General features: G+C 49.8%; 87 protein-coding genes (2 of these 87 only partly in view). 74 read left to right on the top strand and 13 right to left on the bottom strand.

Features of this window, described 5'->3' with window-relative positions:
- Positions 1 to 979 carry the 3' portion of a tryptophan--tRNA ligase gene (locus FHT67_RS03100; protein WP_167195561.1) on the top strand. It extends 17 nt beyond the left edge of the window, so the window shows 979 of its 996 coding nt (coding positions 18-996); its start codon lies beyond the left edge, outside the window; it ends in the stop codon at positions 977 to 979.
- A gap of 83 nt (positions 980 to 1,062) precedes the next feature.
- On the opposite strand, the gene FHT67_RS03105 is transcribed toward FHT67_RS03100, so the two are convergent.
- Both FHT67_RS03105 and FHT67_RS03110 read right to left on the bottom strand, forming a co-directional pair.
- Entirely contained in the window at positions 1,063 to 1,647 is a 585-nt protein-coding gene (locus tag FHT67_RS03105; RefSeq protein WP_167195564.1) for a YdeI/OmpD-associated family protein, read from the bottom strand.
- Between the two features lie 21 nt (positions 1,648 to 1,668).
- Positions 1,669 to 2,301 carry an MSMEG_1061 family FMN-dependent PPOX-type flavoprotein gene (locus tag FHT67_RS03110; protein WP_167196835.1) on the bottom strand — a complete coding sequence of 211 codons (633 nt, stop codon included), beginning with the start codon at positions 2,299 to 2,301 and terminating at the stop codon, positions 1,669 to 1,671.
- Between the two features lie 174 nt (positions 2,302 to 2,475).
- On the opposite strand from FHT67_RS03110, the gene FHT67_RS03115 reads away from it, so the two are divergent.
- Positions 2,476 to 4,710, top strand: a complete 2,235-nt coding sequence (locus FHT67_RS03115) for a glycoside hydrolase family 3 N-terminal domain-containing protein (protein ID WP_167195567.1) — start codon at positions 2,476 to 2,478, stop codon at positions 4,708 to 4,710.
- Between the two features lie 317 nt (positions 4,711 to 5,027).
- On the opposite strand, the gene FHT67_RS03120 is transcribed toward FHT67_RS03115, so the two are convergent.
- Positions 5,028 to 5,912, bottom strand: coding sequence for a helix-turn-helix transcriptional regulator (locus FHT67_RS03120; RefSeq protein ID WP_132303853.1), 885 nt, complete (start codon positions 5,910 to 5,912; stop codon positions 5,028 to 5,030).
- A 237-nt stretch (positions 5,913 to 6,149) separates the two neighbouring features.
- Here FHT67_RS03120 and yicI point away from each other — a divergent pair, with 237 nt between their 5' ends.
- Complete coding sequence (gene yicI, locus FHT67_RS03125) at positions 6,150 to 8,465, top strand: alpha-xylosidase (protein WP_167195570.1); 2,316 nt, start codon at positions 6,150 to 6,152, stop codon at positions 8,463 to 8,465.
- 138 nt (positions 8,466 to 8,603) lie between these two features.
- Here the strand turns inward: yicI and FHT67_RS03130 are convergent, their stop codons facing one another.
- On the bottom strand, positions 8,604 to 11,426 hold the full coding sequence (locus FHT67_RS03130) for a glycoside hydrolase family 3 C-terminal domain-containing protein (protein ID WP_167195574.1): 2,823 nt from the start codon (positions 11,424 to 11,426) through the stop codon (positions 8,604 to 8,606).
- Between the two features lie 169 nt (positions 11,427 to 11,595).
- Between FHT67_RS03130 and FHT67_RS03135 the strand changes: the two genes are divergently transcribed.
- From FHT67_RS03135 to FHT67_RS03170, 8 genes are all read left to right on the top strand, one after another.
- Positions 11,596 to 13,383 (top strand): sensor histidine kinase, encoded by a 1,788-nt coding sequence (locus FHT67_RS03135; RefSeq protein ID WP_132303859.1) that lies wholly within the window; start codon positions 11,596 to 11,598, stop codon positions 13,381 to 13,383.
- Positions 13,376 to 14,899 (top strand): response regulator transcription factor, encoded by a 1,524-nt coding sequence (locus FHT67_RS03140; protein WP_167195577.1) that lies wholly within the window; start codon positions 13,376 to 13,378, stop codon positions 14,897 to 14,899. Before FHT67_RS03135 ends, FHT67_RS03140 begins: the two co-directional genes overlap by 8 nt.
- Before the next feature lie 161 nt (positions 14,900 to 15,060).
- Positions 15,061 to 16,020, top strand: a complete 960-nt coding sequence (locus FHT67_RS03145; protein WP_132303863.1) for an ABC transporter permease — start codon at positions 15,061 to 15,063, stop codon at positions 16,018 to 16,020.
- Between the two features lie 15 nt (positions 16,021 to 16,035).
- Complete coding sequence (locus FHT67_RS03150; RefSeq protein ID WP_132303865.1) at positions 16,036 to 16,944, top strand: carbohydrate ABC transporter permease; 909 nt, start codon at positions 16,036 to 16,038, stop codon at positions 16,942 to 16,944.
- Between the two features lie 79 nt (positions 16,945 to 17,023).
- The gene (locus FHT67_RS03155) at positions 17,024 to 18,742 is read left to right on the top strand and encodes an ABC transporter substrate-binding protein (protein WP_132303867.1); all 1,719 of its coding nucleotides are present in this window, start codon (positions 17,024 to 17,026) and stop codon (positions 18,740 to 18,742) included.
- Between the two features lie 72 nt (positions 18,743 to 18,814).
- Positions 18,815 to 21,169: a glycoside hydrolase family 95 protein gene (locus FHT67_RS03160; RefSeq protein WP_167195580.1), complete on the top strand. Its 2,355-nt coding sequence runs from the start codon at positions 18,815 to 18,817 to the stop codon at positions 21,167 to 21,169.
- Between the two features lie 94 nt (positions 21,170 to 21,263).
- A complete protein-coding gene (locus FHT67_RS03165; protein WP_132303871.1) occupies positions 21,264 to 21,815 on the top strand; it encodes a hypothetical protein in 552 nt (183 codons plus the stop codon).
- Positions 21,816 to 21,896: 81 nt separating this feature from the next.
- Positions 21,897 to 22,151: a discoidin/SUN/FTP domain-containing protein gene (locus FHT67_RS03170; protein ID WP_243866881.1), complete on the top strand. Its 255-nt coding sequence runs from the start codon at positions 21,897 to 21,899 to the stop codon at positions 22,149 to 22,151.
- 63 nt (positions 22,152 to 22,214) lie between these two features.
- Here the strand turns inward: FHT67_RS03170 and FHT67_RS03175 are convergent, their stop codons facing one another.
- Complete coding sequence (locus FHT67_RS03175; RefSeq protein WP_167195583.1) at positions 22,215 to 22,736, bottom strand: TetR-like C-terminal domain-containing protein; 522 nt, start codon at positions 22,734 to 22,736, stop codon at positions 22,215 to 22,217.
- A gap of 300 nt (positions 22,737 to 23,036) precedes the next feature.
- Between FHT67_RS03175 and iolD the strand changes: the two genes are divergently transcribed.
- The 21 genes from iolD to FHT67_RS30290 all read left to right on the top strand — a co-directional run bounded on the left by iolD (position 23,037) and on the right by FHT67_RS30290 (position 52,058).
- Positions 23,037 to 24,902 carry a 3D-(3,5/4)-trihydroxycyclohexane-1,2-dione acylhydrolase (decyclizing) gene (gene iolD / locus FHT67_RS03180; protein ID WP_132303887.1) on the top strand — a complete coding sequence of 622 codons (1,866 nt, stop codon included), beginning with the start codon at positions 23,037 to 23,039 and terminating at the stop codon, positions 24,900 to 24,902.
- Positions 24,903 to 24,924: 22 nt separating this feature from the next.
- Positions 24,925 to 25,842 (top strand): myo-inosose-2 dehydratase, encoded by a 918-nt coding sequence (gene iolE / locus FHT67_RS03185; protein WP_132303889.1) that lies wholly within the window; start codon positions 24,925 to 24,927, stop codon positions 25,840 to 25,842.
- Complete coding sequence (gene iolC / locus FHT67_RS03190) at positions 25,839 to 26,840, top strand: 5-dehydro-2-deoxygluconokinase (RefSeq protein WP_167195585.1); 1,002 nt, start codon at positions 25,839 to 25,841, stop codon at positions 26,838 to 26,840. The genes iolE and iolC overlap by 4 nt, the downstream gene beginning before the upstream one ends.
- Positions 26,841 to 26,868: 28 nt before the next feature.
- Complete coding sequence (locus FHT67_RS03195) at positions 26,869 to 28,314, top strand: CoA-acylating methylmalonate-semialdehyde dehydrogenase (RefSeq protein ID WP_167195587.1); 1,446 nt, start codon at positions 26,869 to 26,871, stop codon at positions 28,312 to 28,314.
- Positions 28,315 to 28,338: 24 nt separating this feature from the next.
- On the top strand, positions 28,339 to 29,379 hold the full coding sequence (gene iolG, locus FHT67_RS03200) for an inositol 2-dehydrogenase (RefSeq protein ID WP_167195590.1): 1,041 nt from the start codon (positions 28,339 to 28,341) through the stop codon (positions 29,377 to 29,379).
- Between the two features lie 15 nt (positions 29,380 to 29,394).
- Entirely contained in the window at positions 29,395 to 30,210 is an 816-nt protein-coding gene (gene iolB, locus FHT67_RS03205) for a 5-deoxy-glucuronate isomerase (protein WP_167195593.1), read from the top strand.
- 111 nt (positions 30,211 to 30,321) lie between these two features.
- A complete protein-coding gene (locus tag FHT67_RS03210) occupies positions 30,322 to 31,335 on the top strand; it encodes a LacI family DNA-binding transcriptional regulator (RefSeq protein ID WP_167195596.1) in 1,014 nt (337 codons plus the stop codon).
- Between the two features lie 169 nt (positions 31,336 to 31,504).
- Positions 31,505 to 32,518 (top strand): LacI family DNA-binding transcriptional regulator, encoded by a 1,014-nt coding sequence (locus tag FHT67_RS03215; protein WP_167195599.1) that lies wholly within the window; start codon positions 31,505 to 31,507, stop codon positions 32,516 to 32,518.
- A gap of 204 nt (positions 32,519 to 32,722) precedes the next feature.
- Positions 32,723 to 34,447 (top strand): alpha-1,3-galactosidase-related protein, encoded by a 1,725-nt coding sequence (locus tag FHT67_RS03220; RefSeq protein ID WP_208403096.1) that lies wholly within the window; start codon positions 32,723 to 32,725, stop codon positions 34,445 to 34,447.
- A gap of 24 nt (positions 34,448 to 34,471) precedes the next feature.
- Complete coding sequence (locus FHT67_RS03225) at positions 34,472 to 35,479, top strand: LacI family DNA-binding transcriptional regulator (RefSeq protein ID WP_167195604.1); 1,008 nt, start codon at positions 34,472 to 34,474, stop codon at positions 35,477 to 35,479.
- Positions 35,480 to 35,595: 116 nt separating this feature from the next.
- Positions 35,596 to 36,729 carry an ABC transporter ATP-binding protein gene (locus FHT67_RS03230; protein WP_167195608.1) on the top strand — a complete coding sequence of 378 codons (1,134 nt, stop codon included), beginning with the start codon at positions 35,596 to 35,598 and terminating at the stop codon, positions 36,727 to 36,729.
- Positions 36,726 to 39,671, top strand: a complete 2,946-nt coding sequence (locus FHT67_RS03235; protein WP_167195611.1) for an extracellular solute-binding protein — start codon at positions 36,726 to 36,728, stop codon at positions 39,669 to 39,671. Before FHT67_RS03230 ends, FHT67_RS03235 begins: the two co-directional genes overlap by 4 nt.
- On the top strand, positions 39,668 to 40,666 hold the full coding sequence (locus tag FHT67_RS03240; RefSeq protein WP_243866883.1) for a carbohydrate ABC transporter permease: 999 nt from the start codon (positions 39,668 to 39,670) through the stop codon (positions 40,664 to 40,666). Before FHT67_RS03235 ends, FHT67_RS03240 begins: the two co-directional genes overlap by 4 nt.
- Before the next feature lie 2 nt (positions 40,667 to 40,668).
- A complete protein-coding gene (locus FHT67_RS03245) occupies positions 40,669 to 41,535 on the top strand; it encodes a carbohydrate ABC transporter permease (protein ID WP_132303911.1) in 867 nt (288 codons plus the stop codon).
- 21 nt (positions 41,536 to 41,556) lie between these two features.
- The gene (locus tag FHT67_RS03250; protein WP_167195614.1) at positions 41,557 to 43,617 is read left to right on the top strand and encodes a YIP1 family protein; all 2,061 of its coding nucleotides are present in this window, start codon (positions 41,557 to 41,559) and stop codon (positions 43,615 to 43,617) included.
- The gene (locus FHT67_RS03255) at positions 43,610 to 45,811 is read left to right on the top strand and encodes a DUF5696 domain-containing protein (protein ID WP_167195617.1); all 2,202 of its coding nucleotides are present in this window, start codon (positions 43,610 to 43,612) and stop codon (positions 45,809 to 45,811) included. The genes FHT67_RS03250 and FHT67_RS03255 overlap by 8 nt, the downstream gene beginning before the upstream one ends.
- Positions 45,808 to 46,695, top strand: a complete 888-nt coding sequence (locus FHT67_RS03260; RefSeq protein WP_243711555.1) for a carbohydrate ABC transporter permease — start codon at positions 45,808 to 45,810, stop codon at positions 46,693 to 46,695. Before FHT67_RS03255 ends, FHT67_RS03260 begins: the two co-directional genes overlap by 4 nt.
- 2 nt (positions 46,696 to 46,697) lie before the next feature.
- On the top strand, positions 46,698 to 47,675 hold the full coding sequence (locus tag FHT67_RS03265; protein ID WP_167195620.1) for a carbohydrate ABC transporter permease: 978 nt from the start codon (positions 46,698 to 46,700) through the stop codon (positions 47,673 to 47,675).
- A 159-nt stretch (positions 47,676 to 47,834) separates the two neighbouring features.
- Positions 47,835 to 49,208: an ABC transporter substrate-binding protein gene (locus FHT67_RS03270; protein ID WP_167195623.1), complete on the top strand. Its 1,374-nt coding sequence runs from the start codon at positions 47,835 to 47,837 to the stop codon at positions 49,206 to 49,208.
- Between the two features lie 22 nt (positions 49,209 to 49,230).
- Complete coding sequence (locus FHT67_RS03275; RefSeq protein ID WP_167195626.1) at positions 49,231 to 51,822, top strand: glycoside hydrolase family 2 protein; 2,592 nt, start codon at positions 49,231 to 49,233, stop codon at positions 51,820 to 51,822.
- 107 nt (positions 51,823 to 51,929) lie between these two features.
- The gene (locus tag FHT67_RS30290; RefSeq protein ID WP_279513507.1) at positions 51,930 to 52,058 is read left to right on the top strand and encodes a hypothetical protein; all 129 of its coding nucleotides are present in this window, start codon (positions 51,930 to 51,932) and stop codon (positions 52,056 to 52,058) included.
- Positions 52,059 to 52,120: 62 nt separating this feature from the next.
- Here FHT67_RS30290 and pdxR read toward each other — a convergent pair whose 3' ends face one another.
- Together pdxR and FHT67_RS03285 are read right to left on the bottom strand one after the other, a co-directional pair.
- Positions 52,121 to 53,557 (bottom strand): MocR-like pyridoxine biosynthesis transcription factor PdxR, encoded by a 1,437-nt coding sequence (gene pdxR / locus FHT67_RS03280; RefSeq protein ID WP_167195629.1) that lies wholly within the window; start codon positions 53,555 to 53,557, stop codon positions 52,121 to 52,123.
- 98 nt (positions 53,558 to 53,655) lie between these two features.
- Entirely contained in the window at positions 53,656 to 55,098 is a 1,443-nt protein-coding gene (locus tag FHT67_RS03285; protein ID WP_167195632.1) for a helix-turn-helix domain-containing protein, read from the bottom strand.
- A 223-nt stretch (positions 55,099 to 55,321) separates the two neighbouring features.
- Here FHT67_RS03285 and FHT67_RS03290 point away from each other — a divergent pair, with 223 nt between their 5' ends.
- From FHT67_RS03290 to FHT67_RS03330, 9 genes are all read left to right on the top strand, one after another.
- Complete coding sequence (locus FHT67_RS03290; protein WP_167195635.1) at positions 55,322 to 56,950, top strand: hypothetical protein; 1,629 nt, start codon at positions 55,322 to 55,324, stop codon at positions 56,948 to 56,950.
- Between the two features lie 123 nt (positions 56,951 to 57,073).
- Positions 57,074 to 57,475 (top strand): Rrf2 family transcriptional regulator, encoded by a 402-nt coding sequence (locus FHT67_RS03295; RefSeq protein ID WP_167195638.1) that lies wholly within the window; start codon positions 57,074 to 57,076, stop codon positions 57,473 to 57,475.
- A gap of 110 nt (positions 57,476 to 57,585) precedes the next feature.
- Positions 57,586 to 58,236 carry an MBL fold metallo-hydrolase gene (locus FHT67_RS03300; protein ID WP_167195641.1) on the top strand — a complete coding sequence of 217 codons (651 nt, stop codon included), beginning with the start codon at positions 57,586 to 57,588 and terminating at the stop codon, positions 58,234 to 58,236.
- 42 nt (positions 58,237 to 58,278) lie between these two features.
- Positions 58,279 to 59,376, top strand: a complete 1,098-nt coding sequence (locus FHT67_RS03305; protein WP_243711579.1) for an AbrB family transcriptional regulator — start codon at positions 58,279 to 58,281, stop codon at positions 59,374 to 59,376.
- A 31-nt stretch (positions 59,377 to 59,407) separates the two neighbouring features.
- The gene (locus FHT67_RS03310; protein ID WP_167195644.1) at positions 59,408 to 60,259 is read left to right on the top strand and encodes an NAD-dependent epimerase/dehydratase family protein; all 852 of its coding nucleotides are present in this window, start codon (positions 59,408 to 59,410) and stop codon (positions 60,257 to 60,259) included.
- 145 nt (positions 60,260 to 60,404) lie between these two features.
- A complete protein-coding gene (locus tag FHT67_RS03315) occupies positions 60,405 to 64,250 on the top strand; it encodes an S-layer homology domain-containing protein (protein WP_167195647.1) in 3,846 nt (1,281 codons plus the stop codon).
- 178 nt (positions 64,251 to 64,428) lie between these two features.
- Complete coding sequence (locus FHT67_RS03320; protein ID WP_132303939.1) at positions 64,429 to 64,815, top strand: GIY-YIG nuclease family protein; 387 nt, start codon at positions 64,429 to 64,431, stop codon at positions 64,813 to 64,815.
- A 181-nt stretch (positions 64,816 to 64,996) separates the two neighbouring features.
- The gene (locus FHT67_RS03325) at positions 64,997 to 65,602 is read left to right on the top strand and encodes a pentapeptide repeat-containing protein (RefSeq protein ID WP_167195650.1); all 606 of its coding nucleotides are present in this window, start codon (positions 64,997 to 64,999) and stop codon (positions 65,600 to 65,602) included.
- Positions 65,603 to 65,677: 75 nt separating this feature from the next.
- Positions 65,678 to 66,535: a TolB family protein gene (locus tag FHT67_RS03330; protein WP_167195653.1), complete on the top strand. Its 858-nt coding sequence runs from the start codon at positions 65,678 to 65,680 to the stop codon at positions 66,533 to 66,535.
- A 67-nt stretch (positions 66,536 to 66,602) separates the two neighbouring features.
- Here FHT67_RS03330 and FHT67_RS03335 read toward each other — a convergent pair whose 3' ends face one another.
- Positions 66,603 to 67,490, bottom strand: a complete 888-nt coding sequence (locus tag FHT67_RS03335; protein WP_132303945.1) for a LysR family transcriptional regulator — start codon at positions 67,488 to 67,490, stop codon at positions 66,603 to 66,605.
- 168 nt (positions 67,491 to 67,658) lie between these two features.
- On the opposite strand from FHT67_RS03335, the gene FHT67_RS03340 reads away from it, so the two are divergent.
- The 3 genes from FHT67_RS03340 to FHT67_RS03350 are packed head-to-tail and all read left to right on the top strand — an operon-like array spanning position 67,659 to position 71,574.
- Positions 67,659 to 68,798 (top strand): ABC transporter substrate-binding protein, encoded by a 1,140-nt coding sequence (locus FHT67_RS03340; RefSeq protein ID WP_167195656.1) that lies wholly within the window; start codon positions 67,659 to 67,661, stop codon positions 68,796 to 68,798.
- The gene (locus FHT67_RS03345) at positions 68,798 to 70,492 is read left to right on the top strand and encodes an ABC transporter permease (RefSeq protein ID WP_167195659.1); all 1,695 of its coding nucleotides are present in this window, start codon (positions 68,798 to 68,800) and stop codon (positions 70,490 to 70,492) included. The genes FHT67_RS03340 and FHT67_RS03345 overlap by 1 nt, the downstream gene beginning before the upstream one ends.
- Entirely contained in the window at positions 70,489 to 71,574 is a 1,086-nt protein-coding gene (locus tag FHT67_RS03350) for an ABC transporter ATP-binding protein (RefSeq protein WP_132303951.1), read from the top strand. The genes FHT67_RS03345 and FHT67_RS03350 overlap by 4 nt, the downstream gene beginning before the upstream one ends.
- A gap of 98 nt (positions 71,575 to 71,672) precedes the next feature.
- Here FHT67_RS03350 and FHT67_RS03355 read toward each other — a convergent pair whose 3' ends face one another.
- The 3 genes from FHT67_RS03355 to FHT67_RS03365 all read right to left on the bottom strand — a co-directional run bounded on the left by FHT67_RS03355 (position 71,673) and on the right by FHT67_RS03365 (position 74,708).
- Positions 71,673 to 72,380, bottom strand: coding sequence for a cupin domain-containing protein (locus tag FHT67_RS03355; protein ID WP_347880072.1), 708 nt, complete (start codon positions 72,378 to 72,380; stop codon positions 71,673 to 71,675).
- A gap of 66 nt (positions 72,381 to 72,446) precedes the next feature.
- Positions 72,447 to 73,712 (bottom strand): oxalate decarboxylase family bicupin, encoded by a 1,266-nt coding sequence (locus FHT67_RS03360; protein ID WP_243866885.1) that lies wholly within the window; start codon positions 73,710 to 73,712, stop codon positions 72,447 to 72,449.
- A 111-nt stretch (positions 73,713 to 73,823) separates the two neighbouring features.
- Positions 73,824 to 74,708 carry a pirin family protein gene (locus FHT67_RS03365; RefSeq protein WP_167195662.1) on the bottom strand — a complete coding sequence of 295 codons (885 nt, stop codon included), beginning with the start codon at positions 74,706 to 74,708 and terminating at the stop codon, positions 73,824 to 73,826.
- Between the two features lie 130 nt (positions 74,709 to 74,838).
- Here FHT67_RS03365 and FHT67_RS03370 point away from each other — a divergent pair, with 130 nt between their 5' ends.
- The 25 genes from FHT67_RS03370 to FHT67_RS03490 all read left to right on the top strand — a co-directional run bounded on the left by FHT67_RS03370 (position 74,839) and on the right by FHT67_RS03490 (position 110,276).
- Positions 74,839 to 76,065, top strand: a complete 1,227-nt coding sequence (locus FHT67_RS03370; RefSeq protein WP_481856667.1) for an RHS repeat-associated core domain-containing protein — start codon at positions 74,839 to 74,841, stop codon at positions 76,063 to 76,065.
- A gap of 877 nt (positions 76,066 to 76,942) precedes the next feature.
- Positions 76,943 to 77,512, top strand: a complete 570-nt coding sequence (locus FHT67_RS03375) for a type 2 periplasmic-binding domain-containing protein (RefSeq protein ID WP_208403097.1) — start codon at positions 76,943 to 76,945, stop codon at positions 77,510 to 77,512.
- Positions 77,488 to 77,745, top strand: coding sequence for a hypothetical protein (locus tag FHT67_RS03380; RefSeq protein WP_167195670.1), 258 nt, complete (start codon positions 77,488 to 77,490; stop codon positions 77,743 to 77,745). The genes FHT67_RS03375 and FHT67_RS03380 overlap by 25 nt, the downstream gene beginning before the upstream one ends.
- A 45-nt stretch (positions 77,746 to 77,790) precedes the next feature.
- On the top strand, positions 77,791 to 78,315 hold the full coding sequence (locus tag FHT67_RS03385) for a DinB family protein (RefSeq protein WP_167195673.1): 525 nt from the start codon (positions 77,791 to 77,793) through the stop codon (positions 78,313 to 78,315).
- 459 nt (positions 78,316 to 78,774) lie between these two features.
- Positions 78,775 to 79,887 (top strand): ABC transporter ATP-binding protein, encoded by a 1,113-nt coding sequence (locus tag FHT67_RS03390; RefSeq protein ID WP_167195676.1) that lies wholly within the window; start codon positions 78,775 to 78,777, stop codon positions 79,885 to 79,887.
- Between the two features lie 204 nt (positions 79,888 to 80,091).
- Positions 80,092 to 82,890, top strand: a complete 2,799-nt coding sequence (locus FHT67_RS30480; protein WP_208403098.1) for an extracellular solute-binding protein — start codon at positions 80,092 to 80,094, stop codon at positions 82,888 to 82,890.
- A gap of 73 nt (positions 82,891 to 82,963) precedes the next feature.
- Positions 82,964 to 83,854: a carbohydrate ABC transporter permease gene (locus FHT67_RS03400; protein WP_243866887.1), complete on the top strand. Its 891-nt coding sequence runs from the start codon at positions 82,964 to 82,966 to the stop codon at positions 83,852 to 83,854.
- On the top strand, positions 83,854 to 84,756 hold the full coding sequence (locus FHT67_RS03405) for a carbohydrate ABC transporter permease (RefSeq protein WP_208403099.1): 903 nt from the start codon (positions 83,854 to 83,856) through the stop codon (positions 84,754 to 84,756). The genes FHT67_RS03400 and FHT67_RS03405 overlap by 1 nt, the downstream gene beginning before the upstream one ends.
- A gap of 20 nt (positions 84,757 to 84,776) precedes the next feature.
- Positions 84,777 to 86,915, top strand: coding sequence for an SMP-30/gluconolactonase/LRE family protein (locus FHT67_RS03410; protein WP_167195686.1), 2,139 nt, complete (start codon positions 84,777 to 84,779; stop codon positions 86,913 to 86,915).
- Positions 86,912 to 89,158 carry a DUF5696 domain-containing protein gene (locus tag FHT67_RS03415; RefSeq protein WP_167195689.1) on the top strand — a complete coding sequence of 749 codons (2,247 nt, stop codon included), beginning with the start codon at positions 86,912 to 86,914 and terminating at the stop codon, positions 89,156 to 89,158. Before FHT67_RS03410 ends, FHT67_RS03415 begins: the two co-directional genes overlap by 4 nt.
- Positions 89,155 to 90,015 carry a carbohydrate ABC transporter permease gene (locus FHT67_RS03420; protein WP_167195692.1) on the top strand — a complete coding sequence of 287 codons (861 nt, stop codon included), beginning with the start codon at positions 89,155 to 89,157 and terminating at the stop codon, positions 90,013 to 90,015. Before FHT67_RS03415 ends, FHT67_RS03420 begins: the two co-directional genes overlap by 4 nt.
- An 18-nt stretch (positions 90,016 to 90,033) precedes the next feature.
- Positions 90,034 to 90,993, top strand: a complete 960-nt coding sequence (locus FHT67_RS03425) for an ABC transporter permease subunit (protein WP_167195695.1) — start codon at positions 90,034 to 90,036, stop codon at positions 90,991 to 90,993.
- Positions 90,994 to 91,011: 18 nt separating this feature from the next.
- On the top strand, positions 91,012 to 92,454 hold the full coding sequence (locus FHT67_RS03430; protein WP_167195698.1) for a sulfatase family protein: 1,443 nt from the start codon (positions 91,012 to 91,014) through the stop codon (positions 92,452 to 92,454).
- Positions 92,411 to 93,805 carry a sulfatase-like hydrolase/transferase gene (locus tag FHT67_RS03435; RefSeq protein WP_167195701.1) on the top strand — a complete coding sequence of 465 codons (1,395 nt, stop codon included), beginning with the start codon at positions 92,411 to 92,413 and terminating at the stop codon, positions 93,803 to 93,805. Before FHT67_RS03430 ends, FHT67_RS03435 begins: the two co-directional genes overlap by 44 nt.
- A gap of 90 nt (positions 93,806 to 93,895) precedes the next feature.
- The gene (locus FHT67_RS03440) at positions 93,896 to 95,260 is read left to right on the top strand and encodes an ABC transporter substrate-binding protein (RefSeq protein WP_167195703.1); all 1,365 of its coding nucleotides are present in this window, start codon (positions 93,896 to 93,898) and stop codon (positions 95,258 to 95,260) included.
- A gap of 23 nt (positions 95,261 to 95,283) precedes the next feature.
- On the top strand, positions 95,284 to 97,521 hold the full coding sequence (locus tag FHT67_RS03445) for a glycosyl hydrolase family 28-related protein (RefSeq protein ID WP_208403100.1): 2,238 nt from the start codon (positions 95,284 to 95,286) through the stop codon (positions 97,519 to 97,521).
- A gap of 79 nt (positions 97,522 to 97,600) precedes the next feature.
- Positions 97,601 to 99,097, top strand: a complete 1,497-nt coding sequence (locus tag FHT67_RS03450; protein WP_167195709.1) for a sulfatase-like hydrolase/transferase — start codon at positions 97,601 to 97,603, stop codon at positions 99,095 to 99,097.
- 36 nt (positions 99,098 to 99,133) lie between these two features.
- On the top strand, positions 99,134 to 102,355 hold the full coding sequence (locus FHT67_RS03455) for an alpha-mannosidase (RefSeq protein WP_167195712.1): 3,222 nt from the start codon (positions 99,134 to 99,136) through the stop codon (positions 102,353 to 102,355).
- Positions 102,352 to 103,794: a sulfatase-like hydrolase/transferase gene (locus FHT67_RS03460; protein ID WP_167195715.1), complete on the top strand. Its 1,443-nt coding sequence runs from the start codon at positions 102,352 to 102,354 to the stop codon at positions 103,792 to 103,794. Before FHT67_RS03455 ends, FHT67_RS03460 begins: the two co-directional genes overlap by 4 nt.
- Positions 103,781 to 105,286 (top strand): sulfatase family protein, encoded by a 1,506-nt coding sequence (locus tag FHT67_RS03465; RefSeq protein ID WP_167195719.1) that lies wholly within the window; start codon positions 103,781 to 103,783, stop codon positions 105,284 to 105,286. Before FHT67_RS03460 ends, FHT67_RS03465 begins: the two co-directional genes overlap by 14 nt.
- A 177-nt stretch (positions 105,287 to 105,463) precedes the next feature.
- Positions 105,464 to 106,357, top strand: coding sequence for an AraC family transcriptional regulator (locus FHT67_RS03470; protein ID WP_167195721.1), 894 nt, complete (start codon positions 105,464 to 105,466; stop codon positions 106,355 to 106,357).
- Positions 106,344 to 107,786, top strand: coding sequence for a sulfatase-like hydrolase/transferase (locus tag FHT67_RS03475; protein WP_167195724.1), 1,443 nt, complete (start codon positions 106,344 to 106,346; stop codon positions 107,784 to 107,786). Before FHT67_RS03470 ends, FHT67_RS03475 begins: the two co-directional genes overlap by 14 nt.
- Before the next feature lie 234 nt (positions 107,787 to 108,020).
- Entirely contained in the window at positions 108,021 to 108,662 is a 642-nt protein-coding gene (locus FHT67_RS03480; protein ID WP_167195727.1) for a hypothetical protein, read from the top strand.
- A gap of 79 nt (positions 108,663 to 108,741) precedes the next feature.
- Positions 108,742 to 109,470: a hypothetical protein gene (locus FHT67_RS03485; protein ID WP_167195730.1), complete on the top strand. Its 729-nt coding sequence runs from the start codon at positions 108,742 to 108,744 to the stop codon at positions 109,468 to 109,470.
- A gap of 98 nt (positions 109,471 to 109,568) precedes the next feature.
- Positions 109,569 to 110,276, top strand: coding sequence for an AraC family transcriptional regulator (locus tag FHT67_RS03490; RefSeq protein WP_167195733.1), 708 nt, complete (start codon positions 109,569 to 109,571; stop codon positions 110,274 to 110,276).
- A gap of 147 nt (positions 110,277 to 110,423) precedes the next feature.
- On the opposite strand, the gene FHT67_RS03495 is transcribed toward FHT67_RS03490, so the two are convergent.
- Both FHT67_RS03495 and FHT67_RS03500 read right to left on the bottom strand, forming a co-directional pair.
- Positions 110,424 to 110,903: a GyrI-like domain-containing protein gene (locus FHT67_RS03495; RefSeq protein WP_132303967.1), complete on the bottom strand. Its 480-nt coding sequence runs from the start codon at positions 110,901 to 110,903 to the stop codon at positions 110,424 to 110,426.
- Positions 110,904 to 110,930: 27 nt separating this feature from the next.
- Positions 110,931 to 111,410 (bottom strand): hypothetical protein, encoded by a 480-nt coding sequence (locus FHT67_RS03500; RefSeq protein WP_167195736.1) that lies wholly within the window; start codon positions 111,408 to 111,410, stop codon positions 110,931 to 110,933.
- Between the two features lie 91 nt (positions 111,411 to 111,501).
- Between FHT67_RS03500 and FHT67_RS03505 the strand changes: the two genes are divergently transcribed.
- The 5 genes from FHT67_RS03505 to FHT67_RS03525 form a co-directional block, all read left to right on the top strand.
- Positions 111,502 to 112,473: a helix-turn-helix transcriptional regulator gene (locus FHT67_RS03505; RefSeq protein ID WP_243866889.1), complete on the top strand. Its 972-nt coding sequence runs from the start codon at positions 111,502 to 111,504 to the stop codon at positions 112,471 to 112,473.
- A gap of 71 nt (positions 112,474 to 112,544) precedes the next feature.
- Complete coding sequence (locus FHT67_RS03510) at positions 112,545 to 113,024, top strand: AAA family ATPase (protein WP_167195739.1); 480 nt, start codon at positions 112,545 to 112,547, stop codon at positions 113,022 to 113,024.
- Between the two features lie 607 nt (positions 113,025 to 113,631).
- Positions 113,632 to 114,072 carry a winged helix-turn-helix transcriptional regulator gene (locus FHT67_RS03515; RefSeq protein WP_132303974.1) on the top strand — a complete coding sequence of 147 codons (441 nt, stop codon included), beginning with the start codon at positions 113,632 to 113,634 and terminating at the stop codon, positions 114,070 to 114,072.
- A 190-nt stretch (positions 114,073 to 114,262) separates the two neighbouring features.
- Positions 114,263 to 115,288: a zinc-binding alcohol dehydrogenase family protein gene (locus tag FHT67_RS03520; protein WP_167195742.1), complete on the top strand. Its 1,026-nt coding sequence runs from the start codon at positions 114,263 to 114,265 to the stop codon at positions 115,286 to 115,288.
- Between the two features lie 17 nt (positions 115,289 to 115,305).
- On the top strand, positions 115,306 to 115,343 hold the start of the coding sequence (locus tag FHT67_RS03525; protein ID WP_167195745.1) for an FAD-dependent oxidoreductase. It continues 1,345 nt past the right edge of the window; only the first 38 of its 1,383 coding nucleotides appear in the window; it begins with the start codon at positions 115,306 to 115,308; its stop codon lies beyond the right edge, outside the window.

Below are 115,343 nucleotides of genomic sequence, written 5' to 3' on the forward strand. Positions count from 1 at the left end.
GGGCATCAAGCCAACCGGAAGAGTGCATATCGGCAATTACATCGCGGCTATCAAGCCGGCCCTGCAGATTGCGAAAAATCAAGATCATACGGCTTTGTATTTCATCGCCGACTATCATGGACTAACGTTTATTCAAAATCGGGATGAGTTTAACGACTTGTCTTACGGGATTGCCGCAACCTGGCTCGCTTTGGGACTTAATCCGGAGCAGGTTGTTTTTTACCGCCAATCGGATGTGCCGGAAATATTCGAGCTAAGCTGGATTCTGGCATGCATGGCGCCTAAAGGCCTGATGAATCGTGCTCATGCTTATAAGGCAATCGTGGATAAGAACGAGCAGATAGGCGTGGATACCGATGCTGGCGTCAACATGGGCTTGTTTACTTACCCGATTCTTATGGCGGCGGATATCCTGCTCTTCCGGACGGATCAAGTTCCGGTCGGCAAGGATCAGATTCAACACGTCGAGATTGCAAGGGATTTGGCGGAAGCCTTTAATCGCAGCTTTGGGGAGACCTTCAAGCTGCCGGACTATATCGTGGATGAGCAAACCGCGGTAATACCGGGGCTGGATGGCCGAAAAATGAGCAAAAGCTACAACAATACAATTCCACTGTTTGAGTCGGCCGACGGCTTGAAGAAGCTGATTAGCAGAATCAAGACCGATTCTACCCCGCCGCACGAGCCTAAAAACCCTGACGCCTCTACTATTTTTCTGCTATATAAAGAGTTTGCTACGGATGGGCAGATCGAAGAAATGCGTGAGCGATTCCGAAGCGGTATCAGCTGGGGAGAAGCCAAGCTGGAGCTCTTTCAGGTAATGAACGCTTTCCTGGAGGAACCGCGGGAGAAATACAATCAATACATGGCGTCCAAGGACCAAATGGATGATATCTTGAGAGAAGGCGCAAGGAAAGCAAGAGCGATAGCACAACCCCTGCTGGAGCAGGTGAAATACAAGTTAGGGAGATACAGGTAAATGACGTTGCAGCATACAGCTAGATAGTGGGGCAAATAAGAAAAACTCTGCCGTCTCATTACGAGGCGGTAGAGTTTTGTGCCCTAATCATTTAATCCTTTGCCGTCAAGTATCTGCTGATAATATTTTTCAATTCTGGCTTCGCGCGTTTTGGATTGCTTGGCAGCAGCGAAATGAAGCAGGTACGCTCTTTGCCGGCCTGGCGTTAACGCGTAAAACGCTTCCTTAAAAGCAGGCCGGACATCGAATTTTGCTTGGAGCTCTTCCGGGACCGTATACTCGTCATTTTTTTTATAAGAAATTTCCTCGCCGGATTTCTCGACCTCGATGGCCTCAAGAATGTAAGCCTTCAGGATAGCTTCCATCTCTATGATTTGCTCCACGTTCGTGAACCGGATTTGGCGCGCGGCCTGCACGTTTTCCGTCTGTTGAATGAGAATGCCGTTAGGGTCCTTAAGCAAAGCGCCTTTCTGAAACAGAATGGCGCAATACTCCTTAAAGCCGTGGATGATTAGAATGTTTTTGCCCTCATGCGTGTAGCATGGATGCATCCATTTGAAATCCTCGGTCAATTCGCAGTCGAGCACGATTTCTCTCAGCTTGATATATTCTTCTTTCCACTTCTTGGACTTGTTTATAAAGCCATCCACTTTGCAGTCTAAATTCATTGAAAAAACCTCGCATTATGATTAATACAACCGGTTCTTATAGCCGTCTTCAAGCCTGGCGGCAATGACCTCCGGGGTTGATCCGTCCAGATTCGCATGCTCCGAAATAATTCGGGCGGGGGAGGGAAGCTGCTCGTTGCCGAGCCAGGTTTCGGGCTTCCACAGCCGGGAGCGAAGAAATGCTTTAGCGCAATGCATATAGCATTCTTCGACCTTTACGACGATCCCGATTTGAGGTACGCGGTCTTTTACGGAAAGCGGCTTTAAAAGATTCTCCTCTTTCGTTAGGTAAGCATGACCGTTTATTCTTAGAGTTTCTCCAAGTCCCGGAATAAAAAACTGCATGCCGATATGCGGATTCGATAAAATGTTGCGCAGAGTGTCTATTCTTTTGTTACCCGGCCGTTCCGGAATAATCAGATGCTTGTCATCCAGAACATGAACAAACCCCGGCGAATCGCCTCGTGGGGATACATCGCAATGCCCGCAGGAATCGGCAGTCGATACAACGAGAAAAGGAGATTTGGCGATAAAATCGCGGCAGTTGGAATCAATTGCGGAGATCACTTTATGTTGAACAAGTTCACTGGGATAGCCGATTAACGAACGAAGCTCGGCTTCGGAAGTAATCAACTGGCTTTGATCTATTTCTATCAAGAAGCAATCACCCTCTCAAGGAGATTCCATTATTTTACCATAGGCAGGTGAGGCGAGTTAATACTCACTTCCGAAAATCTTCTTTTTCACAACCGAATAATAGGGATAGTTCCGCGGCAAATACTCTTCTACTATGGAATTAAAGGTTTACATAGGGAAGGGGTACTTGAAATGAAAGAGAAGATGCAGGCGGCAAGAAGATGGCGAGAGTTGCTTCAAGCTAATCGTCCCACAGATCCGATTAAACCGAGGACGGACAAGGATATTTCGGAACAAGTAGAAAAGCTGCTCCGGCAGCTGACGATAGATCAGAAAATCGGCCAAATGAGTCAATGCTTGGGCTCCCGGGTGTCGCTCGGCGGAGAGGTGGAATCCGAAAGCGCGGAGAAGCTCCTGGAGCAGGGACGAGTCGGGACGGTTCTTGGCGCAATGGAGTCGGAGCGGATATTCGAGCTGCAGAGGATTGCCGTTGAAAAATCTCCTCATGGCATACCGCTTCTGTTCAATTCGGATATTATCCACGGCTTTCAGACGATTTTTCCGGTCCCGCTGGCCTGGTCATGCAGCTGGGATCCGGAAGCGATTAAGCTCGCGTGCGAGATCGCGGCAAAAGAAGCGACGGCGACCGGCATTACGTACAACCATGCTCCGATGGTGGATATTTCTCGGGATCCCCGGTGGGGACGCGTGGTAGAGGGGGCGGGCGAAGACCCTTACCTGGGGGCGCTCATTGCCAAGGCTCAAGTTGAAGGCTACCAAGGGGAAAGCTTGTTTAGCGAGGAGACGATGATCGCTTGTCTGAAGCATTTTGCGGGATATGGGGCAGGTGAAGCGGGCCGCGATTATAATACGGTGGATATGTCGGAGCGAACCTTGAGAGACTTCTATTTGCCGCCATTTCAGGCGGGGATTGAAGCGGGAGCCGCTTCGGTGATGAATGGCTTCAACCAATATGACGGGATTCCGTGCGCGGCCAGCGAGTTTTTGCTGAAGGATCTTCTCCGGAACGAGCTTGGATTCGACGGCATGATTATTTCGGATTACGGATCGATTGAAGAGATTGTTGCCCACGGTGCGGCAAAAGACAGCAAGGAAGCGGCCAAGCTGGCACTTGACGCAACGATGGACATTGAAATGGTGACCCGTGCTTATGCCTCCCATTTGCCTACGCTCATTAAAGAAGGGAAAGTGCGCGAAGAGCAGCTGGATCAGGCGGTCCGGCGCATTTTAACGTATAAATACAGGATTGGGATTATGGATGATCCATTCCGGTATATCCGGCCGGAGAAGGAAGCAGAGTATCATTTTCATTCGGATCACTTGAAGGCGAGTAAGGTACTTGCGCTTAAGTCGGCTGTTCTATTGAAAAATGACGGCGTTCTCCCGCTCAATAAAAGCATCAAGCGCCTTGCGTTAATTGGACCGTTTGCTGACAGCAAGGATCAGCTGGGTCCGTGGCAGGGAACGAAGTATCACGAACGAACGATTACGCTTGCGGAGGGGATTCGCGAGCTTGTTCCTCATATAGAGCTGGATATCGTAATAGGCTGTGAAGTAAATGCTGCAATCGAAGGCGGCTTTACGGCGGCGAAAATGGCGGCGCAAGAGGCGGATGCGGTTATTCTTGCGCTGGGGGAAACATGGACAATGAGCGGCGAGGCTGCTTCGCGTATGGATATCGGACTGCCGAAAGCTCAGCGGGAGTTGGCGGAGTTTGTTGCGCAGCTGGGCAAACCTACCGTACTGGTTCTTACAAACGGCAGACCGCTTGTATTCAACGGACTCGAGAAGAAGGTTAACGCGATTCTGGAAACCTGGTACCTTGGCTCTTGCGCAGGCGCGGCTGCGGCGGATATTTTGTTCGGGGAGTATAATCCTACGGGCAGGCTGACGATGAGCTTCCCTCGCCAAGAAGGGCAGATCCCGGTATATTACAATCATTTTCAAACAGGCCGGCCGGTAACCGAGAGCAATCAGCACGAAGCCTTCTTGTCCAAGTATACCGATGGTCCCAACGACCCATTATATCCGTTCGGCTTCGGCATGAGCTACACGACCTTTTCTTATTCGGACATCCGTTTGGACAAAACGTCGTTGCAGCGCGGGGATACGATTCTTGCGTCGGTAACGGTAACGAATACTGGCAGTCATGCTGGCGAAGAGACCGTTCAAATGTATATCCGGGATCATTACGGCAGCACTGTCCGACCGGTAAAAAGGCTGCGAGGCTTCGCGAAGATTACGTTAGAGCCGGGAGCAGCAAGGGAAGTCAGCTTCCGGATTACCGAAGAGGATTTGAAATATCACGATAAGCACCTTCGCTACTGCGCAGAGGAAGGCGAGTTTTCCGTCTATATTGGAGGGAACTCGATGGAAGCGCGGGAGGCGGAATTCGAATTAATATAAATGAAAGGGACTGTCCGTGAGCTGAATGCTGAAGGACAGTCCTTTTATGATGGAGGCTTAACGATATGCCACATCGTCAAGCCTTGCTATTAGTGACTTTGCCGTGGTCTTAACGATACCCGACATCGTTAAGAACGCTGAAATCGCGCAAAAATGCTCAAAATCAAGTGTAAAACGACTGCTTGACTATTCGGGACATCGTTAAGCTTCGCAATAAGTCATGCTGCTTCTCTCTTAACAATGCCGCGCATCGTTAAGGAACCATAAAGTAGCGCAACTAGCTCGGCGACCCTGCTTCCGATTCGCAGACGGCCGGCTTACGCGTTTTCCTGCAGGCGGCTCCGGTATTCTCTCGGCGTGCAGCCAAAGCGCTGTCGGAATACGGTGTTGAAGTAGCTTAAGCTGTTGAAGCCAACGTCGAGCGCGACCTCCATAATCTTGGCATCTGATTGCCTAAGACGGCTGGCCGCCTGCTGGACGCGATAGCTGTTCATATATTCGATGGGGCTTTTTGTAGTCATGCGTTTGAAGAAACGGCAGAAATACGACTCGCTCATCCTTGCCAGCTCCGCGAGCTTCTGCAGAGGAATAGGCTCGGCATAATTTTGCTCGATATATTCGATGACGGTCTTCAGCCGTTCAATCCGGAAGCCTTCTTGTTCCGGCTTCACCCGTACGGAAGGCTTCCCTAAGCTGACCAGCTTGGCCAATATGCCAAATAACAAGCCTTTTATCGTAAGCTCCGAAGCGGCTTGTTCGTTACGGTGAGTCTCAAATAACTGATCGAGCATCGCAAGAAGCTCGATGCCCGGCCCAGGCTCCCGGCGCAAATGGGCGGGTACTTCATATCTTCTCTCAAGAACGGGAGAAATATAACGGTCGAACAAATAATCGATGGATCCGCTGCTGAACAAGCTGGAATGGAACACAACAGCGTTGAATGAGCAGGGTTTGTCTCCCACAACGTATCCGGAATGAAGCTCACCGGAATTAACGAAGATTGCTTCACCAGCTTGCAGTTCATAATCCTGCAAATCTACCCGGAATACGGCTTTTCCTTCCGTTACTAGCAGCAGCTCAAGCTCGTCATGCCAATGCAAATCCAGCAGAGGGGCATCAGCCGGACAGGTGATTTCGTACAGGCTGACCGGATAGATCGGGTTGCCATGCTTGCGAGCTTCTTTCAGCAAAGATTTATCCATAAACAAAACTCCTATAGAAAAATAGCAAATGTCAAAATCGTGATAATAATGAGCAATATTTAGGAAGAGTTACAGAGAATAAGACAATATTATTATAACATAACCGCTTACAAGGTACGAGAAGCTACTGAGTAGGCTGGATACACCCTAGAAATCCTTGCAAGGCAAGACTTTTAAACAATCCAATAAGCAAACGCTTACGAATTGCTTTGCAATTATTCGAGGAGGAACATAAACATGAAATTTACCGATGGTTATTGGCAAATTCGCGAAGGCGTTGAGATGCAATATCCGGTTGACGTTCGCGAATTGAAAGAAAAGAACGGCAAACTGACGGCTTACATGGCAACAAAGCCGGTCGTCATCAAGGGCGATACGCTGAACGGCACGATGCTTACGGCCGAGATCAGCTCTCCAATTCCCGATGTCATTAAAGTTCGCTGGGTACACCATGCCGGCGTGAAACAAGTTGGCCCTGAATTCGAGACTCTCGTTGATGCCAATCATAGCGTAACCGTCGAACAAGACGAGCAATACACAAACCTTACTAGCGGCGGCCTGCAGGCGCGTATCCGCAAATCGCCGACTTGGGGCCTGGAATTCATTCAGAACGGCCGCAAGGTGACGGGCACAGCGCAAAAGGCTGCGGCTTATGTGCAAGATCACGGCAAAGCTTTCTTCCGCGAAATGCTGGATCTTGGCGTTGGCGAGCAGGTTTACGGCCTTGGCGAACGCTTCACTCCGTTTATCAAGAACGGCCAGGTTGTTGATTCCTGGAACGAAGACGGCGGAACAAGCTCCGAGCAAGCATACAAAAACGTGCCGTTCTATCTATCGAGCGCAGGTTACGGCGTATTCGTCAACCATCCGGAACGCGTATCGTTCGAAATTGGTTCCGAGGTCGTATCGAAGGTTGGCTTTAGCGTGCCCGGCGAGCATCTGGAATACTTCATCGTAGGCGGCAAAACGCTGAAGGACGTACTCGACAACTACACGAAGCTGACCGGCAAACCGGCATTGCCTCCGGCATGGTCGTTTGGCCTGTGGCTGACAACTTCGTTTACAACGGACTATGACGAAGCAACGGTTAACAGCTTTATTGAAGGAATGGCTGAGCGCAATATTCCGCTTCATGTCTTCCACTTCGACTGCTTCTGGATGAAAGAATACGAATGGTGCAACTTCGAGTGGGATGCGGACATGTTCCCGGATCCGGAAGGCATGCTTCGCCGCCTGAAAGAACGCGGTCTTCGCATTTGCGTATGGATCAACTCCTACATCGGCCAAAAATCGCCTCTCTTCCAAGAAGGCATGGAAAACGGCTACCTCGTTCGCAAGCCGGACGGCAGCGTATGGCAATGGGATAAATGGCAGGCGGGCATGGGACTTGTCGACTTCACGAACCCGGATGCGGTGAAATGGTACAAAGGCCATCTGAAACGTCTGATGGACATGGGCGTTGATTGCTTCAAAACGGACTTCGGCGAGCGCATCCCTACGGATGTCGTTTACTTCGACGGTTCCGATCCGCAGAAAATGCACAATTATTATACGCAGCTGTACAACAAAGCGGTATTCGAAGTACTGGAAGAAAACCGCGGCAAGAACGAAGCGATGCTGTTCGCGCGTTCGGCTACGGCAGGCGGCCAGCAGTACCCGGTACACTGGGGCGGCGACTGCTCGGCGAACTATGATTCGATGGCGGAATCGCTCCGCGGCGGCTTGTCGCTTGGTCTTTCCGGCTTTGGCTTCTGGAGCCACGATATCAGCGGCTTCGAACGGACGGCTCCACCGGATATCTACAAGCGTTGGGTAGCCTTTGGCATGCTCAGCTCGCACAGCCGCCTGCACGGCAACGAATCGTACCGCGTGCCTTGGCTGTTCGACGAAGAGTCCGTTGACGTCCTTCGTTACTTCACGGAGCTTAAGAGCAGCCTGATGCCTTATCTGTTCAACCATGCGGTTGAAGCAACGGAAAAAGGCGTACCGATGATGCGCGCGATGGTTCTCGAGTTCCCTGAGGATCCAACGACGCATTACCTGGATCGTCAGTACATGCTGGGCGAAAGCCTGCTGGTTGCTCCAATCTTTAATACCGAAGGTACGGCGAAATATTACGTACCGGCGGGCAAATGGACCAGCCTGATCGACGGTACGACGGTTGAGGGCGGCAAATGGGTAGAAGAGCAGCATGGCTACAGCTCGATCCCGTTGCTTGTTCGTCCTAACACGCTTCTTGCCGTCGGCAGCAACAACCAAAAGCCGGACTACGATTACGCGGATAACGTCACGCTGCACCTGTTCGAGCTGGAAGACGGCGCAACGGCAAAAGCGGTTATCCATGATCTGAACGGACAGCCGCAAGCAACGGCTAAGGCGGCTCGCACAGGCAGCACCATTGAAATCAGCTATGAAGGCACAGGCAAGCCATGGCAGGTTGTACTGCGCGGCATTGAGCAAGCAGCGGCTGTGGAAGGCGCTGACTCGCAGCAAACCTCAGAAGGCTTGAAGCTCGTTCCAGCCTCCGGTCAGAAGATCATTGTAAAACTGTAGATGTAAAACGATAGGCGACCGGCCGCTTGCTCCCAAAGAGCAAGCGGCTGTTTGCCCATTCGTGCGTAACTAAGATACGCACGGCAACAAAAAAGCCCGGAAAGAGAGTTTCACTCCTCTTTCCGGGCTAACAAATATCTATTTGCCGAAGCGGAACCAGCTCAGCTTCGTTTCGCCTTCGCCTCTAACTACCAGATACACTTGGTGGTTGCCGGCTGCTTGCTCGACCGATGCCGTGACTGTCTGCCAAGCGGAGCTTGCTTGAAGCGTCAGGCTGCCAGCGAGCGGACCGTCCGGACCATCAAGGCGGATTTCAAGGGATGCGCCTTTCGCAGACAAGGCTCTGGCTTCGAAGAAGCAAATTTCTTCGCCAATCAGGGCGTCATCGTAACGGAGCCATGCAACGGACGACGTTGTTGCCGCGCTGTCGCCGCCTTCGGCATTGTCGCTGATGATGATATTGGAATAATCGTCATAATTCACGGCTCCCGTAACTTGGGACAAATCGCGCGGCGGAATCGTTTCGCCGGCAACGGTCAAGGCTCCTTCCAGGCGGATATCGCCGGAGGATGCGCCAACGAGAAACGCGTAACTGCCTTGCTCGACGCACATTTTGCTTCTGGTTACATCCCAGAAAGCGAGAGCGGAACGGTCCAGCACGAAGCTTACTTCCCTTGATTCACCGGCAGCAAGCGCAATGCGATCGAACGATTGCAGCTGTCTGAGCGCACGTTTCACGCGGGATTCCAAGGCTCTGGCGTACAGCTGAACGACTTCTTCGCCGTCAATGTCGCTAGTATTCGTAACGCGGAAGCTAACGGTAATCGAATCTTCGGACTGCTCAAGCTTGAGAGCATCGTATTGGAAACGGCTGTAGGACAAACCGTGTCCGAATGGATACAATGGCTTTCCGGCAAAATATTGGTAAGTGCGTTCGCTTTTGATAATGTCGTAATCCATAAATTCGCCAAGCTGGTCAGCCGACTCGTACCAGGTCATGTTGACGCGTCCAGCCGGGTTGTAGTCGCCAAACAGGACGTCAGCCAGCGCATGGCCAAGCTCTTGACCGGCATGCGACAGATAGACGATCGCAGGAATATTCTCCTGGACCCAAGGCATAGCGAACGGATAGCTGCCGACTACCACAACAACGGTATTCGGATTAACGGCATAGACTTCGCGAATGAGCTTTTCTTGATAAGCAGCAAGCGTCAGGTCGGGGCGGTCAATCGTTTCTTTCCCGTTAATGAGCGGGTGATTGCCGACAACAACAACCGCGACTTCGTTGTTACGCGCGGCGGCAATCGCTTCCTGCAGGCCGTCGGTTTCTTTTTCAACCGCAAACGGCTCGGCGACAGAGGCATCGCCATCCCGCACTTCCAGGGCTCCGCTCTCGGCATTGACGGTTACGGGACGGTTGTTCCAGGTCGTGAAGGTCACGACATTCTCGTCATGCTGCGGACGAACGTGGAATACTTCCTTGGTGAACCATTCCCAGATATGCTCGGACGATGCGGTGATTTTCTCATCGTCGGTTGTCAGGTAGAGCTTGTTATTTTCCGCGATAAGCGTATGGCTGTCCCAGCCCCAGTCTGTCGTTTCGAACAGATCGGCAGAATCGGAGCCCCGGGAGCTTGCGGACAGCGAGTTTTTCTCGTCGCTTCCAAGCCTCACGTACTTGCCGTTCTTCAGCGATTTAAGCTTCACTCGGCTGCTGCCCGTTGCCAGCGTTACTGCTTGATGGGCACCGTTCATTTTCTTCCGGATGCCTTCAAACGGCGTAATCGAATACGGCATAAGGCCGCTGTACCAGTCGCGGTACACGATGCCGGCCAGCGGGCCGATAACGGCAGCCTTGCTCAGCTTATCCGCGGATAGCGGCAGGAGACCGTCGTTTTTGAGCAGCACGATGCTTTTGCGCACGGCATCAAGGGCAAGCTCGGCATGCTCCGGCTTCATGATCGCCGATGCGTCGATCGCCGCATAAGGGTTGCGGTCTGCGGGATCGAATTCGCCAAGACGGAAGCGGACGCGGAACGTATTGCGCAGCGCGATGTCGAGATCGTTTTCCGTCAGCATTCCTTCGGCCAGCGCATCGCGGATCGCCTGCTTCGAGATCGGGTGATCGTCGGTGATACTGTCTACGCCGGCTTTGATCGTCAGAGCTACCGCTTCCTTGTACGTCTCGACGTAATGATGGTCATTGACGGTGCCAAGCACGTCGCCGGCGTCGCTTACGACAAATCCGTTCATGCCCCAATCCCGTTTGACGATGTTGTTCACATCCGGATTGATGTTGGCGGGAACGCCGTTCACCGAATTGTAGGCGGTCATCATCGACAGCGCTCCGCCTTCCTTGAACGGAATTTCGAACGCTTTCAGGTAGTATTCGTTTTTGTTGCGCGGGTCGAGGCTGACGGAGCATTCTCCGCGATTGATCTCGTTATTGTTGCCGATGAAATGCTTGAGCGATGCGACCGCTTTCACGTAAAACGGATGGTCGCCCTGAATGCCTTGGGTTAAAGCCGCGGACAGCTTGCCAGTCAGATGCGGGTCTTCGCCGTAAGCCTCTTCGGTACGGCCCCAGCGCGGATCGCGTTCCATATCGACGGTTGGCGCCCATAACGTCAGACCGTTATGCGCCGGATTCTGGGAATAGAAGCCTCGCGCTTCGTCGCCGATGACGCTGCCGATTTTTTTCAGCAGGTCTTTGTCCCAGGTACAAGCGAGGCCAATCGGCTGAGGGAAGGTTGTCGCTTCGCCCAGCCAGGCCATGCCATGCGCCGCTTCGGTGCCATGCTTGTAGGCTTTGACGCCAAGATGAGCAATCTCGTCCTGGTATTGGCACATCAGATTGATTTTTTCTTCCAGGGTGAATCGGTTAACCAAATCATTAACGCGCTGCTCGAGCGGCAGGTCGGGGTTTTGAAATGGATATTTTGCTTCCGAAAGTTGCGTCACTACAAATGTCAGCTCCTTTAATTGTAAGGGGTTTCAAAAATTTTAACATGCAGGCGCAACCGTTCATACCCGACAAATTGGAGATAAAATCCCTGTACAATTAGCGGTTGAACCCCTAGAATGTAAACGCAATCAAATTTTTCTGTGATGGTGACAGGGGGCTGGCAAAATGTTTCAGATGTTCTCGCACCTGCTGAACAACGTGAAGCTGAGAACAAAGCTCATCTTATCCTGCATCGTAGTCGTATTCATTCCAATTCTGATCGTTGGCGTGTTTCTGACAAACGAGCTGCGCAATATGGCGCTGGATAACGCGATGGAGCAGACGCATACGAACGTGCAGCGGGTCAAGGCAAGAACGACCGAGCTGATGAACGTTGCTTACGACAGCGCTTACCGTCTGGAGAACAGCCGGCTGGAGGCAGTGACGAACCGGAAATACGAATCGACTTACGAGGTCGTTAAGGCATACCGGGAATATACGGATTTCAACGAGATTCGGCAGCAGCATGACGAAGTGGCGAACATCCGGTTTTACATGGAAAATCCAACGATGCTGAACAACTGGGATTTCATCCAGCCGGACAATTCGATTAAGGAATCCGTCTGGTATACAAATGCGTTAAATCCCGGCAGCGGCGTGAATTGGTATTTTCTCGAGGATGAGCGGGACAAGCGGAATTATTTGAGTCTCGTGCGCGGAATCAGTTTTTCAAGCAGCAATACAAGCGGCGTTCTGGTCATTACGCTGAATATGCAGGCTCTGAACAGCATCTTGAATCAGGAGTCCTTCGAGACGATGATCGTTGACGACAGCAACCGGATTGTCGCGGCAAACCGGATGGGCCGGGCGGGGAAAACGCTGCAGGAAATCGACTACGAGCAAAGCATCGTGCAAGAGAGAAGCGGGATGTATTCCGCCAATATAGACGGTCAGGCCTCGCGTGTCCTGATTGAGCCCTTGATACCCGAAGCAAGCGGAAATACGCTCCGCATCATTTCCGTGTTCTCCGTTGACACGATTGTAGCGGATGCCAACCGGATTAATTCGTTAGCCCTTACGGTGATTTCAATTAGCTTGATTATTGCTATTTTCCTGATTATTGGCGTGTCCACCATCATTACGAAGCGGATGCTCCGTTTAAGCAAGCATATTACGAAGGTGGCGACCGGCAAGCTGGACATCGTGATGGAGATTGACGGCAAGGATGAGATTGGGCAGCTGTCCAGGCAGTTCAATTCCATGGTGTCGAGCATTAACGGTCTCGTCGAGGAAGTCCAGGAATCGAACAAGATGAAAAGTCTGCTCGAAGCCAAGCAGAACGAGATCAAGCTGAAGATGATGGCCAGCCAGATTAATCCGCATTTCCTGTTTAACGCGCTGGAATCAATTCGGATGAAGGCCCATTTGAAAGGGGAAAAGGAGATTTCGCAGGTGGTCCGCCTGCTTGGCAAGCTGATGCGGCGGAGCATCGAGGTGACTCAGCGGCTTACGCCGCTTGCCGACGAGATGGATATTGTCCGCTGCTATTTGGACATTCAGAAATTCAGGTACGAGGACCGGTTATCCTACGAGCTTCACGTGGATCCGGTTGCGGAAAGAGTGCCGATTCCTCCGCTTATTATTCAGCCGCTTGTCGAGAATGCCGTCATTCACGGCTTCGAGAACAAGATGGAGGGCGGCAAGGTAACGGTTCGGGCAGCCAGGGAAGGCGATTATGTCCGGGTTGACGTCATGGATAACGGGGCGGGGATGACCCGCGAGAAAATGGAGAAGCTTACCCAGCATTTGAACGAAACAGAGGATGCAGAGAACAACCGGATTGGACTCCGCAACGTCCATTTGCGGCTGCAGCTGACGTACGGACCGGAGCACGGGCTTCAATTCGAGAGTGAACCGGGTATAGGGACGAAGGTTTCCTTCACCTTGCCTTTTGGGGAGGATTTGTATGTATAAAGTATTGCTTGTAGACGATGAACCGATGATTCGGGAAGGTCTCCGAACCTTGCTGGAATGGGAGAGTCTCGGTTACGAAGTGGTGGATACGGCAGCCAACGGCAAGGATGCCCTGAAGAAGTGCGAGCAGCATGAGCTCGATCTCATTATCGTCGATATCCGGATGCCGGAGATGAACGGCCTTGAGCTGATCAGAACGATCCGCGAGAACGGCGGAACGATGCATGTATTGATTCTGAGCGGTTACGCGGATTTCGAATACGCCAAGCAGGCTATCGTCCAGCGGATTGACGGGTATTTGCTGAAGCCCGTCGACGAGGACGAGCTGATGGATTACTTGCAATCCCTGAGGAAAGAGCTGGATCTCGAGTATGAGACCCGCCGGAAACGATTGGACGAACGTCAAGGCAATGCGGAGGATGACTTGAAGCGGCTGCTCGCCGAAGGAAGCGCAGGCCCTAGTCTTTCTCAACTGTCCGCGTCACTGGATTGGACGGAGTTCGAACTGCTGCTCATCAAGACGCATGAACGGAATGAAGAGGAGACAGCCGGCCATGCTCATATAAAACGCCGATTATCCGAGCGGCTGGAGCAATCCGGCTCGGGTCTTGCTGTCGCCATGGAGCCGTATTTGCTGATCCTTCTGAACAAGGGTCTCGGCAATGAGCGGTTCCTGCGGGAAATGCATGCGATGATTGCCGGTGCCTGCGAGGGATTGGCTTCGGATTTTACCGTCGTGACCGGTGGCAAGATAGCGGGCTTTACGGATATTCCGTCTGCCTATCAGAAGGCGCTTGAACGGATAAAAAACAGGTTCTTCCTGGAGGGCGGTCAGATAATGACCGAGGATCCGCAGCTGCCGGGAGGGCATGAGGGCGCGAAGCCGGATTTGACCGGGACGGCGGAAAAGCTTTACCTCGCGCTTGAGATTGTAAACCGGGAAGCGATCCGGCAGCAGATCGAAGAATCCGCTGAAGCGATGAAAGCAGCGGGATTTGGCGAAGCCGAGATGAAGGCGGCATTCGTAGAGCTTGTGTCGTCTATCCTCGACAAGCTTGCGTCCAAGCGGCCGGAGCTTCCGGTCCGCGACTACCGGCAGCGCATACCGGAGCTGTTCCGCGAGTACCGGGTCAGCTCGCTCACTAGACTGGCATCCGCGATTATCGATCAGATTGCCGATGCCCTCGATCATTCGTCCGCGGACAAGCAGATCAACCGCATGATCGACCTGATTCGCCGGAATTACAAGGAGAACCTGAAAATGGAGACGCTCGCCGAACTGTTTAACTATAACAGCGCTTATCTCGGCAAGCTGTTCAAGCAGGTTACAGGAGAAAACTTCAACACGTATCTGGATAAAGTACGGATGGAACAAGCGAAAATATTACTTGAGCAAGGACTTAAGGTGTACCAGGTTGCGGAGATGGTCGGATACGCGAACGTCGACTATTTCCACAGCAAATTCCGCAAGTACGTAGGCTCTTCGCCGTCTGTATACCGAAAGAAGGATTCCTAAAAGGAACGCGTGGTTTTCTCACGACCGGAGAAAATCATGCGTTTTTTTCATGCGGTGAATCCGCTTACACTAATTTTTATATGATTTTATGCCAAATCCTTTGGGTACCGAGATCTGCCATGTATCCGTTATCATGAATGCATAAGGCAGGAGGGATACCAATGAAAGCGGTCACAACTAGCGTTCAGCAGCAGACGCGAAAAAAAAGAGAGAGAAACTTTTGGAAAACAGCTATCCGTAACAGATACTTATACATGATGTCGCTGCCTTTCATAATCTGGGTGTTTGTGTTTAGTTACTATCCGCTCTGGGGCTGGACAATGGCCTTCCAGAAATTCAAGCCGGCCAAATCGTTCTGGGAGCAGGACTGGGTAGGCTTCGATCAATTCAAAACGCTGTTCCAAGACGATACGTTCTACCTTGTGATGAGAAATACGCTGGCCATGAGTTTTATGGGCATTATCGCCGGCTTTGCGGTACCGATCGTCTTCGCGGTTCTGCTTAACGAAGTCCGCAGCATGGCATTCAAGCGGTTTGCCCAAACCGTATCGTATTTGCCTCACTTCGTATCCTGGGTTGTCGTAGCGGGTATCGTATCCAAGATGCTCTCGGCGGACCACGGTACGGTAAACGAAATTCTGATGTGGCTTGGCATTATCGATACGCCGATTCAGTTCCTGGCGAAGCCGCATTTCTTCTGGGGCATCGTCACCGTCTCCGATGTATGGAAAGAGATGGGCTGGAACACCATTATCTATCTGGCGGCGATTGCGGGCATCAGCCAAGAGATGTACGAAGCGGCAAGAGTGGACGGAGCGAACCGCATCCGCCAGATTTGGCACATTACGCTGCCGGGCATTCGTTCGACGATTGTGATCCTGCTCATCATGTCCATCGGTCACTTGATCCAGATCGGCTTCGAGAAGCAGTTCCTGCTAGGCAACAATCTTGTTCGCGATTATTCGCAAGTCCTTGATTTGTATGCGCTTGAATACGGTCTGCAGATGAGCCGTTACTCATTTGGTACGGCGGTTAATATTTTCAACTCGGTTGTAAGTATTATTCTTCTGTTTATGGCAAACGGACTGTTTAAGAAAATTACGAAAGAAAGCATCATGTAAGGAGGAGGGTGAGCCATGACATCAAAAAGACTGCTGGGCGGCGCGCCTCTGTCAGACCGGCTTCTGAGTGTGTTCGTATACGTATTCGTTATCTTCGTAATGATCATCACTTTGTATCCGTTTCTGAACGTGCTTGCTCTTTCATTTAACGAGTCGGTTGACAGCGTAAGGGGCGGGATTACGATTTTCCCGCGCGAATTTACGACTGAAAACTATAAAGTAATCTTTTCCTTCGGAGGCTTGATTACCGGCTTCAAAATCTCGGTATTGCGTACGGTAGCCGGCACGATCGTTGGTTTGATCAGCGCTTCGATGCTCGCGTTTACGCTGAGCCGTCCCGATTTCCAAGGACGCAAATTCGTATCCGTCTTCCTGGCGCTGACGATGTATGTATCGGGCGGTCTGATTCCGGTCTACTTCCTGATCCGCGACCTGCACATGATGGGAACGTTCTGGGTCTACATCCTTCCGGGTCTCGTAAGCGCCTTTAACGTATTCGTCATCCGCTCCTTTATGGATGGCATTCCTTATGCGCTGCAAGAGTCGGCCAAGCTCGACGGCGCGAACGATTTTACAATCTATTGGCGCATTATTCTCCCGATGGCTAAACCGGCGCTGGCAACAATCGCTTTGTTCCTTGCCGTTGGCCAATGGAATTCCTGGTTTGACACTTATCTCTACAACGGCTCCAAAGAATCGCTGACCACGCTGCAGTTCGAGCTGATGAAGGTACTGCAAAGCACGACTTCCGGCAATAACGTGGATATCCATAACTCGAACATGACGCAAATGATGTCGTCCGTGTCGCCGGAATCCGTCAAAATGGCGATTACGATCGTTGTAACCGTGCCAATCCTGGTCGTTTATCCTTTCTTGCAAAGATACTTCGTTAAAGGCATGACATTAGGCGCCGTAAAAGGCTGATCTGATGATTAGAAGCGGTATTGTTGGGGAAACCCGTTAATACGATATGGTTCTCATAAATATATAGGAGGGTTATTACATGAATCAAATCAGCAAATGGTCAAGCCTCGCATTGTCTACCACGTTAGTTGCCGGTTTGCTGGCGGGCTGCGGCAGCAATAACAATGATGAAGCGAATAGCAGCAGCGCGAACACTGGCGGCAATGCAACAAACTCTGCGGCGCCGGAAGATACTTCCCCGCTCACATTGACTTATTACAGCGAAGACCCGTCCCCGAACTGGGCGAATATGCAGGACGAGATTGGCAAAACCCTTACAGAGAAAACAGGCATTACCCTTGACGCGGAATTCGCGGTAGGCGATGCGGTTCAAAAATCGTCCCTGATTGCGGCGAGCGGCGAGTATCCGGATCTGATCAGCGCGAAACAAAGCATCGCAAAATTCGTTGACGCTGGCGCGGTACTTGATTTGACCGATTTGATTGATAAATATGCTCCTCACTTGAAGAAGCTTTTTGAAGGCAATATGAGCCGTCTTCGTTACAGCGATGACGACCATTCCATCTATGTCATTCCTTCCTATAACGGAATCGGCCAGCAGTACTTCAACGCTGGCGGCGGCTTCGAGCTGCAGCACCGCGTTGTTAAAGAGCTGGGCTACCCGCAAATCCGCACGGTAGCGGATTACGAGAAAGCGATCAAAGATTATCTTGCTCTTCATCCGAAAGACGAGAACGGCAACCCGAATATCGGTCTGACATTGAATGCCGACGATTGGCATATGTACATCTCGGTAACGAACCCGGCATTCCTCGCGACCGGCGGTTCCGATGACGGCGAGTTCAACATCGATGTGGATACGCAGAAAGTCATTTATCACTTCCGTCGTCCGGAAGAGAAAGAATACTTCAAATGGCTGAACCATATGAACGCGGAAGGCTTGCTTGATCCAGAAAGCTTCGTACAAAAATATGATCAATACAAAGCGAAAATCGCTTCCGGCCGCGTCCTTGGCTTGATTGACCAGGATTGGGATTACGGCGACGGCGAGAAAGCTCTGAAAGCCGAAGGCAAATTCGATCAAGGCTACGGACACTACCCGGTTACGATGTCAGAAGACATCAAGGAAGCATCGTTCTGGCCAACAGGCTTCATGGCTGGCAGCGGCGTAGCGATCTCCAAAGACAATCCGGATCCAGTTCGTACAATCAAGTTCCTTGACTACCTGGCTTCCGACGAAGGTCAAGTGCTCGTAAACTGGGGTATCGAAGGCAAGCATTACAATGTGGTTGACGGCAAACGCGTTATTCCTGAAGACGTAAATAACCGCAAAATCAACGATGCTGTCAACTTTACCAAAGAAACGGGTATCGGTCTCTACAATCTCCTGAGCGGTCACTACGGCGACGGCGTGAAGGATCCAAGCGGCAACTATTACACTACAAACTTCCCAGAGCAAATCGTGGCAGGCTTTAACGATGTCGAGAAAGAAACGCTTAAAGCTTACGGCGCAACGACCTGGAAAGACTTATTCCCTAAAGAAGAAGAGTTCAAAGTTAAGCCTTGGGGCGCTGCTTGGAACATTCCGGTTCCAGGCGACAGCGAAGCCGTGGTTATCGAGAAGAAACTGACGGACATCACATGGAAACGCATTCCGGAAGCGATCTTGGCTAAACCGGAAGACTTTGATAAAATTTGGGATGCCTACCAACAAGAGCTGGTAAAAGCCGATGTTGAGAAGGCGGAAAAAATCCGCGAGGATTTGGTTAAAGCTCGCGTGAAGCTGTGGAACGAATAATAATACATTATGGACTATTAGAGAGCCCGATTGATGCGGGCTCTCTTTGGCTTAGGGAGCGGAGGATGGAAATTGGGGAAAGTACGGGATTGGAAGCTGTGGTACGAGCAGCCGGCGCAGGCATGGGAAGAAGCTTTGCCCATCGGCAACGGCCGGATTGGCGCAATGGTATTCGCGGGAACGGACATCGATCAAATTTTGCTGAACGAGGATACTTTATGGGCCGGTTTTCCGCGTGATCCGATTAATTATGAAGCACAGCGGTATTTGGCCAAGGCGCGAGACCTTATATTTTCCGGGAAATACGCGGAAGCCGAGCGGTTGATCGAATCAACCATGCAAGGACGGGATGTTGAGCCTTATTTGCCGCTTGGCGGTATTTCGATCGTGCGCAGAGAAGACCGGGAACCCGACGTGTCGCAGTATATACGGGAACTGCATCTGAATGAGGGGATTGCCTCAGCCCGTTATCGGGATGGCGCCGTTACGGTACAGACCCAATATTTCGTAAGCGTGCCGGACCAGGCGCTAGTCGTCCGTTACGAAGCTGCCGGAGGAACTTTGAATCGCGATATCGTAATTGATTCCTTGCTGCAATACCGGTTAGCGGAATCAGGAGACGGGCAGCTGCATCTGATTGGACAAGCGCCAAGCCATGTGGCCGGCAATTATCACAAAGATCATCCTATGGATGTCCTCTATGAAGAAGGGCTTGGTCTGCCGTTCGAGATCCGGGTGAAGGTGGAGACCGACGGAACGGTGAAGAACGGAGAAAAAGGACTTGAGGTCCGGAACGCGGCTTACCTTCATATCTATTTGACTACCGAAACGGGCTTTGCCGGGTACGACCAGCCGCCGGATCAAGAAGCTTGCTCGGCACGCTGCTATATTCGCCTGGAAGCGGCGGCGGCGCGAGGATTCGAAGCGCTGCGCAGCCGCCATGCCGAGGATCACCGGCTGTTGTTTGACCGCGTATCCTTTTCTTTAGGGAATGAAACGGACGGTGCCGACAAGCCAACGGACCGCAGGCTTGCGGATTACCAAACGACCAAGCAGGACCTATATTTGGAGGCGCTCTATTTCCATTTCGGCCGTTACCTTCTGATGGGCAGTTCGAGACCGGGTACCCAGCCTGCCAACCTGCAGGGAATCTGGAATCATCATGTATCGCCGCCATGGCATAGCGATTACACGATCAACATTAATACGCAGATGAATTATTGGCCTGCGGAAGTATGCAACCTAAGCGAATGCCATGAGCCGCTCTTCGCTATGCTGAAGGAAATGAGCGAGGCCGGTTCGCGAACAGCGAGAATTCATTACGGCAGCCGAGGCTGGACCGCCCATCATAATGTGGACATCTGGCGAATGACGACGCCAACCGGCGGAAGCGCCAGCTGGGCATTCTGGCCGCTAGGCGGAGCATGGCTTGTCCGTCAGGTATGGGAAAGCTACCTTTACAGCCTCGATAAGGATTTTCTCGGCGAGACGGCTTATCCGCTGCTCAAAGGAGCGGCTTTATTCTGCCTGGATTGGCTGGTCGAGGGGCCTAACGGCGATTTGGTTACGAATCCGTCCACTTCGCCGGAGAACAAGTTCCTGACAAGCGACGGAGTGCCATGCAGCGTGTCGTATGGTTCAACGATGGATATCGCTATTATTCGCGATCTGTTCCGGAACTGTCTGGAAGCCATTGATCTATTAGGCGTGGAAGAAACGCAGTTCCGCGACGAGCTGCTTGCGTCGCTGGATCGTCTTCCGGCTTACAAGATTGGCCGTCACGGCCAGCTTCAGGAATGGTATGAGGATTTCGAGGAAAGCGAGCCGGGTCACCGCCACGTTTCGCATCTATACGGAGTTTATCCGGGCAAAGAGATTAACGAGAATACGCCGGAGCTGCTGGAAGCGGTTGTTGCGACGCTCGATCGCAGGCTGGCGAACGGCGGAGGGCATACCGGCTGGAGCTGCGCTTGGCTGCTGAATCTGTTCGCCCGCCTGAAGGATGAGAAGCAGGCTTACGGTGCCGTGCAAACCTTGCTTGCGCGATCCACATATCCAAATCTGCTGGACGCCCATCCGCCGTTCCAGATTGACGGAAACTTCGGCGGAAGCGCAGGCATAGCCGAGCTTCTGCTTCAAAGCCATTTGGGTACGATCGATCTGCTGCCTGCGCTGCCAGCCTCGTGGGCGAATGGCCGGATCAGCGGCTTGAAGGCAAGAGGCGGCTATATAGTGGAGCTGGAATGGGAGAACGGAACGCTGAAGCGGGCTGCCATTGAAGCGGGAAGAAGCGGCGTTTGCAAGCTTCGGTATGCCGGGGCTATACGCGTGGAGGATGGACAAGGGACGGCTGCTCGGCTTAACGACGGTTGTTTTGTAGCGGAGCAAGGCTGCACGTATTACGTTTATGCGGATGCAAAAGCATAAAAAAATAGTTTTCCCGCCTGGTTGAATGCGGTAACCGTCTCCTCTCTCTTAAAATAGGATACTAGTAATCGTCATAGGAGAGAGGAGATTCAACATGTCGGACGGGAAGAAAGCAAGAATCAGTTTATCTCCGCCGGAATTTACGTATTTCAATGAAATCAAATATTCGGTCGGCAAAGATCCGCTCGTAAAGGTGGGGCCGCTGGAGGATCACGGTGACGGTCAATTCGAGGTAAAGCTGTTCGTAAAAGGATACAAAAAGGCGAAAGCGTTAGCAACCCTGATCGCCCCGGACAAGGTGATTGGCGAGATCAGTATTCATGTTAAGATCATTAGCGGCGGGAAAACGATTAGCCCGATTACGCGTCCCTTGACGGCAAGAGAGCTGGCCGGGCTGTACCGGATCGCCTTTCGCACAAACCGGATTTTCCAGTTTGTCGCCCTTCGGTCGATTTTCGGCAGCACTTACGTTTATCCGGTATTCCGGATTAAGGTTGTCCAGTTCTATAATGATGACCTCTCCGACTTCTACGGCAACTATAACAACGTGGCGGCATTTGTGTTCCGCAATGTTCTCTTGAGCGAAATCGGCGGAGTCCATATCCAGTTTTCAACGGCTAAAAAGGGAAGAAGCAAAAAGAAATAAGCGTTTGGTCAAAGCGGTTGCGCGGTTGCGCTAGCCGAGCCTGCCGATGTAAAGGAAATTCATATTACGTTTAACGATGACGTGAACGAGGACCTGATTAACCTTCATCACCACGAGACGCCATTCCTTGTCATTCCGGAGGTTGCTAAATCGTACGAGGTGCAGGCGTGGGCAAGCGGCGAATGGATCACGGTCGCAAGCGACAGCATGAACCGTACCCGCAAAAAAATCCACACGCTGGGCAAGCCGGTACGGACGGACCGGATCCGGACCGTAGTGAAGGAAACCAACGGCGGCGAGCGCGCCGAAGTGATTGAAATCCGCATTTATGAATAAGGATAAGAAATAGAAGAGACAGGGTGGAATCAACGGATTCCGCCCTGTCTCAATTTATAGCCCTTATAGGGTAAACATGTTCTCCATCGGACTCTTGAGCACGATCAGACTCATTAACCTCGCCAGCTCCTCCGGCGAGAGGTTCATATCGGATTGGATCCACCGGATAAGAATGCCTTGCGTGCCGTTGATGACGCTTTCCATCAGGAATTCTCTTATAATGAGATCCTTTCCGCGGTAACCGGACAGCAATGATTCAAAACGAGCCATCGCGTTTTGCCGGATGATTTTAAGCAATCCTTCCCGGAAATGGGGGCGGCTGTGCGGACCGCTTATTATTTTTATCACTTTATGATGCTTTTCCATGTATTGAAAGATGGGGATGAAATACCGCATGAATTCGCCGTCCTTGGTGGAGAGATAGAGATGGCGCGCTTTATTGCCAAGTTGAATGATAGCCTCCAGATGCTCATTCTCGATGCTCTCGAGCAAGTCCTCGAGGTTGAAGTAATGAAGATAAAAGGTTCCCCGGTTAATGCCCGCTGCTTCCGTTAAGGTTTTGATATGAATTCGTTCCAAAGGCATGCTGTCATACAGCCTTAAAAAGGTCTCAAGGATTTGGGCTCGCGTATCCCGTGCATGGAAAGATGATGTAGTCATAATCAACCCCGTATGATTTCATTTGCGTATTTTTTCAAGAATACCATAACTCCCCCCGGCAGAATCAAATTTTCTTTCGAAAAGGAATTGAAAAATCCAGGGCGGTATGTATAATGGAGTTAAGCGCTTAACTAATTTTACTTAACTTTTTATCATATTGTCGAATGAACACTTTATATTTACTTACTTTATGTCAAATTAAGCGATTAACAAACGGGAGGTACTATGACTACTATTCGATTGACGATGGCCCAAGCTTTGGTACGGTTCCTCGATGCGCAGTATGTTTCAATCGATGGCGAGGAGATCAAGTTCGTTCAAGGCGTCATGGGGATTTTTGGACACGGCAACGTAACGGGGATCGGCGAGGCACTGGAGTATAGCCCCGGCAGTCTGAGCTTGATCCAGGGCAAAAACGAGCAGGGCATGGTGCATGCGGCCGCAGCCTTTGCCAAGCAAAAGAACCGCCTGCAAATCTATGCTTGCACCTCTTCCATCGGGCCAGGCGCGCTCAATATGGTAACCGCCGCCGGAACCGCAACCGTGAACCGCATTCCCGTGCTGTTGCTGCCTGGAGACAACTTTGCATCCCGTCAGCCTGACCCGGTGCTTCAGCAGCTGGAGGTCGCTTCCGATTATACGGTGTCCGCTGCGGATGCTTTCAAGCCGGTCAGCAAATATTGGGACCGTATCGTACGGCCCGAGCAGCTCATGTCGGCAGCGCTCCAAGCGATGCGCGTGCTCACGGACCCGGCCGAGACGGGTGCCGTAACCTTGGCTTTGCCGCAGGATGTCCAAGCGGAAGCTTACGATTACCCCGAAGCGTTTTTTAGTAAGCGCATTCATTATATCGACCGCCGGCCGCCTGCCAAGGATGCAGTAGAGCGCGCAGTCCAGCTCCTTAAGGGCAAGAAAAGGCCGCTTATTATCGCCGGAGGGGGCGTATTGTACGCATCGGCCGTAAGCGAGCTTCAAGCCTTCGCGGAGACGTACGGCATTCCGGTAGCGGAGACGCAAGCCGGGAAAAGCGTCCTTCCATGGAATCATCCGCTCAATGTTGGCGGCGTTGGAGTCACGGGAACGCTGGCTGCCAACCTGCTGGCCAAGCAAGCGGATGTCATCATCGGGGTAGGTACCAGGTATTCCGACTTTACCACGTCTTCCAAATCGGCGTTTGCGGATGATGTTCAATTCATAAACATTAACGTAAGTCCGCTCGATTCCGCCAAATGGGGCGGCGCTGCCTTGACAGGCGATGCCAAGCCGGGACTAACGCTGCTTGCCGACGCTCTTGCCGCATCAGGCTACCAAAGCGGTTACGGCGAGCATGAAGTTGCGGATCTGAAGAAGACCTGGGATGACGAGGTAGACCGGTTATATACCCTGGAGCATGAGCAGGGGCTTGCGCAGACCCATGCGCTTGGCGTTATCCAGAATCATATTGATCCTAGCTCCGTTATTGTCTGCGCGGCAGGCAGTCTGCCGGGGGATCTGCACCGTCTGTGGAGACCGGCCGAGCCGAAGACGTACCATATGGAATACGGTTTTTCGTGCATGGGCTACGAGGTAAGCGGAGCGTTTGGCGCCGCGCTCGCAGAGGCAGGCAAAAGAGAGGTTTACGCCGTTGTAGGGGACGGAAGCTACTTCATGCTTCATTCCGAACTGATCACAAGCCTGCAGGAAGGCGTTAAAATCACCATCTTGTTATTTGATAATCACGGCTTCCAGTGTATTCATAACCTGCAGCGGGGCCACGGAAGCGAAGGCTTCGGCAATGAATTCCGTTACCGCGACAAGGCTACGGGACGTCTTACCGGCGGTTACATGCCGATTGATTTCGCAGCCCATGCCCGCAGCCTAGGGGCCAAAGCTTATAAGGCGAATTCCGCGGAAGAGCTTAAGGCAGCGCTCCTTCAAGCCAAGCAGGAGACGGTATCGACCTTGATCGAAATTCCTGTCGTGCCGGGTACCAACACAGCCGGTTACGAATCCTGGTGGAACGTTGGCGTGCCGGAAGTGTCGGTCAGCAATAAAGTGCTGGACGCGCATCTGGACATGAAACAGCGGATCCGCGCCGCAAGAACGATATAAGACGTTAAGGGAGCTGAGGTTGATGAAGACATTGCCGTTCAAGATTGGCGCCCATCCGATCAACTGGGTCGGAGAAGATGTGAAGGAGCATGGTGCCGACACCACTTACGAGCAGATTATGGATGATATGCAGCGGTTAGGCCTGACAGGAACCGAGATGGGACGCAAGTATCCGACGGATATCGAGGTTCTTAAGCGGGAGCTGGGGAAAAGAAACCTGCAGCTGGTATCCCAGTGGAAATCCGTGCTTTTCTCGGATCCGGCCTACCGGGAAGAAGAGCTTGCGGCTTACGAGCAGCATGTCAGATTCCTCAAGGAAATGGGCAGTACGGTGATCAGCACTTGCGAGGTAGGCGGTTCGCTTCATTTCGATCCCCGGCGCACGCCAAACGAGAAGGAAGTTATCCCGCTTGACGAGGCAGGCTGGAAGAGTCTTGCCGAAGGGCTAAACGCAGCCGGAGCATTGGCCAAGCAACATGGCCTTAAGCTGACCTACCATCATCATGGCGGAACGGCCGTAGAGAGCCCGGAAGAAATCGACCGGCTGATGGAGCTGACCGATCCGGATCTGGTGTACCTGCTGTTTGATACCGGGCATGCCTACTATGGCGGAGCGAATCCGCTCGAGGTGCTTCGCAAGCATTATAACCGGATTGCCTACATTCATCTGAAGGATGTAAGACAGCGGGTGCTGGATGAAGCGCGCGCGGAAAAGGCCGATTTTATCACTTGCATCCGCAAAGGCGTATTTACGGTTCCGGGAACCGGCGATCTTGATTTCCGCCCGGTTGTGGAAGAGCTGCTGGCCCGCGGTTATAACGGCTGGGCGATGCTCGAGGGGGAACAGGATCCCGGCAAAGCTCCGGCGTACGAATTCGCATCCAAAGCCATTGCTTATCTGGAGTCGCTACTTCCTACGAAAGCGGGGGAATCCCAATGAACGACATCAAGTTTCCGGCTGACCGGTCTCTCGACTTCACGGCAATCGGCCGTCTCTGCATCGACCTGAACGCAAACGAAATTAACCGTCCGATGGAAGAAACCAGCACGTTTACGAAATATGTGGGCGGATCTCCGGCCAACATTACGATCGGAATGTCGCGGTTTGATCTAAAGACCGCTTTTATCGGCAAAATCGCCAATGATCAAATGGGCCGCTTTATCCGCGATTATCTGGAGAAGAACCGGATTGATACAAGCAATGTCGTAAACGACTACACGGGTGCGGTTACCGGTCTTGCATTTACCGAGATTAAGAGTCCAACCGACTGCAGTATCCTGATGTACCGCGACAACACGGCCGATCTGCTGCTTACGCCAAGCGAAGTGAATGAGGAGCTGATCGCCAAATCCAAGCTGCTGCTTATTTCCGGAACGGCGCTTGCCCAAAGTCCTTCGCGCGAAGCGGTGTTCCAAGCGCTTCAATATGCGAAGAAGCATGGCACGGTTATTGCCTTTGATCTGGATTACCGCCCTTATACATGGAAATCGCAAGAGGAAACGGCCGTTTATTATAATCTCGCCGCCGAGAAATGCGACATTATCCTCGGTACGCGGGAAGAGTTCGATATGATGGAATGCTTCGAGCAGGAGCATAACGATCATAGCACGGCATCGAGATGGTTCAATCATTCCGCGCAAATCGTCATTATCAAGCACGGCAAAGAAGGCTCCATCGCTTACACGAAGGACGGGGCAAGCCATCGGGCCAAGTCGTTCCCGGCAAAGGTGATCAAGACCTTCGGCGCCGGCGACTCCTATGCGGCAGGCTTTCTGTACGGCGTGATGCAGGGCTGGACGCTCGAGAAAAGCATGGAGTTCGGCAGCGCGTCCGCGTGCATCGTTATTTCCAGCCACAGCTGCTCGGATGCCATGCCAAGAGCCGAGCAGGTTCATGAATATATCGCCCGCTGCGAACGCGGTGAAATCGTTGTTTAATTCGCAAATACAAGGAAGAGGTGCTCCTATGACGCAACAATTAAAAAACTGGATCGGCGGTCAATGGGTAGAAGCGGCCGCAACGCAAAGCGAGCCAGTCTACAACCCGGCTACCGAAGAAGTTCTCGCCAACGTTCCACTGTCTACGAAAGAAGACGTTGATCTCGCTGTACGCACGGCTGCCGAAGCATTCAAAACGTGGAGCCGCACGCCGGTGCCTAAGAGAGCGCGCATTCTTTTCAAATATCAGCAGCTTTTGGTCGACAACTGGGATGAGCTTGCGAAGCTGGTAACGCTGGAGAACGGCAAGAGCTACGGCGAAGCGTACGGAGAAGTGCTTCGGGGTATCGAATGCGTGGAATTTGCCGCCGGCGCCCCAAACCTGATGATGGGCAAACAGCTTCCCGATATCGCAACCAATCTGGAATCCGGCATGTACCGCTATCCGATTGGCGTCGTAGGCGGCATTACGCCGTTCAACTTCCCGATGATGGTGCCTTGCTGGATGTTCCCGCTTGCGATTGCCTGCGGCAATACCTTTGTGCTGAAGCCTTCGGAGCGTACGCCGCTTCTGGCTAACCGTCTGGCTGAGCTGCTGCAGGAAGCTGGACTTCCCGAAGGCGTGTTTAATATCGTTCACGGCGCGCATGATGTCGTAAACGGCATGCTGGAGCATCCGGTAATTAAGGCGATTTCGTTCGTTGGCTCCCAACCGGTAGCCGAGTATGTGTACAAAACGGCTTCGGCGCACGGGAAACGCGTGCAGGCGCTTGCCGGCGCGAAAAACCACTCGATCGTTATGCCGGACGCGGATCTGAATCTGACGGTAAAAGAAATCGTAAACGCAGCCTTTGGCTCCGCGGGCGAGCGCTGCATGGCATGCTCCGTCGTTGTGGCCGTAGGCGAGGTTGGCGACACGCTTGTCAGCAGGCTTAAGGAAGCTGCCGACAACATTACGATCGGCAACGGCATGGAAGACGGCGTATTCCTTGGCCCGGTTATTCGCGGACCTCACAAGGAACGCACGCTTAAATATATCGACATCGGCGAGAAGGAAGGCGCGCTGCTGATCCGCGACGGTCGGAAGGATGCGGCATCAAGCGGTCAAGGCTACTTTGTTGGCCCAACGATCTTTGACAAGGTGCAAGGCGAGATGAAAATTTGGGAGGATGAAATTTTCGCTCCGGTCCTGTCGGTCGTACGCGTAGACACGCTGGATGAAGCGATCGAGCTGGCCAACCGTTCCGAATTCGCCAACGGCGCTTGCCTGTTCACGCAAAGCGGGGCGTCGATGCGCCAATTCCGCGAAACGATCGATGCGGGCATGCTTGGCGTGAACCTGGGCGTACCGGCTCCGATGGCCTTCTTCCCGTTCTCGGGCTGGAAGAAATCGTTCTACGGCGACCTGCACGCGAACGGCACCGACGGCGTCGAGTTCTTCACGCGCAAGAAAATGGTTACAACACGCTGGTAATCGATCATACGGGAGGTCTACTCGATGTCAAAAGTGAGAATCGGCATCATCGGCGCTGGCCGAATTGGTAAAATACATGCGGAAAATCTGCTTAAGCATCCGGAGGTCGAGATCGTTGGCGTCAGCGATCTGTTCGCCGGACCGGAGCTTGAAGCGTGGGCGGCGGCAAAAGGCATTGGCCTCTTGACCAAAGATTCCGATGCGATTATCGGGCATCCGGATATCGATGCCATCTTTATCTGCTCCTCTACCGACACGCATGTGCCGCTGATCAAGCAGGCGGCGCAAGCCGGCAAGCATATTTTCTGCGAGAAACCGGTCAGCATGTCCATCCTGGAAACGGCTGAAGCGATTAAAGCGGTGAAGGAAGCAGGGGTTAAGCTGCAGATCGGATTCAACCGCCGCTTCGATCACAACTTCAAACGGGTAAGAGAGCATGTGGAAGCGGGAACCATCGGGGATTTGCATGTCGTGAAAATCACTTCCCGCGATCCGAACCCGCCATCCAAGGAATACATTAAAGTTTCCGGCGGATTGTTTATGGACATGGCCATACACGATTTCGATATCGCGCGTTTCGTATCCGGCAGCGAGGTTGTGGAAGTATTCGCGCAAGGCAGCGTGCTTGTTGATCCGGTATTTGAAGAATGCGGGGATATCGATACCGCGATTGTTACCTTGAAGTTCGCAAACGGCGCGCTTGGCGTCATCGACAACAGCCGCCAAGCGGTGTACGGCTACGATCAACGCGTTGAAGTATTCGGCTCCAAAGGCAGCGTTGCGATAGCCAACGATCATCCGAATACGGCTGTTGTCAGCACGGCAGAAGGAATCGTTTCCGACAAACCGCTGCATTTCTTCCTGGAGCGTTATATGGGCGCTTATGCGGATGAATCGAAGCAATTTATCGACAGTCTGGTGCACGGCACGGCACTTCCGGTTACCGGGGAAGACGGCTTGCAGGCGGAACGGATCGCGCTCGCCGCGAAGCTGTCCTGCAAGCTGAACCGTTCGATCAAGCTGTCAGAGCTGGACGAATTGCTGCTGCAGTCCGCAAAACTATAACGGAGGTATACGAACATGTCCAAGCTTATCGTCACTCCAGAGAGGACAGCGGGTCCGGACGGCTCCGTCCTGTCCATTACGCCGGAATCGGCAGGATGGACATACGTCGGCTTTGAGGTTCTGAAATTGCGGAAGGGCCAGTCCGTCGAGAGACAAACGGAAGACAAGGAAGTATGCCTTGTTCTGCTGAGCGGGCTGGCGAATGTTAACGCCGCCGGCAAGGAATGGAACGAAATCGGCCGACGGATGAGCGTATTCGAGAAAATTCCGCCGTATTCCGTCTATATTCCTAATGGTCAATCTTACGGGATCGAGGCTCTTACGGAACTGGAGGTTGCCGTTTGTTCCGCGCCCGGCCACGGAAACCATGAAGCGCGTTTGATCGCGCCCGAACAGGTAGGGACGGAAGTGCGGGGCTCCGGCAATATCGAACGCCTCGTCCAGAATATTTTGCCGGAGCAGGAGCCGGCCGACAGTCTTCTAGTCGTAGAAGTGTTTACGCCAAGCGGACACTGGTCCAGCTATCCGCCTCACAAGCATGACCGGGATAACCTTCCGGAGGAATCGTTTCTGGAGGAAACCTATTACTTCAAGGTAGATCCGATGCAAGGCTATGCGATTCAGCGCGTCTATACGGATGAAAGGGATTTGGATGAGACGCTGGTCGTGAAGAACGGCGAGGCCGTGCTTGTTCCTAGAGGCTACCATCCGGTTGCCGCACCTCCAGGCTATGAGGTCTATTACCTGAATGTCATGGCGGGACCACGCCGGATATGGAAATTCTACAATGATCCCGATCATCAATGGATCCTGAACGCTTCGACCAAGTAAGTCCTTCAATTGGCGCTCTCTACGGTTGCAACTGCCGATAGAAACACTCATAATAGGAAATCATGGGGATAGGTCATCTATCCCCCATCTTACTTTTCAGAGGGATTCGGCATGAAAGCAACCATATACGATGTGGCGAAAGAAGCAGGGGTCTCGATTGCCACTGTCTCCAATGCCATTAACGGTAAAGGCAACGTCAGCAAGAAAAGACGGGAACAAATCTTTAAAATTATGGAGCAGATGAATTACCAGCCTAACGTGAATGCTTCCGCGCTGATGGGGAAGAAGACCTATACGCTGGGTCTGCTTATTCCGGATATATCCAATCCGTTTTTCTCCGAGATTGCGAGGGCTATCGAGGATCAGGCGCATCAATTGGGCTACAGCGTGATCATGTGCAGCACGGACAATAAAGACGAGAGAGTGGAACGTTATATTGCCCTCTTGGAACAAAAGAACGTGGACGGCATTCTTATCGGAACCGGGGTAGACAACCTGGACATTCTGACAAACCTGCAAGCCAGGAACATCCCGATCGTGATGATCTCGCGGGAAGCGGCGGCTTTGGAGGTAGACACGGTTGTAGCCGACGACTATGTAGGCGGCTTGATGGCAGCGCAGCATTTGGCGGAGATGGGTCATTCCCGGATCGCCATCTTGTCGGAGCAATTGAAGGTAAGCAGCGCCCGGGAAAGAATCCGCGGCTTCAAGCAAGGGCTGCAGGACCATCAGATTTCGTTCGACGACCGTAAGCTCGTCATCTGCGATTATATGGTAGAGGAAGGACGCCGCGGCGCCGGCGAGCTGCTGGGCCGGGAGGATCGTCCCACCGCGATATTCTGCTGTAACGACGTGCTTGCGATCGGGGCGATGCAGGAAGCGAGAAGTCTCGGGATAAAGGTTCCCGAGGAGCTGTCGATTGTAGGCTTTGACGATACGATTCTGGCTGCGGTCGTTGATCCGCCGCTCACGACCGTCGCTCAGCCGATTGCCAGCATGGCGAAGCAGGCGTTTCAATTAATAATTTCCAATCTGGACGAAGCAGAACCGGTCAAAAAAAGAATCGTGCTGCGGCCGGAAATCCACATCCGTCAGTCGACGGCAAAAGTGAATAACGTAAAGTAAAGAGGAGCTATCCCAGTCGTCATATGAATGACCTTTGGGACAGCCCCTTTCTATTTTCAAACGAGAATGTTACATAAAATTCGCAAGTACAAACACAAAGATTGTGAAATTTGCGCGATACAATTATACTAAAAAAATATAGATTAAATGAGAAAATCGGAGGTTTGCTATGGTTACGCTTAGCGAGATTGCCAAAAAAGCAAATGTATCCGTAACGACCGTGTCAAGAGTCGTGAATTATAATGATACGAGCGTTTGCAGCGAAGAGATGCAGAAGCTGATCTGGTCGCTCGTTGATTCCATGGGATACAAAGTGAAGAAGAAAGTTAATGCCAAGCAGGAGACAAACAAGACCGACCGCACGTATACGATTGCTTATGTTCTTGGAACCGCTTCCTATGTTATGCAGCAATCCTACAGCTATGAGATTATTAAAGGCATTGAGTCGGAAGCTATCCGAAGAGGGGCCGATATTACTTTCACTTGCCTGAACCTGGATCTGTACACGCCGGAGATGCTGGGCGAGAAGCTGGCAGCGTCAAACGTAGAGGCCGTTATCTGGGTTGCCGGCACCAACGAAGCCTTCTTCGAGGTGATTGAGCGGCTGGGGATTCGAATAACGATTGCAGGCATCGAGCCGGGCTATTATCCTGACAATGCTGACTATGTCGGCGTTGATTTCTATTCGGAGACGCTTCGCTGGATGAAGACGCATTTCGCTAACCGCTTTGAACGCATAGGGTATATCGGACCGAAAAAACTGTCGCGATACAATGCTTTTATAGATGCTCATGGCATTTTGCAAAAGCCGATTCAGGAAGAATTTATTCTTGATATGGAAGGTTGGACAATCGAAGAAGCGAAAATCGTCATGCAATCCTATCTGCAGCGGGCCGATGCTCTGCCGGATGCCATCTTTGCTGCCTGTGACTCCATTGCGCTTGGCGCCATGACCGTTCTTAAAGGACAAGGCATTCAGATTCCGGATCAAATTCGCGTACTTGGCTTCGATAATATAGAGATGTCCAGTTATTTCGTGCCTGAGTTGACCACCATTGAAGTGCCAACCTACAAGATTGGAGTTATGGCTGTGCAAGCCGCTTTGTCGAGACTTCGCGGGGAGCGTGATTTTGCCGTACGCTACCTGTTCCCGACGCAGTACATTGAGCGCCAGTCGCTATAATAGCCATTGGCCGGAAATCCGCCGCTTTGTCCAACAAAGCGGCGGATTTTTTTGCGTATTTAAAAAAAGGTTTAATTTAAACTAAAATTTTAGATAAATATTGAAGAAATTAAGCTTAAATGTTAGTATAATCTCGAAAGAGACTAAACTGTGATTACGAAATTCAGATCTTTTAGAAACGGGGAGATGTTTTTGTACGTGTCCATGGAATCGTTTGGTTTGCAGCCTGACGGGGGAGAAGACGCTGCGCTGGCCGTCCTTCGGGCAATCGATTATTGCAGGGGCATTCCCGGCGCCACGCTGGTATTCCCCGAAGGGACCTACCATTTTTGGCCGGAGAAGGCTCTTGAACGCCTGTATTATATTTCCAATCATGATCAGGAGAAAACAAGAAAGATAGCTTTTCCGCTGATTGGGATGAACGGCTTCACGCTTGACGGGCAGGGCTCAACCTTTATGATGCATGGTCTTACGACCCCTTTTGTCATCGATAACAGTTCGGATATTACGCTAACCCGTTTCACGATCGATTACGAGCGGTCCACGATCACGCAAGGCACCGTTGTTCAAGCTGACGAATCGGGCTTCGACGTAAGCATATCGGAGGATTATCCCTATGAGGTAAGCAGCGGGAAGCTTATCGCGGTTGGCGAAGGCTGGAAGGAGCCTGTTAAGGGGATTATCGTAATGGACCCTCATACAAAAGCCCCAAAGCAAGGCTCTGGGGACATCCTCATGTGGGGCTACTACGATCGCGGCACGGTGGAAGAGAGCGGAGAGCGCCGCATCCGCTACAGCGGGTTTGATCATTATTCTCCGGAGAACGGGGATATCGTACTGCTCCAGTCCGGATACCGGGATTGCCCGGGCATCTTCGTGAATAACAGCCGCAATATCCTTGTCGAAGACGTTGATCTTCATGCCTCCATAGGCATGGGCTTTATCGCCCAAAATTCGGAGAACCTGCATCTTCGAGCTTTTAACGTAATGCCCCGCCCTCATTCAGACCGCTTATTCAGCGCTTCAGCCGACGCTACGCATTTCGTTAATTGCCAAGGAAAAATCGAACTCGAAAACTGCTTGTTTGAGAATCAGATGGACGATCCGTGCAACGTCCACAGCATTTATGCGCAAGTATCCGAGCGCCATGGGGAGGACCTTCTGTGCAGGCTGGTTCATCCGCAGCAGCGCGGAATTCAGGTCTTTCATCCAGGTGATCGTGTCCGTCTGGTCCGAAACGACTCGCTGCTGCCTTATTTCGAATCGCAGGTGAAAGCGGTCCGCGCCATTAACGCCGAATATATGCTGGTGGAATTGGAAGCGCCGCTTCCTGCAGATGTCAACGGCGGCGACGGATTGGAGAACTTGACGCGGACGCCGGATCTTCACGTGCACGGCTGCGTCGCGAGGGCAAACCGCGCCAGGGGATTTCTCATCACTACGCCGGGCAAGGTACTGTTCGAAGGCAACGTCATCAGCACGCCGGGTGCCGCCATCAAAATATCGGGGGACGCGAATTACTGGTTCGAGTCGGGGGCAGTACGAAGCGTTTCCATCAGGGAAAATGTTTTCGAGGATTGCAATTACTGTTATCCGTTCTGGGGAAGAGGCATCATTGACATCGATCCCGAGATCGCAAATCCGGAGTCGTTTGAAGGCCGGTATCACGAAAATATTGCGATTGAACGGAACCTGTTCCGGACTTTTCATCCCGTGCTTGCGACGGGTCATTCCATCGCCGGTTTCACCTTCACGAATAACGTCGTCGAGCTCAGCGACCGTTATCGGCAGGCAGACGAACTTCCGTATGTGATAGATCTGAAAGCCTGCAGCTATGTGGAGGTTTCCGGCAACCGCTGCCAGGATGGCGTGCTGGTCAGCCGGATTAACGGCAAGGAAATACAGCAGCTTGCTGCCGTGAAGGAGTAATTTTGGAAGGCTTGAGGTGGAACGATGGTAAGACTTAAAGACATAGCAAAGAAAGCGAACGTATCGGTTACGACCATTTCGAAGGTGGTCAATTATAACGATACGAGCGTATGCAGCGAGGAGACGCAGGCCCTCATCTGGTCGCTTGCGGAAGAAATGGGGTACAAGGCAAGGCGGATGGATAAGAACGGCGCACCCGGAGCCGTAACCGCCTATAAGCTGGCTTACGTCATCGGGATGCCCAATTACGTGTTGTCGGGCACCTATACGTATCAGATTATTCAGGGCATAGAGAAGGAAGCGTTCAGGCTTGGGGTGACAATGGCTTTTTCCTGTCTGAATTTGAGCTTGTATACGGCAAGATCATTATGCGACAAGCTGCTTGAAATGGAAGTGACGGCGGTAATCTGGGTCGCAGGCTCCGATGAGGAATACTTCTCCTTGCTGCGGCAAAACAACATCCATGTGGTCATCGCCGGCATTGAGCAGAATATGCTGCCTGACGATGTTGATTACGTTGGCGTGAACTTTTATGCCGATACGCTTTATTGGCTGAGGACCGAAATTTTTAACCGGTTCGACCGAATCGGCTTTATCGGTCCCAGCTCGCAGGCCCGCTTTGAAGCCTTCAAGGACCTGCATCTGCTTATGGGACGGACTTTCGAGCCGGATACGATCGTGGAGCTGGATGATTTCGACATGGAGAAGGCAAGGGCGGCGGTCGTGAAGTGGATTAATAAAGGCGCAAGGCTGCCGGAAGTATTCTTTGCGGCAAGCGACGCCATTGCCATTGGCGCACTCAGCGCGTTCCAGATGATGGGCATATCCGTGCCTGAGCAGGTTAAGCTTGTCGGGTTTGACAATATTGAAGTGGCCGGCTATGTATCGCCGGGACTAACTACGATCAGCGTGCCTGCTTTCCAAATCGGCGTTCACTCCGTCAAGGCCGCGCTTTCGAAGTCGAAGGGCGAGCTTGATTATACGCTTCATCATATCTTCCAGACCGACTTTGTGATTCGGGAGTCTTTATAATGGATCGATAAATTAAACTATAATTTAGTATTTAATTTAACTAAAAATTATTGACAATTTTACTTAATAATTATAGTATATTTTTGTAAACAGTATGGGGTTGAAGGTGGGATCTTATGGCAAGCGTTTCATTCCGTCATGTATACAAAACCTATCGTTCAGAGAAGAAACCTTCCGTTAACGACTTTAACCTGGACATTGAGGACGGCGAGTTCCTTGTCCTGGTAGGGCCGTCAGGCTGCGGGAAAACAACGACTTTACGAATGCTTTCCGGGCTTGAGGATATTTCGGACGGAGAGATTTATATCGGAGACAAGTTCATAAATTATGTATCGCCGAAGGATCGGGATATCGCAATGGTGTTTCAGAACTATGCGCTTTATCCGAATCTGACGATTTACGAGAACATGGCACTTGGACTTAAGCTGCGGAAGACCGCTAAGCATGAGATCGATATGCGGGTGAAGAAAGCAGCCCGTATTCTTGAGATTACGAATTATCTGGACAAGAAACCAAACCAGCTTTCAGGCGGTCAGAAGCAAAGGGTCGCGCTGGGCAGGGCGATCGTTCGGGAACCAAAAGTGTTTCTGATGGATGAGCCGCTTTCCAATCTGGATGCCAAGCTTCGCGCGCAGACAAGGGCGGAGCTCATACGGCTGCATCAGGAGCTTGGAACAACTACCGTATACGTGACGCATGACCAGACCGAAGCGATGACGATGGGAACGCGGATTGTCGTGATGAAGGACGGAGTCATCCAGCAGGCGGACACACCGCAGCGAATTTATCAGAATCCTGCCAATCAATTCGTTGCCGGCTTTATCGGTTCGCCGGCCATGAACTTTATTGCGGGCAGCATCAAGGAAAGCGACGGCCGTCTTTATTTCGATAACAGGCGGGTGAGGCTGCGAATTCCCGAGAGCTTCTACCCGGAGCTTCGCGAAGCGCCTTCCATGCGTAACGTAATTCTGGGCATTCGTCCTGAACACCTGGTCAGTGATCCGGTATGGCTCCAGGATAATCCGAATAAAGTAAGCGCTTTAATCGATATTAAAGAGCATATGGGCGCGGATACATACTTGTATCTGAATTTCGGGGAAACAAGCGTGGTAGCCCGAATCGACGATTCGGACGACAAGTATGAGCTGAAAACCACGATCGAGATCGGATTCCAGATGGAGAAGGCTCATTTCTTTGATGCGGAGACGGGCGTCAATCTCCGTTCGGACAGCCGGCGGGGGCAGCTATGAAGGTCCGGAAAAGATATGTCTATTTGACTCTAATCGTTCTCATTGTTCTCTTTTACGCGTATCGGTCGATGGACGAGGGACACAAAATTTTTCCCGTTTTATCCGCGGAAAGCATTAAGCTCGAGGGGTTTGAAGACGGAGAAGGAAGTCCTTATTATTATGAGGTTCTTAAGGGTTATGCCTCGGAGGGCATAGGCGATTATCAGGGAAAGCAGGTAAGCATTAATCCCCTTCATTTTGCAGCAAGCGGCGACCAAGCCAAACATTCAGTTGCAAACGGTTCCACGGCTGGTGCGGAATCGTTAGCTTGGGATAACGGCCAAGGCTGGATCGAATGGAACGTCGATGTGCCGGCCGACGGTCTTTACCAGATCGAGTTGGAATATGAGCCGTTGCAGGAGAACAGCACAAGCTCCATTTTTTACGGCTTGCAGATTGACGGCCAATATCCGTTTGCGGAAGCAAAGTCGATTGAGCTGGTCAAGTACTGGAAGGACCAGACTCGTCCTTATGCGAAGGATGCGATTGGCAATGAAATCCGCTCGGCGCAGATCGTTATTAAAGGCTGGGAAACCGAGAGGCTGCGCAACTATGCGATTTCTTCCGAGCCTCTGCGTTTCAGCTTGAAGAAAGGACAGCACACGCTGCGCTTCCAGGCTCTTAACGAGCCAATGAAATGGGGCGCGATCAGGCTCGTTGCACCCGAGGTTCTGCCTTCCTACGACCAGAAAACCGCTGAAGCCCAAACGGCCGGCGGCAATGCTTCCAACTGGTTCTCCGTTATGGAAGCGGAGAATTACTCTAGCAAATCTCATCCGTCCGTTCAGGTCGGCAGCGTAAACGAGCCGCATGTATCCCCGGATCCGAAGGGTCGGGTTGTCTATAATGCCATCGACGGCAACCGTTGGCAGAAGGCTGGACAATGGGCGGAATGGACGGTAGACATTCCCGAGACCGGCTGGTATGAGCTTGACGTGAAGTATACGCAGCGGTTTCAAGGCAAATCAAACATTTACCGTACGATCCAGATCGACGGAGAAACCCCGTTCAAAGAGATGCTGCACTACGCATTCCCTTATAACGGCAAGCTGACCGTTTATCCGATTCAGGACAAGGAAGGCAAGCCGTACCGGTTCTATCTGGAAAAAGGCAAGCACAATATCCGATTCGTGGCCGACGCATCGCTGCTCGATCCTGCTATCCTGTCGCTGCGCAGCGCCATCTCCGAGATGTTCGAGCTGGAGCAGATGATCCGCAAGGTTACCGGCGATTACGGCGCATCCGGAGGAGACGCGAACCGGACATGGGATCTCGCCTCGTATATTCCGGATCTTGAATCGCGCCTGACGGGTGTGAGAGATCAGCTGCGGACGGTGGAGACTTATATGAACGGTCTGAATCAGAATACGAACGATGCGACCAATTCAATCAATATCGGCATTGAGGTTCTGAACGATCTGGTAGCGGATATCGATAAAATCCCGCAAAAGATGGGTAAAGTGACCGACCTGCAGACCCGGCTTGGCACATGGTTGGATTCCTTCTCTCAGCAAGGAATGACCATGGATTATCTCGTGGTGAAAGCGCCTGAAGCAAAGCCAGAGCTGAAGGAATCGAACTGGGCGACCAAAATTCCGTACACGGCGGTTAACTTTTTGCGGACTTTCCAGTTGAAATACGATACCCGCAGCGAGAAGAATGGCGACACCCTCCAAATTTGGGTGGCCAGAGGGCGTGACTACGCGGACCTGCTGCAGGAAATGGTGAATCAGTACTTCACGCCGCAAACCGGCATTAACGTAAACATCAATCTGATGCCGGATCCGAACGCCCTGCTCCTGAGCAACGCGGGAGATGACCAGCCGGATGTCGCCCTTGGCGTGCCGATGGATATGCCGATGGACTATGCGATTCGCAAGGCTTCGACCGATCTAAGCCAATTCCCGGATTTCAAGGAAATCTTCTCCCGGTTTAATCCGGGCGCGATGCGGTCATTCACCTTTAACCAGGGAGTTTATGCCTTGCCGGAAACGCAGTCTTATTATCTGATGTACTACCGGAAAAGTATATTGAAAAGCCTTGGCGTAGAGGTGCCGCAAACTTGGGACGATGTCCGCAAGCTGCTGCCGTCGCTGCAGGAGAATGCGATGACGTTCTACTATCCGTCCAAGGATTATGCACCGTTCTTCCTTCAGAATGGCGCACAGCTGTATTCGAAAGACGGGCTGAAGCCGGGCTTCGATACGGAAGAGGCGTACAAAGCCTTTACGATGTGGACCGATTTATTCGGCAAATACGATCTGCCGCGGGATGTGCCATCCTTCTTTAATCACTTCAAACGCGGAGATATGCCGATTGGCGTAGCCGACTTTAATACGTATATTCAGCTCCTCGTCTCTGCTCCGGAAATCAGAGGAGACTGGGGAGTAGCGGCAATGCCGGGCATTGAGCAGCCGGATGGCGAGGTGGCCCGCTGGGCGCCAAACAATATGCAGGCAGGCATGATTTTGGAGAAGAGCAACAAAAAGGATGAGGCTTGGACATTCCTCAAATGGTGGACGTCGAAGGAGGTCCAGCTCGAATACGGCAGGAACATTGAATCGTTTAACGGTCCGGAATACCGCTGGAATACGGCAAACATGCAATCGCTGGCCGAAATGCCGTGGCCTTCGGCGGACATTTCCGCAATGGAGGAGCAAAATCGCTGGACCCTAAACATTCCGTCTCTTCCGGGCGGTTATTACCTAGCCAGGGAAATGGATTTTGCCTGGAACAGAACCGTTGTGCAGAAGGTTCCGCCGAAAGAGTCTTTGGACAAATCGTTTACCGATTTGGAACGCGAAATGGTGCGCAAGCAGCAAAATTTAAACCTGGACGGCAGCTATGATCTCAGCATGCCTGTCATTGATAAGCCTTACGATTGGAGGACCGTGCAGCCATGAAAGATGTGACCGTCGTTCGGACAGTCCCGGGACCGGCAGCAAAGCCAAGAATGAAAAGCAGAATGCGGCGGATATTGATGCCGGATATTAAGGGGATGCTCGCGAGAGCTTGGAAGGAGAAGCTCGCTTACCTGTTTCTCGCGCCTTTCCTGATCAGCTTTATTGCCTTCATTCTGGTGCCGGTTGCCCTGGCGCTGCTTATGAGTCTCACTTCTTACGATGCTTTTAACCCTCCGAAATTTGTAGGCTTTGACAATTTTATTGCACTCATTACGCAAGATACCGTCTTTATGAAATACGCCTTGCCCAATACGCTGAAATTCGCCTTTTTTGTTGGTCCCTGCGGCTATGCGCTCAGCTTCTTTATCGCCTGGCTGATCTATCAGCTGCCCAAGTCGATCCGGGATATCGTAACGCTTGCCGTGTACGCGCCGTCTCTAGCGGGCGGCGTGGCGCTGACGGTCGTCTGGCAGGCCGCTTTTAGCGGAGATTATGTCGGTTACGTCAACAACTTTTTGATGAAATTCGGCATGATCTCCAAGCCCGTGTTATGGCTTCAGGATCCGAAATATTTGCTCACGATTATGATTATCGTCACGGTCTGGATGAGCTTTGGCGTCGGATTTCTCTCCTTGCTGGCCGGATTGGACACCGTGAACAAGGAGCTGTACGAGGCCGGCAAAATTGACGGGATATCGAGCAGGCTGCAAGAGGTGTATTACATCACCATTCCTTCGATGAAGCCGCAAATGCTGTTCAGCGCCGTTATGGCCATTGTCGGCACCTTGAAGGCCGGCTCGATTTCCGTCCAGCTGACCGGGCTTCCGATCACGCCGCAATACTCCGGCCATCTCATTCTTAACCATATCGATGATTACGCGTTTATTCGTTTTGAGCTTGGATATGCGTCCATGGTATCGGTCGTGCTGCTCCTCATGTCTTATGTGGCCTTAAAGATCAGTTACAAACTTTTTAACCCGAAGGACGGTGAGTAGACATGCAAACGCTGTTCAACCAAATCAGGCGGATGACGTTGTTTGAAGCTGCGCTGCTCGCCAGCCTGCTGCTCCTGGCGGCGTTCCTTGCGCTGCCGATCGTGTTCATTATCAACCATGCGTTTAAACCTTATAACGAGTTGTTCATGTTCCCGCCTACTTTTCTGGTCAAGGAGCCGACGTTATCCAACTTCTACGATCTCTTCCTGCGCTCCTCGGCAAGCGTTGTTCCTTTCTCTCGTTATTTGTTCAACAGCATCATCGTGACATCCATATCGCTGGTTGCTGTTATCGTTTCTTGTTCCATGGCGGCGTACGTATTGTCCAAATATCAGTTCGGCCTGAAGAAAGCCGTAATGGCCATGATTATGCTGTCTCTCATGTTTGCGCCGGAGACAGTGGCCATTCCCCGGTATCTGATCATCAGCTGGCTGCAGATTAACAATACGTATTTCGGGCATATCCTGCCGTTTATTGCGTCGCCCGTTGCTGTATTTCTGATGAAGCAGTTCGTTGACCAGATTCCAAACGAGCTCGTGGAGGCGGCCAAGGTGGACGGGGCTTCCGAGCTTCGAATCTTCCTTCAGATTGTCATGCCGCTTGCGATGCCGGCACTCGCCACCATTGCGATCATTACCTTTCAGAGCGTATGGAGCGACGGGCAGGCGTCCACTCTCTTCATGCAGGATGAGACGATGAAGACGCTGCCTTACTACATAACGACGCTCACGAGCGGGGCCAATAATACGGTGGCAGGCCAAGGCATGGCGGCCGCGGCGGGCCTGCTCATGTTTCTGCCGAATCTCATTATCTTCCTGTTCGCCCAGAAGCGGATTATGGAGACGATGGTGCATTCCGGTGTGAAATAAAGCCAGAGAAGAGGGTTTCATATGCGTAAATACATGCCGTTGTTAGGGCTGGTGCTCTTGCTGGCGATGTTGTTTCCAACCGCCGCATCCGCAAGGGAGCCTTACTATACGTTCTATCTTGATCATGGTACCGGCGGTGCAAGGGACAGATTGTACTATATGCAGGATATCTACGCGACGGGGATGACGGTTACTAATGTTGGCGAGCATGCTCTAAGCGGTCCAAGCGATTTGTTTATTGATTCGAATGATCAGCTGTTCGTAGCGGATACGGGGAATAACCGCATTGTCGTGTTTGACAGAAACGGCCGTTTTCTTCGGGTAGTAGGCGGACAGGAAGGCAAAAGCGCGCTTAATGCGCCGGAAGGCGTATTCGTAACTTCGAAAGGCGAGATTTATGTCGCCGACACGGGTAATCGCCGGGTTGCGGTATTTGACGCGGAAGGGACCTTCGTGAAGGAATTCCAGAAGCCGACCAATTCGCTGGTGCCGAAATCCTTCTATTTCGTGCCGGTCAAAATGGCTGTTGATGCCCGAGGCATGATGTACATTGTTTCGAAGGGTTCGTACCAAGGCCTTGTCCGGGTCGACAAGAACGGAGAATTTACAGGCTTTCTGGGTGGTAACAAAGCAAGCGTGACGCTGCTTGACCGGGTCAAGAAGGCGATCTTCACGGAAGAGCAGATGGCGCAGGAGAACAAGAAGCTGCCTCACGAGCTCAGCAATATCACATTGGATCATTCAGGCTTCTTATTCACGACAACGCTGGGCGTCAAGTCCGATCAGGTGAAAAAGCTGACGGCCGGCGGACAAAACAGGCTCAGCAACTCGGGACTTATCTCCGGTTCCGATCAGATCGTTGATGTTACAGCCGACTCGCGGGACTTTTACTACGTCCTGGACCGCAAAGTAACGGGAGACGATGACATTGACAGCATGATCTCCGTATTCAGCCCGGAAGGCTCGCAATTGTTTACCTTCGGAAGCGTTCGGAAGCAATCGGAACGGCGCGGCGTGCTTTCGTATCCCTCCAGTATCGGAATCGATTCGAAGGACCGGCTCTGGGTGCTTGATTCGGATTTGAACATGCTGCAGGCTTACGACCGGACCGCATTTGGCAATGCGATTCTCGATGCGGCAGCCGACTATTACGTCGGCGACTACGAGAAAGGCGCGGATAACTGGCGCAAGGTAAGCTCGCTCAACGAGACCATCAACCTGACGTACCTCGCTCTAGGCGAGGTTGCCCAGAAGGAAGGCCATACCGTGGAAGCCATGCGTGATTTCAAAACGTCCTATGACGTAGAAGGCTATTCCGAGGCGTTCTGGTCATACCGGATGAATTGGATCGAACGGAATTTTGGCTACTTGGTTGCCGCCATCGTTGGCTTTTGGCTGATCTACCGGTTCGGGATTAAGAGATTCATTCGTTATTATCTCGTGCACACTCCCGAATTTTTGAAAGGTATCACGCGTGATTTGCGGGATTGCGGATATACGATGCTGCATCCGTATGAAGGGTTTTACCGGATCAAAGGAAGGAACGTTTCATACTGGAGTCTGCTCATTATCCTGCTGCTTGTGACCGCTGTTAAGCTGGCATCCTTGTATTGGAGCGGGTATATCTTTCATCCGGTTGATCTCAGGCAGATTAGGCCTTGGTCAGAGCTTCTTTTCTTCTTCGTCCCTGTCTTCACTTGGATTATCGCCAACTACTTGGTCAGCACGGTCAAGGATGGGGAAGGCCGTTTCCGGGAGGTGCTGCAGGCCAGCATATTCGCCTTGCTGCCTTATGCACTGCTCTCGATTCCGATTATCGCGTTTACCAATATCCTCGTTCTGGAGGAAGGGATTCTCGTCTCCTCGATTACGAGCATTATGTGGATATGGGTCGTGTTGTTGTTCTTTGTCAGCTCGCAGGTGATTCACAACTTTGATTTTATTGAAAATTCCAAAAATTCAGCCATCACGATCGGAACTATTGGCGTCATCTGGCTGTTTGTCGTCATCAGCGCCGGACTGACCTTTAACCTCTCGGATTTTATTTATCAGCTGTATAAGGAGGTGGCTTTCCTTGGGTAGCTTCATTAACATCAGGCCGCGACGGAAAGTCCTTCTCGTAGCCGCCATCGTCATTGCTGCAGCGGGTATCGTGCTTTTTGCGAAAAGCCAAATGGACAGCTCACTGACCGATAAAACCGGCATCGATATGCGAAAAGCGGAAGCAGTAGCAGTCATTGCGGGAGATGCCTGGAAGGCGGATGCCGTGGATGGCGAGGGATTTGCCGAAGCGGCGAGCAATGCGGGTTACGCACTTGAATTTCAGCAGTCAACCGGGCAAATAAGAGTGAAGAATCTTCACAGCGGCGAGTATTGGAACAGCAATCCTAGTCCGTCGGCGCTTGCCGGGGAAACGGTAAAGGGCGATCTGCGCACAAACCTGGAATCGCCGTTTATTCTGGAATATTACGAGCAGGCTTCTATCCAGCGGAAGGTCGCGAATGCTCTTGGATCGGGCGTCAAATGGACGGTCGCCAAGCAGAAGGACGGCATAGCCGTCCATTACGACCTGACCCAGCTTCAAATCAAGTTCACCATGGTGTATACGTTGACTGAAAATGGCCTTAAGGTGGTTGTCCCGGACAGCGGAATGGAAGAGAACGGAAATAACCGAATCGTGTCAATCGAGGTGCTGCCGTTCTTCGGAGCGGCGGGAACGGATGAAGCAGGTTATCTATTTGTTCCTGACGGACCAGGCGCGCTTATGCATTTCCCGCGAAGCCGTCAGCTGATCGGCAAAGGTTATAATCAGCCGGTTTACGGGCCTGAGATTACCACGAAATCACCGAATTATGATTCCACGGCCGTGTACCCTGCCGTGCCGGTATTCGGCATGAAAAAAGGTGAAGATGCTTTCCTGGCCATAATCAAGGCGGGAGCATCAAAGGCGGCCATTCGCGCATTGCCTTCGGGGGTTGTAAGCTCCTTTAATTCGGTTAGCGCCAAATTCGTGTATCGCGAGGAATATGACCGCCGTCTTAGTTTGGGCGGTAAAGCAACAAGAGTCTTCGAGGATGAGCGGACACCGCTTGACGGGGAAGTGGAGTACTCCTTCCTGACGGGCAAAGAAGCGGATTACGTGGGGATGGCTAAGCGGTATCGCGACGAACTGACATCGGAAGGCAAGCTGCAGCCGATTCAGACCGCACAGGGCGATGTGCCCTTTGAGCTGATGATTATATGCGGCAATTCGAACTTTTACAATAAAGATTACGAAGTGGCGACTACCTTCAGTCAGGCCCAGAAAATCATAAACGACCTGAAGCAGTCGGGCGTTGAACATGCGCGCATCACCTTGGATGGCTGGCAAAGCCATGGCAGGCTTTATAATACGGATCCCTTCAATGTCGAGAAAAAGCTTGGCGGCAAAGCCGGTTTGAAGGCGCTTGTTAACAAGGCTCATGAGCTCGGTTATGAGATCGTGCTTAATGTTGACTTTGTCGATGCCGATTCCGAAATCGACGATTTGTCGCCAAAGAACTTTGGCGTTCGTTCGGCCGAAGGCGACGTTCTGCTATTTGGAAGCGATTTTATTCTAACGCCTAATGTCACCTATCATTTGGCGGAGAAGCTTGTGCATGAAGCGAAAGCCGTCGGCGTCGACGGAGTGCTGTACGAGGAGCTGGGGAATTTTCTTACCCGCGACTACAATCCGAATTACAAGTACACCCGTGACGATACGGCCCTTATTTATAACTCGATCCTGGATATGACACGCAAGGAGCTGGGATTTAGCGGCGTATATCAAGGAAACTCGTATTCCTTCGGCCATATCGATCACATCAATGGAATACCAAGAGACACCAATCATTTCTACATGGTTGACGAGATGGTTCCATTCATGCCGATAGCCCTGCACGGCAGCGTGACCTACACGATGGCGCCCGGCAATTTGCGCAACGACATTAATGCTGAGAGGCTTAAAGGCATTGAATATGGCGCTGTGCCGGCATTCATGTTGACGGCAGAGTCAAGCCGAATGTTGCTGGATACGACCACGTATGGGATTTTCAGCAGCCGATACGAGCAGTGGAAGAAGCAAGCGCTTGAGGAATATGCGGACATGAAACGGATGGCCTCTACCGATAACCAGCCGATTACGGATCATTACGAGAGTGCAGCCGGCGTTTACGTGACGGAGTACGGCAACGGCGTCCGCGTGACAGTCGACTACAACAATGGAAGATTCGATGTTGAAAGGGAGGCGAGCCGATGAATGACAGGGCGAAGGTGATGGCCAAGTTTGTTTATAAGTGGAAAAGCTACGGAGCGGGCTATTTGTTTATGCTGCCCTGGATGATCGGATTCGCCGTATTTATGGCCTTTCCAATCGGCTGGTCGTTGTATCTGTCCTTTCAGAAAGTCAGCTTGTCCGGCACCGGATTCAAGTATACCTACATTGGCATGCAGAACTTTAAGGATGCGTTATTTAAGGATAACGAATTTACCATCCAGCTTCTTGTTTTTATGCAGCAGATGATTTTTATGATCCCGATCATCATCATTTTCTCGCTGTGCGTTTCGATCCTGCTGAATCAGCAGTTTCCCGGACGCTTTCTCTTCCGGGCCGTCTTCTTCTTGCCGGTTATCTTCTCTACCGGCCAAGTATTAACGGAGCTGTTCCAGCAGGGAGCGGGAGACGTACCGTTTATCGCCCAGTATGGCATTGATACTTACGTGACGGAAAACTTCAGCGAATCGCTCGCCAAGCCGCTGCTGGACATACTTGGCATGATGATTCTGATTCTATGGTCGTCGGGGGTGCAGATTCTTATCTTTATCGCAGGCTTCCAAACGATTTCCAAATCGATCTACGAGGCCGTGCGCATTGATGGAGCATCACCGTGGACCAGCTTTTGGAAAATCACGCTTCCTGGCATAAAGCCGTTTATTGCCTTGAACCTGCTGTACACGATGGTGGATCTGTTTACGTTTCCGTTTAATCCCATTATGGAACAGATCAAAAAGAACATGTTTGATATCTCGACCGGTTACGGTTACGCCAGCGCCATTGCTTGGCTCTACTTTATCTTGATTATGATTCTGATTGCACTCATTATGCTGTTCCTTAACAGCTCCAATAAGGCGAGGAGGGCTTAAAGATGAAGACCGAAGCTGTCGTCCGGCGGTACACGCGCCAGGTCCGCTCCTATGTCAACAGCCGCAAGGCGCAGCGGATCAAGCTGGCGGTACTTGGTCAGCACATGAATGACGGGCTGCTCGCCAAGCTGTTCATTTACTTTATGCTGTCGATTATAGCGTACTTATATCTTCAGCCGTTTTTCTACATGATCAGCACCATGCTGAAAGGGTTGTCCGATCTGCTGGACCCTACGGTGAAATGGATTCCGCGGACGATCGACTGGGATAATCTCTCCCGTGCGTTCAAAGGGCTAAGTTATCCGCGGTCTTTCATGAATTCCATTCTGCTGGCGGTTGGAGGATCCCTGCTTCAGGTATTTGTATGCGCCATAACCGGCTATGCGCTGGCAAGGCTGCAATTTCCCGGGAAGAAGCTTTTCTTCGCGTTGGTCTTTCTGACTTTTTTGATACCGCCGCAGGTGATCATGATTCCGTTATATGTCATATTCAGCAAGCTGGGCTGGCTTGGCACGCCGTTTGTCTTCCTCGTGCCGGCGCTGTTCGGTCAAGGGATCAAGAGCGCGCTCTTTATCATTATTTTCCGGCAGTTCTTCCTGTCCCTTCCGAAGGCGCTCGAAGAAGCGGCCATGATTGACGGGGCTTCGATGTTCCGGTTGTTCTTCCGGATTATTATGCCGCTTGCTTCGTCGGCGTGCCTGGTCGTCTTCCTGTTCTCCTTCATCTGGTACTGGAATGAAGGGTATCTGACCTCCATGTTCCTGTCGGGTGATTTCATTCCGCTGTCCAACAAATTGGCGGGTCTTGAGACAGCGATCTTCGGCGACAATCCAAGCATGGCGATGATGACGCAGAATCCGGTAACGGAAGGCACCAAGATGGCCGGCGCATTCCTGATTGTGTTCCCGCCGCTGGTACTCTACATGATTGCTCAGCGCTGGTTCGTTGAAGGAATCGAACGTACGGGTCTCGTGGACTAACCGGCATAGCGATAATGGCTTGAAAAGGGCTTGAAAGGGGTGATGCGGGGGGCTGAATACGGAGGATTTGAGGGGTCAGCAGCATGTGAAACATCATAAGGGGAGCAAACGGCAGTTCGCAATCTTAATAAACGATTCATATAACGGGAGGATTCGTCCATGACAAAGAAAAGAATTTCGATGATGCTATTTTCCGTAATGATGCTGTTCACGCTTATTCTGAGTGCTTGCTCGAACAATAATAGCAAGCCAAACAACTCACCAAGCAATTCGCCGGCTGAATCAGCTGCCGCAAGCACGGAAGCATCGGAGCAACCTTCCGATGAGCCAATCACGCTGACGTACATTCGCGGTTCCGCCGTTTCTCCGAATGAGCAAAAGGTTCTGGATATGTTCCATGCGAAGTACCCGAACATTACGATCAATATCGCGCTCGCCGATGGCGGCGGTGTAGGCGATATGCTGGAGAAAGCGACTGCGCTTCAAGCGGCAGGCACTCCTGCTGACATTATTTGGGTGCAGGATACCATTCCGTTTGCAAAAGACAATCTGCTTGTTGATTTGTCGCCGTATATGAAGTCGGATCCGGTGCTCAGCACGGCCAAAATTCCGGCAAGCTCGCTCGAAGCGCTGCAGTTCAAAGGACAGCAGCTGGGTATTCCGCGCGCGGAAAATCCAATCATCGTTTATGTAAATAAGGACCTGCTCGCTAAGCACGGCATCGATATGCCGGCTAATAACTGGACATGGGATGACTATCGCGAAATTGCGAAAAAAGTAACGGATCCTAGCGTTGGCGAGTACGGTATTTCTTACGGCCAATTCAACTCCATCATTACTGCTGGCGTAATAGGCGTAGATAACGGCACATCTCCTAACTTGTATTTCATGGATCAAGATTGGAAGCAAAGCCTGCTCACAACGCCAGAAGCTAAGGCCGACATCGAATGGATTAAGAACCTGCAGGACGTAGACCACTCCATCGGGCTGTGGGCAGACCTTGAAAAATCCGGCTCGGGCTGGATGAAAGGTAACGTTGCCTTCGAAATTCACGGAGTTTGGGAAGGCAGAAACAAACGGGAAAATGCCAAGTTTAACTGGGATGTATTACCGCTTCCAGGCGGCAAAGCGAAACAGGTTGGATATACAGTAGGCACGGGTATTGGCGTGCTTAGCGGCTCCAAGCATCAGGATGCGGCAGTGAAATACCTCGCGTTCATGAATACGATTGAAGCTCAAAAGGTGATGCTCGAAAACGGTGACTTCCCGCTTACGGAAGACCAAGAGCTGAAGGATGCTCTAGTCGAAACTTCGATTTGGAAGGGTACGAATATCCTGGCCACCATTGGCGTTGAGATGAGAGCCGAGCCGGTTGGCAAAATCGTTGGCGCTTCGGAATACGTGCAATGGTGGAGCGACGAAGTACAGCATGCGTTTAAAGAAGGCGAAGATCCGAACAAGCCGATTTTCGAACAAGCAGCGCATTTTAACGAATATACCTTAGGTCTGCGCAAAGAACTGGGCTTGGATTAAGAAGAGAAGGAGAGATTTTGCAATGAGACATGACAAGAGGGTACCGCAATATTCCACGGCAGGCTTTTTCGGGATTGAAGGAAGTCCGAGACAGGTATTTAATTTTAATCCGGGCTGGCGCTTTTTTAAAGGCGATGCCGCAGGGGCTCACGAGGAGCAGTTCAACGACGGAGAGTGGGAGGCAGCATCGCTGCCTCACGGCCTCGAAATTCTTGGAGAGAATGCGAGCGGAATGCGCAATTACCAAGGTACGGCATGGTACCGGAAGCGGTTCATTCTTCCCCGCGAGCTTGCGGGCAAACGGACCGTTGTTCATTTCGAAGCGGTAATGGGAATTGCGGATGTCTGGGTGAACGGGCAGCCGGCCGTACAGCATTTGGGCGGTTATCTTCCGTTCGCGGCAGACATCAGCCACCTTGTCTATCAGGATGGGCGGGAGAATGTCATTGCCGTGCGGGCAGACAATTCCAACGATCCGACTTATCCGCCGGGCAAGCCGCAGGATTACTTGGATTTCAGCTATCTCGGAGGGATTTACCGCGATGTGTATCTGATCTCGACCGAGCAGCTCCATGTTACGCATAACCTGCTCAGCTCTACCGTTGCGGGCGGCGGCGTATTTATCGGGATCCGCGATGTGTCGCAAAATCAGGCGGACATTGAAGTGCGTACGGAGGTTGTGAATGAGGACGGAGCAAGCCGCTGCTTTACGCTGCGCACCGTGCTGGAGAATGAGGATGGCAAGGAATTGCTTGTCTTCGAAGAGCTGGCGGAGCTGAAATCCGGCGAGAAGGGTACCTTCATTCAGGAGATGGATGCAAGAGACGTCAGGCTGTGGCATCCTAACGATCCGTATCTCCATTTCATCCGGACCGAAGTGCTGGAAAACGGGAAAATCGTCGATAGCTTCAAGACCCGATTCGGCATCCGATTGTTCGAAATGCGCGGCGACGACGGCTTCTTCGTCAACAAATCCTATATCGGGGAGAAGCTGAGCGGCGTCAACCGCCACCAGGACTACGTCTATGTAGGCAATGCGCTGCCGAACTCCGGTCAATGGCGGGATGCGGTGCTGCTCCGCGAAGGCGGCTCCAACGTTGTGCGCGCGGCTCATTATCCTCTGGCTTCCGCTTTTATGGATGCTTGCGATGAGCTTGGACTGCTTGTCACGGTAGCGAACCCAGGCTGGCAGTTTTACAATCACGAGGATCCGGTGTTCGAGCAGCGCGTCTTCGAGGATACCCGTGCGATGGTTAGACGCGACCGAAACCGTCCGGCCGTTCTGCTGTGGGAAACGGCGCTTAACGAAACCGATGATCAGCCGGTCTCCATGCTGAAGGAAATGCACCGGATTGTCCATGAAGAATTCCCGTTCCCGGGGGCTTTCACTTGCGCGGACGTTGACAGCGCCAAAGAAGCCGGCTTCGACTTCTATTACCATGGCAGCATGGAGGACGAGAAATGCTCGCTAACGAGGGAATACGGCGACGGCGGCGAGGTAGACAACTTTGGCTCCCAGAACGCCATGACCCGCGTGAAGCGGGAGTGGGGCGAGCAAGCGATGCTTAATCAGGCTATGATTCGCGCGCGGGATCTCGACGGCGTGTATGCCACGCCTCCGAAGCGCGTCGGCGCCACGGTATGGTGCGGCATTGACCATCAACGCGGCTATCATCCGGATCCGTTCCTGGGCGGCGTGCTTGATCTTTACCGCATTCCGCGTTATTCCTACTATCTGTTCAAGAGCCAATACTCGCCTGACTTTAAGCTCAGGGGTATTCAAACGGGCCCGATGGTCTATATTACCCACGAGCTGACGCAGGTATCCGGCAGCGACGTCATCTTGTTCACGAACTGTGAAGAAGTCCGTCTGACTTGGCTTGGAAAAGTGATCGGCACGCAGAAGCCTGAGCCGAATTACAAGTCAATGCCTCATCCTCCGGTTATCTTTAAGGATGTATTCAACTTCCGTGAGATTTCGTCCAAATGGCGGCATCGGACCGGCGAAATCGTCATGATTGCCGAGGGACTTATCAACGGCGAAGTGGTATGCCGCGAAGAGAAGGTTTACTCGGAATGGCTTGCCGGCGTGACGCTGGAGGTGGATGACGTCCATATCGGCTTGACCGCCGACGGATCCGATTTTATTCCGGTTCGCGCCATGCTCGTGGACCATAAAGGCGTTACGAAGGTTCTTGGTAACGAGTACATCCACTTTGTTGTGGAAGGACCAGGAGAAATCATTGATGCTCCGTTACCGGGGGCCAATCCGATGCGTACGCAGTTTGGGACAGCTACAGTATTCATCCGGGCGACAACCGAACCGGGCGAAATTGTAGTGAAGGCATTCTGCCAGGGTCTTGCTTCCGACTGCATTGTGATTCAGTCTTCGAAGCCGGCGCTGCCGCTTCTGTATGATCCTTCGTATGCCGAAGAAAGCCGGAAAGCCGAATCGACGGCGAAAGTTCCTGCAGCTGTCCTAGAGCAAACCGCCATAGCTGCCGACAGCGATCATGAAACGATTGAGAAGCTGGAAGCAACCATCAAACGCTTGCAGCTGGAGCTCACCAGCAAGGAACAGGATATTATGGAATTGAGGGGAAGCCGCGCGTAAACCGGGTGGATTGGATGGCTTAATTCCCGATGAATTGGCTGGTTACAGAAGGCCTAATGAACTTTATGATGGGTCCACAAACATCATAAAGCAGAGGGTGGTACAGCATGAAGGAACTTATCTCTTTTATCTTTCTGACGGCGGCGTTTGTCTCCGGCCCGTTTCTTATCGTGTTATTCGGACGCATGGCAGTCCGAGGCGAGGAGCTTCTCGAGGCGGACAGTAAACTTCATTAGCCTCTACAAAGAAATTGACGTATGCCTGTAGTCCGGAATTTGGACCTGGCATACGTCAATTTTTATGATTCGGACAAAGTTTCTCTTAAAGCTTGAGCGAACTTATCTACCCCCGCTTCAATGTCGTCAATCGAAGAACGGGCATAGGACAACCGGACATAACCCGGATCTGCGCCAAACACGCTGCCCGGAATGAACAAAACGCCATTGTTGATCCCGTTGTTCAACAGGCGGTAGTCCTTGACTGTATTGTTGATTTTGCACCATAAATTTAATCCGCCTCGAGGCAGCTCGAAGGAAACCTCGTTTCCGAGCTCCCGGTGCAGGGCTCCAGCCATAATGTCGCGGCGGAGAAGCAGCGAATCTCTCAACCGCTCCAGATGAGGAGCCAGCGAAGAGGATTCGAGCAGATGGGCTGCTATCCATTGCGGGAACAGGCTCAGGCCAAAATCCATCTGTTGACGTGCGTCCGATAGACGCCGGATAACGGCATGGGGGGCTGCCATCCAGCCGATCCTTAGACCGGAGGCAGCCACCTTTGATAAAGAACCGATATATAATACGCTTCCGTTCCGGTCTATGGCCTTAATTGGAGGCGGCGCGGCGTCATCAAAGGAGGTTAAGCTGAACGGATCATCCTCAACGACCGGAATCCCGAGCTGTTCACAGCAATTCAACACCTCAGCCTTGCGCTCTGCACTCATTACGGTTCCGGTTGGATTCTGAAAATTGGGATTCAAGAACACCATGCGAATCCGGTGCTGTTTGTAAAAAGCTCGGATTTTCTCCGGATCAACCCCATCTTCGTTTACGGGCAAACCAAACAGCCGGATTCCCGCCGACTGGAACATGGGCAGGGAGTAGCAGTAGGACGGGTTCTCTATGGCGATGGCATCCCCGGGACTTAGCAGGCATTGCGTTATTAAATACAAGGACTGCTGCGAGCCCGAGGTAACGAGAATGGAATCGTCAGTTGCCTGAATCCCGCGTTGCTCTTGCAGAAAACGGGCAATCGCCGACCGAAGCGGGACGTAGCCTTGAGGATCTCCGTAGCCGAGCGGCTCATGAAAAGGCTGATTCCGCATAATCCTGATAATCTCTTCGTTCGGCGACAGCTCCGGAGCCAGCTCTCCGTTCGCCAAATTAATAAACGGGTCTCCGCTCTGGGAGGCTTCTCTGATTATCCGCATAAAAGGCAGATTGGGCAAAAGGATGCCGCCTTCCACGTACCGGTTCCAATTGGGATAAGATTCCATTCCCCATAAATGACCGCAAACGCGGGTGCCGCTCCCTGCCAGACTCTCGATCATGCCGGAAGCGCGAAGATTTTCGTAAGCCTGTACGATCGTGCTCCGGTTAACTCCCAATTGCCCGGCCAGCTTGCGTTCCGATGGCAATTGGCTGCCCGGAGGAAGCTCGCCCAACGATATTCTCTGCTCAAGATAATTCGCTATCTGCTGGTACAGCGGCGTTTTATCCTGTCTGTCCGGTCTCCACATGCTGTTCACCTCTTCTTCATTATCCCTCGTAGGCGTTTATGAATAACCATACTATAAAAAAGAGCACTCCGTCCAAGGACGAAGCGCTCTCATACCGTTTATAAAGGAATGTTCATTCGCAATGTGTTTTTATATTCATTTGGTCTCATTCCGGTATATTTTTTAAACGTATTCGAGAAGTAGGAATAATGGGCAAAGCCCGCCATCTCCGCCAACTCGTAATTTCGGTATTTCCCTTCGCGCAAATACTGCTTCGCCAGCTCGATCCGCCTTTCGAGGACGTAATCGATCGCTGATTTGCCAATCTCTTTCTTAAACAAAAGACTGAAGTGAGAAGGGCTTAATCCTGCTTCATGAGCGATATCGTTTATGGTCAGCTTCCTTGTGAGATGCTGTTTGATATAATGCAGGGCACGCGCAATTTCCGGCCGAACGGAGGCGGCTTCAGCCGCCTCGTATGCAGCGTCGCGTTGACGCAGCCAAGCGCGCAATTGATCCATGGCTTCGGCCAAACGCTCAATATGACTAAAAGCCGGCCATTCCGGCAAAGCGGAGTCCCGGCGGAGGGAGGAGCCAAGCGATTCCAGCCAGGCAAGCACATCACCGGGCTCCGGCCTATATAAAAGAAGCAGCGCGTAAAGGCTGTTCAAGCTTTTCTGAGTTGATGCGGAATCTGCTTTATTGTGCAAAGACACACTTAGCCCGGATAATTCGGAACGCAAAGGTTCCGTAAGAGGGCGGAAATCCGGTGTTCCGTCGGCGAAAATGGAGCGGGAGCTCTCCTGATAGAACCGGTAAATGAACAGCTTTTCCGCCTGAATGAAGCCTTCGCGGATCATGGATGGGGATTTCAGGACTCCGCTCGCGGCTAAGGTAACCGATATTTGGAGATAGAACCGAAGCGGCCCGGCAATGCTCCGTTCAAGCTGCAGGCACTTATTCCTTATTTCTTCCGTGCTTTGAGAAGGCTGTTGCAGCAGCAAAATAGCGAACTTGCCAAACTCCAGGGGGAAGAGCTCGAACTGCCCCGGGAAGACAGGTGTCAGCGACTCCCGGATGATATCAAGCATGCTGCATTCGATCAGGTAATGATCTTTCACCGAATACTTGGACTTGTATCGGGTAACATTGTCGACTTGACCGAGAATCAGGACAAAAGCGTCCGCTTCCAGGCAAATGCCCAGCTCGGCTGCCTGCTGCCTGATTTCGTTATCCTTCTCATAGACCGAGGACAGCAGCTGCCAAATAAAATGCCTGCGCAGCGGATGTTCCACAGCGCTCGATACTTTGAAATCCTTCAGATCCTGATGGGCTGTCAGAATAGCGCATGGTACCGAATCGCCAAGCTTGTTCTTCAACGTTCTATCGTCCATGGCCGGCAGTTTAATTTCAATCAACGAGTAATCCGGCAGCAGTTGCCTGATAAGCTCTAACGCTTCTTCGTTGGTGGAAGCTTTCCCGACTAGGGTACAGTCCCGCTCGGACCAAGGAAGACATCTGCGGTCGACCGCTTGGTCATCCACGAGAATTAGCGTTTTCATACGGAGTTCCTCCTTAACGATAGGCAGCATCGGCTATTTCATTATAAGGTTAGGCCAAATTCCAAAACAGTTAGCGAATCCACGGAAAATAACACGATTCAACGATTAACGGCATTATTCTGCGAGGCCGAAGAATAATTCATTTAAACATAGAATCGTACATGTCAATGACAGACGATATCTAGTAGATTTAACGCATGATCAACTGCGAGGAGACTAGCCAATGGAGCGTACGATATACGTTAAAGATTTTACCGGCGGGGACGATGCCAGTCGCATCAGAGCGGCAATTGACCGGGCGATTGCTTCGAATGCGGACAAAGTCGTATTTGAAGCTGGCCGGTATATGCTGGACAGCGCGATCGTTATTGAAACAGAAGGCTTTGAGCATGACGCGGGCAGCTCGGAGAGTGGCAGCAAAGACTGCCACCTTATTATCAAAGGAGCCAAAACATTAACGCTTCAAGGGGCAATTGACGAACAAGGCGAGCCTGCAACTGTTCTGGTTGGCCGGAACGACGGAACCATTCACGGTTATCTTCCCGCCATTTTGTGGTGCGAGGATTGTTCGGAGCTGTCGCTCGACAGCATTGCGTTTACGAGAGAGCCTAACTTCGCTTCGGCGGGTGTTATCGTGAGCAAAGATGACAGGCATACCGTAGTAAAGGTATTTGAAGGAAACCGATGCGAAGAGATAATGGGCGCTTATTGCATGAATCGGATTCATCCGGATACCGGCGCATTGATGGGCGAGAGCGTCACCTACGGCAACGGAACGGAGAAGCCCTGGATTCGCACTGGCGACCGGGAATTAACCCTGGACGATCCTGCAGTCGCCTCGAAGGTGCGGATAGGCGAATATTTGTCCTGGCATCAAGGTGCCAGAACGGATTTTCAGATTTATTTTGCCCGATGCGATAAGCTGAAGCTCTCCAATATACGGACGATGAACGCAAACGGCTTCGCGATGCTGGCAGAGAGCTGCCGGGGGATCACGGCTGACCGGGTCGTGTTCCGTCCGGAAGGGAATAACTTATTCACCGCACCGCGCGACGCCTGGAAGCTCTTCAAATGCAGCGGTGAAATTCAAATAACCCGGATGCATATCGAAGGCGTAAGGATGGACGGCCAGAACATGCACAGCAACTGGCTGGTGCTGGAGGGGCTGCTTGACGAGAAGGAGGCGGTGTTCTTCTGTAAATATACTTTCGCTTCGCTCGTTCGCGGAAGTATCGTGGATATTCACATAGGAGAGGAGAGCTTCCCGCTCACCATTACGGATTGGATGCATGAAGGAAAGAGGGGGCTTGGGCATCTATACCGGATTCGATTCCGGGAAAAGCTGCCGGAGGGGGCGGCAATCGGCACTTTGGCAGCTGCGGCATGCTGGGAGCCGGACCGTTACGTGTGCAGGGATTCAACTTTTATCAATATTGCCGGCGCAGGCCATCTCGTTCGCAATGATCACCTGTATCTGATCAACAATCTGTATAAAAATACGATGAACCCCGGCGTATTGCTTGGCGCGGAGCTGCCGGTCCATTCGGAGGGAGGTCATGCAACGGATATCGTAATTAAAGATTGCGAGTTCGATAACTGCGGTTTCTTCCCACGCTACGGAGCAGCCGGATGTATCGGAATCAAGTCGGCGGGCTTCAGCGGAAAATATAACAAGAACATTGTTATCGCTAGCAACGTCATGCGGAACTCTTCCATTGGCGTTCATTGCGTAGATGGGGATGAAATCTACATTATCCGCAACATTTTCGATCGGGTCGAAACACCCGTGCTAGCAGATGAAAGCGTCGGCGGTTATATTTTCGAGCAGCACAGCGAGCGCAAAAGCCATTAAGCGCATTAATCAACCGGCCCGTTCATGACGATAAACGTCTTGGACGGGCTTCGTTTTGTTTATGACTTAAAGTGTGCTAAAATTAGCACATATTTTAATTTAGGAGGAATCAGTCCCGCAGCTATGGCACAACTGAAACGGTTTGGATTTGGCGTACAGGCCTTAATCGTATTGGCTTCCCAGACAGAGCTGCTGACAAGCAGCGAGATCGCGGATCGAATTCATTGCGAGCCAACCGCTTTGCGCAAGATTTTGTCACAGCTTGCGGAGGGCGGCATCATTGAGGTGAAGCAAGGACGTACGGGCGGCTACCAGCTGGCCAGACGTCCGGAGCTTGTTACGCTCCGCGAGGTGTACAAGACCGTGCATGAGGAGGAGCCTCCGTGGGACCGCATGCTGGACACAACCGGGAATCATCATTTCGGCAAAAAAGTAAACGAGTCTTTCAAGCAAATCATGGCGGATATTTCCGACCAGGTTTATTTTGTGCTGGGCAACTATACGATATCCGATTTTTTGGATTAGAATCGATCAATCGCCTGTTTTTAACGGATTGAAACGCGCTTTGCCAAGCCGTTTCACCTTGTTCCAAAATGTGCAAAATTACGCACAAATTCTAAGGGGGAATTTTTATTATGAAGCTCAAATGGTATGGCCAATCTTCTTTCATGCTGACAACTGACGATGGCACGCGGATCTTAATCGATCCTTACGGACGACTCTTGGGCTACAGGATGCCGAAAAACATCGAATCCGACATCGTGATCGTCACGCATGATCATAAGGATCATAACCAGATTCAAGTCGCTTCCGGCGAATATATGCTGGTCAATCAACCGAGGCCATACGGGAAGAAGGATGTGTCCATCACGGGCATCCCAACCTTCCATGACAAAGTAGGCGGCAAGAAAAGAGGCCCCAATATCGTGTACGTCATAAAGGCAGGGGGGTTGACGGTATGTCATTGCGGCGACCTCGGACATCTTCTGACTGAGGAGCAAATCGCGCAAATCGGCAAGGTGGATATTCTGATGGTCCCGGCCGGCGGCAAAATGACCTTAAACGGTTCGGATGCCGCTGCGGTTATGAACCAGCTGAAACCGGCCATTACGATTCCGATGCATTACCGGACCAAAGCGCTAGGACTGCCCGGCAGGCTTTTGTTCGATAAAGTGGAACGTTTCATCTCGGCAGCCGGCAAGCCAAGCAAGGAAGTGAAGGAGCTTGACGTGAAGAAAGAATCGCTGCAGGAATATGCAGGCATCGTTACTTTCCTGTATGATTAACGGGTAAGGAAAGGAAGGATTCCAACGATGGGCAGGCAAGCGATGCTGGAAACTAACGGATTCAAATTTTTGATTACTCTCTTAACCGCCTTGGGCGGAGGAATTGTTTTTTACCTTCTGAAGACGCCTATTCCCTGGCTGTTAGGGCCTATGATTGCAGTGTTAATCGGAACAAACGTACGGAAAGGCAAGTATAGATGGCCCGGACAATTCCGCAATTCCGGCATGATTATTGTCGGGTACACCATCGGTTTGTCCATGACGGGAACGGCGCTTAAAGAGATGGGCGAGCAGCTTCCCACGATGTGCCTGATGACCGTTATTTTGCTTTTGTTATGCGGCGGAATCGCGTTTGCGGTTTCGAAGCTGTCGGATACGGATTTCAAGACCGCTTTGCTTGGCAGTGTCCCCGGCGGTTTGTCGCAGGTGCTGGCGCTGGCCGAGGAGACCGAAGGCGTAAATTTGACGGTTGTCACGGTGACGCAGGTCGTCCGGCTGATGATTATCGTAATCGGGATTCCGTTACTCGTGTTTAGTCCGATCTTCGGGCAGGTGCATGACGCAGCGGCCGCAGCCGCGCCTTTGGCGGCCAAGCACGATAACTGGGCAGCGCTGTTTCCGAGCATCCTGATCTTCGCTCCGGCATGCGTCATTTGTGCCATTGCGGGCAACCGGATCAAATTTCCGACGGCTTTTCTGCTGGGGCCAGCGATTGCTACAGCTGTTCTGCAAGGAATCGGGCTGCACGGTCCGTCGCTTCCGTCGACGCTAACAAGCGCCGCGCAGCTAATGATAGGCACGTACGTGGGTCTGCTGCTTAAGCCGGGCAAGCTTCAGCGGAAGGCAAGGACGTTTTCTTTTGCCATAGGAAGCGGTCTGGTGCTCATGCTCTGCGCATGGGGGCTGAGCGAGCTGATGACCTTGCTTCATCCGGTATCGAGGTCCACGGCTTTATTAAGCCTCGCGCCTGGCGGGATGGATCAGATGGGGATTCTCGCCCATGAGATCAACGCGGATTTGTCCATGGTGTCCGGTTATCAATTATTCCGCACCTTTTTTATTTTCTTTGCGGTACCGCCGCTGCTGCGCCTGTTATTCCGAATCAAGCTGAAGAGCCCGCGCAAGGAGCAGCCGCAATAATTCCGTAGTTGAAGGGAGAAAAGAAGCCGCTATGAAAATCGTTGTTGCCGGCGCTGCCGGCGTTGTCGGGAGATTGCTGCTGCCTATGCTGACCGAAGCGGGGCATGAGGTGATGGGTTTGACCAGAAGCGCATCCAAGCTGAAGCAAATCGAGCAGTCAGGAGCAGCCGCCGTTGTTGCCGATGTATACGACAGGGACAGATTGTCCGAGCTGCTTGCGGATTACCGTCCGGATGTTGTGATTCATCAGTTGACCGCTCTCAGCGAATGGAACCTGGCGGATAATGCGAGAATTCGCATGGAGGGAACCCGTAATCTGGTTGATGCAGCTTTGGCTGCCGAGGTGCAGCGAATGATTGTGCAGAGCATTTCCTGGGCCTACGAGCCCGGCGAATCGGTCGCAACCGAAAAGGATCGTCTCGACGAAGAAGCGCCTCTGCCGCGAAAAATCTCGGTTGACGGCGTTATTGCGATGGAGCGGGCAGCCGCGGAAATGCCGCATTCCGTTATTTTGCGTTATGGGGCCTTATACGGGCCGGGAACGTTTTATGATGGAGATAACGGGATGTTTGCCGGGCAGGTGAAGCTGGGCAAAGTTCCGGCAACCGATGGCCGGACCTCATTCCTGCATATTGAAGATGCAGCTCGAGCTGCCCTACAGGCGCTGGCTTGGCCGGCTGGCCCCGTAAACATCGTGGATGATGAACCTGTGGAAGGGAAGATCTGGCTGCCTTTATACGCCAAGTCGCTTGGCGCACCGGAGCCGGTTGTGCAGGATGGCATGAACCGCGGCGAGCGGGGGGCCTCCAACGAAAAGGCAAAACAGCAATACGGTTGGACGCCTAAATACCCGTCATGGCGGGATCAATTGTTAAGGACTTGAGACATTATGTATCAAGTCCTTAATTTTACAACACCTATAATCTAAAGTTCACCCCTTCTTCATTTGGAAATGAAAGCGTTATTATTTAGCTAGAACTGCCAACTAGACTTCCATCCATTATGATTTGGGAGGTAAAGAGGCAATTATGAAGAAGATGAAGAAGGTGACCGCGGCTGTATCCGCAGTGGCGCTCGCCGTCAGTCTTAACACCGTTTATCCCGCCGTCACGCATGCTGCAATTCCAAGCTCCTCCGCTAACTCCACGATATTTGGTCCAAATGTGTATGTCTTCGATCCAGCCATGTCTAAAACCGATATTGAAAGCGTTACCAGCGCCGTGTACGGCGAACAGGAAAAAAATGAATTTGGCAACGAACGGTATGCGCTGCTATTCAAGCCGGGTACCTACAACGTCAATATGAATGTCGGCTTCAACACATCCGTAGCGGGTCTTGGACAGAACCCGGATGATGTTACGATAACGGGCGCCTTAAATGTCGACGCGAAGTGGGATAACGGCAATGCTACCCGAAACTTCTGGCGTTCCATCGAGAACTTGAAGATCGCTCCCCAGGATCCGAATGCAACCGTCAGATACGCCGTCTCTCAAGCGGCCCCGATGCGCCGCGTTCATGTCGTAAGCAAGGACATGCATCTGTTTGATTTTACGGCTTCCTGGGATGCGGGCTGGGCCAGCGGCGGATATTTGGCGGACTCCAAGATTGACGCCAATATCATTCCGGCTTCGCAGCAGCAATGGTTCTCCCGCAACAGCGAGTGGAACAGCTGGTCGAACGGCGTATGGAACATGGTGTTCGTCGGGGATAAAAACGCGCCATCCGGCGAATTTCCGGATCCTCCCTATACGGTCATCAATAATACGCCGGTTGTTAAGGAGAAGCCTTATCTTTATGTCGATAACAAAGGGCAATACCAGGTGTTTGTTCCTTCGCTTGAGACGAATACGCAGGGCGTCAGCTGGGCGAACGGCCAGACGCCGGGGCAGTCGATTTCGATCGACGATTTCTATATCGCCAGGCCCGACACCGCTACTTCCGCAGCGATTAACGCGGCTTTGGAGGATGGGAAGAACCTGTTCTTCACGCCCGGCATTTATCATCTGAGCGACACGATTCGTGTAACCAACCCCAACACCGTTGTATACGGCATCGGACTGCCGACGTTGATTCCGGATAACGGGCAAGACGTCATTGTTGTTGACGACGTAGACGGGGTTAATGTGTCCGGGCTTGTAATCGAGGCAGGCGAGCAAACCTCCTCAACCTTGTTGAAGGTGGGCGAACCGGGCAGCGCAGCCGATCACTCGGCCAATCCGATCTTGCTCTCCGATGTGTTCTTCCGTACAGGCGGACATGTGAACGGCAGCAACGGTACGGCACTGGAGATTAACAGCAACGATGTTATCGGCGATCACTTCTGGATCTGGCGCGCCGATCACGGCGCCGGAGCGGCGTGGACATCCAATGTCTCGAAGAACGGACTTGTCGTCAATGGCGACGGCGTTACCATATACGGTCTATTTAACGAGCATCACAATGAATACCAGACGGTCTGGAACGGTAACGGCGGACGGCTTTACTTCTATCAATCGGAGATTCCTTACGATGTTCCGGACCAGCAATCGTGGATGAGCCATGACGGAACGGTTAACGGTTACGCCTCTTACAAGATCGGCGATGAGGTTACAAGCCATGAAGCTTGGGGGCTTGGCATTTATTCGTACTTCCGGGATGCGGCGGTTAAGCTGGAGAACGCGATTGAAGCGCCGGCTAATCCGGGCATCAAATTGCATAATCTGACGACGATTTGGCTGAACGGAACCGCAGGAAGCGAAATTACGCATATCGTGAACGGCAACGGCGGAAGCGTAACCTCCAGCAGCAACATGAGACAAACGATGAAGCTGTTCGTTGGAGGAGATGCGGAAGCGCCAACCGCTCCAACAGGCTTGACGGCGACGCCGGTATCCAGCAGCCAGATCAACCTCAGCTGGACGGCTTCAACGGATAACGTTGGCGTTGAAGGCTATGAGGTATACCGGAACAATACGCTGATCGGGTCTACGATCGCTACGACTTACAACAGTACGGGATTAAAGGCTTCCGCCAGCTATACGTATAAAATCGTAGCAAAGGACGGCAGCGGCAACCGGTCGGCGTCCAGCAGCCCGGCAACAGCCGTTACGCCGGAAATATCCGGCGGCGCGCTCGACCGTACGGGCTGGACGGCCGAATCTTCGCCAGCTAGCGGGGATGCCCCTGCCAATATGTTTGATGGGGCGGGCACGCGCTGGAGCGCGGGAGTTCCGATGGCTAATGGCCAGTATATCCTTGTGGATATGAAAACGGAAGCTGATATTACGAAGATCGTAACGGAATCAAGCGGATCGGATTTTGCCAAAAGCTATGAGGTTTACGTATCGGCGGACGGCACGAATTGGGGAAGCAGCGTTGCCAGCGGCAACGGAACAAGCGGAGCAACAACGATTAACGTCGCGGCTTCCGGCGTCCGCTATATCAAGATCGTTCAGACCGGTACATCCAGCAGCTGGTGGTCCATCAATGAATTTAACGTATACGGCACGTACAAGAATACGCAGGTGGATACAACCGCGCCGGATACCACCATTGCTTCTTCTCCGGCATCCGTATCGAATGACAGTACTCCGTCGTTTACCTTCGGCAGCAATGAAGAGGGGGCAACCTTTGAGTGCAGCCTGGATAACAACGGCGAATTTTACGCGGCATGTTCTTCGCCGGTTATTTTACCGAAGCTTGCGGACGGCTCTCATACGCTGTATGTCCGCGCGGTAGATCTATTTGGTAATACCGATGAGACGCCTGCCCAATATAACTGGGACATTGATACGGTCAAGCCGGTTATTACGCTTAACGGCAATGCGGAAATTCGGATCACAATAGGCACTGCGTATCAAGATCAGGGGGCAACGGCAACGGACAGCAGACAAGGAAGCTTAAACGTTAGCGTTTCCGGCGATACGGTTGATGCAAATGCCGTTGGCGTTTATACGATTCTCTATGATGTTAGCGACGATGCCGGCAATGCCGCCGACCAAGTCAGCCGTATCGTGCGGGTAATAGCTCCGCCTCCAGTGACCAGCGGTCCATCGCTTTCCAGCGATGCGAATCTGAAAGCAATCAGCCTATCGGCAAAAGGGCAGGCTATCGCTTTGTCTCCTGCCTTCAGTCCGGCTACGGACGCTTATACGGTTGAGACCGAAGCCGATCAAGTGGCTGTCAGCGCGGCAGCTTCGGATTCCGGGGCTAGAGTGGGGCTCAGAGTCAACGGCCAGGTTCCGGCATCGCAAAGCTCTGTTAATCTGGCGCTTGGAGCCAACGTGCTGGAGTGGACGGTAGCTGCGGAGAACGGCAATACCAAAACGTATAAGGTGACGGTTACCCGCGTAGCTTCTCCGGCTCCGGCCTTTACCGATCTCCAGGGACATTGGGCGGAGGAACTGATCAAGCAGGCGGCGGAGAAAAAGATTGTAAACGGGTATGCGGACGGCACGTTCCGTCCGGATAATACGATCACGCGTGCCGAGTTCGCTGTTATGCTAGTCAATGCGCTGCAGCTGCCGGGCACGAGCAAGGCGGTGACGTTTACGGACGGAGCAAGCATACAGGAATGGGCAGCAGATGCGATTGCAATTGCCGTAAATGCCGGTATCGTTAACGGTTATGGCGACGGATCCTTCCGTCCGGACGTAACCATTACCCGTGCAGAAATAGCGGTTATGATTGCGCGCATCCTGCAATTGCCGGCAGCCTCCTCCGGGACTACAGGCTTCAGCGATGATGCAACAATTCCTGCATGGTCGAAAGAGGCGATAGAAGCCTTAAAGCAAGAAGGACTGATTAACGGCCGCGGCGGCAATCTGTTTGCGCCAAACGGCACGGCTACGCGTGCGGAAGCCGCCGTGCTGCTCCTCCGGCTTCTGGAGCGATAGACAAGAAAAACCACGCCCGCGGGCGTGGTTTTTGGCATTAATTGTAATATAGAGAACATGGTATGCTGTCAGCGCTCCGTTTTCCTCAACGGTTGACGCCGAACTCCATCGTATGCTAATGTTGACTACGTTACTTATTTAGTAAATTAGTAAATAAGTATGAAGGAGAGGACGAGCAATGGAGAAACAGCGCAAGCGCGAATTAGGGACGGCTTACGCCCAAACCTTCCGGAGAATGGGTGTTTATCAGATTCGGAATACGGAGAACGAGAAAATTCTCGTGCTGGGCACGATGGATTTGGACGGAGCAAAGAACCGGCTGGCTTTCATGCAGCAGACCAATATGAACACCGTCTTCGAATTGCAGCAGGATTGGAACAAGTACGGGGGAGGCTGCTTTGTCTTTGAAGAGCTGGATTCGATCAAGCCGCGCGAAGAGAATGTGACGGACCGTTCGGAGCTGAAAAAATATCAGGCGGAAGTCGACGCTCTGCTCGAGCTTTGGATTGAAAAGCTCCAGCCCTATGATGAACAAGGCTATAACCGTCGGCCGCGTTCGAACTAGATGATAACAACCTGTCACCGATAAGGCAGGTTGTTATTTTTTTTATCTGGAAGAAGACCGGTGGTTCATTACGGATATTCAATAAGCCTGCGACGATGTTAACTTGCGACTCTATCAAGGTTCACCTACAATCGAAGGTAGGACGTTATTGCCGCATAACGAGAGAAGAGGGGGAACAGCCATGCAGACTTATACCGACCAGCAGTTTGAAGGCGTTGATTTCAGCGGGGAAGACTTCAGGGAAGCCGAGCTTACGCGTTGTACGTTTATAAAATGCAGGTTTGTCGGGGCGCGGTTGGAGGAAGCGATTACGATAGGCTGCAAGTTCGAATTATGCGATTTCCATGGCGCCGCGCTGAATGCTTCCGAGCATACGGAGACGGCGTTTACGAACGGCCTGTTTGAAGGAGCGAATCTGTTCGTGGCGAAGTTCAACGCTTGCAAAATGACCGGTTCCGACTTTGCAGGCGCCGAGCTGAGCGGGATTACGATCGTGAAAGGCGATTGGTCCTATACCAATCTTCGGCACGTAAAGCTGGACAAGCAGAATCTTCGGGAGGTTCGCTTCGTAGAGGCCGATCTGATGGGAGCGTCGCTCGAGAAATCGGATCTTCGCAAATGCGATCTGACGCGGGCAAATTTGACGCAAACGAATTTAAGCGGCGCGGATTTGCGGGGTGCGGAGCTGGGAGGCGTGCCTTGGAAGACGGTTAATCTAAAAGGAGCGCGGATGGACACCGTACAGGCTATTACGCTGCTCCGGTCGCTAGGCGCAAAGGTAGAATGATGAAAGCGCATTGGAAATCTGCTAGGATAATCAGGAGTACTAATCTATTCATCATACCGAAGGGGAGAAACGGAAATGACGCAATCTGCGGGCATTACGAGCTTTCTTGAGACAGTGAATGTAGAAACCGGCGAACGGAGCATTCTCGCAGCATTCGATTATCTGATTGAAGCTCCGAACTGGACAAGCGATGGCAAGACCCTTATTTATAACAGCAAAGGCCGCATTTACCGTTTTGATATAGAAAAGAGGACCAGCACGGAAATCCCGTCCTCCTTCGCGGTGCATTGCAATAACGACCATGTATTGTCTCCGGACAATTCCCGTCTTGCCGTCAGCCATCATACGAGAGAAGACGGACAATCCCGTATTTATATTTTCCCGCTGGAGGGAGGAGATCCCGTTCTTGTCACGCCGATGGGACCAAGCTATCTGCACGGCTGGTCGCCGGACGGCCGAACCCTCGCTTATTGCGCGGAAAGGAAAGGCCAGTACGATATTTATGCGATTCCGGCGATTGGCGGCGAGGAGACGCAGCTGACGAATACGCCGGGACTCGATGACGGTCCCGAATACTCGCCCGATGGCGGTTATATCTGGTTCAACTCCGTCAGAACGGGTCTTATGCAGGTATGGCGGATGAAGGCCGACGGCAGCGAGCAGACGCAAATGACGTTTGACGAGAGCAACAGCTGGTTCCCTCATGTGTCGCCGGACGGCAAGCAGGTTGCTTATATCACTTATCGAAAAGGCGATGTGGCGCCGGGAGATCATCCGCCGAACAAGAATGTAGAGATTCGTCTCATGTCCAGCGATGGCGGCGAATACCGCACGCTTGTTGAGCTCTTTGGCGGACAGGGGACGATTAACGTTAATTCCTGGTCGCCGGACAGCCGGAAGCTCGCTTTTGTCAGCTATCGTTTGGAAGCCTAGTTACACGGAAAAGCCGCACTTCGGTTGCCTATGAAAGGCAACGCGTTGTGCGGCTTTTTTCTGTCTGCTACAGACAGGAGTGCTTCATAAACTGGATAAAGGAACGGACATGGAATGCCAGGATATCGGCCTTCCGGAAGGCCAGGCAAATATGGCGCTGCTGTACGTTTCCCGGCAGCTCGCGAAGCACCAGCTCCTTGGCCTGCACCTCTCTTGTCACGCTGCGCCAAGGCAGCATCCCAATGCCAATTCCGTGCTTGACGGATTCCTTAATCGTCTCAATCGCCCCAAGCTCCATAATAACCGTCCATTCCAGGCCGTTATCCCTCGCCCATAGCTCGGACAACTCCCTGGAGGTTGAACCGTGTTCATGCAGGAGGAAGGATTGATCCCTCAAATCCTCAACGAGAATGGTTTCCTTGTGGGCGAGCGGATGATGATAAGGGAGCACCAGCTTCAAGTCGTCATCAGCCAGCGGAATAATTTCGAGATCGTCAAAGGGCCGGACGATTAGCGATACAACCGCGACGTCAATCTCGAAATCTCGCAGCAGATTAATGACGGTTCCGGCCTGCTTCACCGTCATTTGCGGCATAACCTTGTCGTATTCGGCTTGAAAGGCAGCCAGATAGGGCGGCAGGAAATAGGTAGCCGGCGTGTAGCTTGCCCCTATCTTCAGATGCCCCCGGCCCTGCTCCCGGTGCTCCTTCATGAGCTGACCGGATTCATCCAGTAACGCGCAAATCCGTTTGGCATAGGGCAGCAGGGTTTGTCCCGCATCCGTCAGCCGCAGCTGCCGGGGGTGCTTATAGAACAGCTCAACGCCAAGCGCCTCCTCGAGTTTTTTTAAATGAAAGCTGACCGTTGGCTGTTTAAGCTGAAGCTCGGCTGCAACCTCGGTTAAGGTAGACAGGCGTGCGGCGTGGGCAAATACGCGAAGCTGCTGAATATTCATTATTGGCTCATCTCCTTAACTATCCTTGTCATACTATAGATAATTTCGATGAACCTATCAATATGAATAGATATTATTTAATATAACTTTATCATTCACTTAATCTTCCATTTACAATCCGTCGTTAATCTGAGAATGAAAGAAAAAGACATTGGAGGGGTAAGAGAAATGGCAAACGGATATAAATGGAAGGGTCTTATGCTTGTCAGCGTCCTGGCGGCAACAGCAGCACTTTCGGCATGCGGAAATAACGGCAATAACGAGGCTAACACGGCAGCGGCAGGCAACGGTGCAGCGAATGCTTCGGCGACAACCGAAGCAAGCACGGAGCCATCAGCGGATGCTGCGGCAAGCCCGGCTGCGGCGGACGCAAGCAAGGATGAGCCTCTCGTTGTATATTTGAATGATTTCGACGATATCGTAAAACCAATGTTCGAAGAGAAGACAGGCTATAAGCTGGAGATCGTATCCGGCAACGGCGCCGAGATCGCTTCCCGGATCGAAGCGGAAAAAGGCAACCCGCATTGGGATGTGGTCTGGATGGACTCGATGCCAACCATCGACCAAATGGGCAAAAACGGGCAGCTGCTCGACAACTGGACGCCAAGCAATCTGGATGGATTGACGGATTTTGCCAAGACGGTTGTTCCTTCCAACAATACTTACTTCCCAACTGGCGCGCATGCCGCATCCGTTATCGTCTACAACACGAAAGCATTTGACGCAAGCAGCGCTCCCAAAACATGGGATGACCTGCTTGACGCGAAATATAAAGGCGCAGTAGGCATGGCCGATCCGGCCGTAGCCGCACCTGCGTATCCGTTCGTAGCGTGGTTCTTCCAATCCAAAGGCATGGATCAGGGCAAAACCTATTTCGAAAGCCTTATGAAAAACGGCGTTCACGTTTATCCGAAGAACCCTAACGTAGCTAAAGCGCTGACCGACGGCGAGATCAAAGCGGCAGCTCTTCAAGAAAGCAATGCGTACACGCTGAAAAATGCCGGCGAACCGGTTGATATTATCTGGCCGGCGGAGGGTGCACCGGCATCGGTTCGCGTGGCCGCGATTCAGAAGGAGTCCAAGCATCAGGAAGCGGCAAAAGCATTCGTTGAATTCCTGCTTGATCCGGCAACCCAGCAAGCGCTTATCGATAAAGGCGACGAGAGCTATTTCGAGCCATCGGTAAAAGGCGTTAAAGCAAAAGCCGACCGTGCGGCAGACGCAAAGCTGGTTGTAGCGGAAGCCGGCTGGGCGGGCGAGCATGAAGGCGAAATCAAACAATGGTTCGCGGATAACGCGGTGAAATAATGCTGCGACTCGGGACTCAAGGAAACCGGACTGGCTGGCTCGTGCTGGCCGTCCTGTTTCTACTTATTCTGCTGCCGCTTATTGCCGTCGTTATTCAAGTACTCCTCCCGGGAGTATTTTTTGGTCATTTCGAGCTTGGCGATCTATCGCTTCTGCTGGATGTATTCCGGCGGCCGCTTTGGTATGTTTCGTTGAAAAATTCGGTCATGCTTGGCATTGGAACAACGGTTCTCGCCACCATTATCGGCACGGCCATCGCGATGGCCAGATCGAACTGGGCCTTCCGCGGAGCCAAGCTGCTTGATTTTGCCGTATGGATTCTGATTATTACGCCATCCTTCATTTTGGCGCAGGGCTGGGTCATGTTTGCCTCGGCGGACGGACTTGCAGCCAAATGGCTGGGCTGGGATAGTCTTCATTCTTTTATTTTTCAGCCAATCGGACTTATTGTCGTCATGACGCTCAGCAAGTTCCCGCTTGCTTATCTAACCGTTTATTCCGCGCTGGAGTGGAAGGTTGAGCGGCTGAGCGAGGCGGCGCGATTGTCCGGGGGGTCCAGCTGGACGGTATGGCGTACCATTCAAGCTCCGCTTTTGCTTCCGGCTATCTGTTCCGGAGCCATGCTCGTATTTATGGATACGGTAGGCGATTTTGGTCTTCCGGCGTCCATTGCGACCATTTTCCGTTTTCCAACCTTGCCTTATTCGATTTATTCCGCGTTATACACGTCGCCGATCCGTTTCGATATGGCCGGGGCGTTATCGTTTTATCTCGTGCTGCTCATTGCCCTGGCGATGAGCGTTCAGCTGTATGCCATGCGCAAGTCGCGTTATGATTTCCTGTCTTCGAGAGCAACGCGTTCGGAACCGAAGAAACCGCGAAAGGGCGGGATTTACCTTGTTATTGGAAATATCGCGTTTCTTGCCGTGGTTATCGGCATTCCGTTTGGCTCCAATCTGCTAATGTCTATTTCGGGCAGCTCGACCGCCGGCAAGGGGCGCGAGTTGACGTTCGAACATTATAAAGCTTTATTTACCGGAAATAACCGCAATTTGCTCGAAGGCCTTGTCCATTCGCTGGAGATTGCCGCCGTGGCAGCCGGTATCGGTCTGCTTGTAGGATTCCTTGTCGCTTACGTGCTGACGTATTCGCAGTTCAAGCTGCGCAAAACCATTGACGTCATCTCGCTTGTATCCCTTGCCGTTCCGGGTATCGTACTCGGAATCGGGTATATCTTCATCTGGAATCAGGCCTGGCTCGAGAAGATTGGACTTCTGCTGTACGGAACGCCGTGGATTCTGATTCTGGCAAGCGTGGCCGGCGTGATTCCGGTTATTACTCGCGTAGTTGTCGGGGCAATGGCGAAGGTGCCGAGACAGCTGCTGTCGGCGGCGCAGATGCAAGGGGCGTCGTTCAGCCAGAGAGTGACCACGATTCTGATGCCGTTGATCAAAGGGGCGCTCCTGTACGCGGGTCTGGCCGCGTTTGGAGCTAGCGTATTCGATCTGGCGATCTCGTCCATTCTGTATCCGCCTAACTTTATGACGCTGCCGGTTGTCATCAACAAGGCATTCGAGGATCTCCAGTTTGGTTACGCGGCAGCCGCAACGCTGACCGGCGGGGGAATTGTCATTCTGATCATTGCCGTAATGGAATTGCTTATTAAACCTTCAAGAAAGCGGGTAAAATCATGACGAATACGATACTGGAAGTCGAACGGCTGGGCAAATCCTTTGGTTCCCATACCGCGCTGCGGAACATTAATTTCTCGGTAAAGCAAGGGGAGATTATAAGCGTGCTTGGACCGTCCGGCTGCGGCAAATCAACGCTGCTTCAGCTGATCGCCGGCCTTCAGCAGCCGGACGAAGGCGAGATCCGCCTGCGCGGCATAACGGTGGCATCGGTATCCAAGCTTGTTGCCCCGGAGAAACGCGGCATCAACATGGTGTTCCAGGATTACGCGTTATGGCCGCATATGACGATCTATGACAATATCGCTTACGGGCTACGCAGGCAAAAGGTCGCGGCAGGGGCAATCCGCGAACAAATTGCGGAGCTAGTAGCACTGCTGCATCTGGAAGGGCTGGAGGACCGGCTTCCGCCGCAATTGTCGGGCGGACAACAGCAGCGGGTAGCAATCGCGCGCGCTCTGGCGACTAGGCCCGACCTGCTGCTGCTTGACGAGCCGCTTTCGAACCTGGACATGCGCCTCCGCATCGAGATGCGCTCGGAGATGGCTTATTTGTTCCGTCAGCTGGGCACAACCGTCTTCCACGTTACGCATGATCCCGATGAAGCCTTTGCCATGGCCGATCGTTTGATGATTATGCGGGCAGGCGCCGTTGACCAGATTGACCGTCCGCAAATATGCTACGATCGCCCGGCAACCCTGTCCGCGGCTATGCTGCTTGGAGCGGGCAATCGCTTGAAGAGCAAGCTGGTGCGGGTTGGGGAGCATACGACCGTACGAATTGCGGGGCAAGAAATCGTAGGAACGCTGCCAGGCTCCCCGAAGGTGCAAGCAACCGAGCAGGTTGACCTGCTGTTCCGCCCGGATTCGGCTGAATGGCAGCCTGTACCGGCGTCATCGGCGAACCAGCTGCCCGTTCATGTGCTGCATAGCGTATTCGAAGGCAAGCGCTGGCGGGTGCTGGCGAAGACATCCGACGGGCAGCCAATCTCCTTCCTGCATGATGAATATCTGGATGCGGGTGAGGAAGGCACTCTGCAGATCAACGCTTCGGACGCGTTTGTGTATCCTCAGCAATCGGCATAAAGGCATCAGGAAAGAGACAACCATGCGGTTGTCTCTTTTTTGAATTCAAAGATTGGACGCCGATAGCCGGTTCACCTTGTTAACACCATAATTGCGGATTAGAAGAAATAAGGCGGGTTGGGCTGCTGGAGATGGCCGAAGGCTTTCGGATGCTGCTGCTGTGGGTAAGGCTGGGGTCCAAACGGGCCGAAGGGGCCGTAGTTCTGCGGTTCATTGGGATAGGGATAATAATAGGGCTGCCCGGCTTCCGGCTCGCGCGTCATTTGCTGCGGTTGGCAATTGGCCGGCGGGCCGATGACCGTCGTATCCGTAATCGGTGCCAGCGTTTCTTTTACCATTTGCTCGTTCAGGCAGTACGTATGGGCAAGCACGCCGGGAGGCGTCAGGCGCAGCATATCGGAATAACCGATAAACTCCGGCACCGGTGCGTCAAAGATTGCAAGCAGGTGGGTGTTATCCACCGTAGCGATTTCGTAATGCGGCCAGCCTTGCGGCACGTTGGCGACTTGGCCGGGCTGAATCGGGAAGTTCAGCAGCTTTTTCGTAAACGGATTAATGATCGATACAACGGCAGAACCGGAAATGCAATAGACCAATTCGGATGCGTTCTGGTGAATATGAGGCTCAACTACGTTCGAACGGCTTAGGTAAATATCAAGCAAGGAAACATTGCCCAGCGTATTTAATTGTTCAATCGACAAGGTATTGATAAAGTTTCGGTTGTCTTTCTTGAACGTTGTGTTTGTGTTCACGTCGTACCAGAATTGCACATTAGGGGATGTGAAATCCATATAGGATACCGCCACTAGCTCTCCGCCTCTCTTACTTGGACTAATGGGATATCCTATGCATTCGCCCGGCAGGACGTTCGCCTATTTCAAATAGGACTTGCCCGGGTACTTCACGACCGGCCATTTCTCCTTGCGCAGCGCGTTCAGAAGCTCGGGACCGACATGCAGATTATCTCTTACCAGTTCCCTTGGCGTAAGCGCCATCCATTGGTTGAGAGAGACGTCCATAAACCGGTCGCTCTTGAACATCTCCAGAAACCATAAGGACTCATCGCCGGTATTCTGAATGTAATGTCCATAAGCAAAAGGCACGTAACCGACATCCCCGGCCCGGTAATCAAACGTTCTTGCGGCACCGTTTCCGGCAAAGACGGTCATCCGTCCTTGTCCGGTCAAATAATATTGCCATTCGTCATTGTTCGGATGCCAATGCAGTTCCCGCATCGCACCGGGCTTGATCTCGACAAGCGCTGCGGCAATCGTTTTGGCGGCATGAAAGTTGGTGGAGTCGGCAATCCGAACCGTACCGCCGGGCGTTACGATAGGCGTCTGGGCAAGAAGGCGGTATTTGAAGCTTTGCGGCACCGTGCCGTATGGGGAATGAATCTGTTGGCTTTCGAGCGGGCCGGGTACGTTATCCTGAAAAATATAAAGCTGATCCGTCGGAATCGAATCAAAGGATGATTCCGGTACGCCAAAGTTAGCGCATAACACGTCTTTTGGCGTATGGGCGAACCAGTCGGAAATCGACAGCGTGTTCAGATCGGAAAATTTGCCGTCGTCAAAAACAAGCAGGAACTCGCAGCCATGCTCAAGCCCTTGTATGGAATGCGGCAGTCCCGCCGGGAAAAACCATAAGTCGCCCGCTTCCACGTCCGCGATAAAATTGCGTCCGTCCTGATCGACGGATGTAATCCGCGCGCTTCCCCATATCATGTAGGCCCACTCGGATTGCTGATGCCAATGCAGCTCGCGAACGCCGCCGGGCGTCAGATACATGTTTACCCCCGCCAGCGTTGTGGCAATCGGCATTTCGCGCTGCGTAATCTCGCGGGACCAGCCTCCCTGATTGAGCTGCATATGCGTATCGGAGAACGAGAATTTCAGGTTAGGCACCAGTCCGTTATCGGTTATCGGGGGACGAAGCATATCGGGATTTTCCAAGTCCCTCATAATATCGCGCGGACCCAAGTCGGGTCCGCCCGCGCAATCGCTAGGCCGGTAAGGCTGAGGTACGGCAAACGGTTCGCTTTTCCCATCCTTAACGTCAGGCGACAGGTTGTTGGAATCAGCAGGCTGCATATTAGAAGAAGCGTTGGCATGGCTGCCGGCGTTCGAATCGTTCATTCCTTTCCCTCCTATATAAGCTCTTCAAGCAAACATATGACGGAAGGGTTGGTTTTTATGAGGCAGGCTGGCAGAAAAAAAGCCGGGCAATCTGCCCGGCTGTCATGCGATTTAGAAGTCGGCCGGTCCCATTTTACCGTCCTGGAAGTCAACGAAGGCTTGAAAAACTTCCTGCCGGCTGTTCATGACAAACGGTCCTTGCTGGAAGACCGGCTCATCGATGGGTTCACCGCTTAGAACGATCACCAGCGTATCGTCGGTCTGGCCTTCAATCTGAATGGTTCCTTCCGTATTGGTGAAGAGGACGAAATCTCCCTCGGCCGCTTTTCGCTCTCCGTTAATGACGGCACTGCCTTTCAGCACCATCGCCGCCGTATTGTAGGACGCAGGGGGCTCGAAGCTTGCCCGGCCGCCGGCTTTGAACGAGATATCGAACAGGTCAACCGGAGTAAAGGTTTGGGCAGGGCCGGTTACGCCGTTGAAGCTGCCGGCGATAACGCGAACCGTACCGCCGCCGTCAGGAAGCTCCGAATATCCCATATCCGCTTTGAGAAGCTCCTGATATTTCGGCGCATGCATTTTGTGCGCGCGGGGGAGGTTGACCCACAGCTGAATGACATGGAACAATCCGCCGCGTTGGGAGAAGTTTGTCTCATGATATTCCTTGTGCAGCAGACCGGAGCCTGCCGTCATCCATTGCACGTCTCCGGGGCCGATAATCCCGTGATGGCCTTTGTTGTCATGATGCTCGACGTAACCGTCGTATGCGATGGTAACCGTCTCGAAGCCGCGGTGCGGATGCGCGCCAACGCCTTTTACCTCATTGCTTGGCGGGAAAACAAACGGCGCGTTGTAATCCATCAGAATAAAGGGACTAAAGCGTTCGCCGAAGTTCGTGCCGCCGGGGAAATAATTCGATACCCGGAATCCGTTGCCAACCATATGGAATGGAGCCCCTTGATATACGCCTTCTACCGCCCGGAATGTTGTTGTCATGATCGATGCAACTCCTTATATTTAAAATTCTGTTCATTAATAATTATCTTAATTTAAAGATATTATACTATAAAAAAGTAAGTGTGTAAAGAGGTGGGAAGCAAAAGCGATTGAAGCTTGCTGCAGCTGCATGTGTGACGTCATAATTTTTGAGAAGAAACAAGACCTCGTAACTTATGAATACAACACAAATGGATTCATGTCCAAGACTATCCGGGGAAATGGTTTTACAACGAGTGCTTCATATGATAAAGGTAATAGATTGCAGTCATACGAAAATGATTCAGCTACTCAAACTCAACTAAATAAACAAAATTTCACCTATGATGGAAATGGATATATTACAAAGATCCAAAGTGCTGATGGAGACATTTCCTATACTTATGATAATCGCAACCAATTAACTAAAGAGTTATTAGCTGACGGTACTGAAATTGTTTACGAATATGACAAAGTAGGTAATCGGACTAAGAAAGTTACTACAAAAGGTTCCCAAACGAATACATTAAATTATGCATACAACGAAGAAAATCAATTAACTACTGTTAATGGTCAAAATTATAGTTATGATCAAGATGGAAATTTTGTTACTGATGGTCAAAGCACATATATCTATAATGAATTGGATCAACTAATTGAAGTTAAAAACGCGATCGGCTCCTCTATATTTAAGGCTAGTTACGATGAGCAAGGCAGAAGAATCCAAACGCAAACTGCAGATGGAATAACCATTTATTATTACGAAAATGATCATGTTATATATGAGACAGATGCTAATAATAACATTACGGTTGAATATACTTGGGACGAAGTAGGCAATCCAGTTACAATGACCAAGGATGGTCAAACTTACTATTATCATTTGAATGGTCATGGAGATGTTAAATACTTAACTGATCAGAATGGTAATGTTGTAGCTTCGTATCAATATGATGCATGGGGAAATATTATCTCCCAATTTACAAGTGTTATTTCATCAAGTAACCCTTATCGATACGCAGGGTATAGATATGATACAGTCACAAACCTATATTATTTAATGACTAGATATTATAACGCTGATATGGGTAGATTTATTACCGCGGACAAATTTGGTGGAGTTGTAACGGATCCTAACAGTTTAAATCTGTATACGTATGTAAATAATAATCCAGTAAATTATATTGACCCAAGTAGTCATTATAAAATTAATCTCAAATATTTTAGATCAAAATCTTTTATTGTAGGGACCTTGAATTGGATAATTCCTATAGCATTCGGAGGAGGGATTACCGCAGTAGTTACTGCATTTAGAAAACAAGCTCTTAAATTAGGAAAAAAGCAGCTAAAGAAGCTATTACCCTTACTGTGCGAATAGCTCTCAAGAGATCAGCATTAAAAGCGAACGTAATTGCCACAATAGTTGCAGCGTTAGGATCTACTATAGAGTATTTATATAGTGTAATTGATCCTTTAGGTTACTTATTCGATTGGGCTGATGCTCATGATAAAAAACCAAAGAATGGGTATCTAGATTTATAGAATACCTGCACTGAGGAGAATATATGAAGAAAATTAGATTCAACAAATTCAATGTAATAATTACGATCACAATCTTAGTGCTAGTAGTTATTTTGAATTCATTTTATAATTTATTTGCTCATAAATCATTAACTCAATTACTCCCATATATTTTAAGTATTTTGATTATGTTATCAGTTGTATGGTTTATTCCAACTGATAAAGACCAAGATTCAAATGATGATTGACGTTGGCTCTATATGAGAAGAACTTTAAAGAGAGCTGCTGATGAGTAGCTCTTCTTTTTTAATTTCAGGTGGGGCCATTTACGAGCAAGGAAATTAATCAACTTACCTCGACTATATACCAGCACTCGAACATCCAGCTATGTAGAAACGACTTAACTAATCTACATTACTCTTAAGAGCAAGAATTAGATACTAGCAAAAATATCTCTGAGATATTCGAGCTGTTAAGATATCTAAATATTAATACGGATGTTCAATATATTTGTGTAGGCTCTAGCATGTCGATGAGTTTATCTACAGAAATTACTAGGCGTAGCGAATTCTTAGATGTATTCTAAATAACTTATTCGTTAATAAAAATCCCGATTAGCATTGCTGATCGGGATTTTTTGTGTTGAATTAATACTGCTTGAAGCTCTATACATTTCATGTATAAATATGCAGAGTCGCATTTGTGGATATTCTCAGTAATTAACTTATAAGTATATGGACTCGAAATATGATCCGAATGCCACAAACTATAAAGAGGCATTGGCGTTTACAGCCAAGCTTTATCAGGAAGGCGTGCTTGATCCCGACTCTGCGACCAACGATGATACAAAACGCAGAGAACGGTTCTGGCGCGGAGTAACCGGCGTATTCCCTGGCTTTGCGGCACATTACACGTGGCATCTGCCGGAAATTCAGAAGCAAACGCCAAATGCGGAATTGACTTACCTCTGGGTGAATGACAAGGACGGCAAACCAAGCTTTAATAATGGTACGGTCAGCTCAACGGGCACATGGGGCTTCTGGGCCATTTCGAAAAATGCGAAGGATCCGCAAAAGGTGGCTAATGTGCTGAATACCTGGTTGACGGATGATGTATGGGATACCGTTAAGAACGGCTATGAAGGCGTTGATTACACGGTCGAAAATGGCGAGAAGACTGCTATTAAAGACGCGCCTACGGACTATTATGTACGCAGAAACTCGAGGAGACGCGCCAACGACCAATCGTTCTTCATCGCGGTAGGTACCCTAAGGATGTTGTGGACAAAATTACTCCTTGGCTGAAGACGACGATTGATACCGTTGTAACCTCGAAGGAAATTGGATTCCTGCCGGAGGCGGCGAAAGAGCCGAAGTTCCAGGATTACCAGAAAGTATGGGATCAAACGATTATGAAGATTATCATGGGCAAGGATCCGATTACCCGATACGACGAGCTGTTGCAAGGCTGGTATAAAGCGGGCGGCCAAGACTACGTGAAGCAAATGAATGATTATATCACCAAAATCAACGAGTGAATGTAAAAGGCTTGAAGCACAAATCACTAATGCAGGATAAAAGGGTTGGAGCAAGGATCAGCTACGAGGGAATTTGCCGAACGAAGCATCGAATTGCTGGACGCACAATTAAATGCCATTGAAAGTTCGATTATTCGTTTACAAGAAGAAGAAATATGGAGAAAAATAAAGCCGGAACTCAACTCTATAGGGAATCTATGTTTGCACCTTGCCGGAAGTGAACATCAGCATATAGTAAGCGGAATCGGCGGTAAGCCTTTTATACGTAAAAGGTCAAATGAGTTTCTAGCCGATAGCGGTTACACTGGCGTAGAACTTATTGAGCATTTAAAGAATGTTCGTGAGCAAAGTAAAAAGGTTTTGAGTGAACTCAATCCAGACGAATTAAGTAAACAGGTAGCGATACATTATCCCCAAGGCGCTAACGTTTCAGTTAATGACTATACGCACACAGTATTATCAATCATTCTGATTGTAGTTGAGCATTCATCCTATCATACCGGACAAATTGTATATATGACTAAACTCCTTCAAGATTCAAGCAAACACATTTTACAGTGGAGACACTAAGACAACGTCAATGCCGGGCATCGTTGCTATCGTTAAAACAAGAGGTAGACCATTTCGTTGGTCGACCTCTTGTTTTTCTAATGAAGCGTTCAAAAAATGTGCGGACCATGCTCGTATTGGGCGGCCGGCTTGTAGTCCACGTCCGCTGTGATAATCGTTTTGGAAGGAAGTGGTAATTCCTGATAGAATGTCATTTTAAGTCCATGATTTGTTTTCCCTATCTCTTGTTTGTTTAGCGTATGACCGTATGGGGCGATGTATTTGACTCGCTTTTGACTCAACGAGGCAGGGCATTTCTCTGGAGATTGCAGAATGACTAGACAAAATGACAATTGAGCTCTACATATCTACATTTACCCTCAAAATGACATCGTATAAAATGAAGGTACAATTCCGACCTTTTTAGTGAGAATAATAGGATCGGAAACAGTGGAAATGTCACGAAAGAGGGTATGACTGATGTCCCGCATATCTTTCAAGCACGTATTCAAATATTATGGCAAACATCAGGTCGTAACGGATTTCAATCTCGAAATCGAGTCAAGCGAGTTTGTCGTATTTGTTGGTCCATCAGGCTGCGGCAAATCGACGACGCTTCGGATGATAGCAGGTCTAGAAGATATTAGCCAAGGCGAGATACACATAGGTGACCGGCTTATCAATCATTTATCGCCTAAAGACCGTGATATCGCAATGGTTTTTCAAAATTACGCGCTTTATCCTAATATGTCCGTTTACGAGAATATCGCCTTCGGTCTCAGACTACGGAAGACGCCAAAACATGAAATCGATATCGGCGTGAAGAAAATCTCCAGAGTTCTGGGAATTGAATCCTATCTAAGCCGCAAACCCAAGCAATTGTCCGGAGGGCAACGCCAAAGGGTAGCGCTAGGGCGAGCCATCGTGCGCGAACCGCAAGTGTTCCTGATGGATGAGCCACTCTCTAATTTGGATGCTCAATTACGTGTGCATATGCGCAGTGAAATTGTAAAGCTGCAGAAGCAGCTCGGGGTGACGATGGTCTACGTAACGCATGACCAGACAGAAGCGATGACGATGGGAAGCCGAATTGTTGTCATGAAGGATGGACGGATTCAGCAAGTCGCAACACCTGAGGAAATCTACAATAATCCGGCTAACAAGTTTGTCGCGGGTTTTATCGGTTCACCCCCGATGAACTTTATTGAAGGTAGGGTGGTTGAGGAGAATGGGAGGCTTCAGTTTCAGACGAAACGGTTTATGCTTGAGCTGTCTCGTGAACAAGAACATACGCTGCGTTCGAACAATCGGGTGAATAAGGTTATAGAGCTTGGTGTTCGTCCGGAAAATGTATTCATAGAGCAGCCCAATCCGGACCGCTTTCCCACATCGAATGTTACCGGTGTCTTGTTGCACAGTGAACTAATGGGGGCCGACCGATATTTGTACCTCAATATAGGAAGCAAGAATAATTTAATCGCCCGAGTTAATCCCTTTCATCGTTATGAAGAGGACACTCCAATTCAGGTAACCATTAACATGAGCAAAGCGTTGTTTTTCGACGTGGATTCAGGTGTTTGTTTGCTAGATTAACCGGCAGCAGGAGGAATACCGTTTATGAGAAACAAGCGAGCAGTGATTGCTTGTATCCTTATTTTGGCTGTCGCTAGCCTGATCTTTACAAGATTCAAAGGTGAGTCTGACCCCACATCCATGCATACAGGTCAGGATGCTCGGCAACTGTCTAACATTCCGTCTTCTCCAGCAGCAAATGATCCCGGTCCTTTTTATTTAAACGTGTATAAAGACTGGGTGGCGAAGGGGCTGAAGCCTGCTACGGAAACGGTCTCGCTTCAGGGAGCAAACTTATCAGGCGAGTCCGATAAGGATTTGTCTATTGCTGGGGAATACGAAGGCGAATCCGGGGTGCTTATTTGGAAAAGCGGGCAGGACAATTGGATTGAATACGAGGTGACTATTCCTTCGGATGGTCTATATGAGTTGAATGTCTCCTATCATTCCTATTCTAACTCTGCTGCATCTTCCACAACTGCCAGCCGTCGTCCTGCCGTATTGTCTTTGCAAATTGACGGTGTGATCCCATTTCGGGAGGCACGCTCTCTAACCTTTTGGCGCAAATTTCAAGATGAAATGCCGATGAAAACCAATGATTACGGTGACGATATTCGTCCACGTTCGAATGAGAAGAATGAATGGCTGAATGAGACATTAACCGATTCTTCGGGGGGCTATGATGAACCCTTTCAATGGCATTTCACGAAAGGCAAACATACGCTGCGATTCTCGGGAGCCGATCCGATCGTCATCGGAGAGTTGAAGCTTCATCCGCCGAGATCCATTCCCGACTATGCCAGTGTCGCTTCTCGTTATCCGGAAACAAAGAAAATAAGCTCCTCGGCAACTCAGATTGTTCAGGCCGAAGATGCCGTATGGAAAAATGATCCTGCCATTCAGCTTAGCGTTGATCAAGATCCGTTAACGAAACCGAAAGCAAAGGGATACCAAACGCTCAACACGCTTGGCGGCATCCGGTGGCAAAACGGCGGTCAGACTGCGGCGTGGACATTCCAAGTTCCAGAAAGCGGACTTTACCGGATTGCCATGCGTTCCTATCAAGGGTTCAACTCTAACTTATCGGTTTTCCGAACGATTGCCATTGATGGCAAAGTTCCGTTCCGCGAACTATTAAGCTACCGTTTTCCCTACTTCTCCAAATGGAAAGGTACGGTGCTTACCGGCTCCGCTGGCGAGAATTACGAATTTTATTTGGAAAAAGGCAATCATACGCTTTCCTTAACAGCAAGTATAGCTCCGTATCAATCAGTGATTGCGCTTAGCGAGCAGGCGGTCAACACGATTCGCGCAGCGGATCAGGAGATTCGCGCGATGACAGGTGGACAGGTTGATAAAAACCGAACCTGGAATATTATTGAGGAGTTCCCGGAATTGCCGCAAACGCTGGGGCTAGCCAGGACGCAGCTATTGCAAATGTCGGATGCCATGCAGGCTGCCAATCATGGATCGGATAATATAACGCAAATGCTCCAGACGACGGCACAGGAAATAAACAGTTATTTGAAAAAACCGAATACTATTCCATACCATATGGACGAATTAACGGACATTATTGAGCAGATAGGCGGGATAAGAGAGACCCTTGTCAAATCGCCGCTTCAACTGGATCAGATTTATATCGTACCGGCGGGCAAGAAGCTTCCTTCTATGGAGGCGAATTGGGGGCAGAAAGCTATCGGCATGTTTAACAATTTTGTATATAGCTTCACCCGTCATCGGTACACCAGTGAGGTAGAGGAAGACACGTTGAATGTATGGGTGAACAGGGGAAGAGATTACGTTGATCTTCTCCAAGAGCTTGCCAATCATTCATTCACTCCGGAAACGGGAATCAAAGTTAAAGTAAATCTGCTGCAAAATGAGAATCTGCTTGTCCTATCCAATGCTGCAGGCCTTTCTCCGGATGTTGCGCTAGGGCAGCCGCAGGATAAACCGTCTGATTTTGCAATGAGAAATGCGCTGCTTGATCTTCATAGCTTCCCTGATTTCCAGCAAGTGGCGGATCAATTCGCACCGGGAGCGCTGCTCCCTTACGTGTATAACGGCGGATATTACGCGTTGCCGGAAACTCAATCGTTTAAAGTGCTATTTTATCGAAAAGATATTTTACAGCAGCTTGGACTTAAGGTGCCGGACACATGGGATGATGTGTATGATTTGATGCCAACATTACTTCAGAACAGTTATAACTTTTATATACCTCCGGGTGATTTTATGACGTTTTTTTATCAAAATGGGGCGGAGTTGTTTACGAAGGACGGCATGAAATCAGCGCTGGATACGCCGGAAGGCTTCAAGGGCTTTAAGCAATGGACCGATTTGTTTTCGATATACGGTATGGAGAAATCTGTACCTAGCTTCTTTCAGCATTTCCGGAAGGGCGATATGCCAATCGGTATAGCGGATTACAACATGTACGTTCAGATGCTGGTTGCAGCTCCTGAACTTACAGGATGGTGGGGCATCGCGCCGATTCCAGGTACGAAGCAAGCGGATGGGACGATTGTTCGATGGACAGGTGGCGGTCAGACGTCGAGTTTTATCTATAAAAACAGTAAACATCCACAAGAAGCTTGGACGTTTTTGAAATGGTTAATGTCAGCGGACGTGCAGGAACTGTACGGATCGGAGCTAGAGTCCTTCAACGGTACGGCATTTCGCTGGAATACGGCCAACGTCGAAGCGTTCAGCCGGCTGCCATGGAAGAAAGAAGATTTAAAAGTGATTTTGGATCAATGGAGATGGATGAAGGAAGCGCCGAATCTCCCAGGCTCCTATATGGTGCAGAGAGAGTTGACCAACGCATGGAACCGTACCGTTATTGATGGAATGAACGATAGGGAGTCGCTTGAAGAAGCGATAACGAATATTAACCGAGAAATCATGCGGAAAGAGCAGGAGTTCGGATTTGTTGATAGTAAAGGAGCAGTACAGCATACCTTGCCTGTACCCTCTATCACAGCACCATGGGAAGGAGTGAACCGGTATGTCCCGCGATGATGCACAATTGACAGCAAGCCGGACACTGTCAAAGAAGGCGACGCTCCTCCCGCTTCCGGCAAGAGTAATAACGATGATATGGAAACATCGTTTGTCGTATCTGTTTCTCGCTCCGTTTGCCTTATGTTTTACAGCGTTTATTTTTGTTCCTGTTGTGCTCGCGATTGTGCTTAGTTTTACGTATTTCAATGCGATAGAACGCCCGCGGTTTATCGGCTGGAATAACTTTCAATATTTGTTTTCGCAGGATCTTGTGTTCTTGAAATATGCGCTGCCTAATACAATCAAGTTCGCGCTTATCGTTGGGCCTAGTGGCTATATTGCGGCTTTCCTGCTCGCCTGGCTGATCGTTCAGCTTCCGGCATATGCCCGGAAATGGTACGCGCTTGCCATCTACACCCCGTCATTAACGGCGGGAATATCCATGAGCGTCATCTGGCTGCCTTTATTAAGCGGGGATCGCATCGGGTATTTGAACAGCTTTTTGCTAAAGCTTGGAGTCATCAGCGAGCCTATTCTTTGGGTGAGCGATCAGAAGCATTTGATGAACTCAATGATGGCCGTCACGATTTGGTCGAGTATGGGTGTTGGATTTCTGGCGATGCTCGCTGGCTTGCTTGGCGTAAATCGGGAGCTGTATGAAGCAGGCAAATTGGACGGCATCCGCAGCAGACTGCAGGAGATATGGTATATCACCATACCCTCCATGAAGCCGCAGATGTTATTTGGTGCGGTCATGGCGATCGTTAGTACGTTCAAAGCAGGACATATCGGCGTCGAATTATCCGGTCAGAACCCAACTCCGCAATATGCGGGAACGCTTCTTATTAATCATATTGACGACTATGGATCCATCCGGTTTGAGATGGGCTATGCATCGGCGGTTTCCGTATTTTTGCTTCTGTTAATGTATGTTTGCAATCGTCTGGGATTCAAGCTGTTTGGCAACAAGGGGGATGAATGATGGCAGGGGTATCTATCGTGAAGAAGCGATTACTTTCATACGGGAGGAGCAGCAGACTGAATCGCACGGACGGTTTTCAGTGGATGTTGGTTCTCATCCTGAGCCTATTCTCTCTCTTCATGCTGCTTCCGATCGTGTATATTTTCAACCATTCCTTGAAACCTTACAGTGAGCTGTTTGCCTATCCTCCTGCGATTTTTGTACAACATCCAACGTTCCAGAATTTCAGGGAGCTATTCCTTATTTCTAATTCTTCACTTGTGCCGGTGTCCCGTTATGTATTCAACAGCATCTTTGTTGCGATAGTCGTCGTAGTTGGGATGATTATGGTCAGTTCGTTATGCGCTTATCCGTTATCCAAACATAAATTCCCGGGGCATCGATTGTTCTTTGCCATCATTTTGCTGTCACTAATGTTCGCGCCGGAGACGGTTGTGATCCCGCGTTATCTGGTCATTGTAAGGCTGCATTTGATGAACACGTATTGGGGCCATATCTTGCCTCATCTTGCGGCCCCGGTGAGTGTTTTCTTAATGAAACAGTTCTTCGATCAGGTGCCCAATGAGCTGCTTGAAGCGGGGAAGATAGACGGTGCCGGCGAATGGACATTATTTTTACGTGTCTTAATGCCATTATGCATGCCTGCGGTGGCGACGATTGCCATTCTCTCTTTCCAGAACAGCTGGGCAAATGTAGAGACCTCCTCCTTTTTCATGCAAGAGGAATCGATGAGGACCTTTCCGTTTTTTCTATCAACATTAACAAATGGTCTTGCGAACGATATTGCCCGTCAAGGAGCTGCTGCGGCAGCAACGCTTATCTTATTTTTGCCTAACTTCATTATCTTCTTGTTGTTTCAGCGGAAAGTCATTGCAACGATGGCTCACTCGGGAATTAAGTAAAACGAAAGGAGGCACTCAACATGGCAAGCATGAAAAAACAACGATTATACCTCTCCTTAATGCTCGTCATGGTGATGCTGACGTTATTTCCTTACGAAGCATCGGCGGAAGTTCCGTATATAACGAACTCCAAAGACAGCAACGGAGATTTGGTATGGACACAACCGGCCTATAATCCCGTCCGTATTATAGGCTCGGGATTAAAGGTGCCGGATAAAAATAAGCCGGGCAATAACGCAGCCTCTCCAATGCTGAATCCTAAAGATCTGTTTATCGACGAACACGATGTGATTTATGTAGCGGATACGGGCAATAATCGAATCGCCGTATTTGATCGGCAGGGCAAGCTGCAGCGTTTCATTACGGTGCCGGATAGTCCGTTAAACAAGCCGGAAGGAATATTCGTCACGGCACAAGGCGATATCTACGTAGCGGATACGGGTAACAAACGTGTCGTAAGGTTAACGGGCGAAGGAAAGCTCGTACAGGAGTATAAGAAACCGGAATCTCCAATCCTACCGAGTACCTACATTTACGATCCGGTTAAATTGGCGGTCGACAAGAGGGGATATCTCTATATCGTAACTCTAGGCGGTTATCAAGGTTTGCTGGTGCTGGCTCCGAATGGTAAGGTTCAAAGCTTTTTTGGATCTAATCAGACCCGGCTTGGCGTTCTCGATAAAGTAAAGCGGCTGCTCTATACGAAACAGATGTACGACAACGAAGTCAGCAAGCTGCCAGTCTCGATCAGCAGCGTAACGATGGATGCGAACGGACTTTTGTATACCACATCGAGCGGCGATATTTCGAGAAATCAAGTCAAAAAACTGAATTTCCGCGGCGTGAATCTGCTAAAGGGCGGTTCGGCGGGAAGGTTTGGCGAGGTAAATCATTTCGAGCGGAACAACTCGGGAGGGAAAGGCTTCATAAAGCCTCAGCTTGCCGATCTGACCGTCGATCGGTTCGGCAATATTACGGTCATCGACAAGCAGTACAAGGTATTAAGCCAATATGATGCCAATGGGGATCTCCTCTACTTCTGGGGCGGAATCTCCGCGGATTCCGCCACTCAGCTTGGGCTGATGAAAAGCCCGATCGCAATTGCTTCGAGTTCGAACGGCGATCTCTTTGTTCTGGACGATCAGGAAGGAATTATTCAACAATTTCGTCTTACGGAATTTGGCGCTCTAGTGAATAAAGCAAACGCTATGACCTTACAAGGACGTTATGCAGAGAGCGAAAGCGCGTGGCAAGAGGTTCTGCGGATCAATGTCTATTTTGCTCCAGCTTTGCGAGGGCTTGGGAAAGCGGCTTACCAGCAAGGAAACTATGAACAGGCAAGAACCTATTTCTACGATGGCGGCAGCAAAAAGGGTTACTCCAACGCTCTATGGCAAATCCGATATGCTTGGTTTCAAGCCCATTTCTCCACACTTGCGACCTCGGGACTCATCGCGGCGATTGCATGGATTTTGTTCAACCGTTTAAACCGTTACACCGAGTGGGGGACGGCATGGCGAAGCCGACCTAAATCTACTCACTCAATTGGCGTTCAACTAAGGCATATCTTTACGATTATCCGTCATCCTATCGATGGTTTTGCTGCCATTCGGCATGAGCGAAAAGGAAGTTATCTCAGTGCCTTCGTCTTACTGACGTTAGCATTTGGCGCCGTCATGATTTTTGGACTTTATTCCGGTTATTTGTTTAATCCTGTGAATCCGCAGCGCCTTAACCTTATATTACTATTCACGGAACTTGCGCCTATATGGTATGGCTGGGTATTATGCCACTATTTCGTTAGTTCGATTTTGCAAGGAGAGGGAAGATACAAGGATGTATTTATTGCCTCCAGTTACGTATTGCTGCCTTTGGTCATAGTTGGCATTCCGCTTGCGATTCTCTCCAATTCCATGACGTTATCGGAGAAATCGATATATTCGTTTCTCTTTAACGGCATGGTCATCTGGATCGGATTACTTGTCATCTGGAATATTCAGTCCATTCAAAATTACACGTTCGGCGAGACAATGGTCAATATCGGGGCAACGGCTGCTGCTTTTCTGCTTGCTGCTTTATTAATCTTCATCTTATACGGTTTAAGCGGTGATCTCGTATCGTTCTTGAATGAAATCTATGAGGAGGTGAGGTTTCGATGAAGCGGCTGCTGCAGCAAGTACCACTCCGAATATGGCTGCAACTGCTTGTGGCGGTTGGTCTTGCTGCCTTTATCGTTACTCACCTTCAAGTTCAAACAATCGACCGGGAGGAGAATTCAGTTGTCCAAGCGGCCGCTAAGCCCCGGGCGGTTACAGCCGCGAAGGGTCAACAAGAGCTTCCGATTGAATCAAGCTTCCAAACGGTCAGCGAAAACGAACGTTATCGTCTCAAGCTGGATCCGGAAACGGCTCATTTCCTAGTAGAGGACAAAAGGGACGGCCGAATCTGGCGATCTTATCCTGATCCAACTCAATGGGCGGATGAGACAACAATGGGAAGTTGGAGGACGAATCTGCGATCACCTGTCATGTTCCAATATATTGATCTGAATGCGAGCAAAGCTCAGCCAAAGGATTCGAATTTTCTCGACGAGGACAGCAAGATCTCAAATCTTCATATGATTGACGGAGGGTTTCGGCTTACCTTCACAATGCCATCGAAGCAAATCGCGATTCCGATCGAGGTTAAGCTGGAGAACGACTCCGTTACGACTCGTATTATCGATTCTGAGTTACAGGAAGGCAGTCTTAGCTTGCTGTGGATTCGATTGTATCCGTTTTTCGGAGCGGAGAGATCCGTTGGCCAAGACGGCTATTTGTTTATTCCGGATGGCTCAGGTGCACTGATCAACTTCGATCCTTACCGCACCAGCGGCACTCAAATTTATCGAGAACCGGTATACGGAGCAGATCCTGCCTATACCGTGAACAGCTCTTATGATTCTCGCAAACGTGTAGCAGCGCCAGTCTACGGGATCAAGAACAACCAAACCTCCTTTCTAGCGGTGCTGGAGGCCGGCTCCGAATATAGCGAAGTGCTGGCTTCGCCTGCCGGGGCGTTAAGCAGCTACAACTGGGTCACCTCCCAAGCGGATTACCGGAGCTCCTATCAGCAGGTGACGAACCGCGACAAAGGAAAGTTTTATATCACTTATGACAAGGACAATCGGTTCCACGGTGATCGTATTACGAGATACTTGCTGCTTGAAAGCACGAAAGCGGATTACGTTGGTATGGCCGAACGCTACCGTCAATATTTAATGGAAACCGAGCATCTTGAGCCTGTAAAACCTGCCGCGGATAAAGTTCCGATGAATATCGTCCTCGTGGGGGGCGATAAAGCGCCGGGGCTGCTGTGGGATCGTTATATCAAAGGTACAACGACCAATCAGGCTATGGAGATAACGAAGCAATTGTATCAGCTAGGCATCGAACATATGCAAGTATTGTACCGGGGCTGGCAAAAGGGCGGAATCGGGGCAAGCGGAGGGTTGGCCAAGGTCGATCAACGCCTAGGCGGCGATAAAGGAATGAAGCAATTCATTGATTATGCTCACTCTATTCATGTGCCGGTCTACTTGAACGCTGACTATTCGCAGAACACAACTGGGGCTGGCGGATTCGCTTCGCGAAGACAGGGAGTAAGGGACTACGGAGGGACTACGATTGGCAACCTTGCAAGCCTGAAGTTTGTGAACGATACGATCATCGGCAAGGATATAAAGTACTACCAGAGTTTAGGGATAGACGGAATTGAACTGAATGGAATCGGCCAGATTCTAACCAGTGACTATAACTCCAAATACGGCTCTACCCGAGCGGAGAATCTCAACATGCAGCAGGATACGATCAAGAAGCTGAAAGACTCCGTCGGGAAAGTCATTGGATACGGAAGTAATCTCTATGCCCTTCCTTGGCTGGATGGGATAACTGGATTAAACGAGGATTATTCCTATGATTTGTTCTCGAATGCGGCGATTCCATTCGTGCAGATCGCGCTGCATGGACTTGTACCTTATACTTCCGTGGCCTCGAACGAAAGGGATCAATTTCATATTGAGTTTCTGCACGATCTCGAATATGGAGCCAACCCTTCCTACACCTTTACCTATACCGCTTCCGAGGAATGGAAAGATGCCGAGCATCTTCATCTATATAGTCCAGCGTATCAAGCCTGGGAGCAAACGGCTGCGCAGGAGTATAAGGATTGGAATGAAGCGCTAGGCGATGTACAGGATCAATTCATAGTCGGCCACCGAATCTTGAGCGATCAAGTGAGGGAAACCACCTATTCAGGAGGCAAACGCATTGTGGTTAACTACGGAACGATTGCCTATACCGACGGGGATGTGACTGTTCCTCCCGGCGGGTACGCGATTGTCAAGGGAGGTACGAATGAATGAAGAGATTTCACTATTCAACGTACCGCAAGCTTGGAGGTACTTTGTTTATCGTTCCCTGGATAACGGGTTTTGTTCTATTCATGGCGCTTCCGTTACTCTATTCGTTCTATATGAGTTTCCATCAGGTCAAGATCACGGCGACGGGGATTCATACGACGTATAAAGGTCTGTATTATTACAACTTTATTTTATTCGAAAATGCCGGTCTGCTCTATGATCAGCTGATCCCTTTTCTTCGCGAAGCTTTGTTTATGCTGCCGGTAATCGTTGTATTCTCATTACTTGTGGCAATTATGCTCAATCAGAAGTTTTGGGGAAGGACTTTTTTCCGCGCGGTCTTTTTCCTTCCCGTCATCTTTACGACCGGACAAGTGGTGACGGAATTAATTGGGCAGGGACAAGGGAATGTCGACTTTCTAACCAGCTATCATCTATCCGATTTGGCGAATACCTATTTGCCTGCATCATGGGCGGGACCGATCACGAACATCCTGGATTCCTTCGTGCTTATTTTGTGGTATTCCGGGGTGCAGATTCTGATTTTTCTTGCAGGCCGTCAGACGATTTCTCCTTCGGTCTATGAAGCGGCTCGCATTGACGGAGCTAATCCATGGGATACCTTTTGGAAGATCACCCTTCCGGCGATGCTGCCGTTTGTTTTGCTCAACTTTATTTATACAACGGTCGATTTATTTACTTTTCCGTCTAACCCGATTCTGACTCAGGTCAATATCAAAGACTACGGGAAATCGAGCGCGCTTGCTTGGATTTATTTTGCAATTATCTTCTTATTCCTTGGCCTTATTTACTTGTTGTTTAACCGTTTGTCCCGTCAATCGCGGGTATCCGATGTGTAAGGAAAGAAGGAATAACTCGTGCCCCAAGTTAAGGTTCATCATCTAAGGAAGCGGCTTCGGCCAAGAAAGGGACTGACCATTACTCGACATCTGCTGTTGGGCAAAGAGGCGGATAAAGGTCTGATATTCCGGTTGTTTATTTACTTGCTGCTTAGTGATATTGCATTCATCTATTTGAGTCCGGTCCTTTACATGATCACGACTATGGTGAAAAATGCTGCGGATTTGCTTGATCCCGCGGTCATCTGGGTGCCTCATACCGTATTTACAGGAACGCTGTCGGATGCTTGGCATAAAATCAACTTTCCGGCGGCTTTCCGAATTAGTCTCTCCCTATCGCTTGCCGTATCTATCCTGCAGACCCTCTCTTGCGCAATAGCGGGATATGCATTCGCAAGACTTGATTTTCCGTTAAAAAGGTTCTGGTTTGCCTGTTTGCTGCTTTCGTTTGTCGTGCCGCAGCAGGTAATTATTTTGCCGGAACTTATTGCGGCGAACCAGCTGGACCTGATGAGGACTTATGTGCCGATCATTGCCCCGGCTCTGTTCGGGCATGGACTGAAAGGAGCTTTGTTCGTCATTATCTATAGGCAGTTTTTCGCTACGCAGCCGAAAGAGCTGGAGGAGGCCGCCCGTATGGACGGGGCAGGACTTCTGCGAACCTTCTTCCGAGTAATGCTTCCGCTTGCCAAACCTGCGATTCTGGTCGTCTTTTTGTTTTCATTTGTCTGGACTTGGAATGACTACTATACCCCTGGTGCTTATTTGATCGGCGCTACAGAAGTGCCGCTCTCGCTTGGCCTCTCGCAAATCGCCTCTCAGTTAAATGAACAGGCTTTGGAGACGGGGCCGTCGATCTTTGATGAACCCGTCAAGATGGCAGGATCGTTCCTGATCATTATGCCGCCGTTGCTGCTCTATTTGTTTGCGCAGCGTTGGTTTATCGAAAGCGTGGAACGTACCGGATTAATCGAATAAGAATGGAGGTGCCAGTCTTTGAAAGCATCTATCGATAAACCCAATGTGTTATTTATTATGGATGACCAGCACCGGTTCGATTATTTGGGAAGCATGGGGGCCAGCTTTCTCAAAACCCCCAACCTGGATCGTTTAGCGGAAAAAGGCGTCAGATTTACGAACTGCTTCACTAACGCTCCCTTATGTGTACCCGCTCGGATCGCGCTCGCAACGGGGCTGCAGCCTGCAAGACTTGGGCTTGTCGATAACTCGCATGTGCTAGACCCGCAGCTGCCTACGCTTTATCAACGATTTCGCGATAATGACTACCGGGTGCATTGCGTCGGCAAATTGGATTTGAACAAATCCAATCATTATAACGGACGTTACGGAGATCGACCGGATGCTTACCGATGGGGTTTCACTCATCCCGAGCAGTGTGAAGGGAAGGCGCATGCCGGATCATCAAGGACACCTATTGGTCCGTATACAAACTATCTGGAGAAGCATAATCTTCTGCAATCCTTTTATGAGGATTACCGTAATCGGGATAAGAAAAAAAGCTACGAGAACTGGTACCGGGATTCTGCATTGCCAACGGAGGCTTTCGAAGATTGCTATATCGGACGGAGAGCGGCTGAGTGGATCGAAACGGTTCCCGATGATTATCCTTGGTTCTCGTTCGTAAGTTTCGTTGGCCCGCATGCTCCCTTTGACCCTCCGACGCAATATGCGGATCGTTACCGCTTTGAGCCGATGCCGCCTGCGGCATTCGATTCAGCGGCTGAGGGTTCCAAACCGGAGTGGATACGCCGGAGGCAGGAAAAGAACATCACAGAGGAGCAAATTACCGCTTCCCGTCGTCAGTATTGCGCGGCGATTGAGGTTATCGATGATCAGATTGGCCTCATTCTGGACGCCCTCAAGAAAAGAGGAATGGAGGATAATACGTATATCATTTTCACTAGCGATCATGGGGAAATGCTTGGCGATCATTTGCTTTACAATAAGAACCTGCCTTATGAGCCTTCCATCCATATTCCGCTTCTCGCAGCGGGACCGGGTATACAAGGCGGTCGTGTCAGCGATGCCCTTATTGAGCTGATCGACCTCAATCCGACGGTCAGCGATTTAGCAGGTTTGCCTACACCGGAAGGGCTTGACGCCATATCTTTCTCCGGCTTGCTGAAAGACGAAACAAATGATCATCGCTCGTTCATTATGAGTACGGGCAAACAGTTTCAATGCCTGCGCGATAAACAGTTCAAGCTCATCCAACATGTGAGCGGATTAATTGAATTATATGATCTGGAGAATGACACGCAGGAGCTCTGCAACTTAGCTTCCGTACATTACGAACGGACAGCGGAGATGGCTATGAGGCTCGAGTTGCGGTTGCAAGCTGCACAATCTGGGCAGGAGGGGGGAGAGGTGAAAAGTGAGCGCGAAGAGACCGAACATATTATTCATCATGAGCGATGATCACGGCTACCAAGCGATGAGCTGTTACGGCAGTCGAATCAACGAGACACCAAATTTGGATCGAATCGCCATTGAAGGCATCCGGTTGAACAATTGCTTTTGCACAAATTCCATTTGCGCGCCAAGCCGGGCGGTTATTCTCTCCGGGGCGTACAGCCATGTGAATGGAGTAAAGACATTGAAAGACTCGTTCGATGGACGGCAGATGACTTTTCCCAAACTTCTGCAAGCATCCGGCTATCAAACCGCAATGATTGGGAAATGGCATTTGGGACACGGGGGCGATAATGACCCGACGGGATTTGATTACTGGAACATCTTGCCTGGTCAAGGTATTTATCGTGATCCAGAGTTTATTGAGATGGGCTTGAAGCGTACTATACCAGGGTATGTCACGACTGTAACGACTGATTTATCCTTGCAATGGCTGCAGGATAGGGATAATAGCAGGCCCTTCCTTTTAATGTGTCATTACAAAGCGCCTCATGGTCCATGGCAGCCGGATGAGAAGCATGCGGAGCTTTACGAAGACGTAGATATTCCCGAACCGATTACGTTCTATGACGATTACAGCAATCGGGCAAGTGCGGCGGCAGCGGCCAAAATGAGAATTGACCGGGATTTGCCACAGCGGATTCCGAAGTATGCAGCTCCGCAGGAGCTATCGCCAGCCGAAGCAAAGAAATGGCAGTATCAGCATTTCATCAAAGATTATTTGCGCTGCGTCGCTTCTATTGATGAGAATGTGGGACGAATGCTGGACTACTTGAAGGAAGAAGGATTGGAAGAGGACACGATGGTTATCTACACCTCCGACCAAGGGTTTTATCTTGGTGATCACGGCTGGTATGATAAACGGTTCATGTACGAAGAGTCACTGCGGATGCCATTCCTCATGCGGTACCCAAAGGAAATCCCGGCGGGTGTGGATTCAGATGCATTCGTGATGAATGTGGATTTCGCCCCGACTTTCCTGGACTACGCGGGTATTCCGATACCGGAACCGATGCAGGGTGACAGCATTCGAGAGGTTGTGAGAGGTCATGTACCGCAGGATTGGCAAACATCGGTTTATTACCGCTATTGGATGCATCTTGACCCCGTACATGGCGTCTATAGCCATTATGGTGTTCGAACGGATAAGTATAAGCTTATTTATTATTACGGCGAGGCGCTAGGCGCAAGCGGGACAACGGATATTTCCACGCCAAAGGAATGGGAATTGTTCGATCTTATTAAAGATCCCCATGAATTAAACAATGTATATGCCTTAGACGAATACTCGTCTGTTGTCGAAGCGCTTAAGACCGAACTCGAGCGGCTGCGCTTGAAGGTGGGTGATATGGATTAAGGTATGAAGGGGATAGGGTGTTGGATTGGAGTTTCGAGTTATTATACGTATTAATCAGAGTAAATCAATGAGAAAAGGGAGAGTTAATCGATGAAAGCATGGAAATCAAAAACGATATTATCGATCGCATTATTATTCACTTTACTCCTAAGCGCTTGCAGTAATGGAGGGTCGAACGATAACAACGCAACTGCTCAACCTAACGAGCAGACGAATCAAGCGGTTCAATCCGATCAGCCCCAGCAAACGGATAACCCATCATCGGTACAGCCTGCGGATGAGATAAAACCGATTACGTTAAAAATCTATGCAGGTATGCCGGACTCCGAATTCAAAACACAGATCACGGATCCGCTTAGTAAAAAGTATCCGCAAATTACGATTGAAAGGCTTGGAGCAGACAAGAAAAATACACCGCTTGATCAGCTGATCGCTTCAGGCGATACACCGGATTTGCTGGCTGTTCCGAAGGATGAGATCAAGTCCAATGTGATTCGCCTCGGTCTGCAAACGGATCTGAACGATTTGGTACGTAAATATAAGGTTGACCTCGGGCGATTTGATCCCGTTTTGCTGAAATCGATTCAAGATTTGAGCGGTAATGGCGAGCTATACGGCTTGCCGGAGAAGAAAACGTTATACGGTCTTGTCTATAACAAGGATATATTCGATAAGTTCGGCGTTCCTTATCCGACTGACGGCATGACTTGGGACCAAGTGATCGAATTGGCCAAAAAGGTAACGAGAGAAGATAACGGCGTTCAATACCGCGGCTTGGATTTTACAAATATGAATCTGATGCGCGGGCAGCTTGCACAGCCAATTCTTGACAGTAACGATAAGGCTGTCGTTACAACGCCGCAATGGCAAACGATTGCAAGAACGATTCAAAGCATTGTCCAAATTCCTGGAAATACAGGGGAAACCTCAGGCTATGATGTATTCCTGAAGGATCGGACAACAGCCATGTTCGCAAGCGGTTTGCTCGGCATGATTAACCGTGCCAAAGAAGTGCCGGACTTGAACTGGGATATCGTAACGTTCCCGACGTTCCCCGATGCGCCTAATACAGATCCTCAGGCAGATGGCGTAGCTTTCGCCATTACATCTACCAGCAAAGTGAAGGATGAAGCCTTCCAGGTCATCCAATACCTGCTGTCAGATGAGGTGCAAACTTCTTTGGTACGTAACGGATTCCTGTCGCCGCTTAGCAACCCGGAGATTCAAGCTCAGCTTGGAGCTGACCAAACCTTCTTCGAAGGGAAAAACTTGCAAGCCGCTTTCAAACAAAAGCTGTCTGAGCTCCCGCCAAGCACCTATGATTATGTTGCTTCGCCCATTATCAACAAAGCATTCGACGGGATTAAGAAAGGTTCGGTTGATATCAATACAGCGCTAAGCCAAGCGGAAGACGAAATCAATAAAGCTGTAGAAACCGAGAAAGCAAGCAAATAAGCGAGTGAACGGGGGAAGCAATGGTGAAAAAACGGTATTCGAGATTGTTCATCATGGTCATTCTGGCTTCAATCATTCTAGTGCCTCTGCCGAAAAAGGCAGAGGCGGCAGGATTTCCACCCGGCGTCAATCCTTCAAATGCGTATGCACTAGACGGATTGCTGGACGTTACCGCAGCTCCATACAATGCTGACCCTACAGGAGCGGTCGATGCGACTGCAGCTATCCAAAACGCTGTAAATGATGGATTCGCGTACAATATGCAGGTCTTTTTCCCGGCAGGAACCTACAAGGTATCCGACACCATTGAAGCGTATATTCCTCATGGCCAAATGACGGAAGCAAGAGTTGGCAACTACCTTGTTGGCGCGACAACAGGCAGCGAGCGACCAGTTATTAAGCTGAAGGACAACTCCGTAGGTTTTGACGATGTCAACGGACCTTATGCAACAGTGGATGGCAGCCATCATATTAAGCCGGTCATTCATTTCTGGCGAGAAGATGATGTTGATCTGGGTACGGAAAAGCCGAATGAGAGCTTCGACAATGTTATTCGTGGCATAGATTTCGATTTGGGCTTGAATCCGGGCGCCGTTGCTATTCGCCATCAAAGCTGCGAAGGAAGCGCAATTGAAGATGTTTATATCAATGCGACCAATGCTTTCGCCGGTATTTTCGACATTATTGGGAGCGGAGGAAGCATTACCAATATCGAGGTTGAGGGCGGAAAATACGGCGTTTATGCGGAGAATTCGCAGCCAGCGCCGCTCATCACGGGCATTAAGCTTGAACAGCAGACGGAAGCTGCGATTTTTTATAACGGGAAATCGCCGCTCACCGTCGTTGGCTTCCATATCACGAAACCTGCCGGACCGGTTATTACAGTAGGAAAACAAGCTGATGGTACGGAAAGCAGCGGCAATATCAGTTTGGTCGATGGCAGCGTAAGACTAAGTACCCTTCAGTCCAATGCAACGATTATTCAGAACACGGACCGCTCCGTTTATTTGCGTAACGTCTATGCCATTAATGCAGGTTATATTATCCGTCACTCCACTGATCCATCCTCGGACTTGTCTGTAGCGTCAGGTGATCAGAATGCTTGGATCAACGTTGGCGAATATGCTTACGACAAGGGCTACACACCGAATCAGACCAAGCTGGTCGATGGCAGTTATGTCACCGGACATACTTATCCGGTGAGTGGTCCGTATTACACCCGTTCTGGGGGGCTTCCTACCGACCTGATCTCCAGGCATGTATGGGCAGGCGGCGAGAAGTTCACGGCATTTGACCAGGCGGGAGTTATCAATGTCAAAGACGCACCTTATAACGCGCAAGGCGATGGGACGACAGATGATACGGCAGCTATTCAAAGCGCACTGAATACGGGAGGTAAAGTATTCCTTCCTAAAGGTAAATACATCATTAGCAGTTCATTGATACTGAAGAGCACTTCTCAGTTATTTGGCGTATCGAAGACGGCTTCGGTCATTGCGGTAAGTCCAACAAGTACGCCTGCTGCGGATACCCCGATTATTACGACTGTGAATGATGCGAATGCCTCACCGGTACTTGCGAATGTAAAGCTGGAGCTTCCTGTGCAAGACCAGCTTTATTACGCGGTTGATTGGAAGGCGGGCAAGAACTCCATTGTGAAGGACATATGGGTCAAACCGGCCGATATACAAGCGGATGCTCCGCATAACCCTTCTTTGAAATGGGTCGTTGTTGAAGGGAATGGCGGAGGGAAATGGTATAACCTCCTCGCTATCGGCAGATACGGACCAAAGGATAATAATTTTAGAATCCAAAGCGTAGAAGGGACTACACAGCCTTTGATCTTCTATATGTTCCATTCGCAATATGCACGAACCGGAAATAACAATCCGCAGGCCATTATTAAAGACAGCTCCAATGTTACGATTTTCTCGGCGAAGTTCGAAAGCACTACGAATAATCCGGATAATCAGTTCTCAAGTGCTCTTGTTATCAATCATTCGAACAATATTAATATCATCGGCAACTCGGGAGTACTGAAGCCATTGACGGGCCGAGAGATTTTCAAGCTGAATGACACAACCAGCAGCACGAACGACAACACCAATATTACGATTGCTAATATGGGCAAAAACAACGGAGGCAGCTCAGGCTGGGACTACGTCAAGGAGTTTTACGGCGGCTCGAATTACAATATTCCGGGCAATAACATCGGCACGTTGTTTAAGAGAGGCCAGACAACGATAGAAATCCCGCATTAATGAAAGGATGAGATTGCGACTGGGCGCTCTGCTTACACTTTGGCAGCAGCGCTTGGTTGCTGAAAGCGAAGTGAACGCTATGCGACAACGGAAAAATCTGCTTCTGATTATAACGGATCAGCAACGCGCGGATACGATTGCGAGAGCGGGCAACGCCTATATTCAAACGCCTAATTTGGACCGGTTATGCGAGACCGGCACGCTTTATTCGAATGCGTATAGCGAAATGCCGGAATGTTGTCCTGCACGCGCGGTAATGTTCAGCGGCCAATGGGGGCACCGCACAGGGAATATGGGGAACGGGTTTGCGAATCCGCTGTCCTCTACTTTTGTCCATGCATTGAATGATGAGGGTTATCAGACAACCTGCATCGGGAAGATGCATGCCATCCCGAGGGATAATACTTGGGGCTTCCAGGATGTCTATCGCTCGGAGGAAATGGGGCATCCCGATCTGGATGACTATAACCGGTATGTCCGTGATTTAGGTTTTGATTGGGTCTATGAAACGATGGGTGTCCGTCATGAATATTACTATATTCCGCAGGTCTCGCAATTACCTGATCGGCTCCATCAGACGACCTGGGTTGGCGATCAGACGGTTGATGCGATCAATCGATTATCGGTGAAGGATAAGCCGTGGTTTATTACCGCTTCTTTTGTCAAACCCCATCCGCCTTTTGATCCGACAACCCCATACTTAAATCTATATGATCCGGAAGTGCTGCCGCCTCCCGTTCGTAATGAACGAGATAGGGACGAAATATGGCCGCTGCAGCAAGCGCAAAATTACGCCAAGTGGATGGAGCAGCCTGGAGATACGCTGACTCGTCTCATCAAGGCGGCTTATTACGCCAGCATTTCTCAGATAGATGTCCAGATTGGAAGAATTGTAGACGAGCTAGAGCGGCATGGGCTGCGGGAAGAAACGGTTATATTATTTACTTCCGACCATGGTGAAATGCTGGGAGACCACTATCAGTGGGGAAAGAGATCTTTCTATGACGGTTCAGCTAGAATTCCGTTTATCATCTCTTGTCCTGGCAGCTTACCGCAGGGAGCGGTAAGCGATCAGCTTGTTGGTCACCGTGATATTGCGCCAACACTGCTGGATGCGGCAAATCTTCTGGATGAGCGGAACGTATTGGATGGTCACAGCCTGCTAAGGTCATCACACGATACACCACGCGAAATAACCTTTGGGGAGCTTGTTACCAATCCTTACGGCGTTATACCAAGGGAAGAAGCGGTCAATATCTCCTCGATTTATATGGCTGCCACAAAAAAGTGGAAGTATATCTATTCACCAAATGGAGGCAGGGAAGCGTTGTTTAATCTGGAGATTGATCCAAATGAGTTGGTTCCTCTCGAAAATGATGATTCTCATGCTGAAACAAAGCAGACTTTACGAACAGCCTTACTGGAGTTTTTCCAACGGGAAGACTACAAGGGCGGGTTGTCGGAGGACGGACAGCAGCTCCGTCAAGTGCCATTATCGGAAGTGCCAACGCCAAGAAACCGACAATATTCTTCTTATGATCCCTACCATCTCGAAGCAAGGAAAGGGAGACGATGAAACGAAGATGCCAAAGGAGACATAAGGGGGATTGTGATGTTTCTAACCGAGCGTAAGCTGGAGAAACGAATTCAAGAGGTAGAGTCTTGGCGTTATACGGACAAAAGACAAATTCCAATCTATCAGTTCTGGATAGATAAAACAGCGGAGATTGGCGTACTGCCGCCGGACAATGCCGAGTGGAGAACGATTGGAATCGGTGATAGATGGCAGGGCTGGGATACAATCGCATGGTTGAAGACCGAAGTCAATATTCCGCTGGAGTGGCAAGGCCGAACAATCGTTGGCTTATTTGATTTTGGCAAAACAGGACCCGGACATACTTCCGGTTTTGAATCTCTGCTCTATGTCAATGGTGTTCCTTATCAAGGGGTAGGGGGTAATCACCGGGAGGTTTTCCTGCCGAGCGGTGCAGCGGGTACGACGATTCAATTGTTATTCAAATTATGGACGGGATTAAACGGGCATTCAGGGAAGCGGGTGGAATTAGAACATCAGATTCAAACTTCTGAGATTGCCCTGCTGCAAGAGGTTACGGATGATTTCTATTACAGCAGCCTCGCCGTGTATCAAACGTTCATGTATTTGAAAGAGGATCGCTGGGAGCGTGATGCGCTTATTAAGGCACTGGATCGTGCTTTTGCACAGATTGATTGGCGCCATCCGGGCAGTGTTGATTTCAACGAAAGTATACTGCGGGCAAACACCAGCTTGAAACATGAAATGGAAGCGATACCTGCTGGCGGAAATCCGGTTACAATTCACGCTATTGGTCACTCTCATCTTGATGTGGCTTGGTTATGGAGGCTGAGGCATACGCGGGAGAAAGCGGCGCGAACCTTTTCGACCGTATTGCGTTATATGGAGAGATACCCGGAATACGTCTATTTGCAAACGATGCCGCATCTGTATGAGGATTTGGAACGGGATTATCCAGCGTTGTTCGAGCAGATTCAATGCCGGGTGGCTTCCGGGCAGTGGGAAGCTGGAGGAGCGATGTGGCTGGAGGCGGATTGCAATATTCCTACTGGCGAGTCATTAACCCGTCAACTGCTGTATGGCATTCGTTATTTCGAGGAAAAGTTCGGGTTATCCTGCACTTACCTATGGCTGCCAGACGTATTCGGATACAGCTGGGCATTACCGCAAATTTTGCACAAAGCGGGCATTCGTGCCTTCATGACAACAAAAATCAACTGGAGTCAATACAACCGGTTTCCTCACGATACTTTTTATTGGAAGGGAATCGATGGAACAAAGCTATTGACGCATTATATAACAACTCCGAATCTGCAGGGCTACCAGTACAGCTATAGCGGACAAATCGCAGCTCGCACGCTCGCTGTCACATGGGAGCAATATCAGGATAAGGAGATAAATGATAAGTTTCTGCTTGCTTTCGGACATGGGGACGGAGGAGGCGGGCCAACACGCGACATGTTGGAGATGCGTCGCAGATTTGAGCACATGCCTGGTATGCCAAAAGTGGTGACAGGAAGGGCAGACCGCTATTTCCAGGAGCTGGATAAGAGGGTGCGGGAAACGGATCGATACGTACACACCTGGGATGGCGAGTTGTATCTCGAACGACATCGGGGTACCTTCACTTCACAAGCTTATGTGAAAACAATGAATCGGCGGATGGAAGGATTGCTTCATGACGCCGAGCTGGTCAATTCGATTAAAGCTGCTTTACAGGGATTTAAGCAATATCCTTTCCGGGAACTGCATGAAAGCTGGATTATTGTATTGCGTAATCAGTTCCATGATATTTTGCCGGGATCCTCTATCGCTGAGGTGTATGAGGATTGTCATATCGATTACGACCGTGCGGAGCAATTAGCTCAAGATGCGCTTACTCGTGGGATTAGCGGCATAGCGAGCCAGATTATGCATTCAAGCGGCGTCCATAACGGTTACCTTGTATTTAATACGATCCAATGGGAACGTACGGAAATAATTGAGCTTCCGTGGCATTCATCCTATTCGGATGCGGCGTGGAAAGATAGTCAAGGGAATGACCTGATATCGCAGAAAAGTGTTCGATCAGGCGAGGAGAAACTGTTATTGCTTGTCCCGCATATTCCGGCATTTGGTTATACAACGGTATCTTGTTGTAAGATGGCAGCCACCAAGACGTTTGCTGCTGCGAAGCCGCAGCCGCTTATTCAAGTTCAAAGCGATGGGCTGAACACGCCTTATTATGAGATTCGGTGGAACGAATTCGGGCAGCTTATGCGTTTGTACGACAAACGAATGAAGCGGGAGTTTATTGAGCCGGGTGAAGCGGCTAACCGGTTTGACCTGCATGAAGATAAGCCACTGCGTAACGATGCATGGGATATTGATCTGTTTTATTACGAAAAGTCGGAGACCATTACAGGACTCAAGCGAATCGAGTTGATCGAATCAGGAGAGCTCAGAACGGTTATCCGATTTGAATGGAAGCATGGCGAGACGGTTATTGAGCAGGATCTGATCGTATATCCGCATCATCGACGTATCGATTTCGTGACGAAAGTAGACTGGCAGGAGCGTTCGCAGCTTCTTAAGGTTGCCTTTCCTCTGCAAATCCGTGCTGTCGAGGCAACGTATGAAATTCAGTATGGTCACGTGAAGCGTCCGACGCATTGGAATACAAGCTGGGATTACGCCAGATTCGAGACTTGTGCGCAGAAGTGGATCGATCTGTCGGAACGCGGAGCTGGCATAAGTTTATTAAATGATTGCAAATATGGTCATGAAGTCCGAGATAACGTTATGCGGCTGACGTTGCTGAAATCATCAATTGCACCTGATCCATTAGCCGATCAAGGGCTTCATACGTTTACGTATTCTTTGCTCCCTCATGAAGGGGATTGGTTTGCGGCTTCTACCATAATTCATGCTCAGAGGTTGAACTCTCCCGTTCACTTGGCAGAATTGCCTGAAGTTAAAGAGTTATTAAATGTACAGCATGGCAGTCTGCCAGATAAAACAAGCTTTTTCCGCTGTAGAGGTGATCATGTGGTGGTCGACACGATCAAACGGGCCGAGGATTCCGATGCATGGATCGTGCGGTGCTATGAATACGCCGGTAAAAGAGGAAATGTATGTTTTGAAAGCTTATTTCCCTTAGAGCATGTAGCGGAAGTGAATCTGCTGGAGCGGGAGAATGCTTCCCAGACGTTCGAATCTCAGCAGTTTCAAGCCTGGTTCCAGCCGTTTGAAATCAAGACGTTTCTTATAACCGTTCGATCAGGAGGAGGCAACTCATGAATCAGCCGAACATCATTATGATTGTGTCCGATCAGCATCGCGCCGATTGGATGGGAAATGCAGGGGCTTCTTATCTGCAGACTCCTAACCTCGACCGATTAGCGGAGGGTGGCGTCCGTTTTACGGAAGCCTACTGCAATTCGCCCTTTTGCGTTCCGTCGCGAATGTCCATGATGACGGGGCGTTATCCATCAAGAACGGGCGTTTATAACAATGAACATATTCTTTCTTCGGAAATGCCTACCTTTGCCCACGCGCTTGGGCTTGCCGGGTACGAAACGGTATTATGCGGCCGCATGCATTTCAAAGGACCAGATCAACGTCACGGTTATGGGCAGCGGCTTGTGGGGGACATTACACCAACCTATAATGGTGGACCGACTACTCCATACGGAAGGCTGAAGGGGACAGCAGGACAAGGAAAAAATTCGTTGGAGCTGTCTGGCCCGGGAGACAGTCCGGTCCTTCGTTATGATGAAGCGGTCATATCGGCTTGCGAGCAGTTTCTTGCTAAACGCAATTTGCAAGAAACGAGTCAACGCTTGTTTCTGACGGTTGGTTTATATGGGCCTCATCCCACTTTTATCTGTCCGCCTGATGTGTATGAACAAACTTCGGCTGCGCTAAGAGATATTCAAGGAATTCCACGAGATGGGGAACCACTCCATCCTTGGGTTGCCGATTGGTTCAGAAGATTGAAGATCGACGATGTCACCGCTGAAAGGTTGCATGCGGTTCGCGCGAGCTACGCAGGGTTAGTTCAACGACTTGATTCCTACATTGGGCGTGTGCTGGACGCAGCCAACTCCCTGCCTGGCGAGACTATTATCGTATATGTCAGCGATCATGGCGAAATGGCAGGCGATCATGGCATGTTTTGGAAACAAAGTTTTTATGAGGGTTCCTCAGCTGTACCGATGATTTGGTACCCATTGACCGAAGGTTCCAAATCTCTGATTGCCCAAGGCAGAACCATCGATGTACCGGTTAGCTTGATCGATCTTGCTCCAACCCTCGTTCAGTTGTCAGGAGCGCCAGAGATGCCTGGATTGGATGGTTGGGATTTAAGCTCTTTATTAAAACCTGATGAATACCCAGAACAAGATCAAATATGGACCGGTAGGCCTGTATTCTGTGAATGGCAAAGCAGCCGTATGATCCGTTTAGGCCCCTATAAGCTTAACTATTACGATGGCTTTCCTCCCCAGCTCTTTGATCTGGACAATGATCCGCTAGAACAGAAAAATTTATTCGAACAATATGCCTATTATGCTGTTAGGGAAGAGCTCTTGAAAAAGTTGAAGGCAGATTGGAATCAAGAGCAGATAAGAGAGCAGCTTGCTTTGAAGAAATCGGATATTCAGTATATGACCCAGTGGGGTAAAGCGGTTGGTTTCGGCCGGATGGATATGTGGGAGACGTATTATGATGACTATTAATCGGCAGGGCAAGCCTAATATTCTCCTTATCGTCTCGGACCAGCATCGCTATGACTGCATGGGGGCTTATGGTAACCCGGACATTCGGACGCCGCACCTCGACGCGCTCAGCGAAGACGGCGTGACTTATAAAAACAGCTTTTGCAGCTCGCCTTTTTGCACGCCTTCCCGCTATTCGCTTCTTACAGGGCTTTACCCGCATCAACATTTAGGTTGGGGAAATCTGAGCACGATTCCTTCAGGCATTGCTACTTTTCCGAAGCTTTTGCAGCTAGCGGGTTACCGGACCAAGGCTGTCGGCAAAATGCATTTGACTCCGACTTATCTGGATGTCGGTTTTGACGATATGATTCTAGCGGAACAAAATGGCGACGGACGTTATGAAGATGACTATCACCGTTATTTGATGGAACAGGGGCTGCTCGATCGCTTGGATCTGATGGATCAGGTCAAGGAATATAGGGAGAAAGCTCCGCCATCCTATTGGGATACCTTTGGTACGGAGGCTTCCAATTTAAACGAGGAGCATCATTCGACGACATGGATCGGGAATCAGGCGCTGACTGCAATCGAAAACTGGAGCATACAGAATGAGATGTTGATGGTCAGCTTCATTAAACCCCATCACCCGTTTGATCCGCCTGTTCCATGGAGCTCAATGTATAATCCGACTGAGCTTCATCTGCTTCCAGGCTGGACGGATCAACCATTGGAACGAGACTTACGGATGCATCCGGGATTTTTCGATCACACACAATTGACTGAAGAGAAATTGCGGCGTACGATGACCCATTATTATGGAGCCATCAGCCACATTGATCGTGTGACAGGCGAATTATTGGAGGCTTTGAAGAGAAAAGGGGTTTATGATAACACGTTGATCATTTATACAAGTGATCATGGCGAATATATGGGTTATCATCATATGCTGCTAAAGTCGAATTACATGTATGAGCCTCTTGCCAAAGTCCCTCTGCTTGTTAAATATCCGGGAGGCGTGAACGCTGGCGAGCGTTCGGATCGGCTTATTAACAATATCGATATATCGACTACAATATTGGCTGCTGCCGGAGTGAAGAAGGATAAATCGATGGCAGGCATGGATTTGATGAGCAGCGAGGAGCAGGGCAGGGAATTTATTATAGGAGAAGATTCGAGAGGACGACAATATATGGTTCGTTCGGAGCGATACAAACTGATCTTGACGAGAGATCATTCCAAATGCGTCTTCTTTGATCTTCAGAGTGACCCGCTCGAGTTAAATAACCTAATCGACGATCCCCATTATGAGGAACACATCATGCGCTGCCGTCATGCTTTGCAACAAACCTTATTATTTGATGCCCCATCTCCATCCTATCTTGATCGCAATGCACCTATTATTTCAGGGAATAGTGTCTCATACGATTCTACATTGAGGAGTAAAATTTCTGAGTGGATAGAAGGCAACTGGAAAATGGAACACAACTTCATTGACAAAAACAGGAAGTAAAGGTAATATTATTGATGCGTCTTTGCATAGTAAGTTGATGGGAATTATTGTAATAATATATTTTGTTGAGTCAACCGGAACTCCGGAGACGTCATTCCATGCGTGTGCATTTAGGGATAACGTCTATTTTTTTGCGTATTTAAACTAATCCAGCTCTTTGGCAAAGAGGGGGAGTCTATGAAAAAATATGGGAATGTAGTTGCCGAATATTTAGAACATAAGCCGTCTGATTTTGAAAAAAACGGAGGGCTTTGGGTAATTCGAGCCGGGCAGAGCAAAGCGAAACTCCACTACCAGGTTGGGCCAAAAGTAGTGGAATATTACTCGGTACATGCAGTAAGAAGTGGAAGCATCGCTTTAAATTACGATAATGAAACCGTGTTGTTGCATGAAGGGGATCTTTTTTGCGCTTATCCTAATCATCGTTACAGCTATCAGATGGTTGAGGAAGATACCGTTCTTCGACTGTGCTGGTTAGTGTTCGAAGGAAATCATGCTGAAACTTTGCTGGAGCGGATCGGATTCAGCAAAGATCGGCCGTTTTTATTCAATCGTTGGGCGTTAGGCCATGAGTCGATTATGATTCAAATACAAGATCTGCTGCGCAACATTAATGGTTATGATGAAATGTTAATGCAATCTAAGTTATATCAACTCTTTGATTCGTTGTCCCGTAAGTCCGATGGACAACAGGTGAAGCGGGAGGTTACGAATAGGCTGCAGCGCTGTATTCAATTTATGGAAAAGCATTACATGGAGGGAATCACGGTAAGCGACGTCGTTGAGGTAGCGGGCGTTCACCGTTCGCATGTTTATCAGGAATGCAGCAATGTCATTGGACTTAGCCCTATGCAATATTTGGTTCAGCTTCGCATGAATAAAAGCGTGGAACTGCTCAAATTAAGGGAATTAAGCATGACGGAGATTGCTCTAGCAGTCGGCTACCCAGACTTATATTCTTTTTCCCGCGCATTCAGCAAATACTATGGCATGTCAGCGACACAATACCAGATGAGGCTGTTTATGACCAATCAATATGAAGGAGGGGAGAACTCCATTGAAAGCAACTAAGAGACCTAATATCGTAATGATTATAATGGATGAATGCAAGTGGAATGTCTTGGGGAGTTATGGAAATCCGGACGCGTATACTCCTCATATCGATCGGCTTGCTGCACAGGGAATGCAGTTCGAGCATGCTTACGTTACATTTCCCAAGTGCGTGCCATCTAGGGCGGCTTTGATGACTGGCCGATATCCGCATGTGGAAGGACACCGTACATTACCGGGCTTTGAAGTGCGCAAAGATGAGAATAACCTGGTACTTGAACTCAAGAGGGCTGGATATACGACAGGTATTTTTGGTAAAAACCATACTATGGAGGGCGAATTTTTATCGGAGTGCTTTGACGAAAAAGGGATTCGTTGGGGGAAAGGAGTGCCTAGAGATCGTCGGGAATTCGAAACGGATGATTCCTTGTTCAGAGCTTTTTATCGAGGCGATTTCAGTGGAACAGATGAGATGGCGGATACTTTATCCACACGAGATGCAATAGACTTTATTGAACGACGGAGTCAAGAGGATCAGCCATTTTTTCTACTATTGAATTATCACTTCCCTCATCCTCCCTATGCAGATATTGAACCGTATATATCTATTATTCGTGAACGGAATATTAAATTGCCTGTTAGAGTGGATATTAACTCAGTACCTCAAATCATGCAGGTATATCGGGAAGTTTATGATCTAGAGCATTTGAAGGATGATGATTGGCGGAAGGTTGTTGAAGGCTATTACAGCATGGTCTCTTATGTGGATGATCAGATAGAGAAAATGGTTCAATCTATAGACAATGCCCAAATCGCTGAGGACACCGTTCTAATCCTTACCTCAGACCATGGTGATTTTGCCGGTGAGCATGTGGGGGTAGAGAAGTGGGATACCGTGTTCTACGATTGTTTGGTAAGAGTTCCGCTAATAATTCGCTGGCCAGGAGTAGTTGCTGCAGGTCGAACGGATGCTATGACGGAAAATATTGATCTTGCTCCTACGTTATTGGAATTATGCGGCTTGGATGCTCAGGATTGGATGCAGGGTAAATCGCTTTACAAGCTTCTTATGGGCGAGACGGACAGCCACAAAGAGGAAGTGTTCTGCGAGGGGGGAGTAGAAGAATCAGCATTGACACGTACAGTTATGTTGGACAGCGAGGATCACAAGAAGCGACAACCTAATTATCATTGGAAGCAGCAGCTCATTGTCGATTACCCATGGACCATCTATCGAGCGAAAATGATCCGAACCAGACACTGGAAGCTAGTCTACCGTATTAACGGGATCAAGGAATTATATGACTTGCTTGAAGACCCTTTGGAGCTCAGAGATGTTGCTCATCTATCCGAGAATAAGGAAATCGTATCCGAATTGATAGAACGGCTGCTGAATTGGACGGTACGAACAGAAACGGATTATCCTCGTATTCATAAAATGTATTCTTAGATGTGCTCAAACTAATCAGATCAGCCAGGTTCTGGCTGATTTTTTTCATACCTGGGGAAATGGTGCGTATTTTTAATTCGTAAAATGATCTCGTGAGCTGCTGTTTTCTCAACTAAAGGAGCAGGATAGTCGAATAGTTTTAAGAATAATTCAATAAAGGATAATTCAATAGTCGTGCAAAAAGAGGGCATTTGAATGGCATCTTTGCAAGAAAAGACGAAAGGGTGAGGATTCATGGAAGTAAATGTGTTAGAGCGTTTACCAAATCCAATAATCTTAAAAAAGCTAATGAAAGTCCAAGCGTCATTAAATATTATTCTTTGTCGAGATGAATGGCTTCGTTACCATAGTTTTGTTCAAGATTGGGATGAAGGTGTTTGTATGGCGAAAATAGATAATGGAGCGGGTGACCATCTAATTATTTTGTTTTCCCCTGAAGGCTCCATCATAAAAGGCTTCGATCATGAATCTGAATTAAGCCCATATGCTCAAGATGAACATCAAGTATTGCAAGGGATTTATGATGACGTTCCTAAGGAATTATTATCTTTGCTTGAAGATGATGCAATTGAAAAAGACGATGTGACTTTTTGTATTTGGCGTAAAAGCAGTGACGTTAACTGGCACAAGGGAAAAGTTGAAATTCCATTGGGTGTAAGCGATGGTTCCGATTTTTTAATCGGCTGTATATTCCATACACCGGAGGACTTTGTAGAATTTGCAGAAGGCTATTTTGAATTATCGCCATCATTAGAGGCTGTTGCAAAAATTTATAATGATTTCCCCATTACGGAAGAGATAATCAATATCTTAAATCCCGGCTGTGATGTAAAGGAAGTTCTTCAAGAGTTAGAGTTATTACGCTTAAGGAGTTAGTGAGGCCGTTTTCTCAAGGCGCGAGTACTTTCTTTGGTGGTACTATATCTCACTAACCTAATTTTTCGAGGGGGTTTCCATGAAATCAAAAGATATCATTTACATGATTTATAATGAGGATGAACAGTCTGTTACATCAATGGGAATCGAGTTTACTGATTTTATCAATTGTTTTACTTTTGAATTAAACTATATCTTGCTTCTTGCATCTGGATATGCGGGTGAAGACTTTCATTCTGGTGTCGGATTAGAGTTTGTTACAAGTGAAAATTTAAATGACCTTTACAATGAGAATGTATATTCCTATGGTGATTTTTGTTGGGTAGATTTTAATACGGTTAGTGCCCTTGATAATCTAGTACCACAAGAGAAAGCAGAATTGTTGTATTTAAGTCATTATAAACAACCATTAGCAAGCCCCTTTTTCGATAAACTTGACAATAAAATTGTATACTTGGCACATGATGATGGTTGGTTCAACAAAATTTTTTACAAAGATATAAATAATTACATTGAAGTATTGCGGCATTTGATTTCATTTCGATTGAAGTCTTATAAGAAGAATGTAAGGTCACTGAATGTAGACGTTGCAGAAGAACTGGCTCAAATGGCCAGAGATGGAATATTGATTGATTTATACAAATTAATCAAATCTAGAAACGGCGTAGAAATTCCATTTAACGTTATTGGTAAGGTATACGACTTTGACGATGTTTATACTAACATGGAAAGATATAAAGCAAGGGCCAGGTTGGAATATTGGCTCGTATATAAAAACAAAGAATGGAGCATTAAGTCATATAGATAAATCTCTAAAATGTTTTTACGCACTGAATTTGATGCAAAAAATTTGGGAATTGAACTTTTGGGATATAAAAAATCAATCGTTGAGAGGGAAGCTGATCGGTGGACATCTCGCAGAAATTAAAGATTGGGGCACTGAAAAATAAGATTGAGGATCAATTTGGTCAAGATATTTTAAACATCTTAAATGGACAGATGATGTTTGAAGAATTTTATCGTCATCAGTTAATGGAAAATGGCGACTATGTTCCTTTCAATGAAGCCATGTGTTCAAACGATACGACCGCTGCGATCTTCAGCGATGAATTTAAACAAATAAGAGCATCCGGACATCAAGTGCCTTTAGAGGAGTATGAGAAAATTACCGTGACTCCTTTGATATCCCTGTTTGAGAACAAATACAAATGCATCGTTTTGTGGTTCGGAGATGACATGTTCTGTCAAATCAATCTACTGACCGTATTGGCGTATTTAGAACAAATGGGATACGATGGGAAAGTGTATTTCCATACGGTGAAGGAAATGACTTATGAAGTGGAAGAAACGGAAATCAGGCTGGAAGGCTATCAAGAAATTTACCAACAGGTTTTGATTCATCATCGTTTACCCGAAGCCCATTTAATGCCTGTGATGTACCAGGGAATCCGTTTATATCTAGAATATATAAAAGAAGATAACGAAATCACCGCGTTTATTAAGAAGCATAAAGATAAGACGAAGGATGAATTATTGCAGCGCTTATTTCACCGATTCCCTCACTACGGTTTAGGAGATTTGCAGTACATCAAATTAATGGAAGCTTTATCCTAATGAGACAAAGAAACAGTTGATAAGTTGGATAATTTTTAATGTCGGACAAATCATTCTTCGGAGGCGATCTTGAGATTGGACTAGCCATCGGAACCGAAATGAAGCTGCCGACACTTTCGGCAGCTTCAGCCCATAATTCCGCGAAAATTATTTTTTAACCACGGGTACCCAGAATTCGCCGTAAAAACTGCCCTCGCCGTTATCTTCGCGATAGGTCGCATTTGGACCGCCGATGTAAGCATAATCGGTGATTTGGCTCAGGACTTCGCCGAAAGCAAGGTACGTCAACTGATCAAACAAGGTTTCCTTGTCGCCATTCCCCGCGACCACGATGTACTCGCTCTCCGGAAACTCGATAAGGCGAGTTGCGTCAGCAACTGATTTTCCGGCTTCTACCGCGAAATAATTCCACGGCTTGCCCTGATAAACTTCGTTCACTGACCATTCACGATCGTCCTTTGCGGCGTCTTTGAGCTTGGCAAATCGCCCGTCAGCCTTGAGTTTGCCCCAAAACTCGGCTTTTTCCTTTTGCAATGCTGTCATGTCTTGAAAATTGGACTGGATTGAGAAACCGTACGCGGTTAATGTGAATGATTTTTTGTGTTCAATTGTGTATTCTGCTGCCATATGAGCTCCTTTCGCATTCCACAAAGATTAGTTTTCCACTTTTTTTGCGCGAAGCCACATTTCGCCGTAGAATTCACCGTTTTCAGCCGCTTTGACGAATGTGGAGTTACCCGGGCCAACGTATTTGTAATCTGTAATTTCTTGCAGCAAACCGCCGAACACTTTGCCTGTGATTTGATCCGCGAGGCTGTCTTTGTCAGCGCCTGTGCCAGGTACAACGAGGTAGTCGCCAGCGAGGAAATCGAGAACGACCGCGTCTTCCACCTTGAAATCTCCCATCACGCCGAAGCCGCGCCAAGCCTTGCCTTCGAGCACATAATTGATTTGATATTCCTGCCCGTCAGCCAGCGCGCGAAGCTCGGCAAGCTTGCCATTTTCAGTGATTTCAGCCTTTTTCGCCGCCGTTTTTGCCGCATTGCCTGCCCAGTCGTTAAAGTCCTCAAATGAAACACCGAAAGCAGTCATTTTGTAGTTTTCCGAGATCGTTTTGATGGAGTAGTTAGACATTTTGTTCTCTCCTTTGCGGATTTACTTTTACAAGATCGATTCTATTGGCCGAATGTATCAAAAAATGATACTTTTTTGATACAATAAAATCATGAAGAAAACAGAACGAGTAAACCTAATCATGCGCTACATCAATAACCGCGCGCATTTTACGATTGCCGAGATTCAGCGGGAGTTCAAGATTTCCCGCGCGACGGCGATCCGCGACATTAATGAGATTCAAGCGATGGGTTTTCCGCTGACGACCGAGCTGGGGCGCGGCGGGGGCTACAATGTCCTGCAAAATCAGTATTTGCCGGCAGCACGGTTCACGCCGGATGAGCTGAAGGCGATTTTCATCAGTTTTATCGCCTCGAAAAATTCACAGCTGCCTTATCTGCAAAACCGCCGCTCGATCACGGAGAAGCTTATCGGCATCGCGTCGCAAACGCAGCAAGACGAGCTGATCGAGCTGAATCATATTTTGCTTTTTGAAAATACGAATCCTGCTAATCCGAATCTTTTGGAGCTCGATGATGCGGCGCCTGCGGAGCTAAACCAGTTGATTTCGCTAGCTGTGCGAGATAAGCATTTACGCGTGACGTATGAGCCGAGTCCTGGCTGGCCGCAGTTGCTGGACGTTTTTTTGCTTCACATTTTCAACTCGAACGCGCAGTGGCTAGTAGAGGTATATGATTTTGATACGGATGAGTTTCGTTATTTGCCTGTTGATTTGCTGCGGGATTCCGCTATTTCCGATCATGAGATGAAGTACTCCGAGCAAGAGATTTTAAGCAAAAAACGGATGGGTGCGCGTCAGTCCAATCTTGTTGTAAAGCTTGACGCGGTCGGAATTCAGCGTTTCAAACGCATGCACCCGCCGGGGATTATTTTGTCCTTTACCGGAATGTTTCAATCGAGCGGGATTTTTAATGCTCAGCTGGATGTGACTGACGTTGAGGAGCTGGCTTATTACGCGGATTGGCTTTTGTTCTTGGGGAAGGGGGTTATGTTCGAGCGGATTCCGGAAGAGCTGCGCCTGATTTTGGAGGATCGCTTAACCAATCTAAGATTTCCTATCTAATCTACTATTGTATAAAAGTTAGCTGCAGTGACGATACTTCTAAATATCTGGTATATTTGGAGGTTATTTTCGTGAGTCAACAACTAAGCTATGACAAGACCCATCTTATCATATCAAACTTTCTGAATGAGAGTAACGATAAGGTGTTTTGCTTTCTGAAAGCGGAGCATACAACCGGAAATTCTTTTGTGCTAAAGAGATATTGTAAGGATAATGGGCATGCCATTTATATGAATTTAAAGTCTGCTAGATCCACGAAAACGTTGATTCTTCAATTGCTGCATGCGATAGAAGTTCCTTTTGTAAAGCAATATCAAAATGATTACTTAGTTCACTTGTTATGTTCGGAAATCGCGAAAAAGAAGATCTCTCATTTTGTTTTTGATGATATTCAAGAATTAGAAGCCAGCTCGAATATCTCTGAGATATTCGAGCTATTCAGATATATAAATATCAATACGGATGTTCAGTTTATTTGCGTAGGCTTCAGCATGACGGCAAGCTTATCCGCGGAAATTACCAGGCGAAGCGAGTTTTTAAACGTTATATAAACCTAGCCCTTGCGTCAAAGCAAAAAATCCAGTTCAGCCGCGCTGAACTGGATTTTTGTGTTGAACATAAACTATATAGCCGCTTTTTCAGAAATTGCTTTCTTAGATTTTATGATCTGTTATTTCAAGAGAAGGAAGGAGCTCTTGGTTTAGAATTTCGAGAATCCTTTCCAGAGTTATGCTGTTGTTTACTATGCGGAAATCGATCAGACCAAAAAATGGCCTTAATGCTTCATCGTGAATATTATCGATCTCTAATGCCTCGAAACTAACCTGTAAAACCTGGCAACCATTGATGGAATACAAAATGTCAGCTGCAGCGTTTGTCAGATCATGATCCAGATGTAACGAATACCGGGTGTTGTCTATCATGATTCTATTACTCAAAAATATCCCCCTATAGTTGTTAAATTTTGATATAGGGTAGTATATCATGACTACTTAAAAAATGTAAGTATTATACAGAATAGCCATCCGTTATTTAGTTTTGGGAAAATACGATCCAGACAGCTTGGAGCTTTGCGTTGCGGCTTCTAGTGCAATTGATTTATTTTAGTCGATATTGTTACAATGTAACTAATGAAACGAAGTCTTAAGGAGGAGAACGATGTCCAAGAGCATTTATCAACTGGACTGTAACATAGCACAGACCCTCAATATTATAGGGGACCGCTGGACCCTGCTGGTAATCCATGAAATAATGACGGGAAAGAAGACCTTTAACGAAATCAAGCAAGCACTGAAGACGATTTCGGCGAACGTTCTTTCCGAACGGTTAAAGCAATTGGAGGAAGACGGACTTATTGCCTCCAATCTATACTCCGCGCACCCCCCGCGTTACGAATATGAATTAACGGAAAGCGGACATGACTTGGAGATGGTACTGAATGCTTATCTTCTGTGGGGGAGAAAACATTTGGACAAAAGCTATAAAGTGATGAAGCACGCAGACTGTGGCCATGAAATCGAGCTGCGTTATTACTGTCCCAAATGCGAAAGCTTGGTGGATAATATATCAGTCGAGCGAATTGCGGGCAGCTGCACTTGATAGAGTAAATGAGTCGGGCTATTTTAAACCCGGCAATTTTTACAAAAAGTAAGTTGTAAAAACTAACTTGGTATGATAAATTGACTTTAGCGAGATGGGAAAAATGGTAAGTTTGCATATCCATTTTTTTTGATCTGTAAGTTAATTATTGTAACTAAGTATATTTTATTAATTCTAAGGAGAGACGAATATGACTGAAAAAATGAAAGCAGTAGGACTCTACAAATATTTGCCGATTGAGCATCCGGAAAGTTTAATGGACATTGAATTGGAAAAACCTAAACCTACGGGTAAGGACCTGCTTGTGCGGGTCAAGGCGATTTCCGTAAATCCGGTTGACTATAAGGTTCGGGCCCCTAAGGAGCGTACGGAAAGCGTTCCTCGCGTGCTTGGCTGGGATGTATCCGGTGTCGTTGAAGAGGTAGGAGCGGAGGTTACGCTGTTTCAACCTGGCGATGAAGTGTATTACGCCGGTAGCATCACGAGGGCCGGCGGCAACAGCGAATTTCATCTCGTAGACGAACGAATTGTTGGATGGAAGCCGTCCAGCCTGAATTTTGCCGAAGCCGCAGCTCTTCCGCTGACCACGATTACGGCTTGGGAAAGCTTATACGACCGTCTGGGAATTTCTACTGTCCCTGGCAATAACAGCGGGAAGACGATTCTGATTATCGGAGCGGCTGGCGGTGTAGGATCGATTGCAACGCAGTTAGCGAAGCATGCGGGTCTTACGGTCATCGGAACCGCTTCCCGACCTGAATCCGTCCAATGGGTCAAAAATCTCGGTGCGGACAAAGTGATTAACCATTTTGAACCCTTCGTTCCCCAATTGAAAGCAGCTGGGTACGAGAATGTTGATTACATCCTCTGTTTGAACAGCACGGAGAAACACTGGAAAGAGATGGCTGAGGCGATTGCCCCTCAAGGCAAGATTTGCTCTATCGTAGAGACAGACGAATTGTTGAATTTAACATTGCTTAAAAATAAAAGCGCAACCTTTGCATGGGAGCTTATGTTTACCCGTCCGACGTATCAGACGCCCGATATGATTGAGCAGCACAATCTGCTTAACGAAGTAGCGGCACTCATCGATCAGGGTATCATCCGGACGACCACTAACGAAATCCTGTCCCCGATCAATGCGACGAACCTGCGCAAGGCGCACGCTTTATTGGAAACAGGCCGTACCGTTGGGAAGATTGTTTTGCAAATGTGATATGAGGTGACCTGATCATGGATACTCAAAGAGATAAGGCTGATGCTTTAATTAT

Source organism: Paenibacillus sp. BK720, from assembly GCF_011761545.1.
GTDB lineage: Bacteria > Bacillota > Bacilli > Paenibacillales > Paenibacillaceae > Pristimantibacillus.

Excerpts from the sequence above, each read along its gene's own strand:
- FHT67_RS03485 (WP_167195730.1), top strand. The coding sequence starts at position 108,742 with ATGAAATCAAAAGATATCATTTACATGATTTATAATGAGGATGAACAG.
- FHT67_RS03410 (WP_167195686.1), top strand. The coding sequence starts at position 84,777 with ATGGCAAGCATGAAAAAACAACGATTATACCTCTCCTTAATGCTCGTC.
- FHT67_RS03150 (WP_132303865.1), top strand. The coding sequence starts at position 16,036 with ATGACATCAAAAAGACTGCTGGGCGGCGCGCCTCTGTCAGACCGGCTT.
- FHT67_RS03325 (WP_167195650.1), top strand. The coding sequence starts at position 64,997 with ATGCAGACTTATACCGACCAGCAGTTTGAAGGCGTTGATTTCAGCGGG.
- FHT67_RS03305 (WP_243711579.1), top strand. The coding sequence starts at position 58,279 with ATGCTGGAAACTAACGGATTCAAATTTTTGATTACTCTCTTAACCGCC.
- FHT67_RS03215 (WP_167195599.1), top strand. The coding sequence starts at position 31,505 with ATGGTTACGCTTAGCGAGATTGCCAAAAAAGCAAATGTATCCGTAACG.
- FHT67_RS03365 (WP_167195662.1), bottom strand. The coding sequence starts at position 74,708 with ATGACAACAACATTCCGGGCGGTAGAAGGCGTATATCAAGGGGCTCCA.
- FHT67_RS03250 (WP_167195614.1), top strand. The coding sequence starts at position 41,557 with ATGCGTAAATACATGCCGTTGTTAGGGCTGGTGCTCTTGCTGGCGATG.
- FHT67_RS03450 (WP_167195709.1), top strand. The coding sequence starts at position 97,601 with ATGCGACAACGGAAAAATCTGCTTCTGATTATAACGGATCAGCAACGC.
- FHT67_RS03495 (WP_132303967.1), bottom strand. The coding sequence starts at position 110,903 with ATGGCAGCAGAATACACAATTGAACACAAAAAATCATTCACATTAACC.
- FHT67_RS03260 (WP_243711555.1), top strand. The coding sequence starts at position 45,808 with ATGAATGACAGGGCGAAGGTGATGGCCAAGTTTGTTTATAAGTGGAAA.
- iolC (WP_167195585.1), top strand. The coding sequence starts at position 25,839 with ATGAACGACATCAAGTTTCCGGCTGACCGGTCTCTCGACTTCACGGCA.
- FHT67_RS03375 (WP_208403097.1), top strand. The coding sequence starts at position 76,943 with ATGGACTCGAAATATGATCCGAATGCCACAAACTATAAAGAGGCATTG.
- FHT67_RS03140 (WP_167195577.1), top strand. The coding sequence starts at position 13,376 with ATGTATAAAGTATTGCTTGTAGACGATGAACCGATGATTCGGGAAGGT.
- FHT67_RS03360 (WP_243866885.1), bottom strand. The coding sequence starts at position 73,712 with ATGAACGATTCGAACGCCGGCAGCCATGCCAACGCTTCTTCTAATATG.
- FHT67_RS03340 (WP_167195656.1), top strand. The coding sequence starts at position 67,659 with ATGGCAAACGGATATAAATGGAAGGGTCTTATGCTTGTCAGCGTCCTG.
- FHT67_RS03225 (WP_167195604.1), top strand. The coding sequence starts at position 34,472 with ATGGTAAGACTTAAAGACATAGCAAAGAAAGCGAACGTATCGGTTACG.
- FHT67_RS03400 (WP_243866887.1), top strand. The coding sequence starts at position 82,964 with ATGATATGGAAACATCGTTTGTCGTATCTGTTTCTCGCTCCGTTTGCC.
- FHT67_RS03415 (WP_167195689.1), top strand. The coding sequence starts at position 86,912 with ATGAAGCGGCTGCTGCAGCAAGTACCACTCCGAATATGGCTGCAACTG.
- FHT67_RS03465 (WP_167195719.1), top strand. The coding sequence starts at position 103,781 with ATGATGACTATTAATCGGCAGGGCAAGCCTAATATTCTCCTTATCGTC.
- FHT67_RS03105 (WP_167195564.1), bottom strand. The coding sequence starts at position 1,647 with ATGAATTTAGACTGCAAAGTGGATGGCTTTATAAACAAGTCCAAGAAG.
- FHT67_RS03440 (WP_167195703.1), top strand. The coding sequence starts at position 93,896 with ATGAAAGCATGGAAATCAAAAACGATATTATCGATCGCATTATTATTC.
- FHT67_RS03275 (WP_167195626.1), top strand. The coding sequence starts at position 49,231 with ATGAGACATGACAAGAGGGTACCGCAATATTCCACGGCAGGCTTTTTC.
- FHT67_RS03220 (WP_208403096.1), top strand. The coding sequence starts at position 32,723 with ATGGAATCGTTTGGTTTGCAGCCTGACGGGGGAGAAGACGCTGCGCTG.
- iolD (WP_132303887.1), top strand. The coding sequence starts at position 23,037 with ATGACTACTATTCGATTGACGATGGCCCAAGCTTTGGTACGGTTCCTC.
- FHT67_RS03480 (WP_167195727.1), top strand. The coding sequence starts at position 108,021 with ATGGAAGTAAATGTGTTAGAGCGTTTACCAAATCCAATAATCTTAAAA.
- FHT67_RS03320 (WP_132303939.1), top strand. The coding sequence starts at position 64,429 with ATGGAGAAACAGCGCAAGCGCGAATTAGGGACGGCTTACGCCCAAACC.
- FHT67_RS03350 (WP_132303951.1), top strand. The coding sequence starts at position 70,489 with ATGACGAATACGATACTGGAAGTCGAACGGCTGGGCAAATCCTTTGGT.
- iolG (WP_167195590.1), top strand. The coding sequence starts at position 28,339 with ATGTCAAAAGTGAGAATCGGCATCATCGGCGCTGGCCGAATTGGTAAA.
- FHT67_RS03420 (WP_167195692.1), top strand. The coding sequence starts at position 89,155 with ATGAAGAGATTTCACTATTCAACGTACCGCAAGCTTGGAGGTACTTTG.
- FHT67_RS03155 (WP_132303867.1), top strand. The coding sequence starts at position 17,024 with ATGAATCAAATCAGCAAATGGTCAAGCCTCGCATTGTCTACCACGTTA.
- FHT67_RS03145 (WP_132303863.1), top strand. The coding sequence starts at position 15,061 with ATGAAAGCGGTCACAACTAGCGTTCAGCAGCAGACGCGAAAAAAAAGA.
- FHT67_RS03240 (WP_243866883.1), top strand. The coding sequence starts at position 39,668 with ATGAAAGATGTGACCGTCGTTCGGACAGTCCCGGGACCGGCAGCAAAG.
- FHT67_RS03265 (WP_167195620.1), top strand. The coding sequence starts at position 46,698 with ATGAAGACCGAAGCTGTCGTCCGGCGGTACACGCGCCAGGTCCGCTCC.
- FHT67_RS03235 (WP_167195611.1), top strand. The coding sequence starts at position 36,726 with ATGAAGGTCCGGAAAAGATATGTCTATTTGACTCTAATCGTTCTCATT.
- FHT67_RS03165 (WP_132303871.1), top strand. The coding sequence starts at position 21,264 with ATGTCGGACGGGAAGAAAGCAAGAATCAGTTTATCTCCGCCGGAATTT.
- FHT67_RS03285 (WP_167195632.1), bottom strand. The coding sequence starts at position 55,098 with ATGAAAACGCTAATTCTCGTGGATGACCAAGCGGTCGACCGCAGATGT.
- FHT67_RS03390 (WP_167195676.1), top strand. The coding sequence starts at position 78,775 with ATGTCCCGCATATCTTTCAAGCACGTATTCAAATATTATGGCAAACAT.
- FHT67_RS03330 (WP_167195653.1), top strand. The coding sequence starts at position 65,678 with ATGACGCAATCTGCGGGCATTACGAGCTTTCTTGAGACAGTGAATGTA.
- FHT67_RS03290 (WP_167195635.1), top strand. The coding sequence starts at position 55,322 with ATGGAGCGTACGATATACGTTAAAGATTTTACCGGCGGGGACGATGCC.
- FHT67_RS03345 (WP_167195659.1), top strand. The coding sequence starts at position 68,798 with ATGCTGCGACTCGGGACTCAAGGAAACCGGACTGGCTGGCTCGTGCTG.
- FHT67_RS03515 (WP_132303974.1), top strand. The coding sequence starts at position 113,632 with ATGTCCAAGAGCATTTATCAACTGGACTGTAACATAGCACAGACCCTC.
- FHT67_RS03310 (WP_167195644.1), top strand. The coding sequence starts at position 59,408 with ATGAAAATCGTTGTTGCCGGCGCTGCCGGCGTTGTCGGGAGATTGCTG.
- FHT67_RS03295 (WP_167195638.1), top strand. The coding sequence starts at position 57,074 with ATGGCACAACTGAAACGGTTTGGATTTGGCGTACAGGCCTTAATCGTA.
- FHT67_RS03505 (WP_243866889.1), top strand. The coding sequence starts at position 111,502 with ATGAAGAAAACAGAACGAGTAAACCTAATCATGCGCTACATCAATAAC.
- yicI (WP_167195570.1), top strand. The coding sequence starts at position 6,150 with ATGAAATTTACCGATGGTTATTGGCAAATTCGCGAAGGCGTTGAGATG.
- FHT67_RS03520 (WP_167195742.1), top strand. The coding sequence starts at position 114,263 with ATGACTGAAAAAATGAAAGCAGTAGGACTCTACAAATATTTGCCGATT.
- FHT67_RS03370 (WP_481856667.1), top strand. The coding sequence starts at position 74,839 with ATGTGTGACGTCATAATTTTTGAGAAGAAACAAGACCTCGTAACTTAT.
- FHT67_RS03405 (WP_208403099.1), top strand. The coding sequence starts at position 83,854 with ATGGCAGGGGTATCTATCGTGAAGAAGCGATTACTTTCATACGGGAGG.
- FHT67_RS03135 (WP_132303859.1), top strand. The coding sequence starts at position 11,596 with ATGTTTCAGATGTTCTCGCACCTGCTGAACAACGTGAAGCTGAGAACA.
- FHT67_RS03195 (WP_167195587.1), top strand. The coding sequence starts at position 26,869 with ATGACGCAACAATTAAAAAACTGGATCGGCGGTCAATGGGTAGAAGCG.
- FHT67_RS03210 (WP_167195596.1), top strand. The coding sequence starts at position 30,322 with ATGAAAGCAACCATATACGATGTGGCGAAAGAAGCAGGGGTCTCGATT.
- FHT67_RS03175 (WP_167195583.1), bottom strand. The coding sequence starts at position 22,736 with ATGCCTTTGGAACGAATTCATATCAAAACCTTAACGGAAGCAGCGGGC.
- iolE (WP_132303889.1), top strand. The coding sequence starts at position 24,925 with ATGAAGACATTGCCGTTCAAGATTGGCGCCCATCCGATCAACTGGGTC.
- FHT67_RS03470 (WP_167195721.1), top strand. The coding sequence starts at position 105,464 with ATGAAAAAATATGGGAATGTAGTTGCCGAATATTTAGAACATAAGCCG.
- FHT67_RS03230 (WP_167195608.1), top strand. The coding sequence starts at position 35,596 with ATGGCAAGCGTTTCATTCCGTCATGTATACAAAACCTATCGTTCAGAG.
- FHT67_RS30290 (WP_279513507.1), top strand. The coding sequence starts at position 51,930 with ATGAAGGAACTTATCTCTTTTATCTTTCTGACGGCGGCGTTTGTCTCC.
- iolB (WP_167195593.1), top strand. The coding sequence starts at position 29,395 with ATGTCCAAGCTTATCGTCACTCCAGAGAGGACAGCGGGTCCGGACGGC.
- FHT67_RS03300 (WP_167195641.1), top strand. The coding sequence starts at position 57,586 with ATGAAGCTCAAATGGTATGGCCAATCTTCTTTCATGCTGACAACTGAC.
- FHT67_RS03335 (WP_132303945.1), bottom strand. The coding sequence starts at position 67,490 with ATGAATATTCAGCAGCTTCGCGTATTTGCCCACGCCGCACGCCTGTCT.
- FHT67_RS03120 (WP_132303853.1), bottom strand. The coding sequence starts at position 5,912 with ATGGATAAATCTTTGCTGAAAGAAGCTCGCAAGCATGGCAACCCGATC.
- pdxR (WP_167195629.1), bottom strand. The coding sequence starts at position 53,557 with ATGTGGAGACCGGACAGACAGGATAAAACGCCGCTGTACCAGCAGATA.
- FHT67_RS03245 (WP_132303911.1), top strand. The coding sequence starts at position 40,669 with ATGCAAACGCTGTTCAACCAAATCAGGCGGATGACGTTGTTTGAAGCT.
- FHT67_RS03460 (WP_167195715.1), top strand. The coding sequence starts at position 102,352 with ATGAATCAGCCGAACATCATTATGATTGTGTCCGATCAGCATCGCGCC.
- FHT67_RS03455 (WP_167195712.1), top strand. The coding sequence starts at position 99,134 with ATGTTTCTAACCGAGCGTAAGCTGGAGAAACGAATTCAAGAGGTAGAG.
- FHT67_RS03500 (WP_167195736.1), bottom strand. The coding sequence starts at position 111,410 with ATGTCTAACTACTCCATCAAAACGATCTCGGAAAACTACAAAATGACT.
- FHT67_RS03315 (WP_167195647.1), top strand. The coding sequence starts at position 60,405 with ATGAAGAAGATGAAGAAGGTGACCGCGGCTGTATCCGCAGTGGCGCTC.
- FHT67_RS03115 (WP_167195567.1), top strand. The coding sequence starts at position 2,476 with ATGAAAGAGAAGATGCAGGCGGCAAGAAGATGGCGAGAGTTGCTTCAA.
- FHT67_RS03270 (WP_167195623.1), top strand. The coding sequence starts at position 47,835 with ATGACAAAGAAAAGAATTTCGATGATGCTATTTTCCGTAATGATGCTG.